This is a genomic window from Lactococcus cremoris subsp. cremoris KW2, assembly GCF_000468955.1.
GTDB classification, from domain to species: Bacteria; Bacillota; Bacilli; order Lactobacillales; family Streptococcaceae; genus Lactococcus; species Lactococcus cremoris.
Window position 1 is genome coordinate 2,076,167 of sequence record NC_022369.1, and the last position, 115,343, is coordinate 2,191,509.

Sequence of the window (115,343 nt, forward strand, 5' to 3'; positions counted from 1 at the left end):
GGTCATTTTCTTTTGACTGACTCGTCAAGCCAAAAAAGACACGATTTAACCAAAAAATAACAAAAAAGGTCGCAAGAACTAAGAGAATAAACACGATAATCATCATTGTTTTGGATAAGTCATTTTTAAAATAAATTGCTAAAATCCAAGCTAAAACAAGGGCAAAAAAACCAGCCTGTTTCAACCAAATATTATCTTTAGCCTTGTTTTTTTCGTTTTTTCTCATAAGTTTCCCTCGTATGGTTGATTTCATCTAAAAGCTGTAAGTAATTTTCATAACGGCTTTCTAAAATTTCATGATTTTCAAGTGCAACTTTAACCGCACAGCTTGGTTCATGCGTATGTGTACATTCTCTGAATTTACAATTATGACTAATCTTTAAAATTTCTGGAAAAGCAGCGTTTAAATCTGGCTGATTGGTTACCTCATAATCTAAACTAGAAAAACCTGGCGTATCAGCAATTAGTCCACCTGCTAACTCAAAAAATTCAACATGGCGAGTTGTATGTCGCCCACGCCCTAGTTTTTCTGAAGTTTCACCCGTTGCCAACTGCATTTCCGGTGCAATTTTATTTAACAAAGTGGTTTTTCCAGCACCAGTTTGTCCCATAAAAACAGTTACTTTTCCCGCTAAATTACTGACCAAATGTTCAGCATCAAAGAAGACATCATAACCAATCTGTTCATAATTCCTTTTTATCTGCTCATAATCTGCCCGCTGATTAAAAGTTTTATTACTTTTCTCAGAACTCCCTTGGTCTTCTGTCAGCAAATCCATTTTAGAAATATAAATCATTGGATGAATGTTTTTATGTTCTAAGAAAACCAAAAAACGGTCCAAGAGATTTAAACTAAAATTAGGACTTACCGTTGACATAATAATCACCGCTTGGTCAATATTAGCAATTGATGGTCGAATTAAAGAATTTTTTCGCTCACCAATTTTTAGAATATATCCTTCTGAATTTTCTTCAGCAGAAAACTCAACAAAATCCCCTACAACAGGTTTCATTCCTTTTTTTCTGAAATTACCACGCGCGCGCGTCTGATAAACTTCACCTTCTGCCTCGACATCATAAAAGCCTGCCAAGGATTTGACAATACGTCCATTTTTTATCATGTTCTCATTATACCAAAAAAAGGCTTAACTGTAAGCCTTTCATTATTTTTTAAAGTTTTTTTAACTCAAAACAGTGATTTGAATATTTTTACGTCCCCAAGCGATTGCTTGGTCATTTGATGGAAAATGGACGTCAATGATGTTTCCAACAATTGCACCCCCAGTATCACCAGCAATTGCAATCCCATACCCCGGAACTTCAACGAGCGAATTCAAAGGAATGACACTTGGATCAACCGCGATACAAATTGGATTTTTACTTAAATCAATTCCAGTTGCAGTAATTCCATTTAAAGCGTAAGCTGTTGCTTCTACGTTTAATGTGCGTCCGCCAGAAGTCGTTGACGATGAGTTGTTATTGTTAGTTGTTGTATTACTGTTAGTGTCAGCAGGCGTTTGAGTGCTTACTGAATTATTGCTTTCAGAACTTGAAGAATCTTTTGTTTTTTCTTGTTCAGCTTTTGTAGCAGCTTGCGCTGCCGCTTTTGCTTTCACGTCTGCTACTGATTTAGCCAAGGCTTCATCGCGAGCTTTTTGTTCTGCCGCAGCTTTTGCTTGCATTTCACTCAAAAGTTGTTTGTTTGAACTAATTTTATCTTTGAGTCCAGAAATATTACTTTGCAAAGCGTCAACTTGTCCTTGATAGTCATTTTGATTTTTCACAAGAGTTTCTTGAGATTCTTCCAATTTGACTTTCATTGTCTTTAGCGATTCTTCTTTTTCAATAAGAGATTTCGCTTGGTCGGATTCAGCAGTTAATACCACATGCAAGTTTGTTAAACGCATAATCATATCTGAAAGATTTTTTGATGATGCAACAATATCAATATATGATAAAGTTCCCCCACCATTTGCTTGCATTGCTCGCATTTGTTTCGCGACAGAGGCTTTAAGCTGAACAACGTCATTTTCAGTTTCAGAGATTCCTGTTTCCAATTCAGTAATCTTACTCTTTGACTGATTAACTTTTTGTTGGGCTTCTTGCGCTTGGCTATAAATCTTATTTGCCTGTGCAAGTTTACTGTCGAGCTGCGCTTGGAAGTTTTGTATTTCTTGGTTGACTTCCGTTTGAGAGCTGTCAGCATCTACTTTCATCACTCCTAAGAGATTAACGGGTAGAACTGATAAAAGCATCAGTAAAGCTCCTACAAGTATTCCAACTTGTTTTATTTTTTTAGGAATTAAATTCTTCATACTTTGTCTATTCTAACATATCCCCCACAGTTTTTAATTGCATTTTAATTACTAATATTAACTAAAATTTAAAATAAATACAAAAAGTATTTTTATAAAAAACTATCTATCCCTTGTAAGCTTATTTTCACTGTTTCTTTAATGATTTATATTTTGATAATCATCAAAGATGAAAAAACTCTATCAGTAACTACCGATAGAGTTTTTTACTGACAGCTTTGTCAGTAATCTTATTTTCTTTTAACGAATTTCTACATTCAATTTTTCAACAAGATTTTTTGTAATTTTATTAACAGCAGCCGTAATTTCATCATCAGTCATTGTATTTTCAGTCGGTTGGAAAGTTAAGCTATAGGCCATTGATTTTTTACCAGCAGGTAAATTTTTACCTTGATAAATATCAAATAACTCAACTTGCTTAAGTGTTTTAACGCGACTTGATTTAATGACAGAAACGATTTGGGCATGTGTAACCTCAGCATCAATCAAAAGTGCAATATCACGATGAACTGCTTGAACTTTTGGAATATCATTAAAGATGGTTTGTGCTGGCAATTCTTCAAGCATCACTTTCATGTCGAGACTAGCAACATAAGTTTCTGCTACATCATATTTTTTAGCTGTAGCCGGATGAATTTGTCCCACAAAACCAGCCAGGCGACCATTGATGTTAATGACAGCAGTCCGTCCTGGATGCATTGCCGCTTGATTATTAGTTGGAACAAATTCAACTTCTTCGTAAGTTTCAAGAAGGTTTTCCACAATTCCCTTAGCATAGTAGAAATCCACAGGAACAGCTTGTCCGTTGTATGATTTATCCACAACATTTCCAGAAATAGCAAAAGCAAGATTTGGTACTTCTGTAGGACGAATATCATCTGCATTTGGTAAGAAAATATTGCCAATTTCATAAATTGCTACGTCAGCATTTTTACGATTTTGATTGTAATTAACAATGTCCAAAAGTCCTGGAATCATATTTGCACGAAGTGTTTGACGATCTTCAGTCATTGGCATCATGAGCGATGTTGTTTCAAGCTCACCCACAAATTCAGTCGCTTTTTCTGGAGTCACAAGTGAATAACCAATGACTTCATTAAGACCTGAACTTTCAAGTCCAGTTCTTACCGTACGACGGAATTTTTGCATGTCAGTCAACTCACCAGCATTTTGTGAAAGAGGCAAAGTACTTGGCAAATTATCATATCCATAAATCCGAGCAACTTCTTCAACCAAATCAGCTTCAATACTGATATCCCAACGACGAGAAGGAATTTCACAAGTAAATTTTTCTCCCTCAACTTCGACTCCAAAACCAAGTTGAACAAAAATTTTCTTCACAGTTTCAAGTGATAAATCTGTTCCTAAAGCCCCATTAACACGACTTAAAGTAATTGAAACTTTTGGTAACAGAGGTTGATAATCATTTGATTCAACAAGGCCTGAAAGAACTTTTCCGCCAGCCAATTCAACAATCATTGCTGCTGCAAAATCAAGAGCCTCACGAACCGTTCCTTCATTAATTCCTTTTTCAAAACGACTTGATGCTTCTGAGCGTAAAGCAAATTTTTGCGAAGTTTTACGAATTGAAGTTCCGTCAAACAAAGCTGCTTCAAGGGCAACATTTGTTGTTTCATCAGTAATCTCACTGTCAGCACCACCCATGACACCACCAAGCGCTACAGGAAGTCCATTTGCTGTGACTACAATATCAGAGTCATCTAATTCACGTTCAACATGGTCTAAAGTGGTTATTTTTTCACCAGACTTAGCCTGACGAACCAAGATTTCATCAGAACCAAATTTGGCAAAGTCAAAACTATGCAAAGGTTGACCAAATGCCATCAATACATAATTGGTCACATCAACCACATTATTAATTGGTTTTACACCCGCATTCATCAATCGGTTTTGCAACCATTGAGGTGATTTCGCAATTTTAACCCCTTCAATCAAACGGATTTTATATGTTGGAACTTTATCTGTTTCAACCTTAACTGTAATTTTGCTTGCTGCTGATTCTGAAGCTTCTACTAAAGCTTTTTCCTCAAGCTTAACTGGTAAATCATAGATTGCTCCAACTTCCCATGCTGCCCCGTTCATTGACAAAGCATCCGCACGGTTTGGAGTGATTGATAATTCGATGATTTCATCATCCATATCAAGATAAGGGAAAATACTATCACCAACTTTAGCATCCGCTGGCATTTCAAAAATACCCTCTTCATGCTTCATTGGATTAATTTTTTCATCAATTCCGATTTCATCAAGTGCACAAAGCATCCCGAGAGATTCAACTCCACGAATTTTACCTTTTTTGATTTTATAATTATCCGCAATTCGAGCACCAACAAGTGCCACAATTACTTTCATCCCCACACGAACATTTGGCGCTCCACAAACAATTTGTAATGCTTCGTCAGCCCCAACATTAACTTGTGTAATATGCAAATGTGTTTCAGGAATATCCTCACTAGAAAGAATTTCTCCGACAACAAGTTTTGACAAACCTTCTTGTGGACTTGTCACTCCTTCAACCTCAATCCCAGACGTTGACATCTTTTGTTCTAATTCAGCTGGCGTAGCCGTAAGATTTGGCACCAACTCTTTTAACCATTTATATGATACTAACATGTTATTTCAACTTTCTATTCACAGTTCTTTTATACTATTTATTTTCCAAATTGCTCCATCGAAGGGAATCCTCCCTTTTCGAATGTCGAAATCGACAATGCGACTAAAGCGTCAGTCGAATTGTTCCAAGAATCTTACATCGCCTTGATAGAATCCACGAATATCGTTGATTCCATAGCGTAACATGGCAATACGTTCTTGACCGAGTCCAAAAGCAAAACCAGAATAAACAGAAGAATCTAAACCAGACATTTCAAGTACGTTTGGATGGACCATACCTGCACCAAGGATTTCAATCCAACCGGTATGTTTGCAGACATTACATCCTTTACCCCCGCATTTGAAACAAGAAATATCAACCTCAACAGAAGGTTCAGTAAATGGGAAATAACTTGGGCGCCAGCGTAGTTCACGCTCTTGACCAAACATTTTTTTCATGACAAGGTCAAGTGTCCCTTTAAGGTCAGCCATTGTGATATTTTTATCTACAACCAAGCCTTCAATTTGATGGAATTGATGACTGTGTGTAGCATCATCTGTATCACGACGATAAACACGACCAGGAGCAATCATACGCAAGCCTCCTTTTGAAAAATCATGAGCATCCATTGTCCGAGCCTGCATTGGTGAAGTATGCGTACGAAGTAAAACTTCATTGGTAATATAGAAAGTATCTTGCATATCACGAGCTGGGTGATCTTTAGGAAGATTCATTCGTTCAAAGTTATAATGATCGGTTTCGACTTCATAACCATCAACAATTTCATAACCCATTCCAAGGAAAATTTCTTCAATTTCTTCTTGAGTTTGAGTTAAAATATGACGACTTCCTTTTTTCTGAGCTTTTCCAGGTAAAGTAACATCCAAAGTTTCAGACTCCAAAGCCGCGTTCATCACTGCTTGTTCAATTTCAAGTTTTTTCGCTTCAAATTTCGCTCCAAATTCATCACGAAAAGCATTAGCAAGTGCACCAATAACTGGTCGTTCTTCATTTGTTAAATCTTTCATCCCTTTTAGGATTTCAGTCAACTCTCCTTTTTTACCAAGCATTACTGTTCTAAGATTGTTGAGCGTTTTTTCGTCTGCAACAGAGAGTAAGTCAGACAAAGTCCGCTTGCGAAGGTCTTCAATTTTTTCTTGTAAGTTCATTTTTATCCTTTCAACTTATAAAAAATATATATTTAAAATTAGACAAGGTCCATATAAAATATGGAGCTTTAGGGAGATTTGAGCAATTTCTATTTAATAAAGAAAAAAATACCACAACTTTCATCTCCAAAGGAGCGAAAACCGCGGTACCATCCTATTTTATCACTTAATTTTTTTATTTAATTACCATAAAACTTTTTTAAGATTATCCTTCTAAAGAATTCCTCTCAAAAATAGCTTTTATTCGTAAGGTGAACTTCAAATATCACTCCATATTATGGCTTTCAGTCGGTGACCATAACTCCCTCAAATTTCGTAAATAATTTACTCTTCTTACTTATAAGCTTAATTTTATCACTTTCATTCAATTTGTCAACTTTAAAAATGTATTTTTTATGCTTGACAAATTTCTGCTTCTTTTTTATAATAAATATATATTTAAAACATGTTTTTAAAACACGTTTATAGAAAAGAGAATAATAAATGAAAAAATTTACTAACTTAGATGATTTTATCGGAACACATTTTATCTACACTTATGACAATGGCTGGGAATATGAACTTTATGTCAAAAATGAGAACACTATTGATTATCGTATTCACGGTGGCATGGTTGCAGGTCGTTGGGTTAAAAATCAAGAAGTTTCATTAGTGATGTTAACAGAAGGAATCTATAAAATTGCTTGGACAGAGCCTACCGGAACCGACGTTGCTTTAGATTTCTTGCCAAATGAAGAAAAAATGCATGGAATGATTTTCTTTCCAAAATGGGTGGAAGAACATCCAGAAATTACTGTTTGTTTCCAAAATGATTTTATTGAATTGATGCACGAATCACGTGAAAAATTTGAAACTTATCCTAAGTATTTGGTTCCAGAGTTTGCTAAAATCACTTATGTCGGAAAAGCTGGAAAAAATAATGATGATGTGGTTGCTCAAGCGCCCTACCAAGGTATGACAAATGATATTCGCAACGGAAAATATTATAATACAAGCTATGAAATGATTAATAAATGATTTTATTCCTCAGAACTCAACTATAAAAGGTATCGAAATGTTCGATACCTTTTTTCCAAACTCTCCATTCTATAGAATACCTAGTCTTATATTAAAATATGTTTACTACTTTAGGTTCCTTTAAATTTCGTTATTTATAATGGATTGGAACGTTTTTTAAAAATGAAGTTTAAATTCTACGTCAAAAATTTACAATTTACCATTTTTTGTGTATCATGGAAATAAAGGAGAAAAAATATGAGCCATAGAGATAAATTATCTTATATTATATTGGGACTTTTAAAGACAGAACCCTTAAGCGGTTACGACCTTAAAAAAAAGTTTGAAAGTGAAGTGGGGGAATTTTGGCAAGCCAATACAGGGCAAATTTATCCTTCATTGAGAGTATTATTAAATGATCAGGCTGTAACTTTTGACGTCCATATCGTAGGTGAAAAGTTAGAGAAAAAAACTTATCAAATTACTCCAAAGGGAATCCAACTTTTCAATGAGTGGTTGAAACATCCCGTTGATCGTTACCCAATCCAAAAGGACGAGTTTATGCTCCGTCTTTATTTCCTTGATGATAAAAATGAAGAAAACCTCCTTAAATTAATCGAGGAAGAAAGCATCGTCCATCAGAAAAAATTGGACTATCTCATTAGACGCCAAAAAAATCTTTTTGGTGAGTCTGAGGAAAATAAAAAGAGCGGTCATTATCTTGTTTTAGATTTTGCTATTAAAAGAGAAACCTTCAAAAAAGAATGGTTAGACTCATTGCTTAAAGATTTGAAATAAAAAAAACACTAATATTTTCAAAATATTAGTGTTTTTTATTTCTCGTAAATAAATCTTTTTACGAACCTTTTTATTTTAAGTTAAGGAAAAAAATTGTTAGAATGAAGTTAGCGCTTACAGAACAAGATTCCGGAATCTTTAAAATCACTACAATTTAGGAGATATTTATGATTTCAGTGAAAAAACGAAAAAACATTAAAGTTTTTTTGATAACAGCGTCTATAGGAATTGTTGCGTTAGGAGGGCAGCGAGTCTTAGCAGATGCAGCGAGTGAAATGGTCAATCCAAAAGATAAAGTACTTGTAGGTTATTGGCACAATTGGAAATCCACAGGAAAAGATGGTTATAAAGGAGGTAGTTCTGCTGACTTCAATCTTTCAAATACACAAGAAGGATATAATGTAATTAATGTTTCCTTTATGAAGACACCTGAAGGACAAACACTTCCCACATTTAAGCCTTACAACAAAACTGATGCTGAATTCAGAGCCGAAGTTTCAAAATTAAATGCTGAAGGTAAGAGCGTCTTAATCGCTTTAGGAGGAGCTGATGCTCATATTGAATTAAAGAAAAGTCAAGAAACTGATTTTGTTAATGAAATCATTCGTCTTGTAGATACTTACGGCTTTGATGGATTAGATATTGATTTAGAACAGGCTGCAATCGAAGCAGCAGATAATCAAACTGTTATCCCTTCTGCTTTAAAAACAGTTAAAGACCATTATCGAAAAGATGGTAAAAACTTTATGATTACGATGGCTCCCGAATTTCCTTACTTAACAAGTTCAGGAAAATATGCTCCATATATCAACAATTTAGATTCATACTATGATTTCATCAATCCTCAATACTATAATCAAGGAGGGGATGGTTTTTGGGATAGTGATTTAAATATGTGGATTTCTCAATCAAATGACGAAAAAAAGGAAGACTTTCTGTATGGTTTAACTAAACGTCTCGTAACAGGAACGGATGGGTTTATTAAAATTCCAGCTAGTAAATTCGTCATTGGCCTCCCATCTAATAATGACGCTGCCGCAACAGGTTATGTGAAAGACCCTAATGCCGTTAAAAATGCTTTGAATCGTTTAAAAACTTCTGGTAATGAAATAAAAGGTTTGATGACTTGGTCGGTAAATTGGGACGCTGGAAGCAATTCAAATGGTGAAAAATATAATAATACTTTTGTAAATACTTACGCCCCCATGCTCTTTAACAATCAACCGATTGAAGATACTGAAAAGCCAACCTTACCAACAATTTCCATTAATAATGTGACTGCTTCAACTGCCACGATTCAAGGAAAATCTACAGATAATGTTCGCATTGATTACTATGAAATTAAGATTGGTACCCAATCTTTTAAAAGCACTTCTGGCTTACAAAACGTGACTGGACTATCCCCAAAAACTGAATACAATGTCGAAGTTGTAGCAGTTGACCCTTCAGGTAATCGTTCTGATACTGCAAAGGCCACATTTATAACTCATGATACATCAGAGGAAAATAATATTTGGCAAAAAGATAAAATTTATGTTCAAGGGGATCGTGTTACTTTTAATGGAGTAGATTATGAAGCAAAATGGTGGAATACTGGTCAACAGCCTGATCAATCAGGAGATTTTGGTCCATGGAAAAAACTCTAAAATAGAAAAGGATAAAATTTATGAAAAAACTACTTACTGGTTTATTAGTTACTGCTGGTCTACTCAGCGTCTCACTTTTCATTAAAACAGATTCTGTTTCTGCTCACGGATATGTTCAATCTCCACCAGCCAGAGGCTACCAAGGACAATTAGATTATCAAAATTTAGGGTGGACTGATGCTTTTAATATCTATGGAAATGTTATTAGTAATCCACAATCTTTAGAAGCACCAAAAGGCTTCCCAGAGTCTGGCCCCGCTGATGGTCGAATTGCTTCTGCAAATGGAGGTTTGGGGCAAATAGGCGACTTTGTTCTAGACAACCAAACTAGTTCACGCTGGAAAAAAACATCTATTAGTACCGGTTCTAACATTTTCACTTGGAAATATACTGCCCCTCATAAAACAACGAAGTGGCACTATTATATGACCAAGACAGGTTGGGATCAAAATGCACCCTTAAAACGTTCAGAATTGGAACTTATAGGAACAATCAACCACGATGGTTCTCCTGCAACGAACAATCTCTCACATACAATCAATATTCCAAATGATCGTTCAGGTTACCACATCGTTTTGGCCGTCTGGGATGTTGCTGACACTTCTAATGCCTTTTACAATGTAATTGATGTCAACGTCAATAATAAAAATTCTAGTCCACAAGTCTTTGGACCCTTCTTGTAAACAAAAAAAGTCAGAGCATGCTCTGACTTTTTTATTTTGACTTTATACGCCCCAAACTGATTCTAAAACGTTAGTTTGTTCACGACCAGGTCCTACAGAGAAAGTTGAGATACGTACACCAACTAATTCGCCAACACGACGAACATAGTTGCGAGCAGCTTCTGGTAATTCTTCCAAAGTACGGCATGAAGTAATGTCTTCTGACCAACCCGGTAATTCTTCATAAATTGGCTTACAATCTGCCAATTCCTTAAGTGAGGCTGGATAGTGGGTAATTTGTTCACCATTGCTACGTTCGTAAGCCACACAGATTTTTACTGTTTCAAGACCTGAAAGAACGTCAATTGAGTTCAAACTAAGATTTGTTAAACCTGAAACACGTTTTGCGTGACGCATTACGACTGAATCAAACCAACCAACACGACGTGGGCGTCCAGTTGTTGTTCCATATTCATGTCCAACTTCACGAATTTGATGTCCCACTTCATCAAAAAGCTCTGTTGGGAATGGACCGTCACCTACACGTGAAGTATAGGCTTTACATACACCAACAACTTTTGAAATTTTTGATGGACCAACACCAGAACCGATTGTTACCCCACCTGCTACTGGATTTGATGAAGTGACAAATGGATAAGTTCCTTGGTCAATATCAAGCATGACCCCTTGTGCCCCTTCAAAAAGGACACGTTTCCCTGCATCAAGGGCATCGTTCAAGATAACTGAAGTATCTGTAACGTATTTTTTAAGTTGTTGACCATACTCATAGTATTCTTCAAAAATTTCTTCAAATTCAAGAGGTTCTGAATCATACATTTTTACAAATTCACGGTTTTTAACTTCGAGGTTTGTACGTAAACGTTCCTCGAAGATTTCTTTGTCAAGTAAGTCTGCAATACGAATTCCGACACGAGCCGCTTTATCCATATAGGCTGGACCAATCCCTTTAATGGTTGTCCCAATCTTTTTATCACCTTTAGCTTCTTCTTGAAGGAAGTCTAATTTTTTATGATATGGCAAGATAACGTGTGCACGGTCAGAAATACGTAAACTGTTTGCAGAAACTCCATTTTCAGCTAGATAAGCGATTTCTTCAATCAGAGATTTTGGGTTAACAACGACACCATTTCCGATAACGGAAATTTTTTCAGGAAAGAAAATCCCTGATGGAATGAGGTGAAGTTTGAACTTTTTGCCGTCGATGACGATGGTATGACCTGCATTGTCTCCCCCTTGATAACGGGCAATAACTTCTGCGTTTGAGCTTAGGAAATCTGTAATTTTACCTTTTCCTTCATCTCCCCATTGCGTTCCGACAACTACTACTGATGGCATAATATTCTCCTTAAGATGTGAGCCCGACTGCTTAGCTTCCTAGAAAATTAGGAAAGATGGTGGTTCTGCCTGAGGCAGGTTCCCATTTTTATCTATTTTCGTAGAAGTTAGGAGAGCGAACTCAATTTCATTTTAAAATATTTTGCACGCTCCAAGTTCGCTTGGCTGGCATTTCTAAAAATTTTCTTCGACTTTTTGACTTATTTTATCAGAATAAAAGTTGAATATTTTTCTGAAAGCTCCTATCGCACTATTTTTTATTTTATCAAAAAACACCAAGATTTGCATTGAAAATCCTGATGTTTTTGATTAAAATGAAATTATCGTTCGGAAATAATGAACTTTTTGTTTAATCAATAGATTTCTTAAAAAAGGCTGATGATTTTAGAGAGCGTTCCACTTTCTATCAAAACCATGATTCCAAGTACGATATAAACAAAAGCCAAAATCCAACGACTATATTTTTCTAAAATTTCATGGAGATGTGGGATTTTAGAAATTGTCTTTCCAAGTAGTCCTAGAATTAAAATATTTAAAATAAAAATGAAGATTGACAATATCAAATTACTTGGCGAAAGTGTCATGAAAAATGGAGTAAATAAAGCAATATTATCAGCACCGCAACTTGCAAAAGAAATAATAATAACAGTTCCTAGTAAACTTTTATTTTTTCTCTTTTGTAGTAACTCATCTAATTCTTCATCGTCGTCATCATCTCCCCAAAACAAGTACTTAATCCCCAGTCCCAAGGGAATTAACCCAAGCAAGCCCAAAATCCACTCTTCTGGAACGAGCTTTAAAATGACAGCAAAGAACAAACTAACTACTACAAGGGCCGTTGAACCAATAATTTGACCCAGAGTAATCGATAAATGACTTTTCTTATCAAATCGCACATATAAAATAGCTAATAGTATCAGTAAGTCTAAAGCCGTTGCCCAATAGATAATCGTAGAATTGATGATAATTGAAAACATAGTAACCTCTTCTAACCTCTTAAAGCTAATGAGGAGCAAGCTTTTATTCATTTTACTAAATAAATGTCTAATATAAAAATATTTAAGTTTGCTATTAAAAACTTCTTATTAAAATTAATTAGATTCTATTGCGGTCGATAGATAGGGCATGTTATAATAATGATATGGATAAAATTATCAAATCAATCTCAAAAAATGGGCATTTCAGAGCTTTTGCTTTAGATTCAACCCTAACTGTGCGAGAAGCACAAGAACGGCATCAAACTTGGCCTACTTCTACTGTTGCTTTAGGACGTACCCTAATTGCTGCCCAAATCCTGGGGGCTAATGAAAAAGGAGAAACTAAAATCACCGTAAAGGTTTTAGGTGATGGCGCAATGGGCCCAATTATTGCTGTTGCTGACAGCAAAGGTCATGTCAAAGGCTATGTGAAAAATCGGGAACTCGACTATAAAAAAGCCTCTACTGGCGAAGTTTTAGTTGCTCCTTTCGTTGGCAATGGCTTTTTAGTTGTTGTCAAAGATATGGGGCTCAAACAGCCTTATAGTGGTCAAGTAGATTTAATTACTGGTGAAATTGGCGAAGACTTAGCTTGGTACTTCTTAAGTTCTGAACAAACTCCTTCTTCTGTTGGGGTCAATGTCTTGCTTAATGAAGACTCTGATACTGTTAAAATCGCTGGTGGATTTATGCTACAAGCCCTTCCTGATGCCACCGATGAAGAAATCACTGAAATCGAACACAATATCAAAAGTATGCCTTCCATTGCAACAATGTTGACCAGTGACGAACCATTAAAAACGATGTTGGATAATATTTATGGTGATATGGAATACAAAAATCTTGGCGAATTTCCTTTGGCATTCAAATGCGATTGCAGTAAGGAGCGTTTCCTTGAGGGCATCAAATCTTTGGGAAGACAACCAATTGAAGAAATGATTGCTGAAGATCATGGAGCTGAAATTATTTGTCAATTCTGTGAAAATAAATATGAGTATTCCGAAGAAGAATTAAAAGCACTAATTAACTAATATAATAATTTATTTTACTGATAAAACTTCTGTCAGTAAATAGGACTGAGAAAAATGACTGTAAAACTTTTTATTGCTTCTACATTAGACGGCTATATTGCCACCAAAGAAGAAAGTCTCCAATGGCTTTTTGATGTTGAGGGTGAGGGAGATAACGGCTATGATGCTTTTTATAGTGGTATTGATACAATCATTATGGGGAAAAAGACTTATGATTGGTTAGAAAAAGAGCAAGCCGGTCAGTGGCCTTATACTGACAAAACTTCTTATATTTTAACTCATCAAGAAATCTCCGCTACTGACAACATCATTTTTATTGACAAAGAAAAACTGACAGAGCTGTCAGTAAATTTTGCGGATAATGACAAAAACATCTGGGTTGTTGGCGGCGGGGAGGTCATCAAACTTTTTCTTGAAAATCATTGGGTCGATGAATTACAAGTTACCATTGCCCCAGTTTTACTAGGAGATGGAGTCCCACTTTTTCCGTCAGGAAATTATGAAGAGAAACTTCAACTGATTGATACTAGAACTTACGGGCAATTTGTTGAATTACATTATTTAGTAAAAAAATAAATACTGACGATTTGTCAGTATTTTTTTGTTGATAAAAGTTACTGACAAAAATAAAGAAGTTAATTTTTAACTAAAACAGTTAATTTTTCGGCATTTGTAGCCATAAAATAGGGCATGATTCTTTAAAATTAACTACTTTGTATTAAAACAAAAACACTATGGTAACGCTTACGATAGAAGAGTATAATAAAACTAAAATAACTAAATATGGAGGTTTCTTATGCTCGCTGCTTACCAAAACTTTTGGCGCCAGTCCTTTGATTTCAAAAAATCGCTCGAGTCGGTCAGCCTATTGGTGGGTCTTTTTGATTAATCTCATCATTTATCTTGTTCTTATGACGACATTTTTATTTTCGTCAGGATTTTCAGAAGCTTTGACGGCCGATGTTGACCATTTTTCAGCAGTCACTTGGCTTGCGCTTATTTTGCTCTTCGTCTGGGGACTTGCCTCGATTGTTCCAATGTCGGCGCTCGCTATGCGTCGAATTCGTGATACAGGTTTGAGTCCATTTTTATGGCTTGTTTTCCCTGTCAGTATTATTCTCGGCGAATTCACACAAATTTGTGCGATGATTATTTCAGGTGTACTAGCCATTGTCTATCTAATATTCACACTTTTACCAAGTAAAGCTGATAAAATCAAGCCCAATTCGCAGGTAAAAGGCTCACTTATTGTAACGATTGGCTTGCTTGTCTTGATTATTTTTAGTGTTGGACATTTGCCAGCAAAGGCGGAACAGATTGTTCAATCTCAAATGACAACTAAAATAACAGTCAAAACGACTATGAGAGAAGAACTTAAATTTCCTACTACTCTATCAGCTGCTGATAAGCAAAGTTTGATAGAAATCTACACGACTCCCAGTGGTAATGAAGAAGGTTGGAGGCTTTTTTCTGACCAGTCATATATTTATAGAGATGTTACTCCTGAAAATGAGCCTGTAGTAATAGATGGAAAAACCCATACTACCAACGATGACGGAATTGTTGATACAAAGGCAAACGCATCATTGAATAAAGGAAAAATAGTCGTTGATACTCCAAAATATGACATCTCACTAGAAACTTCAATTGACGGAAAATCAACTAATGATACTACCGTTCCAATAGCAAAGAACTCTTCTAAGACCATCGAAATCAATAAAGTTGTAAGTATTGATAAATATTTAGATGAATTAAATAAAGTTGGTGACCCTACAACATCTGGAAGTGTCGCTCAAAGCAATATGTCTATGGCTACACCAAATATAGAAACCTTGTCATTTTCCGTAAATTCCCCTATAACTGCCAACACATCTGCAAAGTTTACACTTTTAGCAGGTATAAGAATTGGTGTAGGCAAACCTGTCACTTGTAACAGAATTAATGGTTTTCTTGGAAATCAACTATACTATGACAAACTCCAACAACCAGTAGAAGCCTTGAGAAATTTTTTTGCAAGCGATTGTGATTTTGCTATCGCAAAAAGCAATGCCTGTTTTGCTGACTATGGAGCTGTAAAAAATAGATATTGTGCGTGGGGTCCAGGAATACCCTCATATAAAAATGGTCAGTGTAGTAAACTCATTCATCATTCCACTCGCTTTCATAAACACACGAGTTATTATAAGTGAGGTCACGACATGAAAAAGAAAAAAATTGTCATCAGGCTTCTCATTCTCCTTCCGATTTTGCTTGTCGTTCTTCTGTTTACTTGGCATAATGCCCCTTGGCAAAAATCGACTGATTTGAGTCATGTGACTTTAGCAAATCTTAAAATTAACGCACCAGAAGATACAATCAAGCAAGAACATAAAGAACTCCTCCCCAACACAGAATACGGTATTATCGGACTCAATCTCATTCCCACACATGGCGCCTTTAAGACCTGGTGGTACAAAGGAATGTCGGATAGCGATAGCCAATCTTTCAATGCTATCAGCTACCAAAAGAAAGTTGCTGCTATTTCCGTAACGAATGGATACCTCGTTCAATATCTAACCCTAAATGGCGAAAATTTTAATGGAAAAAGCATTTCTGAGTTGAGCGCGGTCTTTGGTAAGCATTATATTATTCGTGGGGCGGAGCAATCTACAACTTATCTCCAATATATTGACAGAGTTCATCATTTGAATCTTACTTTTCAGTTGGGCGATTCCAAAAAAGTCTATGGAATTGTACTTTATAACGATAAAGTTGTTTCATTTACTCCTTGAATAATTGATTTTTAAATTACAAAAAATTTAAGCAGGTGGTCAAATGATCGAAACTTCTGTATTTTTAATTGTCAGCATTATTTTGGCACTTTTGTGCTGGGTTGTCACATTTATTTCTCATGAAAACCTAAGCCACTTTTTCGTCATTTATCTACGGATTATTGGCGGTTTCAATTTCGTTGGCGCCATTTACTTGTTTGGACCATTTTCTAATGATGAAAATATTTGGAACAATTCTTTTTTAAGTTTCTGGGCAGAATTAACAGGAATTTTCGCTATGTATTCTCCAACTATCCTTTTCATAAGCGCCATCTACCTCTTAATCACTCAATGGAAAAACTATAAAAAAGTTTACTTTTTGGGCATAATTTTCATTGCTCTTGTCAGTTTGCTTTTCAATCTGCTCGCTTTCAATAACTTTGACAAATCAATGTAAGTTTTAATCCAGTAGTATAAGTTCAATAAATTTACTGACAGAGTTCTCGTCAGTAAATTTTCTAATCCTTAAGACCTTGTGAAATCTCAAAAAATTGCTATAATATTCTTTATGACTATGGACAAAATTTACAACGAATCGTGGAAAATTGGCGATATCGAAATAAAAAATAAAATTGTACTGGCACCAATGGCTGGAATTACAAATAAAGCTTTTCTGACTACTGCCAAAGAATTCGGAGCTGGACTTGTTGTAACCGAGATGATTTCTGATAAAGGAATCGAACATCGCAACAAGAAAACTTTGGAAATGATGGATTTTGAAGGCGTTCCACATCCGCTATCGATGCAAATTTTTGGTGGTGAAGTGGATACTTTAGTTGAAGCTGCTAAATTTGTTGAAGCAAATACAGTTGCTGATATTATTGATATCAACATGGGCTGCCCAGTACCTAAAGTAACAAAAAATGAAGCAGGTTCTCGACTTTTGCTTGACCCTGATAAAGTTTACGATGTGGTTAGCGCAGTCAGTAAAGCCATTTCAAGACCATTGACAGTAAAAATCCGAATCGGTTGGGACGATGACCACCTTTTTGCCGTTGAAAATGCTAAAGCAATTGAAGCGGGTGGTGGAGCAGCAGTTTCCATGCACGCACGCACTAAAGCTCAAGCCTACACAGGAAATGCCCAAGAAAACTGGCACTGGCTCAAAAAATTGACTGACAATGTCAATATTCCAGTCATCGGAAATGGTGATGTCAAGACTCCAGAAGATGCTAAACGTATGATTGATGAAACAGGAGTGACTGCAGTCATGATGGGACGTGCTGCTCTTGGAAATCCGTGGATTCTCCATCGTACAGAACACTACTTGCGTACAGGGGAACTTCTTGCTGAACCTACGGTTGCTGAAAAGATGGAAATTGCAAAATTACATTTGGCCCGTCTCGTCGAATTAAAAGGGGACAATCTTGCTAGCCGAGAATTCCGTCAGCATGCAGCTTACTATCTTAAAGGAGCTTCTCGTGCAGCAAAAGTAAAAGTTGCAGTCAATCAAGCTGAATCACAAGCAGAAATTATCACGATTCTTGATAATTTTGTAAGTGGAATTAAATAAATAAAAAGAAATCTGGATATTTCCAGATTTTTTCTTATCATTCTCACAGTCACTCATCTGAAAAATGATAATATACAGACTCTAATTTCGATGTGAAATAGCTGATCTTTTCTACTTTCTCAGTGAAAAAATTCGTCATCATCCCATTAAATCATAATTGTTAACATCTGGTCTTTAAAAATAAATTTAACTTTTTATCAGGTCGTAATCTTTGAAAGACCCAAAAGTCGAAACGTTGTTTTGACTCGCAGCCTGTGTTATAATAGGAATAGATAAATAGTCACACAATTCCAAAAATAGAAAGGGTTTTCTATATGCGTACAACAAAAGCCACTGAAGAAATCGAAAAAGCTATTATTCACCTGAAGAAAGCCAAAAGAGAAATTAGTAACTATACTTTTGAATACAATGTTCAAAACTTAATTCAATTAGACAAGACAATTAAACAGTTGGAAAATATCAAAACTGGAATCAATGCAGATAGTTTTTCTGTTGAAGGAGTAAAATCTACAGGTGAAATCGAAGGTGCACGTCTTTCAAGATAATTTCTTTCACTGATAAAAATAAAAAATAGCTCTTTTGAGCTATTTTTTTCCTTTTTTAGCCACTTTATAGCGACTGCGTGGATAAGTGAAGTCACCAATGACTTCATGAACATTTATAATGGATGTGAAAGCATTCGGGTCAAGAATAGACAAAATTTGTTTGACTTCTTGTATTTCCCCGGGATTTAAAACCACATAGAGAATTTCTTTTGAATTTCCAGAATAGGCTCCTTCACCATGTAAGTAAGTCGCGCTACGACCAATCTCTTCAATAATTGCTTTGGCAATTTCGGCATGATTGTTCGTGATAATTAACATTCCTCTAACAGTATAACCACCCGATTGAACCACATTAATTACTTGAGCTGCTACAAAACTTGCAATCAAAGTGTACATCATGTGACGTAAATCAATATAACTTAATGATAACAGCATCACACAAGCATCAAATATGAAGAAAGTTCGTCCAACAGCAACCCCAGCTTTTATTTGTAAAAGCTTGGCAATGATGTCGGCTCCACCAGTCGTTCCTCCAAATCGAAAAACTAAACCAATCCCTGTTCCGGCAAAAACACCGGCTAATAAAGCAGCAATTAAATAATCATGACCGACATTGATTGTTACTGGAATCCGTTGGAAAATCCACATCCAAATTGAGAGACTCACGATACCCCAAATCGTATAGACAAAAGTTCGTCGTCCAAGAAAGCGATAGCCAAGAATTAAAAGTGGAATATTTAAGATAAGCTGAGTATATGACGGGTCAATATGCAACAAAGCATAACCAATCAATGAAAGCCCAGCGACTCCACCTTCAGCCAAGTGGTTCCCCATGTTGAACTCAACAAAACCAAAGGCATAGATTGCTGTCCCAATTGTAACAGCAAGAAGTTGCAAAAAATGCACCTTAGATAATTTTTTCATAATATCCCTCAAAAATTTCGATGAAATATCCTTGCCAAAGGCAAGGACGTTTAAATCTATTGTAGTTTAAATTTAGAATTTAGTCAACTTTTGAAAACTTCTCCCTTTTTAACTTAAGAATACTCAAAAAAAATAGCTCATTGAGCTATTTATTTTTTCAAATCTTTAAATCTACCACGTTTTGGTGCGAAATCTCCCACAACTTCGTGGACATTTATAACTGAGGCAAAGGCATTCGGGTCAATAATAGATAGAATTTGCTTTACTTCTTGTATCTCACTCGGATTGAGTACAACGTAAAGGACTTCTTTTTCAGTTCCTGAATAGGCACCCTCACCATGCAAATAAGTTGCACTTCGACCAATTTCTTCGATAATTGTTTTAGCAACTTCTACATGATGGTTCGTGATAATAAGCATTCCACGAACAGTATAACCACCATTTTGAATCAAATTAATCATTTGCATTGATATAAAGCTGGCAATCAAAGTATACATCATATGTTTAAGGTCAACATAACTCAAAGAAAGAGCCAAGATACAAGAGTCAAAGATAAAAAGCATTCGACCAACTGGGATTCCTTTTTTTATTTGAAAGAGTTTAGCAAGGATATCTGTTCCTCCCGTTGTTCCTCCAAATCGAAAAACTAATCCAATTCCTGAACCTGAAAATACTCCGGCTAATAAAGCAGCAATAAGGGTATCATTTCCAATATTGATTGTGAAACTAATTCTTTGAATAATCCAAATCCAAACAGCCAGACTCACAATCCCCCAAATGGTGTAAATAAATGTTCTTCTTCCTAAAAAACGATATCCTAAAATTAAAAGGGGAATATTTATTAAAAGTTGAACATAAGAGGGGTCAATATGCCATAGCGCATAGGAGATTAAGGAAAGCCCTGCGACTCCTCCCTGAGCCAAGTGGTTTGCCATGTTAAAGGCAACAAAGCCAAAAGCATAGATTCCTGTACCAATTGCAATGGCAAGTAAGTACAGAAAATGTACTTTTGCTAATTTTTTCATTTTATTTCCTCCTTTATTTTTTCACATATAATAAGGGGAGAAAGTCCTCCTTTTGGCTTTCTCCCTTTTATTATTTTACTTTTTTCAATAGAATATCAAGTTCTTAATCTTCTACTTCTGCAAATTTTCCAAGTACTCGAACATTTTCCGATATTGATACAAAAGCATGTTCATCGTATTTTTGGATAATATCTTTGAATTCTTGATATTCATACATGGTAATCACAGTCATAAGAACGGTTTGACTGGTGTGCGTATAACCACCTTCCGCATCATGTAAAATTGTAACTCCGTGTTTAAAGCGATTAACTAATTTTTCTGTCAGTAATTCTGGATTTTTAGTAACAATCATTACTTGCAAACGTTTTTGTCTTGTAAAGATTGCGTCTTGTACTCGAGAATTGACGAAAATAGCGATTAAACTATAAAGCATATATTCCCAACCAAAGAGAACTCCAGCTGTGAAAATAATCACTCCATTAACAATAAATGATAATGTTCCAACACTTCTTCCGGTCTTTTTACGCATATAGAGACTAACAATATCAGTCCCACCAGAAGAAATTCCTGATTTCATTGCATTTCCAACACCAAATCCCATAATTGCTCCCCCGAAGACAGCATTAATGACTGGCTCATGAGTTAAAGGAGTCACAGGAATAAAGTGAATGAAAACAGAACTCATGACAACAGTAATTACTGTATAGACAGTAAACTGTTTCCCAATTCCTCGCCAAGCTAGAATGAAAAGTGGAGCATTTACCAAAATCAGCGAAGCCGAAATGGGTAAAATATCATGACCACTAATTCTTGTCACCAACTCTGAAACAACTTGGGCCGCACCAGTCGCACCAGAAGCATAGACATGCCCTGGCTGATAGAAAAAGTTCAACGCGAATGATGAGAAGACCGCATATACAACTGCTGCCGAAAATTTATTTGCCATTTTTTCAGCGCCAATAGATTTTAATACTTGGTAAAGTCCAATTTTATCTAAAAGGCCACCGAGAATTTTATTGATCTTTGTTTGCAAGTTTAATACTCAATTCTTCCAGCTGTTTGTCAGCTACTATAGATGGAGCCTGAGTCATTGGATCAGAGGCTTTATTGTTTTTAGGGAACGCAATTACTTCACGGATATTATCTTTACCAGCAAGTAACATTACAAAACGGTCAAGACCAAGAGCCAATCCACCATGTGGTGGGAAACCATAGTCAAGTGCTTCAAGTAAGAAGCCAAATTGTTCATTGGCATCTTCTAGTTTAAAGCCAAGAGCACTCAGCATTTCTTCTTGAAGGTCACGACTATTAATTCTCAAAGAACCTCCGCCAAGTTCATAACCATTAAGGACAATATCATAAGCATGCGCACGAACTTTTTTCAAATCAGAATCTTTCCGATGTCCGTCAGCAGATAAGAAAGCTTGTGTTTCTTTCGTTGGTAAAGTAAATGGATGGTGAGCAGACATGTAACGTTCTTCTTCATCTGACCATTCAAACATTGGCCAATCAATGACCCAAAGGAAATTGAACTTACGGAAATCAATCAAACCTTGTTGTTTACCAATTGTTAAACGAAGGGCACCAAGAGCAGAATTCGCTACATCAAGACTGTCAGCAACAAAAAGTACCAAGTCATTGTCAGTCAATTTTAATTCATTAACAAAGCTGTCAGTAGATTCGGCTAAGAATTTTGAAACACCACCGGCGAATTCACCTTTTTCAAATTTGACCCAGGCAAGACCTTTAGCTCCATTTTGTTTGGCTTGTTCTGTCAGTTTATCAATTGATTTACGAGAATATTTGTCAGCAGCGCCTTTGACAACAATTGCTTTAACAACTTCAGCTTCTTGGAAAACTTTGAAATCAACTGTTTTAGCAAGTGCTGACAAGTCTGTCAGTAACAATTCAAAACGTGTGTCAGGTTTATCAGAACCATAAAAATTCATGGCATCATCATAGTTCATTCTTGGGAATGGTAAAGTGACATCAATTCCTTTGACATCTTTCATGACTTTAACAATCAATTCTTCAGTCAACTCTTGAATTTCTTCTTCACCCAAAAATGAAGTTTCTAAATCGACTTGTGTGAATTCTGGCTGACGGTCACCACGTAAATCTTCATCACGGAAACATTTCACAATTTGATAGTAACGATCAAGACCAGCAGTCATCAAAAGTTGTTTCATCAATTGTGGTGATTGCGGTAAAGCGTAAAATTCGCCTTTATTAACTCGAGAAGGGACAAGATAATCACGCGCTCCTTCTGGTGTTGATTTGTTCAAAAATGGCGTTTCAACATCAATAAAGCCTGCTCCATCCAAATATTCACGAATTGAACGAGTCGTCGCATGACGCATTGTGATATTTTTAAGCATTTCTGGACGACGTAAATCAAGGTAACGATATTTCAAACGTGTATCATCAAGTACTTCAACATCATCTTTGATTTCAAAAGGTGTTGTTTTAGAAGTAGACAAAATTTCGATAGCAGTCGCTTCGATTTCAATACCACCGGTTTTGATTTTGTCATTCTTACTTGCACGCTCAACCACTTTACCCGTTACTTCAAGGACAAATTCATTACGTGCTTTATCCGCGGCTTCAGCCACTTCGGTTGCTGCTGTTTCAGGATTGACCACAATTTGGACAATTCCTTCTCGGTCACGTAAATCAATGAAAATCAATCCTCCAAGGTTACGGCGTTTAGCCACCCAACCTTTAACTGTGATTGTTTGATTTAAATATTCTTCTGTAATATTTCCCGCGTAATTTGTACGTTTCATATAAATGTAAATTTCACTGTTCTCTAGTGCAAACAGGTAAAATTTAAGACCTCTTTCTTCTTATTATCGATAATTTTGTTTTTCAGGAATCACGCCACGAACGCCACCTGTCGGATTTTTTACATCTCCCTGATATCGTGGAATCAGGTGAACATGACAATGAAAAACAGTTTGTCCGGCTGCATGACCAACATTGATGCCAATATTATAAGCATTTGCATGAAAATTTTCATCTAAGTGACTTTTAGAAAGTTCTAAAAGTGCTTCGATTGCTTCTCTTTCAGATTTAGTCATCTCAAAATACGAGGCAACATGTCGTTTGGGGGTAATCAAAATATGACCTTCACTGACAGGATAAGCATCATAAAATGCCTGTGCCAATTCATTTTCAAAGACCCTATCTTTCACCTCACAAAATGGACAATCTTTCATCTCTTCACCTGAGCCTTTTCTTGACTTAGTTTATCTCGTCAGCATAAATTTCTTCAAAAATTGGGGCAAATGATTCGTGAACCGCTTGGAGTGTTGTTTCTACTTGTTTACGTGTTTGATTATGTTTCACTTTGATTTGTCCTGTGCGAACTTCATCTTCTCCAAGTGTAATAATCAATTCTGCTCCCAATTTTTCGGCAGTTTTAAATTGTGCTCCAAGTTTACGATTTGAAAAATCACGTTCGACTTTAAAGGCCTGTTCGCGTAAACTCTCAGCCAATTTTGTTGCTTCAAGATTAGCTTTTTCACCCATTACAGCAATGTAAACATCCAAAGTTTCCTCAGGAATAAAGTTAATTTCTTGTTTTTCGGCAATCATTAGGAGTCTTTCGATACCTAAACCAAAACCGAAGGCTGGAGTGGCTGGACCATCAAAATACTCTACTAGACCGTCATAACGTCCACCACCACAAACAGTTAGTTCTTTACCATCAAAATTAACAATGAATTCAAAAATTGTATCATTATAGTAATCTAAACCACGAACCATATTTGAGTCAATGGTATATTCGATGTTCAAAGCTTCGAGTAAGGCTTTCACTTCTTCAAAATAAGCTTTTGAAGTTTCATTGAGATAGTCCAAGATAGCAGGGGCATTTTTCACAATTGCGATATCTTCTGCTTCTTTACTATCCAACACTCGTAAAGGATTTTCATTTAAACGACGACGGCTATCTTCTGAAAGTTGGTTTTCAAACGGAGTCAAATAATCAATCAAAGCTTGTCGATATGCCTTACGGCTTTCCATATCCCCTAATGTGTTGAGCGAAAGCTTCACCCCAGAAATGCCTAATTGACGGAAGAGCGTATCAGCCATCGCAATAATTTCTACATCAACCGCTGGATTTTTCAAGCCTAAGCATTCTACACCAAATTGGTGGAATTGACGTAAACGTCCTGATTGTGGACGTTCATAACGAAACATTGGAGCATCATACCAAAGTTTTACTGGTTTCACAACTTCTGGAGCATAGAGTTTATTTTCGATGTAAGCACGAACGGCTGATGCTGTTCCCTCTGGACGAAGGGCAATATGACGTCCACCTTTATCCTCGAAATCATACATTTCTTTAGTGACAATATCACTGGTTTCACCAGTGGCACGACTAAAGAGTTCATAGCTTTCAAACATCGGGGTACGAATCTCTTTGAAATTATAATCATTAAAAACGCCACGAGCAATTTCTTCGATATACTGCCATTTTGCAGTTTCAGCAGGTAATAAATCCGCTGTTCCTTTTGGTTTTTGAAGTTTCATTTTTTTCCTTTCGATTCACTGGGAGTGGGAGTCTTTGTAAAAAATCATTATATGTGATACTTATCTAATAAGATACCGTTTACATAAGAAAGCACCCCAAAGCCTCTCGCTCTAGGGTGCATTATTGCACGGTACCACCTAAATTTGCTCCTAGAAAATCAGAGCCTCAAATTGATTATAACGTTATCACCGATAATCACTGTCACAAACCCTATGAGCTTTCACCACTACTCACTCTCTTTTCTATTATTGTAACGCAAAAAGTGAGGCAAAGCAAGCAAGTTTTGTATGATTTAGAAAATATTTTAACTTCTATGATTCTTCTAAATTAAGAACGTGACGATTATAATATTTTTGAGCAAAATCACGACTAATAGGAACTTCTAAAAAGTCAAATAAGGCAATCACTCTAAGCATTTCTTTTTGACCTTCCATTTTTCCATTCTTATAATCTAAATAAGCCCAAGCAAAGCGATAAAGCCCTTGAACATGTGTATCAAGTGCTTCTGCATAGTTATGAACCATTGATAATAAGTCACTTGCTTTTTGGGTTTCCCCTCTACTTATGAGTGTCATAGCACATCGTCCGGCAGTCTGTACAATCCGACGTCGATAAATTAATTTACCTTTATATTCTTTCTCGTGTAAATTAATATCTGATATTATTGCATAAACTAAGGAATAAGGTAATTGCCAAGCATTTAAAGCCAAAATTCCTAAGCTATATTCAAGCCAAAGCTCAATTCCAAATAAAAAATCACCAATTTCTGTTACTTCTTCCTCATTTAATATTTGATGACAAGCTTTAGCAGTTAATTCTAAGACACGGTAATCAGTGTATTGTCTGGTCAATCTTTCTTGCGAATGCAGCTCAAGCCAATCATTGTTATAGTTCAAAGTTTCAAATTTTTCTTCAAGTATCTTAACTTTTATTTCTTGATTATTCGCATATTTGTGTGCTTCATTTTGAATTATTTCTGCTTCCGCAAATTCTTCTCTTAACTGTATCCTATCCAACCAGTTGATATAATGAACAAAATAATCATCCTTACTTCCATTGATAATATAAGAAAAATCCTGTTCCGGAATGTGCATGAGTCCAAGCATTGCATCAATCACATCATAAGGTAGCAAAATTTTTCCACTTTCAAATAGCTTCAAACGAACAGGATTTACACCAACTGGAATAAAAAAATCATCACGATAGCCTTGCTGGTAGCGAATGATATGAAACTTTTCCCCATAAACTTCATCAACTCGACTTTCTCCAGATAAATACATAAAGTCACTCAAAGTATAACCCATAAATTTTAAAAGTTCAGCTAATCTCTCAAATGAAATATTTGAAGTCCCGTTTTCAAGCCTAACAATTCCATTTTTAGAAATAATTGATTCTAAATCTTTATATTTAAAGCCTGCTAGCTGACGCAACTCTTTGAAACAAGTACCATATTTTTGTGACTTTTGTTTCATCTAATTATCCTTCTTTTAATAATATAGATTTATTATATAACTATATGTTTGCGCTTTCAAGTTCGAGATCAGGTTTTCAACTATCTTTATCAAAATATTTTTTTAGACATAAAAAAAGACCCTGAAGAGGGTCTTCTACTTTTGGTTCAATCTCAGTCCGACTTTTTTATCTTGGATACCAATTTAACAATTAGAAAAATATTCTTGCTACAAAGATGATTGAGGCTAGGAATATTAGACTTAAGATAACCATAATTAGCTCGTCCTTATCATAAAAGATAACCTAATCCTATTGATGTAATAACACCGAAAACCATAAGGCTTAAAAAGCAAAGCGTAGCAAATAGAAGGTAGACTAGATTTAAATCACTATTTTTTTCTTTGATATAAAAGTAGAGATAGAAGATAAAGGAAAAAGCGGGAATTCCTAACAATAGAAGGACAGGCACCAGCCAATCAACTGGACTTATCTTACTTAACATCTTACCGATAAGTTCAAAAGACTTATTCATAAAACTAATCTGACTAAAGAAAGGAGCAGAGAGCCAAAGCCAAATGGTCAGTAAAATAGGAATTGTTTTTTTGATTGTCATCAATTCTCCTTTCTATTTGTGAACCGCACGTGATTCAAATTTATTGGTAAATCACAGATAACTTCCAAAACCAATAATCAAAATTCCTCCAAACACCGGGATACTAAAGAGTGAGAGAAAAATCATAAGATTATAAAATAAACGAAAATATTTCTTTCTTTCTCTACTAGCAAATGTAAGATTAAGCACAAATGATAAAATCGGTATAAGCAAAAGTAAAATGATTAAGGCTAGCTGTTCACTATGAAATAATTTTGTGAGAAAATCTGCAATAAAATTGAAACTAAGTTTCATCGCTTCATTGTTTCTTGTAAATGTGGGAAAACTGAAACATAACCAAAGCCACAAGATAGAGGGTATAAAAGAGAGTAGTCTTTTCATAATTAGTATCTTCCAAATTGAATTTTCCAAAACGGATATAATCTGAGATTAGAAACTTAATCAAAGATAATTTCCTAATCCTATTTGCATGATAACAAAGAATATTGGAGTGACGGCCGCCGAAATCAGAGTCATCATGATATAAATTACGGATTTATTATTTATTTGCTTTTCTTTAATGGCAAGAAATAGGCAAGAACCTAAAGATACTATTGGTATAACAAATAATAATAAAATTGTAGCTAGAGGACCGCTATTAGAAATTTTTTCTATCGTTCCAAATACAAAATAAAAAGAAGAATTAAGTAGATTATTATGTACGAAGAAGGGAGAAGTGACAAAGAGCCAGATTAATAATATAAAGGGAATGTGTAAGGTTAAAAATAAATATTTTTTTATTTTCATTAGTTAATACTTTCCTACAAAATATGGTGCATATCTACTGTCAAAAGCATTTGGTAGAGCCGTAGGTACTATATAAGCTGTGGAAGAAACTTCTTTCATTACAGGTAAACTTCCACTTCCATAATAATATGCTTGCCAAACTAATTTTGAACAATAATTAGGATTTTTTAATTTTATACGCCAATCTAGAAGATAATCTAGGTGAATGTCTTTCGTTGCACTGCCAGTAGTGGAATAATAATGAGTATCAACAAATTTAGCAATTTGTCTTGCTAGATTAGTATCTTTTATTCTATAAACAGATGTCCATTCTTTGATATGTTCAGTAATCCACTGTCTTTTAGGGAGCTGACGATTATTATCGGGTATTCCGTGTGCCCAATTAGAGCCTCCTGGCATTTCTAAAACATAACCGTCCGCATTTAAAATAGCTGCATGCCCCAATACTCCGGTAGGAAAATCTCCGCCAACGACTAAAATATCACCAGCTTGAGTATCACGACAAAACTTATCAATATTATCTTGTGCTGTTCTCAGTCTAATATTTGACTCAGCGGGGGTTTTAAGTTGTAAGACTGGTTCTTTCGTATCAGCCATGACTCCATAGTTATTGAGTTTTAACCATAATTCATAAGTAATTGATGAATCATAATTTTTGTATTCTTCATAAGAGGGGCGCATGGTAGAAATTTCGTCTTTTTACCAATTTGCTTTTGGATAAAGATTGGGGTCGATAATATTTTCGTTGACGGCTTTATCATAAAGACTTCCAATATCTCTGAATTCATCAGCATTAACGATTAGTCCTGTAAACAGAACTAATCCCAGTAGTAGTGCGATGAGGCTTCCAATTTTAAATTTTTTCATTTGCTTGTCTCCTTTTTACGCTCAGGGCGCAAGACTTTTTTTGTAATAATATTTTCTGTTCATTTGTGCAAAAATCTCCTTTCTATTGTGAACTACAAGTGCTTCAAATTAGCACTCTCTTCTTTCTAAAATCATTATAACAGCTGATTTTTCGACTTCTTTTATTCGTGCCATATCTGGCACTCCAAATAAAAAATCCAAGTATTTCTACTCGGATTTTCATATTTTTTCTAAAAGAATTAGTCAGCATTTCTAAAGACTTGCATATTTTTAGCAAAATAGTCATAACCACTATAAATGGTAAAGAAAACACAGACATAAAAGAGGATTGTTCCAATATATAAAGGATTTCCAATGAAAAGGAAGATGACGCTTAACATTTGTGTAGCTGTCTTGATTTTGCCAGGCATTGCTGCCGCCATAACGACTCCACCTTGTTCGACAAGCAATAGACGTAAACCTGTGACAGCAAGTTCACGGCAAATGATAATGGCAACGGCCCACATTGGAACAACATGTAATCCAACAAGGACAACAAAGGCAACCATGTTAAGCATTTTATCAGCTAACGGGTCCGCAAATTTACCAAAGTTACTGACCACATGCCATTTGCGGGCAAGATAGCCATCAAGCCAGTCAGTAAAAGAAGCTATCGCAAAAACAATTGCTGCAACAACCCACATTACTGAGCTGTGATCTTGGGAAACAAAACCATTAAAATGAGCTCCCTGTGGTAAATAAAATAAAATCACAAAGATTGGAATCATAAAAATCCTTGCCATCGTTAATTGATTAGGTAATTTCTGTTTCATAGTTCTCCTTTTACAGCCAAAAACAAGCCATCAGTTTTTCTTTACTGAGCAGCTGAATTTGTTGTTGTTCGATTAATTTGTAGAGTAATTTTGGCCGGTCCAGTTGTTGTCAGCGAAGATAGGTCTAAGGCTTTACCATTGACTGTAAGAGTAAGTCCTTGAACACTTCCAAGTGTAATTACTGAATTTTCTGCACCTGTTGTCACTAAACCAGACAAAGTATTGGCCCCATCAGTTAAGGTTTGACCATTAGCCGCAACATTTGAATTTGTCATGCCAATCCAAATTGTCCGTCCTGCAGCAGCTGAGAAATCAACTTTTACAGGGTCAGAAATATTGCTGATGGTTGCAACCATTGCTGAACTTGAACCTGTGATAGCAATCGTTGGCTCAAGCACACTACTACTTGCTTGTGTACTACTTTCTGGTGGTTTTGTAGCGCTTGTTGCAGCCTTAGAGGTACTGGCTACACTCTTTGAATAAGAATAATCATTGGTTATTAAATCAGGTGTTTCAGGTTTATTCATAATCACTGCCGCAAAAACACCTACTACAATTAATAATGCCGCTGCTGATAAAGAAATAATTGGGACATAATGACGCCAAGTTTTTGGCTCTTCTTCCTCGGATTCAACCCGCTCACTAGGTTTCACAAAATGATAAGTCTCTAATATATCCTCCTTATCCTCTACTGTGATTCCCTTGCCTTCATCATAAGCTTGAATGATTCTATCTGCATTCAACCCTAATTTTTCTGCGTACTGTTTAAGATAAGCCTTGATGTAAAAGTCACCCGGCAAGGCTTTGTAGTCGTCTGTCTCCAGTGCGACGATATATAATTTTTGTACTTGAGTTAATTGTTCTGCTTCAGAAAGACCAAGCCCAAGCGAAGTTCGCTTTTCTTTTAAGACTTGTCCGATTGTTTTGATTGTCAACATATCCTCCCTTCATTTTTGTACTGCACATCGGTTGTTAATTATCACTGTTCTTTAATATGTTTGGAGATTTTCATCATCTCACCTTGGGTATTGCGCTGATTAAGTTTATAGAAAACTTGGAGCGGCTTTTAATTTACTGACTCGTTTTATCCGAATCAACTAAAATTTCTGTCAGTAAATTTTTCAGTTTCTGTCTTACTGACAGAATAACTTTATTTAGGTAGAATGGTAAATTCTACTTTCTTCATTTCAGAAATAAATTGGTCAGCAAATTTTTCAATTTCTGATAGGCTTAATTCTTTCAAGATTTCAGGAAAATCAAAGAAATTTATATCATCATAAATTTCAGATGAAAATTGATTGGCAATATATTCAAGCGAATTTAATGAGCTAAAATAATCACCCAGCATTTCTCTTTTAAGTAAATCAAGATGCTCTTCACTAAAATCTCTATCTATTTTATAACTTTTTATGGCTTCTTGCAAAGTTTGACCTAATTTTTTAGGATTTTCTGTGTCAGCTGTCAGCACCGCAAAGTGAAATCTCTTATCCAAATCAAAGGAAAAGCCAAAGGAATCATCGATTAAACCAGCATTATAAAGTTCCTCATAGCGCTGACTGGTCCTGCCAAAAAGCAAATCTAGAAAAAGTTGATTGGCGAGTTTGTACTTAAATAATGTCTTTGAATCTTGTGCAAGCGCGTCTTCACCTCTTAAACCCAAAGAGAATTTTGGCATTGCAACTTCAAGTTCTAAAGTTTCCCCAGTGATTGGCTCACTCGCAATAATTTCTTTTCTTTTAATTTCCCTTAAATCAGCAAAATCTTTTTTCGCTTGATTATTGCGTACAAAATCAGCCATCATTTCAATATCAAAGGGACCAGTCAAAAACAAATTCATGTTTTTAGGATGATAAAAAACTTCATAATTTTTATACAAGTCATCAGCCATAATCGCATTAATCGTTGCTGGCGTTCCAGCGATATCAGCCGCTAGTGGTGAATCAGGATACATTTTTTCCAAAAGTCCTGCAAAAAGACGCCAATCACTGTCATCTTGATACATTTGAATTTCTTGTTGGATAATTCCTTGTTCTTTTTCAACATTTTCCTTAGTAAAATAAGGTTTTTGAACAAAATCAAGTAAAAGTTCGGTACATTCGTAAGAATTTTCTCGAGTAGAAAAGAGATATGAAGTACGCGAAAAACTTGTGAAAGCATTAGTTTGAGCCCCTAATGCTCCAAATTTATACATAACGTCGCCCTCTTCTTTTTCAAAAAGTTTGTGCTCTAAAAAATGCGCAATACCTTCTGGGAAAGTTTGGAAATCTTGCTCACCTAAGGGGACAAAACTTGTATCGAGGGAACCAAAATTTGTGGTAAATAAGCCATAAGTTCGGTTATAGTCTGCCTTTGGCAGATAATAAACAGTCAAACCATTGGGTAAAGTATCTATATATAATCTTTCCCCTGTTTTTTCATAAAACTTACTTTTCAAGGCTGACCTCCATATTTTCCTGATTCACAGTAAATCCTTTCATAAAATATTCTGCCTGTAGACTTAGTAATTTGGCAACTCTTATCAAATCTGCTTTTGAAACTGATTCAAGTGCGTTTAAAAATTCAGACATCGGTAAAAATTTATCTGGAATGAGCGCTTTTACGTATTCTAATTCAATATTATTTGATGGAGAATCTTGACCTATAAAATAAGCATTTCTTAACATTGTTTTCGTTTGCTCAACTTCTAACTCTGTAAAATCCCCTCTTTTAATTGCTTCAAGTTGTTCAAATATTAAACCTCTTGCTTCTTCAAAATTTTCAGCATCAATTCCAGCTGCAATTTTTAAAAAGCCTGTGAAGGAATCAAAAGTTGATGAAATTGAATAAGCTAAACTTGCCTTTTCACGGACATTGGTAAATAATTTTGAATGAGCAAAACCACCCAAAAGTCCATTCATCACCTGAAGCGCAAGATAATTCTCATCTCCGTAAGCCACTGGCATTTGATAAGCTAACTGCAAAATGGATTGCGCTACATCTTTTTCCTCGGTCAGAACTGACAATTCTGTCAGTGATTGTTGATAAAAAATTTCTTTACTGACCGCTCTGTCAGTAAAATTAAAGTCTGAAAATAAGTCAATCACTCGTTTTTCATCCACATCACCCAAGACAAAAATATCAATCGCATTCTCAGCTAACATTTTTTGATAGTACTCAAAAAGGTCTTGAGGATTTTCTTTGGCGATTAGCTCACTTGTTCCAACACTTGGCAGAGTCTGATTGACATTTTCAAAAAACAAATTAGCCAATTGACGACTGGCATAATAAGCTCGATCATCATTCATGGAAGCTAGGTAATGCAATAAATTTCTTTGCTCTCTTTTGAAAATTTCAGGATTAAATTGCCCTTGACTTGCATCAGGTTGAAAAATAGCAATTTTCAAAAAATCAACTGCTGCTCCTAAGGTATCAAAATCTACTAATCTTGGATTTACAAAACTCATGTTAAGTGAAAGTAGATGCTGCTTTCCTTTTTTGGCAACCCCTGTCGTAAATGAAGCGCCAAACATCTCTGAGAGTTTACGACTAAAATCTTTTCCTGTTTGATAGACAGCATTTGTGCTTTCAAGCATATTAGATAGGAGGACCCGTTTCCCGAGTCTATCAGCTGATAATTCTTCTCGAAAACGAACCATCAGCCTTACTGTTTTAAATTTCGTTTCTTTAATCACATGGAGCATAACTCCATCTGCCATTTTTATTTCTGTCAATTGACTATCACTTTCCTATTTTATCAAGCTTTTACTAGTTCTTAATGCAACCCTTATTATACCAAAATCTGAGGCGATTTTGTGAGATTTCCTAACAAAAATTAGGAATAAAAGTTAACTTAAAGGCATCTTATTTTATTAAGCTTATTTCTAAATTTTCAATGAAATAAACTTCAGATTTATGTTAAAATAAGACTATGAAAAAATACATTTTATTTGAAGAATACATTACACTCGGACAAGTTTTGAAAGAACTTGGTTTAATCTCAACAGGAGGACAAGCAAAAATTTTCCTTGCCGAAAATGAAGGAAATATTTTCTACAATGGTGAAGTTGAAAATCGTCGCGGAAAAAAACTCCGCGATGGAGACTTACTTGAGTTCCCAACTTTTGACTTAAAGGTTACTTTTGAACAAGCCGACGCTAAAGCGATTGCCGAACACGAGGCTGAAAAAGCTGAGGAAGCTCGTGTCAAAGCCATTGTTAAAAAAATGAATGCAGAAAACAAAAGCACGAAGCCTACTAAAAAAATACCCCCTCGTTTTCCTGGTAGAAAATAATGAAACTCAAGCAAATTGAACTTAAAAATTTTCGGAATTATGAAGATTTAAAACTCGACTTCCATCCCAATCTCAATATCTTCTTGGGTCAAAATGCTCAAGGAAAGACAAATATTCTTGAAGCTATTCACTTTTTAGCCCTTACTCGTAGTCACAGAACGAGTCATGACAAAGAGTTAATTCGTTGGTCTGGGCAAGAAATGAAAGTTTCAGGATTGGTTGAAAAGGCTCATGCAACCGTTCCTCTTGAAGTTCAATTAAGTTCCAAAGGACGAATTGCTAAGGCTAATCATCTGAAGGAAAATCGCTTGGCTGACTATATCGGACAACTAAAAATCTTGATGTTTGCGCCTGAAAATTTAGAGTTGGTCAAAGGTTCGCCAGCCACTCGCAGACGATTTATGGATATTGAACTCGGACAAATTCACGCTGTTTATCTTTATGATTCCATGCGTTATAATCGTGCTTTAAAAGAGCGAAATGCTTATTTGAAATTTGACCAAGCAAAGATTGACAAAAACTTTTTGACGGTTCTTGATGAACAATTGGCTGAACACGGCAATAAAATCATGTTTGAACGTAAAACTTTCATTGAAAAGCTTGAAATTCATGCAAAAAAAATTCATGAACAGTTAACTCATGGTTTGGAAACATTAAAAATCACTTATAATCAAAATGTAAAAACTGATTTTTCAAAAGAATTATTGAGTCGACAAGATCATGATATTTTTAGACATCAGACTACCGTCGGCCCCCATCGAGATGATTTACAGTTCTTTATCAATGAGATCAATGTTGCTGATTTTGGTAGTCAGGGACAACAACGAACCGTTGCTCTTTCGATTAAATTGGCCGAAATTGATTTGATTTTTGAGGAAACGGGTGAGTATCCTATTTTACTTTTAGACGATGTCATGAGTGAACTTGACAATCATCGTCAGCTGGATTTGATTGAAACAAGTTTAGGTAAAACCCAGACTTTTATTACCACAACCACTCTTGACCATCTCAAAAATTTACCGGAAAACTTGAGTATTTTCCATGTTACTGATGGGACAATTGAGAAAGAAAAAGAATAAAAAATTACTGATGAAACCACTAGCATATTCGTAAAAGCTTAAGCGTCAACGACTATCCTATGATGGAAATTTTGTCAGTAATTTTTTGTATCTGTCAGTAAATTTTACTTTTCGTCAGTAAATATTTCTTTGGCAATAAATATGGCATTTAAAACTTTAGGAAAGCCGACATAGGGAATGCAATGAATAAATGTTTCAATGATTTCTTCTTGGGTCAATCCAACATTCAGTGAAGCCTGAATATGCACGCGTAATTGATTTTCTAAACCTCCTTGACTCAACAAACTTGTGATTGTAATCATTTCACGCTGCTTAAAATCAAGCACTCCTCGGTTATAAATATCTCCCCAAACAAATTCGAGCATTATATCATTCAAATCAGGGGCAATATCTTTGAGTGCTTCTTCAACAGGTTTTGCTGCTGCCCCGTCAATTTTTGCTAAGTTTTCTAAGCCAATTTCTTTTTTGTTCATTTTATTTCCACCTTTCTATGGTAAAATCAGTATAAACCCTCAAGTTAACTTGAGAGCAAGTAAAAAGAGGTAGAAAATGAAAAAAACTTATAAAATTTCAGAAATATCTTTACTGACAGGTCTATCAGTCCCTACTTTACGCTATTATGAAGAACTTGAACTTCTAAAACCCCAACGTAATTCCAGTAATTACCGAGAATTCACAGAAGCTGATCTTGCTTGGATTGAATTTATCAAAAGAGCCAAGGCAACTGGCATGCCGCTCACAAAAATCCAAGAATACTCAAATTTAAGAGAACAAGGCGATTCAACAATTATCCAAAGAATTTCACTTTTAGTTGAGCAAGAACGAATTTTACGTGAACAAATCACTGACCTAGAAGCTCATTTAGATTTTATTTTACAAAAAAAGCATCATTACTATGAAAGTCTACAAAAAAACTCGGAATCTTAAATCCGAGTTTTTTTATTTATGGTGTTCCATACAGAAAATTTTTGACATATTTTACTACAGTTGGATTTTTTGGCGCTTGTGAATGGCTCGCTTTGGTTGGATATAAAGTTGATGTTATTTCATTCCCGTTATTCTTGAAAAGATGGTAAATTGAAAAACTATCTGCCCACGGAATAGCACTGTCTGTTTGCTTGGCACTATTAAAATCTCCTTCCAATAATAACATTTGAACTTTCGGAGATATTCTTTCATAGTTTTCTTCGATGTATTGATACATTTGTGTTTTAATTAAAGGTCCATTTTGCAAGACATTAGTCAAGCTTTCTCCGTATTGGAGATTAGTCGCTTTATTGTATTCCCCATCCAAAGATACATATTTATTAACAGGGGGAAAATTTGGATTATTGGCTGTATCAATCATATAGTACACAGCACCCGTCCCTCCTGAAGAATAACCGACGAGATTAATCCAAGGAATCTGATAATTCTGCATCAAATAAGAAACTACTTTTTGTAATCCAGCAGAATATATTGAGCCAGAGTCAGTTCCTTTTACTGTCCCAAATTCAATCATCGGATACTGGTTATCTTGCGAAATTTGCCCTTCAATTTTTAATAAGTTATCTTTATTAACATCCGCAGTAATTGCCAAAGATTTATGAGCGGGTACATTTTCAATCGGAAGTAGCCGTTGAACTAACCAATCCACTGGTGTAACACTTCCACTTGAACCTGCAATATAAATTGTAGGATAGATTACTTGCTTATTTGAATTCGAAGTTGAGGAAGTACTCTCCTTAACACCCGCTGTCGTTGACAAACTCGTTCCATTATCACTTTTAGCATGTGAATGCTGAGCTTTCGACCAAGATAGGAAGAAAATTGTTCCAGAAAGAACAATAACTAAAGCAATAAAAGTCAGAGAAAGCCTTCTAAAATTATTTTTATTTCTTCTTAACTGTCTTTTTTTCATCCACTTCATTATATCAATTTTTTTATTAATAATTATCACAATTTTATTTACATTTTCATGACGATTTCATACAAAAAAAGCTCATTTTTTGAGCTTTTTTTCGAATTTTAGATAATTAATTAATAGCCTTTTGGATGACTTTGATGCCATTTCCAAGCATTTGTAATGATATGTTCCAAATCATTTTTTACTTTCCATCCTAAAATTTCGCCGGCTTTTGTTGAGTCCGCTACAAGTTCATCTGGATCGCCAGGACGACGTTCACCCATTTGACTTGGAATTTCTTTTCCTGTTACTTTTCGTGCTGTTTCAAGCACTTCAAGATTTGAATAACCTTTACTTGAGCCAAGATTAAATTGGTCAGATTTCCCACCAGATTTAAGATATTCAAGTGCTTTGATATGTGCTTCAATCAAATCTTCCATATCAATATAATCACGGATACATGTTCCATCAGGAGTCTGATAATCATCACCATAAATGGTAATAAATTCTCTTTGTCCAAGTGCAGTTTGTAGGATAATTGGAATTAAATGTGTTTCATTTTTATGGGCTTCACCAATTGACCCATCATCTTTGGCACCAGCAACATTGAAATAGCGCAGAGCAACATAAGTCATATCTGTGGCTTGCGATTGCCATTTCATCATTTTTTCCATGATTAATTTACTTTCGCCGTAAGGATTAATTGGTTTTTGTGGTGTTTTTTCAGAAATTGGACTTTCCTCAGGAATACCAAAAGTAGCTGCGGTACTTGAGAAAACAATATGCTTAACACCAAATTCTTCCATTGTTTCTAGAATCACCTGAGCTCCGCCGACATTGTTATTGAAATACATCAATGGTTTTTGCATTGACTCACCCACTAATGAATAAGCGCAAAAATGCATAATTCCTTCAATATTTTCTTTTTCAAAAACACTAGCTAAGAAAGCATGGTCCCGCACATCTCCTTCATAAAAACGTACTTTTTCTGACACAGCCTCGCGATGACCTGTTACTAAATTATCAACAACCGCCACATCGTAACCACGATTAACAAGCATATCTACCGCATGACTTCCTACATATCCTGCACCACCAAGTACTAAAACTGTCATAAGATCCTCCATTTTCTATTTATTATATCAGATTTTTTTAAGTTTGCATCAACTTCTAATCATTCTTATTTCATAATCAGAGAATTTCTCCACTAAATAATGCTTCATAATATCTCTTATTGATTCACAAAATCAATAAATTTACGAAAACCTTCATGTCCTTCTTGAGTATCCTTAAATACACCTGCGTCTTTTAGGACTTCTTCAAACACTTCTCCTACTGCCCCTTGAACAGTGGCATGAACCGTTTCTTTAGTAAAATGTTCCTCATTTTTAAGCTGTTCAGCCCAAGCTTTATGAATTTCGTCCATTTGGTTGTCCTGATTAAGAAGATACTTTTCAACCTCCAAAAGTTCCGTTTCCAAACGGGCAGGCAAAATTGCAAGTCCCATCACTTCAATTAAACCAATATTTTCTTTTTTAATATGGTGTAGGGCTGGATGTGGATGAAAAATACCATCTGGATATTTTTCATTAGTATTATTATCGCGTAAGACCAAATCTAATTCATATTTTCCATCTCGAATTCGAGCAATCGGCGTAATGGTATGATGAGGTGTTCCATCTGTACTTTTTGCTTTAATCTGAAGACTTTCATCACTGTAAACTTGCCATTTTTTTAAAAAGTCATCCGCAGCTTTTGAAAGTTCTACTTGATTTTCACTTGCTAATCTTAGGACTGACATTGGCCAATTAACTATCCCACAAGAAACTTCTGGAAAATGAGCGAGTTCAATAGTTTCACGAAGTTCAGCCTTTGCCATTGGAAAATCATGACGACCTGCTTGATAATGATCATGTGTCAAAATTGAACCACCCACAATTGGTAAATCTGCATTTGAACCAATCATATAGTTAGGAAATTTATCCAAGAATCCTAGAAGATTATCAAAAGCTCGTTTATTAATCTCCATTGGTTGATGTTTAGCATTTAATAAAATAGAGTGTTCATTAAAATAGGCGTATGGAGAATATTGAAAGCCCCAGTCCTCGCCGTTAATTGAAACTTGAATAATTCGATGATTGGAACGAGCAGGCTTATTTCCTAGGCCATAAAATCCTTCATTTTCCAGACAAAGTTGACAAACCGGATAAGAGGAAGCCTTTACTAATTTGGCTGCTGCAATCGCTTTGGGGTCTTTTTCTGGTTTTGAGAGATTAATTGTTATTTCAAGTTTTCCATATTTTGTCAAATGACTAAAAGCTATATTGCGTGCAATATCCCGAGTTTTTACTTGATTCACTTGCTGTGCCAATTCATAAAAATATTGAGTTGCAGCATCTGGAGAAGCCTGATATTTTTCCCAGAAATCATGATTAATTTTACTTGGACGTGGTGTCATAAAATTCATCAGAGCGGCTTCATAAAACTCATCTTGCCCTTTCGCAATCACATTATTTTCATTTGCAATCACCAGAAGTTGGTCCATCAAAATTAATGAATTAGTTTCATGAGCCTCTTTATCAACTTCTGCCCAATCATTTAGACCAAGAAAATGAAGAAGTTGATTTCTATGATAGAGCTCATCAAGTGGCTCAATCGTTCCATTTTGTAAAGCAAGACTAATGAAATCTTGAATTGATTGATAAATTGACATAAAATACTTTCTAATTTACTTCTGTAAGTAAAGTTCTTGCTTTTCTTTATTAATGAGTTTTGGGAATGAATACAAAATTCAAGCACTTAATTTTGAGTGCTTGAATTTGCTATCACTAATTTAATGTTAACTCACTTAAATCACTCATTAAAGTTTTAAATATTATTTGGTGTTATTCAACATCTAGCTTTGTTGAGCCAGAACCAATTTGAGCAACATAGAAGCTTGCTGGATAACCGACAACTTCTTCGTAAACTTCACCGACAGCTTTTTCAAAGGCTGAAACATTGTCATGAGCAACAAGAGCGATTGCACAACCACCAAATCCAGCTCCAGTCATTCGAGCCCCTAATACGCCGGCTTGTTTTTGAGCAGTTTCTGCTAAGGTATCAAGTTCAAGTCCTGTGACTTCGTAATCATTTTTCAAAGAAGCGTGTGAAGCATTAAGAAGTTCTCCAAATTTTGTTAGATTTCCAGCAACAAATGCCTTTTGGGCAATTTTCGTCCGATTATTTTCATAAACGGCATGACGTGCACGTTTAATTAATGTTTCATCACCTATCAAATCGGTATTGGCATCAAATTCTTCATTTGATAGTTCTCCAAGTGATTGAATGTCCAATTTAGTTTGCATTCTTTTGAGTGCTTCACGTGTTTCAGCAAAACGTTCGTTGTATTTTGATTCAGTCAATGCCCGCGGTTTGTTAGTGTTCATGATAACAATATCATAATCACGAAGTTCAACAGGAACCATTTCATATTTTAAAGTGTTGCAATCCAACAAGATTGCCTTTTTGACTTCACCAAAACCAATGGCGAATTGGTCCAAAATTCCGGAGTTGACACCAATATAATCATTTTCTGTTTTTTGTCCCAATTGAACCAGTTCAAGACGAGGGACACTTAGCTTAAATAAATCATCCAAAACAACACCCACTAAAAGCTCAAGTGAAGCTGATGACGAAAGGCCTGATGCTGTAGGAATTTCTCCTTTAATCAACAGTTCAAAACCTTTGTCAATTTCATATCCTGCTCCTTTGAGCATGACAATCATTCCTTTGACATAGTTAGACCAAAGTTCACCATCCTTATTTTCAACATCATCTAAGTCAAATTCGATGACGCCCAATTTAGGAAAATTTTCTGAGTAAAGTTTGACTTTATTATCTTCTCGCAAACGAGCAAGTCCTGTCGTTCCGATTGTAATTGATGCTGGGAAAACATATCCCCCATTGTAATCAGTATGTTCACCAATCAGATTAATCCGTCCTGGGCTAAAAAAGTATTCAACTTTTTTTGTATCTCCAAAAACTTCTGCAAATTTTTCTGTTAACGCTGATAATACAGTGCTATTTTCGACAACTATTGACATTTCTTCTCTCCTCTAAATTCATTTCCTTAATTTGTATGTAAACTATAAATGGTGGTGGCTTGATATTCATCTCCCGCCTTTAAACTAATGTCTCCAAGTTCTGGAATCTGTTGTGACCCGGGTGAAACTTGACATTCAAAGGTAATACCACCATGATGAACTTGATTTTTCCCGTGATAAACGGTCCCCAAATCTCCAAAGTTTGCTGTAAAAATTACAATACTTGGTTGGTCAGTATAAACAGAAACTGACAAGTCATCTAAAGATAAACGCGCTTGTTCCTTCTCAAGGTTCTGTTCATCTAATAAGAAGGGGTGGTCAATTCCACCAACCAGTTGAACTTGTTCCATGCTAGACTCTAAGGCTTTTGATAATTGTTTTTCCTGACGGAAGTCTAAGTCAGTATTTTTTATATCAACGATATCGCCACGGACAATTTCTGTTTGATCTTTTAAAGGTACAAATCTTGAAGCAGCAAGCTTGAGTTGATGATTTTCAACAGACTTGCTAGCATCTCCATTTAAGTTGAAATAGACATGTCCTGTGGGATTAAATACCGTATCTTTGTCAGAAATTGCTTCATACTTAATTTTCCAATTGTTCTCTTCATCAAAAGAATGAGTCACCGACATCTCTATTTTACCAGGATATCCATTTTCTCCATCATTGGAAACTAAGCTAAATTTGACTTGAACTTCATCTCCTAAATCATTAATTTCATAAGTCCAAAGTTTGGTATGAATGCTATCTTCTCCACCATGTAAGGTTTGGGGAGCTTCATTTTGATTTAAATGATATGTTTTTCCAGAAATATCAACCAAACCATCTTTGATTCTGCCAGCTGTACGTCCAACTGTGGCCCCTGGATAAGCATCTTTTTCTAAGTATTCTTGGGCGGAATCAAATCCTAAAATAAAATGTTTCCCGTCTTTTTGCCAATCAACAATGCGAGCTCCTAAGTTTGTAAAAGCAATTGTAACATCATTTTTGTTCGTTAGACTAATTAGGCTACTTCCTAAACCAAAATCTTTTGTTGTAATTTCCATGTGATTTCCTAACTAGGGCTAACCTGAGGTCAACTTTTTCTTAAAAGTTTTACTAATGAAAATTTAGTATATCTATAAAAAGTTATCCATTCCAATAATCAAGCTGTCAGTATTTTATAGCCCAACTGACAGCTTGATCAGTACAAAAATTATTGTATTTTAAAGTTTACTAATAAATCTATGTACTGTCAGTAAATTGTTTTAATTATTTCAAACGTTCTTCAAGTTCTGCAACGATTTCTTCATGACGTTTTTCAGTTAATTTAACTTTGAGTAAATAAACAGCCAGAGCGATAATCATTAAGACCGCTGGGACTACAAAGGAATAAAGTTTGAAAGTTGCAACACCATAAGTGTGCCCAGAGATATATTTTGAACCGGTCATTCCTGCCGCAATCGCTACAAATCCATAAATACCATTTGAAAAGGCACCCGCAATCTTATCAAGTAATGGACGCATCGCAAGCGTTACTGCTTCATTACGAACTCCATTTTTCCATTGACCGTATTCTACAGAGTCGGTGATGGTCATCAAAACTGACAAGAAAACGAGTTGATAAGGTGCTGTCAAAAAGATTAATCCGCCCACTGTCATTGGTACTGAATTTCCTAAAACAAAGAGGACATAACCGACAAGCATTGAAATAATGGCCCCTGTCAAAACTTTACGGCGTCCAAATTTTTTAGCCAAGGTTGGGAACATTGGCACTAAAATGATTGAACCAATAAATCCGACAATCCCTGTGATTGAATAAAGACTAGCATTACCAATAACGAAAGTAAAGTTCAGGATTAAGGTTGCTGTTGTTGCTACATAAGCAATGGCAAATAAAATATATGAGAGTGACAACCACATCAATTGGTCATTTTTGAGAAGGGCTTTGAAAACATCTAAGGTATTTGTTTTCGTTCCTTCTTGACGAATCACTGATTTTTGTTCTTTAGTTCCCCATGCAGTCACTAGGGCAGAAATCCCTTGAACCAACGCGGCAATGACACCGAAAGCGAAGAAACCTCTTGCACCTTGTGCATGTCCACCTTTAGTGAAGAAAATTGTAATTGGTATTGCTAAAATTGTTGCACCTTGTGCCCCAATTGCTGAACCAAAACGAGCGAATGTTCCAAGTGTTTCCCGTTCAGAATTTTTTTCTGATAAAGCTGGAATCATTGACCAGAAAGCAATATCCTTGAATGAGTAGAAAGCATCAAGAATAATAAATGCAATAATGAATACGATGGCAAACAATGTCCGATTTCCACTTTTGGCTAATCCGAAGAAGTCTGAAAACATGAGCATAATCATCAAAGATGACATAATCCCACCAACGACCAACCAAGGTTTAAATTTACCCCATCTTGTGTGTGTATTATCAATAATCGAACCAATAATTGGGTCAAAAATAATTTCAACCAAACGAATAATAACAACCAAGCCTGTCACTAAAGCAATCATTGCATCCTCATGAGGTGAACCGGCAAACATTTGTGCCGTTACAAAGGCAATGAAGAATGTACTAATTGAATAGTAGTAAACATCATGTCCTAGTGCACCAAAAGCGTACGATAAACGTTGTTTCATTTTTCCCTCTTTCATGGGAATCCTCCTTTATACTAGATCTACTCATTTTTGAGTAAAACTGCAGAGATACTGCCTTGTTTTTGAGTACGAAGTGATTTACATCACTCATTTCTATCACCCATTTAGTAGTCTGGTATGAAGAAATACTGTGATTGTAAAACTTTATTTTTGATAATTTTCAAAAGCGAAACAGTAGTAGATTTCATTTTGAAATCGCTCACATTTAGAGTATAACACTTTGGCTTAAGAAAGGGTTTCCAATTTCGGCTTATCTTTTGGAAACCCTTTCTATTTTTATTTAGTGAAAGAAAAACTCTGACATTATCTAATATCAGAGCGACCTTGTTTTAAAGTATAAATAGAATAGGCATCAATTAATACCCGCGATAAAATTGATAATGAGAGTCGACTGTGAACATCTAAATCAAAATAATTGACTTCAAGACTGCTTTTATAACCTATCAAACTAATATCAGAAAGATTGGTCAGATTAGTATTGGCATTGACAGTCAAGGATAAGATTTTGGGATTCTGAGCTTTGGCAATTCTTAAAGCATTTAAAATTTCCACCGTTTCTCCCGAAAGAGATAAAACAATAATCAAACTTTTTTCATTAACAAATTGAGCATAGTAAGCCATGTATTTTGAATCATCGTGTAAGCTGACTCTTTTACGAAAAAGTTGTAATTTTTTCATTAGTTCGTCAGCAACGTTCGTAGACAAACCTCGAGAAAATATTAATATTTCTTCTGATTCTTGAATTAATTCAACAGCTTTTTCAATTTCTTCAGCCGAGATATTTTCAATGGTTTTTAAAAGTTCTTCTTGATTTTTAGCAATCGCTCCTAAAACTTCTTTTGAAAATCCATTAATTTCAGGGAGTTTTTTCTCACGAATTGAATATCTAAACTCCCCATAACCTTCAAAGCCCTTTTTTCTGACGGTTCGATTTACAGTTGATAAAGAAACATGAGCCAGTTCCGCCAACTCTGATATCGATAATTGAGGGATTTTTTCATAATTTTCCTGAATAATTTGCCAAGTATAGGATTCTGCATTGGTTAAATTGGACATGTTTTTTTACTCCATTGATTTCTTTTTTGTTATCAAAAAATGTTATCTATTATAAAATTATAACATTTGGCGCTTACATTTGCTATAATAGCTATGAAATCGCTTCATAATTAAAAGTTCTTAAGGAGAAAATAATGACTTATATTCCTAACCCCTCTCGTTATGACCAAATGCTTTATCGGCCAGCTGGAAATTCTGGCTTACTACTACCAGCCCTCTCACTTGGTTTATGGCATAATTTTGGCTCAGTTGATGATTTTGAAAACGCGCGTGCTATGATTCATACTGCTTTTGATTTGGGGATTACGCATTTTGATTTAGCAAATAACTATGGTCCAGAACCCGGTTCGGCAGAGCGTAATTTCGGGCGAATTTTGAAAGAGGACTTTCAAGGATTACGTGATGAGTTAATTATCTCAACTAAGGCAGGTTATGTGATGTGGCCTGGTCCTTATGGAAATTGGGGGAGTCGAAAAAGTTTACTTGCAAGTCTTGACCAATCGCTTGAACGTTTAGGACTTGACTACGTTGATATTTTTTATTCACATCGTCCTGACCCAAATACACCCATTGAAGAAACCATGGGCGCTTTGAAAACTGCTCTGGATAGTGGAAAAGCACTTTATGTGGGTTTGTCTAATTATTCTGCCAAAGAAACCGAAGCTGCGGTCTTAGCGGCTGAAAAGTTAGGCTTTAAACTCTTGATTCATCAGCCTCGTTATTCAATGTTAGATCGATGGATTGAAGATGATTTACAAGAAACTTTGACAGAGGCGGGGATAGGAACAATTGCCTTTAAGCCTTTGTATCAAGGACTCTTAACAGGAAAATATTTGCATGGAATTCCTGAAAATTCGCGAATGCGTGATCCTCATTATGCGACTTTGCATGATGACAGTCTTACCACAGAAAGATTGGAACAACTTCAAGCCCTTAATGATTTAGCTCAAAGTCGTGGACAATCTCTAGCTCAAATGGCATTAGCGTGGGTTTTACGAGAAAGAGCTGGCAAAGTTCAAGCTGTTACATCAGCTTTGATTGGGGCAAGTCGTCCGCAACAAATCATTGAAAATGTTGCAGCTTTAGAACATCTGGAATTTACTGACGAAGAATTAATTAAGATTGAAAATCTCTTATAAAAACTAAAAAAGTTACTGATAGATTGGTCAGTAACTTTTTATTTTCTAAATAAAGCTGTCAGTAAAATTAATAACTCAATCGTTCAATTTTTACACCGGTATATTCGTGAACAGCATCAATCGCATGATGATAACGTGTTAAGTAACCCTCTTGGTCTCGATGGTCTCCTTCATCATCTAAAATTACCACTTTGTCCAACAGGCCAAACTCAGCTAATTGACGCATCAATTCTTCATGGAATTCATGACGTGATTCTTCCCATTCCATATGACGAAAACCGTCATCAATATATTCTGTAATTGGTGGAATAACTAAAATTAAATCCATTCGTTCATCTGCAATAGTTTTTCTAAACAAAGGTTCAAGTTGTTCAAAATCTTCTTTAGGTAAGTATAATTTAGCGTAAACTCTGGTCACAATGGCGTCAGTATCTAAAAAGACAATTCCTTGATTGGCAGGAGAATTGACTTCGCGAGAATTCGCATCATATTGACCTGTAATCATTCGAGCATAATCATCCATTTTCAATTCGTCATCGTCAATATTGAAGGCTTCTTCGTATTCTCTTGCATATTCTTCTGAAAATGGGGCATTAATGGAACGAGCTAACCGTCTAACAAGAGTTGTTTTTCCCGTTGAAGCAGAACCCATGACAGTCACAACTTTGGAAAAATGTCGTCTAAAGACACGATTAATGTGAGTCCAATGTTCTTGGGGATTTTCTCTGATTTGCGTTGCTGACAGTGAAATATCATGTCTGTCAGCAATTTCAACAGCATATTGGTTACCGTCAGCTGGAAATCGTTTCTTCAATTCTGCGGCGTATTCTAATTCACCCACATAAAAAGTGACTGATAAATCGTTTTCCAATGTATTATGATGAATCAATTCAAATAAGCGGTTCGCCCATTCATCCCAACCATTAGGCATTTCTGGTAAATCATTTTCATTAAGCATCGAGACTTTAATATTTTCTTCATCATTAAAAGCTTCACGCAAATAACGAAATCGTTTCTCAAGAGGTAAGCCAATTTGGGCCCCACGGTCATTATCATAACCAGAAACGACAAGCAATACTCCGTCGTTCAAACTTGCACATTTATAGATTTGTTGCTGATGACCCGTATGTAAGGGAGCAAAAGTTCCAAAATAAATACCAATATTTTTTCCACTTAATTTTGATTTTGAAATATTATTTGTGAGCATTTCGTTTATATCCTGTTTTCATATCAACAATATTTGTTAAATTCTTCCCATTTGCATAGGCATCGAGATTTTTTTCCAATATTTTCATAAAGCGACGCCATGTTTCAGGAAGAGTATAACCGCCAGAAGCATGAGGAGTGATTAATAGTCTTTCTGTATGCCAAGCCCGGTGACCTTTAGGCAATGGTTCTGGGTCGGTCACGTCAATTCCTGCCCCAGCAATTTTTTTTGACTCAAGTGCATCACATAAGGCTTCTAAATCAACATTTGTTCCCCGACCAACATTTAGGAAAATAGCATTTTCTTTCATTAAGTCAAATTTTTCTTGATTAAATAATTTATAAGTTTCATGAGTCCCAGGAACACTGGAAGCAATAATATCTGCTCTTGGTAAAACTTTGTCTAGGTCAGACTCAGCATAAACTTCGTCAGCAAATTCTTCATCACCATAAACGGTTCGTTTGACTGCAATGACATGACCTCCCAAAGCTTGAATTTTCTGTGCAAAATGACTTCCAATATCACCTAAACCATGAACCAACACTGTTGAGCCATAAATAGATTGAATCTGACCAATATTTTCCCAGATTTCTTTTTCTTGTTGTTTTTCATAAAGGTCAAATTTTCTTAGGAGAATAAAAGCCATTGTCAGTAAATGCTCAGAAATCGTAAGTCCATAAGTTCCTGTTGCATTTGTCAAAGTTACATCTTCAGGAAAATCAGCTCCCTGCGTGTATCCATTGGTTCCAGCTGATAAAAGTTGAAGCCATTTTAAATTTTTATATTTTGCTAATAAATCAGGCTTTGGCAGACCAACTAAGACTTCTGTTTCCAGAAAATCTGATTCTGTCAGCTCTTCTTCTTTTTTAAATTGAAACTGATAAGCTTTATTTTTCTTGAAAGCTGCTTTTGTTTCATCTGAAAAATTTAACCAAACATTTTCTAAGGCAATTGCTTTTATCATCGGGACTCCTTTGTATAAAATGAATTTTAAAGACTACTTAAAGAAAATAAAGACAAGCCTTGTTTTCTTTATCTTCTTTCCTTGATTATAGCACAGCTAGTAACATGAAACACGTTTATGTTACTGACTTCAATTTATTATGACCGAACGAGGCGGAAACGATAATTTTCCGCTGAGTGAGTAATAAGGTATTTAGGAAGTGCGCCATAGCGACTTCCGTCTGCGCGTCCACGCTTTAGCGTGTTATAAGCAGTAATACTTATAGCACTTTGCCTTAATTTTATAAAAAATAGAAGTTTGACAATTCTGAAATTATCGGTCCTAAAAAGATATAAAAGAGAATTTCAACAAAAATTCTCTTTTAATTTTTATTAAGCTCTCACTGTTTTAGCAAGACCTGTTTTTTTATCATAAAGGTTAATCAACCCTGACCCATTTTTACGAATCATATCTCCAGCTTTAACTGCAAAAGGAACATCAATATGCAAAAGGGTCATTGGATTTGGGGCACGGTCAATATGTTCGTCAGTTTCTGCCAAACGAAGATTTTTGACCATTGTTTCAACATGGCGGAATCCTGGACCATAAAATTCAATTTGGTCACCTTCTGTAATAACATTTCTTTGACGAATCGTAGCTACCATTGTTTCAGCATCAAAGTCAACAACTTCTCCGACGAATTTGTACTCAGGAATTTTACGACGGGCCCCAAAGAGTTGTTTATTTTCATCAGGTGTTCCATAATAAAAGCCAGTGTCTAATTCACGTTGAGCTACTTTCCATAATTCATCCACTAAGGCTGGTTTTATTTCTTCAAAACGTTCTGGTGATTCCAAATAGGCATCAATAGCTGCTTTATAAACATTAGAAACTGTTGAAACGTAGTGAATTGATTTCATTCTTCCTTCGATTTTGAGCGAATTAACTCCATTTTCAATCATATCAGGAATATGTTCAATCATAGACATATCAACGGCTGACATTGAAAATTCTTCAGTGACTTCACCAGTAATCGATTTGCGTTCGCCAGCAAATGGCATATCATATAAATCATATTTCCAACGGCAAGATTGTGAACATCCCCCGCGGTTGGCATCACGCATACTCATATAATTTGACAGGACACAGCGTCCTGAGTATGAAATACACATAGCTCCATGAACAAAAGCTTCAATTTCAACATCTGTATGTTGACGGATTTCTCTTAATTCTTCTACAGAGACTTCACGCGCCAAAACGACTCGTTCAAGCCCAAGATTTTTCCAGAATTCTAAGGTTTCATAGTTAGTAGCAGACGCTTGTGTTGACAAGTGAATAGCCAAACCTGGTGCTTCAGCAGCACAGATGGCAATCAAAGCAGGGTCAGAAACAATGACTGCTGAAATTCCTAAGTCACGTAATGTGCGGAACCATTCGCCCGCCCCTTTTTCATTTCCTTCATGTGTCACCATATTGGCTGCCACATAAACTTTAGCATTGTGGGCACTTGCATAAGCGACCCCTTCAGCCATTTCTTCAAAAGTAAAGTTACCTGCGCGTGAACGTAAGCCGTAGGCTTGTCCACCAATATATACTGCGTCTGCGCCATAATCAATAGCGACTTTTAGTTTTTCGAGCGTTCCTGCTGGTGCAAGAACCTCTGGACGTGTTTTTGTAATTGACATGTTTCAATTCTCCAATTTTCAAGATTGTAAGTATTTTGAAAAGGCTCCAAAAAGAAAAATTCTTAGTCAAATCTATTGTCAGTAAATTTGCGAGCCAAAACTTCTTTGTTTCTTTATTTTACAGGATTTCTTGCCAAATTTAAACCTTCAAATGTGACAAAGTTCTTTGACATTATGTTGTTTATCTTCAGCTTTTACTGACAGAATTGTCATTTTATAGTCTAAGATCTTTGTCATTAAAATTTTTGAATAAAAGTAAAAGGGCAGTCTTAATAATAAAATTTTTATAAGTAAAAAAAGCTGTCAGTAAATAACAGCCTTTTTTATTTAATAGCATCTTTGTCCAAATCGTAGAAACCATGTGATAAAGTACGACCCGCTGGGTGTATTTTTCGGATTTCTTCATCAAGTTGGAAAGCTTTGAGCTCTGTAAACTCGCCCTTTTCAATCAAGTTTTTAGCCTCGACAAACAGTTTGGTTACAGCAACAAAATCTTCACCACGTGTAAAAATTCCATCCAATTTCCAATGATCATAGCCCATTGCCACCAAATCTGAAAGTTCAGTCATCATATCTAAATCATCATTAGCAAAAATATGGGTCCCGTGATTGTCTTCAAAGATTGAATAATGAGTATCAACTTTCTTAGGTTCAGAAACAAAAAGATTTCGTTCTCTATCTTTCCCATTTTCTTCTGTCTTGATAAAATTATAATAATTCTGTACCAAAGGACGTTTGCTATGATGAATCACAGTAGCCCCATAAACCAGTATTTCGCCTGGTACAGCTAATTCATCGGTCATATCCGCTAGTTCTTCTTTTGGTAATTCACGAGCAAGAACTGCTTCAATCGCTCCTTGATTGGCCCAAAAATTAACCTGACGGGCAGAAGCAACCATGGTTGAGGCATCATAAGTAAAAGGAAGCTCATATTTGTCACGTTGTAAAACAAAAATCACACCTGCATCACCTACTGCGATTCGGTCAGCTTTAATTTCCACTAAGAAATCTAAAAATTCTTTTATTTTTGCCATCATCTCTGTGTGCATCAAAGCATTGACTGCGACAGTCACTGTTTTTCCTGCTTCATGTGCAAGTTCTGTAATTTTTTGAATTTCTTCATTGGTCAACGCAGTTGGAACGCGTAAACCATAATTTTTTTCACCAATGTATAAACGGTCAACTCCAGCTTCGAGCAACGCTTTGGCTTGCTCCAAACTTTCTGCCGTAGAAGTAATAGTAATCATAGTGATAATTATATCATAATGTTCCCGCTCAGGTTTTTTCAAATTCATTCTCTGATAAAAATGATAAGTAAAAAGGATATTTATTCATTAAAAATTATAGATTAATTTTATTTTAATCTTTTAGTAACAAAAGAGTAACCTCATTAAAACTACAGCAACGTAAACCTTTGCTTTTTATACTATAATTAATTACATAATATCGGAAAGTGCTAGAAAACTATGGAATTAAAAAACCTCAAAGATTTTTACGAAAAACAAGAGTATTATGATTATAGCGAGACTCAAGGACGTGAGCAAAGACAAGTTAATAAACGAATTGAAGAATTAAACTTCTTTGCAAATATTGCTGTTTTTTCAATTTTTCTCGTCTTTATCACTTATATTCTTGTAAGTTTGTTGACAAGTTGGATTGCTGTACCAGTTTCTTTTGTTCTTTCGCTTGTTCTTTATATTTCTGTAAAAAAAGGAATTGCTAAAGCAATTAAATTATTAATGAAATAAAAATAAAAGCTGTCTGATTGACAGCTTTTTTATTTTCTCCCCACTAGAATCTGGACATGAATTGTGGCCGTTTTTGGTGGGTTTTCTTTAGCAAATTTTTTTCTTTCATCAGAAACAGACCATTCCAAAGGGCTCATCAGTAAAAAATCATGACGCAAATTTTTCGGAATCTCGAATTGGTATTCAATTTCTTCTTGACTGGCATTAGGAAATTCTTCTCTAAAACGTTCAAGAACTGGCTGATTATTATAATCAACGGGGAGTTGATAAACTTCACGCAATTCTCGCAGATAATTTTTATCAGGAATAATTTTGATGACTAAGCCACTTTCTGCTAATACACGGTGAAATTCTGCATAATTTGACGGAGTGAAGATATTCAAAATTACTGACAGGCTTTCATCAGCAAAAGGGAGATTAGTCAAGTCAGCTAAACTTAAAAAACTTTCCATCTCTAGTTCAGTCGCCATTTCAATCCCATCTTTAGCAATATCAAAAGCAAATTTTGCTCCATCTACCTTAAGGAGCTCCAAAAATGAACCTTCCCCGGTCCCAACATCAAGCAAATTTCCACTGACAAAATGTTTTTGAATTTCTGTCAGTAAATGTTGATACATTCCAGCCTGAATCAGACGTCTGCGAGGTTCAAACATTTTTCGCGTGTAATGTTCTGTATCAGCTTTGGTTTGTAGAAAATTCACATAACCTTTCTTATTTAAATTATAGGTATGATTATTTTGACATTTCAAGGCATTGGTTTCCAATTGAAATTTTTCCTGACAAATTGGGCATCTTAGCACTTCTAAATTCTTCTCTAAAAATAAATAAGCTTTTTCGATTTTTTTTAACATAGTTCTACTATACCACAATCACTTTCATTCTTTTTATTCAAATTAATTATTGTAATTTTTTTAAGTTAAATAGAAGAATCATGTTATAATAATTCTAGTACATTTGAAAGGAAAAATTATGATTATCCGAGAACTTTGCCTTGAAAACTTCACAAAAGTCCCACAAGCGCTCCAAGCTGGTATTGAACGAATTGAGCTTTGTGACAATCTTGCTGTTGGAGGAACAACACCTTCTTACGGCGTCATTCAAGAAGCTGCCGAATATGTTGCCGAGAGCAAAACAACTCTGGCAGTCATGATTCGTCCAAGAGGCGGCAATTTTGTTTATAATTCTCATGAACTTAAAATTATTGAGACTGATACACTCAAAGCTGTCGAAGCTGGTGCTCAAAACATTGTATTTGGTGCCCTCACGACTGACAATAAAATAGATAGTGATGCACTCGAAACAGTGAGCATTGCTGCCCAAGGACTTCCTATTACATTTCACATGGCCTTTGACGAAATTACTGATCAAAAAGAAGCTATTGACCAACTTGTTGAATTTGGAATAGATAAAATTTTGATGCATGGTGGGCCACTTGACCAACCATTAGATACTGACAAAATCAAATCACTCATTGATTACGCCCAAGGAAAAATTAATATTATCATTGGTGGAGGTATCAATGCTGAAAACTTTGAAGAACTTGCTCAATTGACTGGAACAAACTACGTTCACGGTACAAAAATTATTAATTTATAAAAAAATACTGACAGAATTTCTGTCAGCATTTTTTATTTATTTTTTAATCGGAATCTGACATAGAACTTCGTCAGCAAAAAGTTCACCAATAAAATCACAAGTGTCAAGAAAAACGGTCGAACAAAAATTAATGATAGCACTAATTCAACAATCGTCACAAACATCATTACTCTAAAAATAATCATGCGTAAACCGGCCGTTTTTGCCGCTTTTTTCAATGGATAGATTCTCGTCAAAAGTTGATAATCAAAAGCCGTTTGTAAAGATAAAAGCTGAAAAATAAGCAAGTAATTAAAGACTACCACCATAACAATAGCAACAATTCCATTCTTGACAAAAATCATTGATAAAATTGACAAAATAAGGAGGCGAATCGTTAAGCCCAGATAATCTCCTGACCGTAAAAAACTTCGTGTAAATAGATATTCGTAAGTTCTTTTTGTTTTTGTCAGTAAAAAATCAAGGTATTTTCGACGATGACTGTGCGATTTGAGCCCTTTAACATTTGTAAATAATGAAAATAGTCGCAAAGTTCCCGTTTTTCGGGCTTCCTCTAAATCAATCAATCCGGACCAATCTAAAAGTCCACTATTTTGAAAGCGCCAAATTTGATAAGCCAATAAGCCAGCTTTAATCCCAACAAGAACCAAAAACCAGAGAATCAAGAAAATAGGATTAAATTTTAATAAAGGTGCCGCAATCAGAACCAAAAGCCCTGATACAATTGCTGGAAGAATTAATGAACGAAACAAACATTTAATTAAATAAGCTCGAACTTCCAATTCTTTTGTCAGTAAAAAAACCTTATCGGGGGCTTCGATAAACGTTGCTAAGCGTCCTAAAACTTGGCTAAGCAAACTGATAAAAACCACCAAAATAATCTTACCCCACAAATTCAAATGATGAACTTGTAAAAAATTAACATATTGCACCACTAAAGCGCCCAATAAAATCATTAAGAACAAAACAAAATGATCATTAAAAACATAGCGAAGATACTTTATATTTTGTTGGTACCAAAGGTTACGACGTTTTTTAAAAATTTCATTCATGCGTCTTTCCTGCCTCTACAACTTCTTTAGAGTTTGGAATATTCCCCTTTGTTAAAGCAAGATAAATCTCATCTAAGCTTGCTTTTGGTTGGTTAAATTGACTCCGTAACTCCTCTACTGTCCCAAAAGCAACAACCTGCCCTTCATGCAGAACAATGAATTTATCACAGAATTTTTCAGCAGTCGCTAGGATATGGGTACTCATCAAAATCGAACTCCCCGTTTTTTTCATCTCCATCATCAGATCAATTAAATCCTGAATGGCAAGAGGGTCAAGTCCCATAAAGGGCTCATCCACAATATAAAGGGAAGGTTCAACCAAAAATGCGCAGATAATCATGACTTTTTGCTTCATTCCTTTTGAAAAATTCACTGGGAACCAATCCAACTTATCGCTCAAACGAAAGGTTTCAAGCAACTTCTCTGCTCGTTTGAAGGCAAGGTCAACAGAAATCCCATAAGCCAAGGCTGTCACCTCAATATGTTCACGCAAAGTCAACTCTTCATACAAACTTGGTGTTTCTGGAATGAAACCAATTTTTCTGCGGTAACCTTCTAAATCTTGCTGTAAAGTCAAGCCATCCAATTCAATCTGTCCAGAATATGGAGTTAATAGTCCAATAATTTCTTGAATCGTTGTTGATTTTCCTGCGCCATTTAAACCAATAAGTCCAACGAGCTCTCCTTCTTTAATTTCAAAATTAAGTTCTTTTAAGACAGGGTGTCCCAAATATCCACCCGTTAAATTTGTTACTTTTAACATATATTCCTCTTTTAAATTCTATTCTATTTCCATTAGTGAAGTCATTCTTAAAATACGTTGTGCATAACTTGGACTTTCATCATCTTCGGCAATGACGCCTTTTAAGTCATCAAGATTATCAGTGATAATCCCGTTCACTCCATTAAACATTTGTTCTCTCATATCCGTTTCATCGTTAACTGTCCAAGCGAAAACCATTTGATGTTTAGCCTGTGCTTTATCCACAAAACTACTGGTAAGTGTCGTCGCTTCCATTGTATAAGCAGACATTTTAGTTTGTGGAAAAAGAAGATTGAAAGGAAGGATAAAACTGACTTTAATCTTCGGATTAATTTTTTGTTCAATCAAGAGCGCATTATAATCTAAAGAATGAATCATTGCTTTATCCTTTAAAAGTCTTGCACCATATCTTTTACTAAAGTTTTCAACCATCTTCGGAGAGTCTAATGGAGATACTTTAATCTCAACCAATAATTTTTGATTTATTTTTTCAGCGGCCGATAAATAATCATCAAAACTTGGAATTAAAGCTTTTTTACCATTTTCAGAAACGACCGTATTTGTCAATTCTGCCAAGGTAAGTTTTTGCGGCGGGCTATCAATTCCAGCTAAATCTTTTAATGTTGGGTCATGAAAAACGACAAATTGATGATCTTTCGTTTCTTGAATATCAATTTCAACATAATCTGGTTTTGCTTTTGCTGTTGCTTCTAATGCTGGGATAGTATTTTGCACACCATTTTCCTCATCAACTCCTCGATGAGAAATTGTCAGCGGAACAGTATCCATAAATCCTTCTACATAAGTCCAACTCACTAAAGCAAAAAGTAAAATCGTCAAACTAGAAAAAATCACCTTATACTTCATGCGGCCTTTAGGCGCTTTTTTAGGAACTTCAAAGCTTTCCATTTGAGCTTCATTAATCAAATAACTAAAAAGCATCATCAAACTCAAAGTAGAAATAATCAAGCTTCCCAACCAAATCAAATCCAATATAGAAACTGCCCCAATCAAAGCAAAGGAAGTTTTATCAAGATAATCTTGCGCAAAGTAGCCCCCCATAAAAAGAAGCCCCTGCATTATTATACTAAATAAACCGATAAGTCCAAAATAAACAGAAAGTCTAAAGAATTTTCTAACTCCCTTGGTCCGTTTTAAACTCTCTTTTATCGCCAATTTCAAGGGTTGACCTTTTAGAATCATAAGCGGAAGAGTTAAAATCAAACGCGTGCTAATCCAGAAAGTAATAGCATAAAATAACACTAAAATCAGCATATTTTGCCAACTTTTTAGGAAAAATTCAAGTGTAAAAACCGGAATCTTGATTTTTGACAAAAGCGGTGTACTAAAAACATATCTCCCAAAAGGAATAATTAGTAGAAAATAAAATAAGAAAAAGCCTAACTGTTGAATTTTAACCTTTTTCGCAGATGAGACAACTTCCTTAAACAAATTTTTCAAAGTCAAACTTCTTGACTGAATCAATCGAATTCCTTTAAATTGAACAATAAATTGAACATAGACTAGAAAAATTAATAAAAATAAAATGATTAGAAGTCCCAGAACGCCCAAGAAATGATTTTGAATCAAATTCCCCAGATTATTATAAGAAACATAGGGAATTCCTGACAGACGCATAATAAGGCCCGAGATTGATTCTAACAGAGGAATAATCACAAAAGTAATTGCTAAAGTTGTTCCTATAAAAACCGAGATATATTCAAACCAAAATTTTGAAAACTCTCGTAAATATTTAAAAATCAAACCGAATGGTCGATTAGCTTTTTTTCTCACCATTACTTTTAACTCCCATCCTTTATATCCTTCCCCACCTCTATCTAGGTGGAATAAATTTTATTACATTATATCAAATTTATAAAATAAAAAGTGCTTAAATTTCAATTTATAATAAATACAAGTTTTATTCATTATAGCATAATTTAAATTTCCTCTTTTCAATAATCGCTCTTACTTTTGAAACCCCGTTATTATTACTGGGTTTTTTCTACTTTTTATACTATAATCTATAGTAGATTATAAAGTTTTAGACTTCTTTATCAGAAGTTACCGAATAATGCTGGAGGAATTATCGAAATGGAAGATTGTATTTTTTGCAAAATTATTGCTGGTGAAATTCCAAGCACCAAAGTTTATGAAGATGATGATGTTGTTGCTTTCCTTGATATTACTCAAACTACAAAGGGCCACACATTAGTTGTCCCCAAAAAACACTACCGCAACATTCTTGCGATGACAGCTGAGGAATCTGCTGAACTTTTTAGTAAAGTCCCTCAAATCGCCAGTAAACTTGTAGATAAACTTCATGCTAAAGGTATGAATATCTTACAAAATAATGAAGAAATCGCTGGGCAAACTGTTTTTCATACTCATATTCATTTGATTCCTCGTTATGATGAAAATGATGCTTTCATTGCAAAATTCACAGCCCATGATTATGATTTAGCCGAAATAGCCAAACAAATTAATGGCTGATAAAGGACGTGTCTATGTTTGAATTATTTAAAGACTTAAAGAAGTTAATGACTGACTTATCTGAGGAAGTCAACACAATGAAAATAAATCTTGAGAGAGTGCAAGAAGAAAGCATCAAAGCAGAACGTGTCGGTCAAGATATACAAAAGAAAGTTAATGAATTTCAAGTATCCATTCAACCAAGAGTGGAAAAAATTAATGAACTTGTAGAGCAAATAAATAAAAGGGTTGAATAATATCAGCCCTTTTATTTATTTGATTTTTCTTGATGTTTATAAAATTGTCGCCCCCAAAAAATCCCCAATAATTGAGCCAACACGAAACCAACGATGATTACTGAAACCTTTTCGACATCGTGATGTTGAATATAAGTAAAGACATGTTGTGAAAAATATAAGACAAGAATAAAGAAAATATTAATGATATTCATGCCAATAATTCGTCGATACCTTCCCTTTGTACTTTCCCAAAAACTAATAAAAAGGAGAATAATGGTAATAACTTCTAACCCAATTAGAGTAAGATTTAGGACTTGAAAAAGGTAGGCAATTGCAAAGATAATTGTTGTGTAAGCCCATAGAAATAATAACATACCTAATTCTAGCATGTTTTTTTAGATTCTACAATAAATAAAAAAAAGAGAAAATTAATTTTCTCTTTTTATTTTTATTAGAATGAAGCTGAATCAACTTTAACACCAGGACCCATTGTTGTTGTAACAGAAAGGTTTGTGATGTAAGCACCTTTAGATGCAGCAGGTTTAGCAGCAGCGATTACAGTGTTCAAAGCTTTAAAGTTTTCAACAAGTTTTTCTGTGTCGAATGAAACTTTACCGATTGGAACATGAACGTTACCAGCTTTGTCAGCACGGTAGTTAACTTTACCAGCTTTTGATTCACCAACTGCTTTAGTTACATCCATAGTAACTGTACCAGTTTTAGGGTTAGGCATCAAGTTACGTGGTCCAAGGACACGTCCAAGACGTCCAACAACTGCCATCATGTCAGGTGTTGCAATAACAACGTCGAAGTCTAACCAACCACCGTTGATTTTAGCAACGAGTTCGTCAGAACCTACGAAATCTGCACCAGCTGCTGTAGCTTCTTCAGCTTTCGCACCTTTAGCGAAAACAAGAACACGAGCAGTTTTACCAGTACCGTTTGGCAATACCATTGCTCCACGGATTTGTTGGTCAGATTTTTTAACGTCGATGTTAAGGTTGTAAGCAACTTCTACAGTTGCGTCAAATTTTGCAAATGAAGTTTCTTTTGCAAGTGCTACAGCTTCTTCTACGCTGTATGCTTTAGTTGCGTCGATTTTTTCAATCGCTGCGCGCAATGCTTTACTTTTTTTAGCCATTTCTATTTTCTCCTTGTGGTAATATCGGTTGTCTGTCTTCCTTGTTGTCTTTGAATATTCGCTTTGCTTCACTTAAAGGAAAAACTTTTCCTCAAAACGCGGTCTTTACACTAAACGTCGGGCGAAGAAGAAAGCTCTGCTTTCCTCATTTGCAACCTTGAAACAGTGTTTCAAGCCACGTTCCGCACCGCTCAGTTGAGCCAATAGATTCTTTTTTATAACAACAAGCGTAACAGCCTTCCACTAAATGTGTGGATTGCATGTGTGACTTTTTCTGAATTTACAAAATGTAAATCTCGAAATTTTGTCTGGCTGACGAGGCAGGAGGTTGCGAAGCGGACTCAGGTCCGTGAGCGTTCTCCTAACGAAGTCAGGCGGACAAAATTTTAGTCAGTAACAGTGAATCCCATAGATTTTGCAGTACCTTCAATCATTGACATTGCAGTTTCAACTGATGCTGCATTAAGGTCAGGCATCTTAAGTTCTGCAATTTCTTTGATTTGTGCTTTTGTAACTGAAGCAACTTTTGTTTTATTAGGTTCACCAGAACCTTTTTGAACACCTGCTGCTTTTTTCAAAAGAACTGCTGCTGGAGGAGTTTTTGTGATGAATGTGAATGATTTGTCATCATAAACTGAGATAACAACTGGGATGATCATACCAGCTTGGTCAGCTGTACGAGCGTTGAATTCTTTTGTGAATCCCATGATGTTAACACCTGCTTGACCCAAAGCTGGACCAACTGGTGGAGCTGGTGTTGCTTTACCGGCAGGGATTTGTAATTTAACGAGTTTTTCTACTTGTTTAGCCACGATAAATTCTCCTTATATTTTGTTTTCGTGATGTGGTATGATGCTGTATTTTACAGCTTCCACGCCTTATATGTGAAAATTCACATACCCGAGTATTCTATCAAAAAAAGAGCACTCTGTCAAGTACTCTTTAGTTTATAAATCTTGTTTTCTGATAAGAGAGAGTCCAAGTAATCCAAAAGCAACGATTTCAACTACTGAGAAGATAATCCCAATCAAACTATTATTTGACATCATATTTTGACTATCAATCAATACTACGTTTATCGAACTAGTAAAGATGGTGAGGACAATGCCTACTCCCATTGCAATACCTAAATAAACGAAAACTCCCCAAAATTTGCCTCGGGTCATAATGACAACGAAAAACAAAACAACAATAGAGGCCAGAGCACCTGCAAACGAATTAAGCAAGACCATCCAAACACTGCTAAGAGAAAGAGAGCGGGAAACCATACTCAAAAATTCACTTAGTTGTCGGGCATAAACGCCTAAAATTAAGAAAAATGGAATAATCAAAATTGTAAATAGGGCCAGTAAAGTCGAAAGAATTGTCGAAATTAATTTAATAAAATAATAGGTCATTCGATTTACTCCAGAAGCAATCATTAAACCTAAAGCTTTATTACTATAATCAACTGACAATAGATGGAATGGATAAATGATTTGAAAGGCCCAAATTCCAAGTCCTAAAGCCAAAGTGAAGAAAATTGTTAAAGCTGCCAAGACAGCTGTTCCGGCACTATTATGGCTGTATCCAGAAACTGTTTGTCCGATAAGATTGATGATTAAAATTGAATCAATTAAAGCTAGAATCGCCATAACTCCGATGACAATCAACCAGCTTTTATCACGAAAATTTCGGTAAAACTCCATTTTAAATATATTTTTTGCGTTCATCAGTTGACCCCTTTCTTGATAAATTCAGCAAATTTCGATTCTTTTTTAATACTATCAAAGTTTACACCTTCTTCAACAGCATGACGGAAAGCAATTTGGAAGTCTTCAGGGCTACTGTCAAACTTAATTGTATTTTCTTTAATCTCTACTTGAACACCTGTCTTTGTCAAAAAGTCGGCTAAGACTTGGACATCGGTCACAGAAACCGTATAAGTCAATACTTCTTGTTGATTTTTCAAATCAAAAGTAGCTGTGAAATCGCCATTAGCCAGAAGATAAACTTTATCACAAATTGTTTCAATGTCTTCTTGGACATGGCTTGAAATGAGAATCAATCGTCCTCTTCCTTTGAGTTCAAGCAAATAATCTCTAAACCACTCAACAGATTTTGCATCAATTCCACGGAAAGGTTCATCGAAAATCAAAATTTCTGCATCATTCATAACCGAGATGAGTAGAATTAACTTTTTCTTCATTCCAAGTGAATAAGTAGCGACTTTTTTGGATAACATTTCAGGGGTTAAATCTAGTTTCTTAGCTAGGCTGAGTGCTTTGTCCTCATCAAATTCTCCGCGCAGACCACCAAAATAGCGCAGATTAAATAGCCCCGTGTAACTTTTGTAAAGTTCCATATCATCAAGCATGATGCCAACTTTTGCAAGCAATCTCGGGTTTTCTTTGATTTCTTGACCATCAAGTTGGATATGTCCTTCATAGTTTGTGATAATATTTGTCAAAGTTTTGAAAAAGGTGGTTTTCCCCACACCATTATTCCCAACAATTCCATAAATATGGCCCGATTCAAAAGCTCCTTCACTAATAGACAAAATTAGTCTAGCTTGATATGAGAATTTAAGTTTTTCTACTTTAATTTGCATAAATCTCTCCTTTGCGTCTATTATATCATTTTATTATCTTTTTTTAAGAAAAATTTATGATAATCATTAGGCTTCCAAATAACTTAGCCAAACATTGTCAAAAAGGGTGAGATTAAAATAAAAAGGTGCTTCTGTTTCTAAATAGGTCGAAATTTCATCGAAATCTTTCGATTGTTTCGGAAAAAGTGGATCTTGAAAAACAAGATTTGCAAGACGAGTCGCATCGTCTTTCTCTACTGGTGCGCGATGGCGCATTAGGTAATTATAAAATGTCATTTTCTCTTTCTATCTAGTGATTCACAGGATTTTTTATTTGTCTTCCCATTGTTTTTCCAAAAAATCATGGCGGATTTTGCTTGATTCAGCATAATCTTCTGGATTTTTTCTGTAAAATCCTTGATGATAGTCTTCTGCTGGCCAAAATTTTCGAGTCTTCTCAATACTTGTCACAATTGGAGAGTCGAAGTTTCCACTGGCTTGCAATTGTGCTTTACTTTCTTTGGCAATCTTTTCTTGTTCATTATTTTCAACGAAAATAACTGGACGATAGTTGTCCCCTCGATCTTCAAATTGACCAAAAGCATCTGTGGGGTCTGTCAGTGTCCAGTAAAGTTCAACAAGTGTCTGATAATTAATTTTACTATTATCAAAAATAATTTCTACTGCTTCTGTGTGGCCGGTCAGGTGCATTTTTACTTGTTCGTAAGTTGGATTTTCAACATTTCCACCTGTATAACCACTCGTGACCGATAAAATTCCTTCACGTTCTTCAAATGGTTGTACCATACACCAAAAACATCCACCTGCAAATATTGCTCTTTCTGTTGCCATTATTTCTCCTTTGCTTTAGTTGTCTTGTGAAATATTATAGCATAGCTCAAAAAAAAGTAGCTTTTAGAGCTACCTTTTTTTACTGACAGAAATTTTTTAAGTCGTCTTTACTGATAGAATTTGCTGACGAAGTCTTTAAACTTAGCTTCTCTCTTTGAGTAAAGCTGTCAGTAAATTATTCTCCAATTAATTCTGTGCCTTCTGGACTTTGTTTGATTTTTTTTGCTTTCATCAAGCCACCGAGCGCTTTTTTAAATTGTCCTTTTGAAATACCAAATGTGGCTTTGATTTCATCTGGATTTGATTTATCATTAAAAGCCATTTTTCCACCCATTGATTGAAGATAGGCCAAAATCATTTGACTATCAGCATCAAGCATTTCATAAGCACGTGGTTTTGCTGACAGATTTAGACTACGGTCTTCTTTTCTAAATCCGATAACACGAACTTGCAGTTCTTGACCAACGCGTGGGACTGAGAAACGCTCATTAGGATGAATAAATCCTAGCATATTGTTGTCAGGCAAGTACACAAAAGTTCCTGATTCTTTATTTCGGTAAACAATAGCACGTAAATCTTGGTTTTGCATATTGTCATAACCAGGTCCAGCAAGGTTCCAAAAATCTTCATGCCAAGCTAAATGACCCCAAATCCGTTCTTTTCTGTCAACAATTAATTTCACATAAAGTTGATCGCCAACTTTTGGCCATTGGTCTTTTTCAAGTGGCAAATCATCAAGAGATACAACCACGTCTTTCCCTGGTAAACCTGTGTCAACAAAGGCACCGAGGTCCTTACGAACAGCTGTTACCGTTCCCCAACCATATTGCTCATTTGTTGCCTTTTGTTCCAAAGTCGTCAGACGACGATGTTCATCTTTATCCACATAAACAAAACCAGTCACCACATCGCCAATAGCATGTTCACCTTCTGTTTTGTCTAACCGTAATAAATCTTCTCCTTTTTGGAGAAAATAGAAACGTTCACTTTCTTCCACAATAATCGCAGAGATTGTTTGTCCAATAATACTCATTTGTTCCTCTTTATTAAATGTAATTTAGAGACTTCTAGTCTCTCTTAATTAATATTTCCTTCGTAAATCCGTGACTTGTCACCCCAAGGATGATATCCGTCAGCTAGATAATGAAAATCAAACTGTTCATAAAAATCAATAAAATCTGTTGCTAAGTAAAGTTTTTTAAAACTAAAAGTTTTGCATTCTTCTTTGACAACTTCAATCAACAGACGAGCGAGCCCTTGCTGACGAAATTCTTCTTCGACATAAAGCGCACAGAGCCAAGGATATAAATCCATTCGACTAATAAAATCATTGCTAATTAGCCCGCAGCCCGCAATAATTTTTCCTTCATCAACAATCAGGTACCACTGAGGAATAGAATTTTGACTATCCAAACTGTGCTTCAAACAGTCTTCATAAACAGAATTACTCTCAGCACTCCCCCACTTTTCCTGAAAAAAACTGATGGCTTTTTTGAGATAGGACGGTTGCTCTCTGAGTTTTATCACTTTTCTCAATCTTATTATCCTTACAAAACTTTGATGTAAAAACGGCTCAATGGAGCCGTCAATGCTTTTTCAAATTACTTTTTTGTCGGTTTTTTAGATATCCAACAATTCTTTTTCTTTTACTGATGCAAGTCTGTCAGCTTCTTTTACAGCATCATCAGTCACTTTTTGAATCTCATTTTCAAGATCTTTAAGATCATCTTCTGTGATTTCTTTTGCTTTTTCTGATTTTTTAGCAGTATCCATTGCATCACGGCGGATATTACGGATCGCTACTTTTGCTGATTCAATGTATTTACCCATTTCTTTGACAAGTTCGCGACGGCGTTCTTCTGTCAACATTGGGATAACTAAACGAATGACAGAACCGTCATTTGCTGGCGTAATTCCAAGGTCTGATTCATACAATGATTTTTCAATGTCTTTCAAAATTGATTTGTCAAAAGGAGTCACCATCAAGACACGAGCTTCTGGAATTGTGATTGACGCTAACTGATTAAGTGGTGTTGGTGCACCATAGTAAACAACTTGAACACGATCAAGAAGACTTGCATTGGCACGACCAGCTCGGAGGTGTCCCAAATCACGTTGTAAACTTGCTAATGAGTGTTTCATCCGTTCTTGAGCTGTTGTAACAATTTCGTTTGCCATTTTATTTCCTTTTTCTACTTTATTAATTCTTTTATTTTTACTGACAGAAATTCTACCAAAGGCTAGCCATTGCCCCTTTGAGGTTTACGAATATGCTAGTATTCCCATCAGTATTTCTTGAATAGATAGACTTACTGACAGCTTTGTAAGTAAATCTTATTCAACAGTTGTTCCGATTTCTTCACCGCGAACGACGCGTGTAATATTTCCAGCTTCATTCATGTTGAAAACAACAAGTGGAATATGATTATCCATTGACATTGTTGAAGCTGTACTGTCCATAACTTGCAAGCCTTTAGTAATCACATCCATATGTGTCAAATGTTCAAATTTAATAGCGTCTGCAACTAATTTAGGGTCTGCGTTATAAACACCATCAACACCATTTTTAGCCATCAAAATGACGTCAGCATTAATTTCCGCAGCACGTAAAGCAGAGGTTGTATCAGTTGAGAAGTAAGGTGAGCCAGTTCCACCAGCAAAAATAACAACACGCCCTTTTTCTAAATGACGTTCAGCACGACGACGAATATAAGGTTCAGCAACAGCTTTCATCTCAATGGCCGTCATCACTCGTGTGTCAACTCCAATGTTTTCAAGTGCGCTTTGAATGAACAATCCATTTTGGATTGTTGCAAGCATTCCCATGTAATCTGCCTGAGCACGTTCCATCCCGGCTTTTTCACCAGTAACTCCACGCCAAACATTACCACCACCGCAAACAATCGCAAGTTCTGCACCCAAATCATGGACTTCTTTAAGTTCTTCAGCAACAGCTTTTGCTGTTTCAGGGTCGAATCCGAATCCCTTTTCGCCTGAGAGAGCTTCTCCCGAAAGTTTTAATAGTACGCGTTTATATTTAATTTCAGCCATATTGCACCTATTCTATTATATTTTCTCTATTTTACCATAAAATGCTCACGAAAAAAAGACTAATTAAAGCCTTTATAAAAACTGTTAAGATGTCAATAAACCAAGATGCCCCAATAATTGAATAAGCAAGTAAATCACAAAAAGAATTCCGGCAATCCAAAAAATCAAATTAAGACTTTTTACACCTTGCCAAAAAGGATGCTTAATTTCTTCCAATTCTTTCAATTTTTCAGGGTCCATACTATCTATATGTTTTAAACTATGTTCCCAAAGAAGCTCAGCAGGAATCACTGAATCATTGAGTAATAAATCCCCATTAGGTTCAATCTTAATTTCATTTCCTATCCATGAAACCATTCCGCCAAGAAACAAGTTTGCTCCGTAAGTCTTTTTTAACTTGCTCACGTCAAAAGGGTTCATAAGCAAATCAATTTGCTCATGAACTGGATAATATCGAACTTGTCCGTTATCAAATTCTAAACGTAAACGAACTCCCGGCAACATTTCAGCCTTTATAACTTTTGGTAAATCCTCCATAATTTTCACCTCTACTCACAATAATTATAGCGCTTTCTTTTATAGATGACAAGCTTTTGGACAAATTTTACTGACAGCTTTTTCTTAAATAAAAAATTACTGACAGCCTGGTCAGTAATTTTCATTTCATTATTTAGCCGCTTCAACATCACGAGCAATAACCAATTCTTCGTTTGTTGGCACAACAAGTACTTTCACTTTAGACTCTGGCTTAGAAATGATGCCAAAAGCTCCACGAACATTTTTACTTTCATCAATTTCCATCCCAAACCACGAAAGTCCATTAACTACATCCGTCCGAACAGCCGTATCATTTTCTCCGACACCTGCAGTGAAAATAAGTGCATCAGCTCCATTTAATACGCCAAAATATTGGGCAATAAATTTTTTGAGACGGTCAACGTACATTTCATAGGCAAGAATCGCTTTAGGATTTCCTTTGGCTACTGCTTCTGAAAGGTCACGCATATCACTAGAAAGTTCAGATACCCCAAGCACTCCAGACTCTTTGTTGAGAATGTCAATCACATCTTGAGCATTTCTAAGACTCGGATCGCTCTCCAACATATAAGGAATGACTGAAGCATCCATTTCCCCTGCACGCGTTCCCATCATTACACCAGCAAGTGGTGTGAATCCCATTGATGTATCAACAGATTTACCACCTTCAATCGCTGTAATTGAAGCTCCATTTCCAATGTGGGCCGTAATCATCTTCAATTCTTCCAGTGGTTTTCCTAAGACCTTTGCTGCTTCTTGCGCCACATACATATGTGAAGTCCCATGTGCCCCATATTTTCTGATTGAATAATCTTCATAATATTTTGTTGGAATAGGATAACGATAAGCTTTTTCAGGTAAAGTGCTATGAAAAGCCGTATCGAAAACAGCGACCGCAAGTGCATCGGGTAAGAGACGTTGGAAGGCTTCAATCCCTAAAACGTTGGCCGGATTATGTAAAGGAGCCAAAGTTGAAAGGTTTTTTATCTCAGCTAAAACCTCAGGTGTAATAATTGTAGAGTCTTTAAAAAATTCCCCACCTGCAACAACACGATGCCCAATTCCTGTGATTTCACGGAACTCATGAATTAATTGAAAATGGATTAACTCATCCATCAGCAATAAAACAGCTTGACGATGGTCCACAATTTCTTGTTTTCTAACGTGTTCTTCGTTGTTGAATTTAGTTGTTGAAATTGAGCCAGATAGACCAATACGTTCAAAAATCCCCTTAGCAATTACGGTTTCTTCTGGCATTTCATAGAGTTGCCATTTTAATGATGAGGAGCCTGCATTGACAGCGAGCGTTTTTTCCATACTTACTCTCCTTAATGTATGCGTTTTATTCTTAAAATTATATCATACTTTAGAGTTGATTTCATTTCTCCTCTATCAATGATTCCTACAACTTTGTATCTTGCTGTCATTTTTAAAATAAAAAAAGATCTTGTTTGATGACAAAATCTTTTGATTTATTATTTTTTAAGTGCCTCAACGTCGCGAGCAATCACAAGTTCTTCATCCGTTGGAATTACAAAAACTTTTAGGCGTGAGCTTGGTTTTGAAATTTCTCCCTCAACACCAAAAACATTTTTTTCAGGGTCTACTTCAATACCAAACCAAGTCAATCCAGAAAGAATTGCTTCTCGAACAGGAACAGAATTTTCACCAATTCCAGCAGTAAAGACAAGTGCATCAGCTCCATTTAAGACTGCCAAATATTGACCGATGAATTTTTGAATGCGATCAACATACATCTCAAATGCAAGTTTTGCATCAGCATCTGTATCTTTAGCAGCAATGATATCGCGCATATCTGATGAAATACCGGATACCCCATAGAGACCAGATTCTTTGTTCATCATATCAACAACATCTTGAGCATCTTTGAGTTCAGAATCATTTTCAATCAAATAAGGAAAAACAGAAGGATCCATTTCACCTGTGCGAGTTCCCATCATCACTCCAGCAAGAGGTGTGAAGCCCATTGATGTATCAACAGATTCTCCGCCTTTTACTGCGGTAATTGATGCGCCATTCCCAATATGCGCCGTGATAATTTTTGTTTCTTCAATTGGTTTACCAAGTAATTTTGCGGCTTCTTGCGAAACATACATATGTGAAGTTCCATGAGCCCCATACTTACGTACGGCATAATCTGTATAATATTTTTTAGGCAATGGATAACGGAAAGCTTTTTCAGGCATTGTTGTATGGAAAGCTGTATCAAAAACAACTACTGAAGTAGCATCAGGCAACAAATTCAAAAAAGCTTCAATGCCGGCAGCATTTGCTGGATTGTGCAAAGGCGCAAGAGCTGACAAATCTTTAACTTGTTGCAAAACTTCTGGTGTAACTACTGTTGATTTTTGGAAAATTTCACCCCCAGCAACCACGCGGTGTCCCACACCAGTAATTTCAGTAAATTCCTCTACTATTTTCAAACGTTTTAAATCTTCAAGTAAAACTTCTACTGCTTCTGTATGATTTGGAATATCAAAAACTCGTTCTTCTTTTTCTTCTCCAAATTTAACGGTGACGATTGAATCTTTCAAGCCAATCCGTTCAATTAATCCTTTGGCAAGAACTTTTTCTTCTGGCATTTCATACATTTGCCATTTCATAGATGATGAACCAGCGTTTACTGCTAATGTTTTGGTCATGTTTAATAAACCTTCCTTGAATTTGAAATACGGTTAAATTATAACACAATTACAATTTCTTTTGTGTTTTTCAGCCATGATTCACTTGGTTATTTTTTTATTTCAATTACAAATAAAAAGCGTTTGCATTTTTAATGATTTTATACAATAAAAAATTACTGACAGACTAGCCAATAATTTTTTATTTTTACTTATAATTTTACAGTTTTTGTAAATTCTTCCATAAAGATTTCTAAACTTTCTCTGTCTGTCAATGATGACAAAGGATGAGCAAAGGTCGCATGAGCAGCAGGTCCTTTTTTCAAGACATAAATTGCTTTAGCATCAGCATTAAAAAGTGAGCTTGGTAAAGTAATTACCGCCATAATACTTCCATGCTTACTAATCCATTCTTTTAAAAGTGGGCCTTGTACACTTGTCAGTAAATCCTCTGGTGCTAAGAAAACTGCAAATGCACCATCTTTCAAGTAATTAAATGATTGTTCAATCAACAAATGATGTGCAAAGGTGTGTCCATCAGTAGCAGCGACTTCAAAATTTTTCGCAACTTCATCATCTGGATAAAAACCGATTGGCAAATCACTAACAACAACATCAGCTGGCTCCATCAACCGTTTTTGAACCGCATCAATTTGCATAAATTCGGCATGGCTTCCCATGATTTCAGCCATTGAAGCTGACAAATCTAAAAGTAAATCATCGACTTCAAAACCAACATAATCTACTTTTTTATTAAGATTAACAAGCAATGTTTCCGCAAGATTACCCATACCAGAACCAAACTCAATTAAGCGAAGTTCAGAATTTTTATTGAGATGTTCAATGATAAAGTTGAAAATTAGACCAATTGCATCAGGAGTCATGGCATGATTGGCCTGAAGAGGCGCAACTTGCGAACCTTTTAATAAAACAAATTGAAAAAGTTTTTGCCATTCTTTATTTGATAAATTTAACTGACGGAGTTTGTCATTATTTACTGACAGCTCAACAATTCCTTGGTCAGTACCATCTAAAAAAGCAGCATTTTGTTCCACAAAAGCATCATAAAAATCTGTATCTAATTTCCCAGATAATTTTGTAATATTTTCAACTACCAGCTCAAAACCTTGAGCCACTTTCTCCATGTTCATGATTTTTCTCCATTTCCATAAAATCAAAATAAAACTGCCAAACTTTGACAGTTTTATTCGCTGATTGATTTTTATTTCATCAACAACTTATTTTTTCTTTCGACGAGTGTCCAGTTTTTCAAGTTCCATCCAAGCTCTAACCGTCACAACAATCATGACTACGATTCCCAAAACTTCTAAAAGAAATGCTTGATGGCTAGCTGCTTGAGCTACTGCAAAAGCAACTATCAAGACACCCACGCCAGCAAAGAAGAAAATGTCCATACTCCGCCGAACGTCTTTGGGCATCATAAAGATATACGCAAAGGCTCCTAAAATCAACAGGATAATATAAAACATCTTTCTCCTTTCCAAACTAGACAAGTCCTCAAGCAAAAATGCTCAAATTACTTGTCTTTTTATAATCGAAAAAATTAATTTCAGTACTTTTTATAAATCTTTATTTTTTCTTCTTAGTTGATTTTTCACGCATTGCTTTGTCCAAGATTTGTTTACGCAAGCGGATTGATTCAGGAGTTACTTCCAAGTAATCATCATCACCGAGGAATTCCAAAGATTCTTCAAGTGAAAGGATTTTTGGAGTGTTCAAAACAGATGTAGAGTCTTTATTTGAAGAACGGACGTTTGTTTGTTGTTTCATTTTAGTGATGTTTACAGTCAAATCGTTATCACGGCTGTGTTCACCAACAATCATCCCACCATAAACTTCAGTACCAGCGTCAACAAAAAGTTGTCCACGTTCTTGAACATAACCCATAGCATATGGAGTTACTTGACCAGAGTCCATAGAAATCAAAGAACCACGGTGACGTCCACCGATTTCTCCCTTAACAGCTGGAAGATATTGATCGAATGTATGGTTCATGATTCCGTATCCACGAGTCATTGACATGAATTCTGTTGTGAATCCAATCAAACCACGTGCAGGAACAAGGAAAATCAAACGTGCTTGACCGTTACCAGTAACTTGCATATCAAGCATGTCCCCTTTACGTTCAGAGAGCGCTTGGATAATTGAACCTTGGTATTCTTCAGGAGTATCGATTTGAACACGTTCAAATGGTTCGCAAGCTACACCATCAACTTCTTTGATGATAACTTCAGGACGTGAAACTTGAAGTTCATATCCTTCACGACGCATTGTTTCAATAAGGATTGACAAATGCAATTCACCACGACCAGAAACAACCCATTTATCAGGAGAGTCAGTGTTTTCAACACGAAGTGAAACGTCAGTTTGCAATTCAGAAACCAAACGTTCTTCAACTTTACGTGATGTTACCCATTTTCCTTCGCGACCAGCGAAAGGAGAGTTATTAGCAAGGAAAGTCATTTGCAAAGTAGGTTCGTCAATGTGCAAGATTGGCAATGGTTCTACGTGGTCTGAAGGTGTAACAGTTTCACCAACGAAGATATCTTCCATACCAGATAAAGCAATCAAATCACCAGCTTTTGCTTCTTGGATTTCCTGACGGTCAAGACCGAAGAAACCAAAAAGTTTAGTTACGCGGAAGTTTTTAGTTGTTCCATCAAGTTTAGACAAAGTAACACTGTCTCCAACTTTGATTGTTCCACGGAAAACACGACCGATACCGATACGTCCAACATAGTCATTGTAGTCCAAAAGTGAAACTTGGAATTGCAAAGGTTCATCAGAGTTATCAACTGGACCAGGGATATGGTCGATGATTGTATCAAAAATATTTGCCATTGTGTGTTCTTGATCAGCTGGATTATCAGACATTGATGAAGAACCGTTGATTGCTGAAGCGTAAACAACTGGGAAATCCAATTGTTCGTCATCAGCACCAAGTTCGATGAAAAGTTCAAGAACTTCATCAACAACTTCAGCTGGACGAGCAGATGGTTTATCAATCTTATTAACAACAACGATAGGCGTCAAGTTTTGTTCCAAAGCTTTTTTCAAAACAAAACGTGTTTGAGGCATTGTTCCTTCATAAGCATCGACAACGAGGACAACTCCATCAACCATTTTCATAATACGTTCAACTTCTCCACCGAAGTCCGCGTGACCTGGTGTGTCCAAGATGTTGATACGAGTTCCGTTATATTCAACTGCTGTATTTTTGGCAAGGATAGTAATCCCACGTTCTTGCTCAAGTGCATTTGAGTCCATCGCACGTTCAGCCAATTCTTTACGAGCATCCAACGTTTGAGATTGTTTTAAGAGTTCGTCAACCAATGTAGTTTTACCATGGTCAACGTGGGCAATAATAGCGACGTTTCTAATATCTTCGCGTAATTTAGTCAATTTTATCATACCTTACTTTCGTATATATCTAACCCATTATAGCACACTTTTTTAAAAGCTGTAAATGCACACGTTTACAAGCCTAGCAAAGACTTTTTTGGCTAAAAAATGAAAACTCCAAAGAAAATTTTCTAAGGAGTTCTTTATTTTTTTATAATTAATAAAATCGCTAAGAATTACCCTTCTTTTTGGAAATTCCTCATTTTTAAAGCATAGAGGAATAATAAAAGAAAAGCAAATAAACCCAGTAAGACAGCAATAATATATCCAGCTCCATAAAAAGTTAGAAAGATAGAAAGTTGAGCCCCAAAAGTATCCCCAGATAAACTATGATTAAAAATAATCATAGATGGAAAAGCTATAATTAAAAAACTGATGTAAAAAATTAGACTATCAAAAGAAAAATAGACACTAAACTTTGTTTTTTTATAATAAATGAGAAAAAATGAGAGAAGTAACAACAAACCCAAAATAAAACTATAAAGAGGGAACTGATGAAAAAGAAAATAAAAGAAATTTTCTCTACTTTTTTTATAATCAAAGTTCGTATTCAATTTATTCTGATTTACTGTTGCTGGAAGAAACATCACTCCTATCCAGATGATGAACATGAGTAGCATTTGCCAGATTTTTATCTTATTTATCCTCATTTTTACTCTCCTTTGATTTTATAATTATCTATTCTCTCTTTTTATAAGCATCCACATAAACCAAAATATTAAAAACTAAAAACAAGGAGAAACTGATAAAATAACCGAAATGATAAGTTTCTAACACTATCGCTCCTCTTTGAAATCCCCCAATCAAAATTTGATTTAACAAAAGAGCACCATAGGCACAAAGGACAGTAATTGTGATTAAAACCGGAATTACCCTTTTATATTTCACATATTGACTGGCCATCGTGAAATAATTGAACAGTAGCACAATTATGATGATAAAATATAATTCAACGTTATATTTTATAGCATATTGAAAACCCAAAAGATTAATACTTTCAAAGCTATTATTTGTAGCTGGAAAAAACGGAAGAAACAGACTAAGTAAACTGATAATAAATGTAAAAACAATGTATTTTTTCATAATCCCTCCTAGCTAAAGAAAAATACCACATTATTGAGAGTTACAGACCATTTAGAACGTGTTCCTCTTTTTAGATTGACTGTATACCCCACCTCTCCCTTTGAACCAGGAGTATTGGGAACCGCCTTGAAACCTGTCGTCACAGTCCAAGAACTCAAAGTTTGTTTTTGCCATGTAGTATCTCGTGATGGATGTGTTTTTTGTTGTACTCTCACACTAGAAGAAATGACTTTAATTGATGAATCGGCAATCGTGTAACCTCCAGTGACCTTATAAATATTTAATTTATTATCATTATGTGAACCCGTTACCGTCCAATAAACTTCTTCTTTAATTTTTACGCCGTATGTTGCGTCCCACTTAGACGTCTTTGAAGTATCATAAGTCGTAGCATTTGCTTTAACACCAAAAATCTTACCGAATATGTTTACTTCTAAATTATCAGAAGAATTTGATGTATCATTGTTGGTAACTTTTGCCTTAGACAAATCAGAAGTGTAAGTTGTTACTCCTTTTGTGCTATCTTTCTTATCAGCAGTTACCTGACTATTCACTGTCACAGGCGCAGTCAAATCCTCTCCACCACTTTTACTATCTAACTCTACGCCATCATTTACAACATACTTCACTTCTTTTTTCGTATTAGTAATCACTTTATCTGCATCTTTGGGGACATTCAAACTAACTTTACCACTTTTAGACACATCAACACTTGGAGCTTCCGCACCATCTGCTTTTACAGTAAATCCAGTTGCAAATAAGGCGCTGATAGCAAGCGTACCAATAATAATTTTTTTCGTATTCATGACTAAATCCTCTTTTCTTAGTCTGTAAGTTACTCATCTAAGAGTTAATTCTCACAAACTATAACTTACTTGACAGTATATTTTTCATAAAAAAATTACCCACTTTCTTTTGTTGCACGATATATCTTTGAGCTGATATTGAACTTTCTTAACTTTCCATTGGTTCTTTTTCTCTTTCAAAAGTTATTGATATTGTTTTTCATAATTAAATTGTAAGCGCTTTTTCTTTTGGTTGCAATGTTTTTTTGCTAAATTTAATCATTTTTATGATGAAATCACTTTTTTTGTGATGAAATTGAGTTTTTATCAGCCAAAAATAAAAATCACCCTAAAAAGGATGATTATTTTATCCACTCTGATTGTCTTTTGAGTGATTTCAGTACTTTTTTATAAACTGCCGGTGCTTTGACTTTTTTCAAACATTGTACAAAACACAGGGTCAAGCCGTCATCTTCAATTCGACGAATTTTCTTTGAATCAACGAGTAACCCGCGCCCAAGTGAGAGGAGATTGGGCATTTTCTTTTTTGCGTCTGAAATCGTTCCACGAACTAGACACTCATTATCTTTTGTGATGGCTCTAAGATAATTTCTATGTGTTTTGTCCGCTTCAATATATAAAAGAGAATCCATAGAAATCGGATAGCCAGCAATTTCAACAATATTTAATTCATTTGTAAAACAGTACAGTAAAACTTTTTCAATTATTTCCCTAACTTCACTATCAAAATCGCTACACACAGCCATCTGAGACCATAATGGTAGGGTAGTAAAGCTCAATAATTCATCTTTTAAGTCAGGATTATCAGTATAAATCAGAAAAAATGCCTTACTTTCTAACTTCTGTATTTTGTTCAGTATTTCTAGTTCTTCTTTTTGTCCAATTTTTATAAAACAAGCCTTAACTTCTTCAAGGTAAACTTGAAGATATTGATAGGCATCTTGATGATTATAGAATACTCTTGTTACGTCAACCTTGTCTTTTATCCCGAGTTCTTTTTCATTTTCAAGAACAAATCGCTCTAAGCGATTTCCTGCATAAAAGTCCGCATCAATCAAAATTCTATTCATTTTTTTACCTTCAACAAGTAAATTTTAACTATAATCTTATTCCAAAAACATCATTACCATTAAATATCTTTTTAGTTACGTTTTCAAATTATAGTGTATTATACCATTTTATAAGCAAAATCTGCGCTATTCTCTATATTTTACATATAGCTTGCACTTGAAAGCCTTTATCAAATACGGTAAAATGTAGTAATGAAAACTCTCTACGATGTACAAGAAATGCTGAAAAAATATGGATATATCAATCTTTTTCCAGATCGTTTGGATGCGATTGCTTTTATGCAAATTGAATTAGGAAAGATGCTTGAATCAGGAATATTTCAGAAAAGCGACCACGATTACTTGACTGCTCGCTTGATTTTGTCGCGTGAAGAGAGAATTGAAAAGAAAAAATCTACGACTAATAAAAACTAATGCTTTTTTTATTGTCAGATTGGAGAAAAAACAATGACTGCAAGTAAAATTATCGGTATCGACCTTGGCGGAACTTCAATTAAATTTGGGATTTTAACTCTCACTGGTGAAGTTCAAGATAAATGGTCTATCCCAACAAATATTTTAGAAGATGGAAAACATATCGTTCCTGATATTATCCAATCAATCAACCACCGTTTGAACCTTTACAATTTGGATAAATCAGAGTTTCTCGGAATTGGAATGGGAACTCCTGGGTCAGTAAATATTTCTGAAAGTACTGTTAAAGCCGCTTTCAACTTAAACTGGGCAGATACTCAAGAGGTTGGTAAACCAATTTCTGAGGGTGTTGGTCTACCTTTCATCTTGGACAATGACGCTAACGTTGCTGCTCTTGGTGAACGTTGGGTTGGGGCTGGTGAAAACAATCCTGATGTAGTCTTCATCACTCTTGGAACTGGTGTTGGTGGTGGAATTATCGCCTCAGGAGAGCTAGTTCATGGTATTGCTGGAGCTGGTGGTGAAATCGGCCACATTTGCGTTGACCCTGATGGTTTTGAATGTACTTGTGGAAACCGCGGTTGTTTGGAAACAGTAACTTCTGCTACAGGAATCGTTCGCTTAGCTCGTAAATTTGCTGAAGAGTACGAAGGAGATTCTACTATTAAGGCTGCTATTGACAATGGTGATGAAGTAACTTCTAAAGACATTTTCTTTGCTGCTCAAGAAGGAGACCACTTCAGCTTATCTGTTGTTGATAAATTTGCTTATTATCTTGGATTTGCCTGTGCAAATTTGGGTTCTACTTTAAACCCTGCTTCAATCGTTATTGGTGGTGGTGTATCAGCAGCTGGTGAATTCTTGCGTGAAAAAGTTGAAGCTTATTTCAATAAATATGCCTTTTCAACTGTTCGTAACTCAAGTAAAATTAAACTTGCTGTTCTTGGAAATGATGCCGGAATTATCGGCGCTGCAAGTCTTGCTCTTAAATTTAAAGGAGAATAATTTTGATTATTATTATCATTGATATCATTCTTGTCTTAGTAATTATCGGAATGTTTGTCTATCCCCGCTGGAATCTTCGTCGCAATGCAAAACTTGTTGAGGAAGCTGAATTTGCTCGGTTGATACCAACTTCTCAATTAATTGATATTCGCGAAGCAAATCAATTCCGGGTTAACCATATTCTTGGTGCGCGTAATCTTCCTTCTGGTCAGATTGATCAAAGTTTAAATGCTTTGAGCAAACATAAACCCGTGCTAATTTATGAAACTGGTCGTCCTGTTGGCGGAGCAAAAGTTGCTAAAAAACTTAAAAAAGCAGGCATTCCTGAAATTTATATCCTTAAAGGTGGGTTAAATTCTTGGAATGGGAAAACAAAATCTGGTATTTAATAATAAAAAGGATAGAATCTTTCTACCCTTTTAGATTGTTAAAAAATCTGTCAGTAAATTTAAAAATAAAATAAAGCTCTGTCAGTACTGACAGAGCTTTTCATTTACAATTTTATTAGCCCACTTCAGCTTCAATCATCCAAAGTGTTTTTTCGATATCCCCAAGAGCAGTTGTGAATAAATCAACTGTCACATCATCTCCATCATCCCCAGCAATTTTAATTCCGTCTTTGAAGAGTTGAGTCAAATATTTATAAGCAACGATCAATTCTTTGACACGTTCTGAATTAGATTTACCCCAAGCTGCAGGCGTCATCTCAATTTTAGAATTTTTATCAAATTCTGCCAAAGTTGAAACTGGAGAACCACCAATAGTGATTAAACGTTCTGCAAATTCATCCAAATGTTCGTCCAATTGATCTTTTAATTCATCCATTTTTGGGTGTAGGTAAAGAAAACCAGGGCCACGCAAATACCAGTGGATTTGATGAACAAGAGCAGATGCTTTCGATAAATCGGCAACCGTTTGATTTAAAACTTCTTGTGTGTGTTCATTTGACATAACTAACCTCCATTTTTTAAATATTAAATGTCATAAAGAGATTTAATATTAACTTTTCTATAAATATATTATAAACCAATGAGAATTTTTTCTCAAATGATTTACTTATTTTCTTTTTAATTCCATTTTTAGTTACATTCAAAATCCATTTTCGTATAGATTAGTATGGAGATATTATTTTTATTTATTATTGGAACAATTTTCGGGTCGTTTTTTGGCCTATTGGTTGACCGTATTCCGGCAGGAGAATCAATTATTTTTGGACGCTCACATTGCGACTCTTGCAATCACATTTTGAGCTTCCGTGACTTAATTCCCTTATTTTCTCAATTATCTTCTGCATCACTTTGTCGCTATTGTAAGAGTAAAATTCCATTGATGAATTTTATTCTTGAGTTTTCTGTTGGTCTCCTCTTTTGTTTGGCATGGCTTAATTATCTTAGTCTTCCACAATTTTTGATGAGCATTCTGTCAGTAATTTTATCTGCTTTTGATTATCGGCATCATAGCTTTCCTTTTATTATTTGGCTTATTTTCGCTCTTTCCTTTATTATTTTATTTCCCTCTTCTTTGATTTTTTATAGCTGGTTAGTACTTGCACTCTTAACTGAGATTTTCGATTTTAAAATTGGAAGTGGTGATTTTTTATGGTTTTTTACGGCCTCATTTTCTATAAGTTTTTTTGATGAAATGAAACTTCTTCAAATCGCTTGTTTACTTGGAATTATCTATTATTTAATGATAAAAAAACGAGACGAAATTGCCTTCATCCCTTTTCTAACTATTGCATATCTAATGTTGCTTTTTGGACACCAAATCCTGATATGGTAACTCCTAGCAGCCTAACTCCCAAGCTCTCATCATAATCAATTTCTTCAAATATCTGTTGTGCAGCTTCTGCAATGTCCTCCGGACTATCCAGATTCTCTACCATTGATTTTCGTTTCGTTAGTGTTGTAAAATCCGAATATCTCAATTTCAAAATAATAATGTTTCCCTTGAGTTGGTGCCTTTTTAAGGATTCAGAAACCTGTTTAGATATTTTGATTAATTCAGCTTTGATATCATCTGGAAGATATAGTAATTTCCCATAGGTTCGCTCTTTGCCTACTGATTTTCGTTCACGATGATTTTTGACTTTAGAGTTATGAATTCCATTTGCCTTTTGGAAAAGTTCCCAACCATAAATACCAAATCTTTCAGCCAAATCAACCGGATCAGCTTTTTGTAAATCTCCTCCAGTAAAGAATCCTAAGGCATGTAATTTAGGAACAGTTGCTTTCCCCACCCCATGAAATTTTTCCACAGGCAACTTTGCCAAAAACTCTAATGCTTCATCTGGCATAATTAATGTCAAACCATGTGGCTTTTCATAATCTGAAGCAATCTTTGCCAAAAATTTATTATAAGAGACTCCTGCTGAACAAGTCAAACCTAGTTCAACAAAGATATCATGTTGAATTAATTTTGCTATTTTTATTGCTGATTGAGCTCCTATTTTATTCTCGGTTACATCTAAATAGGCTTCATCAATTGACGCTGCCTCAATATTATCCGTGTAGCGTTTGAAAATTTCACGAACCTGTTTACTAACTTTTGTATATTTCTCATAGTTCCCAGAAATAAAAATAGCTTGTGGACAAAGGTCATACGCTTCCTTTGCACTCATTGCCGAGTGTATTCCGAAAGCACGCGCTTCATAAGAACAAGTTGATACAACTCCCCGCCCACCAGTCTGCAATGGATTCCTAGCAATCACAACTGGTTTACCCTTTAGACTCGGATTATCACGCACTTCAACGGAAGCAAAAAAGGCATCCATATCGATATGAATGATTTTTCGTGAAGTGTCATTGATCAGTGGAAAAGTTAGCATATTGTTATTATACAAAAATTAGTTTTTAGACTCAATAGGCGAATAAAAAAACTCTTGACGAGCAAGAGTTTTAATTTATAAATTAATAATTTGATAATCATAACCTTGTGACTTCAGAATAGTAAAACAAGCCTCCATCTTAAAGAAAATTGTCTTAGTATTATCATTAGGATGAAAAGTTTGAATCTGATAATCATCAAGCATTTGTTGATCAAAATAAATATTCATATTTTCATAATTTGTTCCGACTAAACCAAAAAGGGAAACAATTCCTGAATTTAAACCTAACATTTCTTCCAATCGGTCTTCTGATATAAAGTGGAGTCTTTTCACCTCAAGAATTTCACTCAAACGATTCATATCAACTTGTTTAGCGTCATCCATGATAATCATATAAAACTGAGTTGATTTTTTATTGGCCAAAATCAAAGTTTTTGAACGACACCCTTCATAATCTTTAATGTAGTTATCCGACTCTTCTGTTGAATGACTAGCTGGGTGTTCTACAATTTTGTAAGGAATCGAAAGTTCAGTTAACAATTTTTCCACTTCTGCAAAAGTTCTCATCAATTATTTCCTCCATCCACATAGAAAAACATCAGTAAAATTATCTTTATAAGATGATTCATTATTAAATTATGCCTAAAATCCTAGTAATCCTCGAAGGTCAAAGGCTGTTCCCGCTTTGGCCCCACAAATCAAGACCACAATCGCTAATACCCCAAGTACTGTCACAACAAGCATCCCCAACCATTCTTTGACTGATATTGATTGATGACTCTCTTTTTTTGCCCCAATGAACAAAAGAAATCCAATTGTATATAGAATCATAGCCAGCCAAACATATTGCCAGCCTGAGAGGTAGAGTGCCAGAGCCTGAAAAGCAAAAGTGAAGAAACCAATCAGTATATTTTTTACTGACGCTTCTTTAAGACCAATTTTGAAAAGATAGGCACCAACTAAAGCATAGCAAATCATTATTACGGCTGTTGCCATATAAATAAAAACATTATAAGCATTTGCAACAAAATATGTAATGATAATAAAGATTTGAATCATCAACTGAGTAATCAACAATGAATTACTTGGGGCATGATATTTATTGAGTTTACCAAACCAACTTGGCAATAGTTTTTGCTCTGCCAACTGTTGTGTAGCTTCAACCGGTAGCATTGTCCATGAAAGCCATGCTCCTAATAATGAAATCATTAGACCGACTGCCATAAGGCTACCACCCCAGCCACCGACCATTTCATTAAGAATGTAAACAAGACCAGGGGCTTTGACATTTGCTAAACTTGCTTGATCCATATAACCATAAGGTAGGAGTGACAAAAGTACATAAATAACAAGCAAAACTGCTAAACCAATAACTGTTGCTTTTGCTGTATCTGATTTCTTTTTCGCGCGATTTCCCATCATCGCAGCACCCTCAATCCCCACAAAGACCCAAACCATTACCATCAATGAGCCCTTAATTTGACTTAAAAGTCCACTTGCAGTCATTGCGTGCCAAACAAAATCTTTGACTGAACCATCAGCAGCAAAATTCGTTGTAAAGGTTTGCCAAAAATGTTGAGTAAAGACATTAGCCTTAAATAAGATAATTCCTGTAATTGAGAAAACAACCAATGGAATCAGTTTGGCAATCATCACAATTGCATTTACAGCCGCAGCCGTTTCTACTCCTCGATCAACTAGAAGCATCAATATCCATGAAATAATTGACACAATAATTACTGACAGAATAGTTAGTGAACCGTTTGAATTTGCAAATTTACTAGGAAAGAAATAATCAGCAGAAGTCATCATTAAAACAGCAAAACCAATTGTTCCTGTCCATGCTGAAATCCAGTAACCCCAGCCCGATAAAAAACCTACAAAGTCCCCAAAACCTGCTCGAGCATAATCTGATACACCAGAAAGATCAGGTTTTATTGTAATGAGCCGATTAAAACTCAAAACTAACATTAATATTCCAAAACCAATAAAAAGCCATGAAATCACGACTCCCCCAGGAGTTGAGCCTCTTGCCAAGTCATTGGCAAGGTTGAACACTCCACCACCAATGGCTCCTGAGATGATAATCGCTAGTAGTGCAAAAAGGCTAATCCCTTTTGTTTTCTTGTTTTCCATTTACTCACTTTCTATTATTTAATTATAAATTCGCTATAATTAAATTCGTATAATCTGACTGTAAATATAAAACAGTCTCTTGAATATAGAGACTATTTTATATTCTTTAGTTATAATTATGCTCACATTTTCCCATTATACACTTTTTATACAAGTTAGTAAAACGGTAATGTATTTATATAAAAGATATTAACCTTTATATTCTCTCAAAAATTCAGATAGGAGTTGCAAACCTTGACGTAGAGTCTTTTTATCCGTACAATATCCAATTCTGGCATATCCCGGTAAGTCAAAACGATTTCCAGGAATTATTAGCACTCCTTTTTCACGAAGGAGTTGAATGGCAAAATCTTCCGTTTTCATTGGGTCTAATTGTTCGAATTTCACGAAGCTTACAGACACAGCATTAGGATAAACCATTGAGACCAATGGCTCATTTTCGACCCATTCTTTTAAAATTGAGAGATTTCCTTTAACAATATCCCGAGCGCGAGCCAACACCTTATCCTTATGTTTTAAAACTAAAGAAGCCAAAGCATCATCAAAGACTCCTGTACAAATTAGAGTATAATCTCGAATCTTTCGGAATTCATTACAAAGGTCACGATCTTGAGTGGCGACCCAACCTACACGAATTCCTGGAACCGAATAAGTTTTAGAAATTGAATTTGTTGAAATTCCTTTTTCGTATAAATCAGCAATTGGTGCATAAGAGGTTTCTTCATCAAGAGGCAGATAAACCTCATCACAAAGAATATATGCATCGACACTCCGGGCAATCTCAACTACTTCTGCTAAGAAATCTGGACTCATAATCGCACCCGTTGGTTGAGCTGCATTATTTAAACAAATCAATTTTGTGTTAGGTTTAACAAGTCGACGCAAGTCTTCAATTTGCGGCAACCAGTGATTTTCTTCTTTTATCTTCCAGTAATCAACTTGTGCACCTAATGTTTTTGGCCAATCATATAATTGTTGATAAGAAGGATACTGAGCGATTACATGATCTCCTTGACCAATCAAGCCTAAAATTGTAAGAAAATTTGCTCCTGTCGCTCCATTAGTAGATAAAATATTGTCTTCTGATACTCTTTTATAAAGTTTAGCAACTTCTGATTTGAAGGCTGGTGATCCTTCAATCCATCCATAACTAAATTTTTCTTTCATCATCTGAGACATAAAAGCTTCACCTTTATCTTCTTCAAAAGCCAAGACCTCTTCTAAAGATAGTGAATCAATGGTTGACTGAGCAATATCAATTGTTGCTGATTTTTCCCAAACGTTGAGCCAATCTTCGCAACCAAATTGTACAAGTTCCATAAGTTTTATTTGCAAGTTTAAATGATTTTTTCGAGAAATCATCCGAACTTGTCTTCCTCTCTTTATTTTTTTACTGACAGATTTATTAGCTAGATTAGCATAATATTCCTGAATCATATTAGGATTCTGTCAGTAATTTTATCAATATAAATCGTTTACATGTTAATTGTACAATAATTATTGATAAAATATCGGAAAGTTTATCAATTTTTAAACTACATTTATAAAAAAATGCTACATCAGAAATGTAGCATTTTTAACGTTAAGGAATAATCTTTGTTCCAGAATCATTGTTGAGGAAGTCTTCAAGATTTTCCAAAGAGGTAATTGTTGCAGGACGACCAGTACGAGTAACAAATTCCATTGCTGCTTCTACTTTTGGTAACATTGAACCTGCGGCAAATTGCCCTTCTTTAATATAAGCTTTCATTTCTGCCATTGTTACTGTTTCAAGTTTTTTCTGGTTAGGTTTATTGAAGTTAACAAAAACATTATCTACCGCAGTTAAAATCAAAAGATTATCTGCTTCAACAAGTTCAGCAACTTTTGCTGCTGAAAAGTCTTTATCAATAACAGCTTCAACTCCTTCATAACCCTCTTGAGTTTCAATGACAGGAATACCACCACCACCAGATACAGTCACCAAAACGCTTGATGAAATCAATGGTTTAATTGCTTCGGCTTCAACGATACGTGTTGGTTTAGGACTTGGTACTACTCGACGATAGCCACGACCTGAGTCTTCAACAAAAGTCCAGTCAGGATACTGAGCTTTCATCTCTGCTAAGCCCTTTTCGTCGTAGAATGGACCGATTGGTTTAGTTGGTTTTTCAAAAGCCGAGTCATCTTTGTCAACAACTGTACGAGTCACTACAGAGATAACTGGAACGCGCTCCATCTTATTTTTTATCAAAGCTCTTGTAAAAGCTTGCCCCATCCAGAAGCCAATTTGACCTTGAGTCATTGCAACAGCTGTATCAATTGGCATGGCTGGATTTTTAGGACTATCTGCCGCTAATTGTTGCAACAAAAGATTCCCCACTTGCGGCCCATTACCATGAGTGACAACCATTTCCACATCGTTATTTCTAATAAGAGGAATTAATTGTTCTGCCGTTGTTTCAAGCGCTCTTTCTTGTGCTTTTGCTGTTGGGTCATCTGTTAAAATAGCGTTACCACCTAGGGCTACGACCATACGTCTTACCATTAAATTATTTCTCCTCTATCTTTTTTACTTATTTATGGAACAATTCTTGTTCCGCTGCCAGATTTGACAAAATTTTCAACATTATCAAGGCTTGTAATCGTAGCAACTTTACCTGTTCGCTCAACAAAGCTGACCGCAGCTTCTACCTTAGGTCCCATCGAACCTTTGGCAAAGCGTTCTTCATCGACATACTTACGCATTTCAGAAACTTTGACCGTTTCTAGATGAACTTGATCTTCTTTTCCATAGTTCAAATAAACATCGCCGCCACTTGTCAAAATCAAAAGTTCATCTGCACCAACCATTTCAGCTAATTTAGCTGCTGAAAAATCTTTGTCAATAACGGCTTCAACACCTTTATAACCATTACCATCTTTAATGACGGGAATTCCACCTCCGCCAGAAGCAATCAGTAAACTTCCAGATTCCAAGATTGGACCAAATGCTTTTGCTTCAATGATTTCAAGTGGTTTAGGACTTGGAACTACTCGACGATAACCACGGCCAGCATCTTCCATCAATTCCCAATCAGGAAATTGCTTCTTAATTTCTGGCAATTGTTCTTCTGTATAAAAGGGACCGATGGGTTTACTAGCATTTTTAAAAGCTGGATCATTTTCATCAACCAATGTTTGGGTCACTGCCGAAATAACTGGATAACGTTCCAAGCCATTATTAGCCATTGCTCTTGTAAAAGCTTGAACCGTCCAAAAACCGATTTCACCTTGAGTCATTGCCCCAACTGTATCCAATGGCATAGCTGGGTTTTTTTCACTATCTGAACCCAATTGTTGTAAAAGTAAATTTCCAACCTGTGGTCCATTTCCATGAGTCACAACCATTTGTCTGTCATTATCTTTAATTAATGGCATCAACTGTTCAGCTGTTACTTCAAGCGCTTTTTTTTGAGCCGCTGCTGATGGGTCCTTTGTCAAAATAGCATTCCCACCAAGGGCTACAACAATACGACTTACCATTTTTTATACCCCTTTGATTAATTTTTAATTCCTTTTTTATTGATATCACTACGAACCACGAAGTAAACAATAAATGTTACTACAATCAATGGAACTACAGCGACAAGTAAAGTATTTCCATCAATTCCCAGTGCATCTTGCAAGCCAAGCCAGTTTCCATATACTCCAAAAACAGCAAGTATTCCTAAAACTGTCAAGATAAAGGTTGCGATTAATTCAGCCGTGGACATTTTAGTTCCATATTCTTTTTTGCCTAAAGCATAGAGAATGAAACCAACTGCGTAAAGAATTAAAGAGAGCCAAACAAATTGCCATCCTGAATAGTACAAGGCTAAGATTTGGAAGGCAGCCGCGATGAAACCAATAATGATATTACTTGTTTTCTTCTCTTGAATCCCTAATTTAAAGAGATATAAACCAACTAAGGCATAACAAATCATGATAACAGCGGTACAAAGGTAAACAAAGACATTGTAAGCATCAGCTACAAAATAAGTGACAATCAAGAAAATTTGAACAATCAATTGTGTCAGCAAAAGTGAATTTTTAGGTGCACCTTTGTCATTAAGTTTACCAAACCAACTAGGAAGTAATTTTTGTTCTGATAATTGTTGTGTTGCCTCAACAGGAAGCATTGTCCATGACAACCAAGCTCCAAGAAGTGAAATCACAAGACCAATGGCCATCAGTGAACCACCCCAACCGCCAACCATAGCGTTCAAAATATGAACCAAACCTGGTTGACCAGTATTAGCCAGTTCTTGTTGGCTCATAAAACCAAATGGTAACAATGAGAGCAAGATATAAATTACTAATAAGGCAATCAAACCGAGAATTGAAGCTTTACCAGCATCCGATTTACGTTTGGCACGGTCACCCATCATAGCAGCCCCTTCGATTCCGACGAAGACCCAAATCATAACCATGAGTGAACCTTTGACTTGACTGAATAAATCTCCGCCAGTCATATTAGACCAAGTTAAACTCTTAATTACGCCATCAGCATTTGTATTCGCAACGAAATTTTGCCAAAAGTGAGCACTAAAGACTCCAGCTTTGAAAGTAACTATTCCAGCAATAACAAAGACAAACAAGGGAATCAATTTTGCAACAAGGACAATTGCATTAATGGCAGCAGCCCCTTCAACACCTCGCATAACAAGTAAAGTCAATCCCCACGAAACAATTGAAACAACAATTACTGACAGAATGGTCAATGAGCCATTCTTAGCTTGAAAAACGCCAGGGAAGAAATAGTCAACGGAAGTCATCATCAAAACAGCAAAAGCAATATTACCTGCCCAAGCAGATAACCAATAACCCCATCCTGAGATAAAACCAACCATATTACCAAAACCAGCACGTGCATAATCTGACACACCTGAAAGTTCAGGTTTGTTTACCACCAAATGATTCAGTGATAAAACCAACATTAATATACCAAAACCAATAACGATCCATGAAATGACAACACCACCAGGTGATGCATTTGTTGCTAAATCGTTAGAGAGGTTAAATACCCCACCACCAATCGCTCCAGAAACAATAATCGCAACTAAAGCAGCAAGGCCAATTCCTTTTTTATTTTCTGCGTCCATATCAATCCTTTCAATGATTTTAACCGTCAAAACAGTCTAAAAACTATCTTAGACTGCTTTCAACGACTTAAATCAAAATCTATCAGTTTACTGACAGCTCTGTCAGTAAACTGACAAATTATCTATTTTAATTATTTAAAATCTTCAGGAACTGCTGGGATAAATAAATTACCCAAAGTTGCAGCCATAATTGCTTTGATTGAGTGCATACGATTTTCTGCTTCTTCAAATTGACGAGCATATTTAGAACGGAAAACTTCGTCAGTAACTTCCATTTCTGTCAAACCATATTTTTCTTTGATTTCTTTACCATATTCAGTTTCAGTGTCATGGAAAGCTGGTAAGCAGTGCATAAAGATAAGTTTACCGTTGTCAGCATTTCCTGTCATTTTCAACATATCCATTGTGATGCGGTATGGTGTCAAAAGTTTAACACGTTCTTCCCAGTTAGATTCTCCCATAGATACCCAAACGTCTGAATAAATAATGTTAGCACCTTTAACACCTTCTTCAATATTAGAAGTTGCAAGAGGTTTAGCACCTGATTTTTCAGCAAATTTATTGGCAATATCCATAACTTCTTTAGAAGGATGAAGTGAATCTGGAGCAACGATATGAACATTTACACCGAGCATAGAACCAGTTACAATGAGTGAATTTGCCATGTTGTTACGACCATCACCAACGTAAACTAATGTCAACCCTTTAAGGTAACCAAAGTTTTCTTTTACTGTCATAAAGTCAGCAATCATTTGTGTTGGATGCCAATCATCTGTCAAACCATTCCAAACTGGAACACCAGAGTATTTTGCTAAATCTTCAACTTCTTTTTGAGAGAATCCACGACGTTCGATAGCATCAAACATTGAACCAAGCACGCGAGCTGTATCTTCTGTTGATTCTTTGATTCCGAGTTGGATATCATTTGCACCAAGATATTCAGGATGAGCACCAAGGTCAATGGCAGCAGTTGTAAATGCGGCACGTGTACGAGTTGAAGTTTTTGCAAATAACAAGGCAATATTTTTACCTTCAAGATAGTGGTGAGGAATATTTTGTTGTTTCAATGCTTTCAAATGAAGACCAAAATCAACAAGGTAGTTAATTTCAGCTGGTGTAAAATCTTTTTCAGCAAGCAAGCTACGACCTTGGAATACTGAGTTTACTTCTGCTTTTGTAATAAGTGGTGATGTCATTATTTTTTTCCTTTTTCTATTTTTAAATATTTAATGAATTTTTTAAATTACATTAATGAGCTACTTTCATCTTTAATTTTACGAACTTATAAAACTAAATTTATAAATTCAAGAACATTATGTAAAAGTCTTCAGATTACAAATCTTCACGCCAAAGTGGTTGTGACATACAACGCGCTCCACCACGACCACGACCAAGTTCACTTGAAAGAATTTCATGAACTTTAATACCATGTTCTTTCAAAAGTTCAACAGTTACATAGTTACGGTCATAAGTAACGATTTCTCCTGGAGCAATAGCAAGGGTATTTGAACCATCATTCCATTGTTCACGAGGTGCGGCAATTGGGTCACCTGCACCACATTCAATCAAGTCAAGTTCTGAAAGGTTCAAGACTTTCTTAAGGGCTGCTTTAAGATCTGTCAAATGTTCAATTTCAACTTCACCATCTTGACCAGGACGAAGAATGAAGACGTTGATGTTACCTGCACCATCCATAATTCCTGGGAAAACTGTAAATTGATCATGGTTAATCATTGTAAATACAGTGTCCAAGTGCATCATTGCATGGTTATGAGGGATTTCAACCGCAAGCACTGTATCAAATGTAGAAAGTGGATTTGCAAATAATTCTTTAGCAAGATTTTGAATTGTTTTAGATGAAGTACGTTCTGAAACCCCGATTGCTACAGTTGTCTTATTAAGAATTAATTCATCACCACCTTCAATACGAGTAGTATGATTACGATCACGCCAGATTGGAGTGTCTTTGAAACGTGGATGGTTAGCCATCACATATTCAGTAATCAAGCTTTCAGGTTGACGTGCTGGGAAAGTCATTTTATTAATAGTCATTCCGACACCCATTGAAGCTTGTGGGTCACGTGTGAAGTAAGCATTTGGTAATGGGTTGAGGTAGAAATAATTTTCTGCATCAGAACCTGCCATGTCACTAAGTGCTGTGCGTTTGATATCCAATTCATTTTTACGAACACCGGCATAGACTTTTTCAACCATATCTTTTGTTGGCATTGAAGTTAAATATTCAGTCAATCCATCATAAGTACGTCCTGGACGGTAACCTGCTTCATGCAACAAATGGCTTAAAAACTCTTCTTTTGTTTCAGATGATTTTTCAAAAACTTCTGTTGCAAGATTTTCGATATAAACAGTTTCAGCACCATTGTCACGCAATGTTTGAGCAAAGAAATCATGCTCTTTTTGAGCAATTTTGAGATATGGAATATCATCAAATAAAAGCTGTTTCATTGTGTCTGGGGTAATATTCTCTACCTCTGCACCTGGGCGGTGGAGAAGGACTGATTTTAATTTCCCAATTTCTGAGTTAACATTAATTCCATTGTTCATTTTGGAGTATCCTTTCTGATTTCGATTCAGTATTATTGGAATCGTTTACAAGGAAATTATACATCTATGCATATTTTTTGTCAAGCACTAATGCTACACTTTACAAAGGTTTATTCATTTATACATGTTTTTTTATATTCTGACAATTTCACGTTTATGCACTCCTTTGCTTATCATGGGATTCTTAGCTTTTTATTAAAATACTTATTTTACAAAATGTTTTAAAAAAGAAACAAAAAAATCTCTCACCAGCAAGAATTAAATTCTTTTTGATAAGAGATTAAATAACTAAGTATAGTTTTACATATTTTCAGGAGCAGCAACCCCAAGAAGGCGCAACGCTTCTTTCAAGACAATTGAAGTCGCACTAATCAAAGCCAAACGTCCATCCAATTGAGCATCATCTTCTAAAATACGAACATGAGCATAGTATTTGTTAAAGGCTTGTGCAAGTGAAATTGCATATTTGGCGATAATAGAAGGTTCATAATTATCAGCAGCACGTTTCACAATATTTGGGAATTCTTTCAAAGCTTTGACAATTTCCCAAGCTTCAGCATCAGAAACAACAAGAGAAATATTGTCAATATTCACTTTACGATTTGCTTTACGCAAAATTGATTGAATACGAGCGTGAGCATATTGCACATAAGGGCCTGTTTCACCTTCAAATGAAACCATTTCATCCAAATCAAAGTCATAACCGTTGTTTCGGTCAGTCTTCAAGTCGTAGAATTTAACAGCACCAACTCCAACTTGCTTAGCAACTTCTTCTTTATTTTCTAAATTAGGGTTTTTTGCTTCAATTTGCTTTTCAGCACGATCCACCGCTTCATCAAGAGCCATTTCTAATTTAACAACGTGCCCTTTACGAGTTGAGAATTTTTTCCCACCTTGAGTAACCATTCCGAAAGGTACATGCACCATATCATCAGACCAATCATAGCCAGCTTCTTTCAAAACAGCTTTCAGTTGTTTGAAGTGGTTAGTTTGTTCGCCACCTACCACGTAGAGTGATTTTACAAAATTAAAAGTCTTTTTACGATAAGCAGCAGTCGCAAGGTCACGCGTGATATAAAGTGTTGCACCATCTGTTTTCTTAATCAAAGCTGGATTAAGATTATATTTTTCAAGATCAACAATCAAAGCACCTTTTGACTCATGTAAAAGATTTTTATTTTCCAAATCTTCCACAATAGCATCCATCTTGTCACTGTAGAAGCTTTCGCCCATAAAGTGATCGAAAGTTACTCCGAGTTTTCCATAGATACGGTTAAACTCAATCAATGAAACATCAGAGAACCATTTCCAAATACGAAGGGCTTCTTCATCACCTTGTTCCATTTTGAGGAACCATTGACGTCCTTCTTCATCGACTTCTGGATCTTCTTTAGCTTCCGCATTAATTTTTACATAAAGTTTCAAAAGTTCATCAATCGGATTTGCTGTAATGGTCGCTTCATCTCCATATTTTTTATATGCAGTAATCAATAGACCAAATTGTTTCCCCCAGTCGCCCAAGTGGTTAATTTTAATCGGTTGATAACCCAATTTTTCATAAATTTTGGCAATCGAATCACCAATAACAGTTGAGCGCAAATGTCCAATTGAGAAAGGTTTAGCGATATTTGGCGCAGACATGTCAATCGGCACATTTCCACCTTCTCCAATATTTGCATCACCATAGTGCTCACCTTCAGCCAAAACTTCACGAATGACTTCTGAGGCTGTCGCATTTTTATCAAGGAAAAAGTTAACGTAAGGCCCTACTGCAATAACTTTCTCAAAACCTTTTGTATCTATCTTCTCAGCGATTTCTCCAGCAATAATTTGTGGAGATTTTCGGAGAGTTTTCGCCAATTGAAAAGCTGGGAATGCTAAATCTCCTAAATCTGAGGATTTAGGTTTTTCGATTATAGCTGCGATTTGTTCTACTCCAAGAACACCATCGATTGCAGCAGACAGTGCTTGGCTTACTAGTTGTTTTTCGTCCATTCACTAATTATACAGAAAAAACACTAATTTTGTCAATATATAGTCCATTATATGGTATAATTATGCTATGAAAAGAGATAAAAGATTAGAAATTATTAAAGAAATTGTGACAAATAATAAAATATCGACTCAAGAAGAGCTTCAATCTCTATTATTAGAACGCGGTGTAGAGGTAACACAAGCCACTTTATCCAGAGATATTAGAAAATTAAATATTATAAAAAAACGGGACAAAGGAGAGAGTTTTTACTCATTTTTGACTTCTGGCAACTCTAAAATTAATTCTGATTTACAGTTGTATTTTTATAATTTTGTCATTTCAGCAAAGTCTGTTGGTGCTTTAGTTGTCATTCGTACAAAACTAGGCGAAGCGGACGTTTTAGCAAATGCTTTAGATGACGAACGCGATAGCCGGACTGATATTTTAGGTACAATTGCCGGTGCTGATACCTTGCTTGTTATTTGTGCGTCCGAAAAAGCAGCAAATATTTTGACAGCAGAGATTAAATATATTTTATTAGGTTAATTTAAACGAAATTAAGGTTCGTTTAAGCGTTTACATTTATACTCATATTACTCCCTAAATAATTTCTTCATAAACCCCTTTGATTCAAGTCACACTCCCGTGACTTGAATTTTTTATTAATAAAAAAGCACTAACAATACTGTCAGTGCTTTTTTTAATTTTATTGTAAGTTTGTTGAAGTTTGGCTAAGTAATTTTTCAAAAGCAATTTCATATTTTTGAATATTCCCTGCTCCCATAAAGACATAAACTCCGCGGTCGTGGTCTAACAATGGTGAGACATTATCAAGCTCAATTACTTTGGCTGGTTTACGAACTTTATCAGCTAAATCTTGTGCCGTAATTTCATGGTGGTCTACTTCACGAGCTGAGCCATAAATTTGTGCCAGATAAACAGTATCCGCATGGTCAAGAACTTCTGCAAACTCATCAGCAAAGGCAATGGTTCTGGTAAATGTATGAGGTTGGAATACCGCAACGATTTCACGGTCAGGATATTTTTGACGAGCCGCATCCAATGTTGCTTCAATCTCAGTTGGATGATGAGCGAAGTCATCAATAATTACTGTTTCTCCTACTTTTTTCTCAGTAAAACGGCGTTTTACTCCTCGGAAAGTCAAGAGGTGGTCAGCAACATCTGTCATATCCAAACCAAGATTATGGCAAACGGCCACAACAGATAAAGCATTCAAGACATTATGTTTTCCATAGGCAGGAACAACAAAATGACCAATTTTTTCACCACGGAAATAGGCATCAAAAGATGAACCGCGTGTACTTCTAATCAAGTTTTCTGCACGGTAATCATCATTAGCTTCAAAACCATAATAATAAATAGGCGCTTTAGCAGACAATTTACGCAAATTCACATCTTCACCATAAGCAAAGATTCCTTTTTTAATATTATTTGCATAGTCTTGAAAAGCTGAAGTGACATCTTCAATTCCTTCAAAATAGTCAGGGTGGTCAAAGTCAATATTTGTCATAATGGTATATTCAGGATGATATGGCATGAAATGACGTTCATACTCATCAGATTCAAAGACAAAATATTCACTTCCAGCATTTCCACGCCCAGTTCCATCACCAATTAGGTAAGAAGTGTCCACGATATTCGACATCACATGAGCTAACATTCCAGTTGTTGAAGTCTTACCGTGTGCGCCTGCAACCCCAATACTTGTGAAATCTTCCATGAAATGGCCCAAAAATTCATGATAACGTTTGAATGGGAAGCCATTTTTATGCGCGAAAGCAATTTCGACATTATTATCATCGCGAAAAGCATTCCCAACAATCAATTCAAACTCAGGTTTAATATTTTTTTCGTCAAACGGCAAAAGTGGAACACCCGCTTGTTCAAGACCACGTTGTGTGAAAAAGTAGTCTGTTGAATCTGAACCTTGAACGTTTTTGCCCATTTGATGTAACATCAATGCAAGTGCACTCATGCCTGAACCTTTAATACCGGTAAAATGATATGTTTTTTCCATGATAAAATTTTCTGTCAGTTACTTTTATTCATCAGCAACTGACAGAAATTTCCCTTCTTTTCTTACAGTTAAAATTTTTTATTTATTTAAAAGTCACGCCCTAAAAGACGCACAAAATAACTGACAAGTTGTTTTTTTAAAATAAATTTTATCAAAATAAAATTTATTTTCTCTGTCAGTTTTTTGTTCAAATTTGAAAATTATACGATTCCGCGGTCAAAAATGTTTTTCCGCTTATTTTCAAAGTAACTTCCCTTTTGCGTATCATTTGCTGCTCCACCGTGCGGTGTTGCTTTTTTCATTCCAGAGCCATTCTTTGCAACTGCATCCGAAACGTTCATTCCTTGTTTTTTCATATCCCGAATTGGGTTATCATTAGTTGAAGGACGTTTATTCAAAATTGCAGATGTTGAACGACGAACCGTTAAATCCTCTTTATCACGCTCCAAAGGAGAAACATATTGTTTTGGAGGTTTTGGCAGTGTTGCTGCTGCTCGCTTTGCTCGTTCTTTTGACTCATCTACACTTGTTTTTTTCGGCATTTTGTCATATGAACTTACGCCAGCATGATTAGAATTTAGCGGACGATGTTGTGTGCTAAAGCTTGTTTTAGCCTTATAAGGTTTGAAGCTCTCAGGTCTTTTAGCATCAGTTTTTGACTTGCTTGTCTCAATTGAAGCTTCATCCTGAAGGCTGGGATTTCTTGTCAGCAACTGCTGATTAGTAAAAATCACCCGAGTATCTTTTTGAAGCACTTCGTCATCACCAATAACCGGAAATACCACTCTTCTTTCTACCATGTTTTGCCCTACTTTTTTATAGTTTGTTTTATTTCTTAATTGTACTTTTCAAATTTATGTGAATTAATATGAAGGTTTATCTAAAAAGCCTTTAAAGCTTATCTTATAAGTCTTTAGAGCTTTTATTGTCATCTCGTCAGCTCCTAAAAGCCAATCCGATTCTTTAAGATAACCGTTTCAATATCCATTATAGCTTAATTTCTAAGTTTTTTAAAGCTATACTCCGAGAATTTCCCGAATTTCTGCTTCACTAAGAACTTTATCAACCGTATCGCCTTCCAAAACATTTGCAATCAGGTCTTTTTTACGTTCTTGGATTTCCATAATTTTCTCTTCAATTGTCCCTTGTGTAATCAAGCGAATCACTTCAACTGTATTTTTTTGTCCCATACGATGGGCACGCGCAATTGCCTGTTCTTCTACTGCCGGATTCCACCACAAATCGACTAAAATCACAACATCAGCACTTGTCAAATTAAGACCAACACCACCAGCTTTCAAAGAAACTAAGAAAGCATCACGGCTTCCAGCATTAAATGCCTGAACCATGGAAAGTCGGTCTTTAATCGGAGTAGAGCCTGTTAATTTATAAGCGGTCATTTCTTGTTCTTCCATTAATTTTTCAATATGTGGAAAAACTTTTGTAAATTGAGAAAAAATCAAAGGACGATGTCCAGAATCTTTAATTTGAGCCAGTAGTTCTCTTAAGCGTTCAAGCTTACCTGAACTTCCCTTGTAATCATCCATAAATAAAGCTGGTGTATTACAAATTTGCCTTAATCTGGTAATTCCTGCCAGAATTTCGATTCTTGAACGTGATAAAGCTGCATTGTCCATTTCTAAAACTTGTTTTTGCATTAATTCAAGTTGTGCAAGATAAATCACTTTTTGGTCATCAGCCAATTGATTGTAAACCGTAATTTCCATTTTCTCTGGAAGTTCCTCAAGTACATCCTCTTTTTTACGACGCATGATAAATGGTTGAATCAATCTTGAGATAACCGAAGGTTCCATCTTATTAAATTTTTCACGCTTGGGTAAAAAGCCTGGCATTACAACTTGGAAAATTGCCCAAATTTCTTCAATTCGATTTTCAAGTGGCGTCCCTGAAAGAGCAAAAGTATGCTCAACATTAAGAGCCGAAAGAGATTTATTCGTTTTACTACTATAATTTTTTACAACTTGCGCTTCGTCTAAAAGTAAGTAATTTAACTTTTTATCTTGATAATCTTCAAAATCTTTCAAAAAGCTACCATAGCTCGTAATATAAATCTGGTGATTCTCTTGAATCTCCTTAGTCCGGTCAGCTTTATTACCATCAATCACGACAAAATCAATTTCGTCAGTAAATTTTTCAAACTCACTTGCCCAGTTGTAAGTAAGACTGGCTGGGGCAGTAATTAATACACTTTCGTCTTTTTTTAAATTAGAGAGGATAAAAGTAATAGCTTGAACGGTTTTCCCCAATCCCATATCATCAGCAAGAATTCCTCCTAGATTGTAATGGGATAACATACTCATCCAACGAACACCTGTTTCTTGATAAGAACGCAAGGAAGCCTTAATATGCTCAGGTTTTTCATAGGGAAATTCTTCAGGGTGAGTTAAATGTTGATAAAGTGATTTAAATTTCTCAGAAAAAGAGGCACCACTAATCTTTTCAAAAATTTTAGAAATTTGGAAACTACGATTAATATTAACATGCAAACTACTTCCTTGAATAACAAATTGGTCATCAAGTTCATGTAGTGCCGCTTTTAGGCGATCAAATTTTTCATTGAAATGATAAAATTTCCCACTTTCACTAATGTAAAACTCAGCATTTTCTTGCAATTTAGCAATCACATTTGCAAATTCACCATCCTCAACATGTGGAATATCAAAGGAGATATCTAACAAGCCTCCTTGGCTATCAATATGAATTTCTGGGACTTCATCCATTCTCATATTTCTTAAAGTTGGTGATAATTCAATTTGACCAAGCTTTTGAAAAGAAGGTAAAATCTTTAAAAAGAAATTCTCTGACAAATGTTCCGTAATTTCTAAAGTTGAATTAAAAGCTTTGGCAAATTGTAGTCGCTCCATTAAAGCAAAAATCTTTTGTTCCTTACGCAAATCCCTTGAAAATTCTAAGGTTTCCAAGTCATGAAAGCTATCAATAGAAAAAGTTCCATAATCAAATTTCATTGCCAAACTAAGCGTTTTTTCATCTAATAAATCAAAAGTGAACTTTGCATCAAATGGTTTGACAACAAAATGTTCTGGTGCTTCAATTTTTCCTAAAGTTGATAATTGTTGAAGTGCTTGAGCAAGTTTATCTTTTTCCGAATATGAGAATTTTATTTTTGATTTCTGAGCAAATTGTTTGTCTAAGACAAGGAGTAAGCGACGTTGTTCTTGGCTCAGTTTATAGAATACATTATTATCATAAAGAAGCGAATAATCATAAAAATTATGATAATCTTCGCTGAATAAGCTCAATTCAATATAATCTTGTTGGCTCTCAACTTTAAATTTAAAAATTTCTGAATCATTATCCAATGGAATAAATGTAAAATAATTAACTGTTCTTCCGATAATTTTAAGCTGATAAACTTCTAATGCAGAGACCAAATCCATGGCTTCTTCCAAAAATAAGAAGGGGATATTGAGATAGCGTCCATTTTTGATATATAAGGATTTGGTCAGAGCCTCGTCTGATTTCCCATCAATCTTTAGTAGAAAACTCAAAAATTCCTGACTGGCCTCATCAAAATTATCAAAGAAGAGATCAATGTAGTGTAACGAGCCTAATGAATACTGGCTGTAATTTTTAAGCGCTCGTAAAAAATAGGGAATATCTTTAATGACATATGAACGTCCTAAATTTTTACTTTTCAACTTTAAATCAAAGTATAAAAAGTAGTCCATTGAAAAATAATCATAAAGCTGACTGTTATCTTCAATCTGAACTTCGATAGAATACTGATCTGTACTGAAATTTAGTTGAGTTTCTCCATTTACTGCATCTAGAAAAGCAATATTTTCATTATAAAGCCCTCGTTCGGCTCCTTTAGTTTCTTTATCCTTTGTCTCTAGACTGCCCTTGTCCTGATTTTTCAAATACTCTTCAATCGCTGCAATATGTTTGCAATAGCGATGATTTTGTTGAAAAATCGAACAAGTACAACTATCTTGAGCTCCATCTAAATCATAACTTACTTCTTCACCATCAATTTCTGCAGTTAACTTAAAATCAGTTTCAATCGGATCATTTAAGAAGCCTTTCGCATAGAGGGCGATTCCCTCACTCCGCACTCGTGCCGGCATCATTCTACTCATATTTTTTTATTTTTTCCTCGAATTAATTATTTCAAAATTTTGCGTATATTATACCATAATTACCGTTATTTTGCTAGCATTTCCCTCTTTCTTATCAATTCTTTTGCCAAAGTATTTTTCAAAAAAGCTAACCAGTAATTTTTAATTATTCATTCAAAATCTTGTTTTTTATATAAAAACAAAAAATACCAATATTCAAATCAGCATTTCTTGTAAATTTTGTACTTTTTATTTCTTGCCTAAGAATCGCTTCATCAAATAGCCTAAAAGTACGATAGTCAAACCAATTCCACCTATGGCTGTCGCCCCTAGAGCAGGTAGCTTAGAGTTAGAATTTGATTTGTCTTTTTCCTCTTTATCTTCCAAACTATTGTCAGTTACCTCTTTTTCAGCTTCTGCGTCTTCTACATCTTCTATATCATTCGTTTTATAATTTGCAAAGACTATCCCTAATTTATTGTCCAGTCCGCCTTTATATTCCTTGAAATCTTCCAAATTTCCAAATTCCAAGAGCTCAGGATTTGTTACCGAACGTCTGGCCAGTCGTATATGAATTGCAGCCTTATCCGCATAAGCTTGTTCTTTGTCCATATAAGCTACAATAACTGTGTTCGTTTTTTGATAACCTTCTGGTGTATTTTCTTCACTAATTATATAAAGATTCCCCCTACCCATATGTTCCAATGTTTTCGAGCCTTTTTCCGTAGAGAGAGTTGCACCTACCCTGACATCAATTGGTACATTGCTAAGACTAGAAGAAATGTCATTTCCAGATAGTTCCAAGGAATTAAGGTCCAAACTCTCAAGGGTCGCAAAATCCTGAGGTGCTTCAAATTTTTCGACCCACCTTAGAGAGAATTGCGTATCAAGTGGTTGATTATCAGCTCCATCAACTTTTTCAATTGTAAAACTATGTGTCACATTTGAACGGATTTCAAATGAAATCACGTAGGCCGAGTTTTCTTCTGATAGAGTTGGAATTCTGGTCCTTTTAGCTTGAGACTCAAGGCTTTCTAATGATTTAAATTCTGGATTATGAGTTTTTATGAGAGAAACTATTCCTAAAGCTGTCGGTGTTTGAATAATTGTTTCTCTTATTGACTCATCTGGTGTTATAAGTAAATCTTCCCCTTTTATTTGGATATTATTATCTTCTTCATGTTCCTGTATATCATCCATATTTGGTGTTGTGATTGTCCATTGCGATGTTTCACCAAAATCTGGAAATAAGCCAATTGAATTCTTTTTGACTAACTGGTACTTACTATCATAATCTAAGCTAATTGGTGCAGCATTTTCTTGAATATTACCCCCAGCATCTAAAAGAGTTAATTTCCCATCAGAGTTAGATTGTAAGGAGATGGTCTCATTAGTAATATTTTTATCAAAGAATTTTACTATGCTGTTCAAATTTTCTTTTTCATCTACAGATTCCTCATTTTCAGTTGCTCTTCCTAATCTCGTCAGCTCAAATGTTACCCCTGATAAGGGAGAAGTGAAATCATCATCCACCTTCTCTACTTCCAGATACAAAGGAGGAGCAGGAGAATTATAGAAAACTAGTGTAAGATGCAATTCTTTATCTTGTCCATTTTCTAAAATGAATCCATTTTTTCCTTCTTCATTCTCATCTAAAAATGGGATTTCTTTAGCCTCAGAATCTAAAGCTACGATTGTTCCATCAAACTTGACTTGGAAAAAATGAAGCTGATCATCTTTGTAGTAGCCATTCGGACTGATATGTTCCTGAATAGCATAGAGCCCTGGCAATAGATTAGTCATGCTTTCTAATGGACTGAGCTGAGTTAAATCATCATCTATAGAAGACAATTGATACAAATTAAAGACTGCATCTGATAATTTTTCTTCAGAATCTGAAGCTCTTTTATCAATTATAATGGAGTTTTTAAATTTTTCTACATCAATATCATTTCTTATGCTAAGACTAATCATAAATCTATTAAATTGATCGTCTAAATCATAAGCTTTCCCATCAACAGTTAAAGCGGGCTGTCCATCAATGATTTTAGTTTTTATTTCCCAAGGTCCAGCTGGTAAATGACCCGAAACAGGTACTTCATGTAAGCTATAGGATTCATCATATTTTAAACGTAAGTCATCAAATAATAATTCTCCTTGTTCATTAGTCCTGCCTGCTCCGACCTCTTGGACTTGACTATTTTTCAATACAAACTGAACTCCTGAGAGAGGCTTATTCTCATGACTTGATGTTTTTACTAATTGTAATTGAAATCTTTCCACATTAACGATAGTGTTTTTATCTTCTGAGCTACTTATCCAGTGGTAAATGTCATTATTCTGGATAATTTCATCTTTTATCTCATAAGTGAATTCTTCACCTAATTTACTAAATTTAGGTAAGTTTTCAAGATAAGTCAACCACTTTCCATTCTCTTGCTTGATGGTAACTGTTTTTGACCAATCAGATAGATTTTGACCCGTTTTACGACCAATAACCAAGTCAACTTCTGTGGGCATATTTTCTATATTAGCAAGCCATTGTTTTTCGAAAGTCAGGTTGAGTCCAGGTAATTTTGCTGACGGAACTCCAAAATTTACTTTATTAGTTGGATTAGACCCATTAGGTGTTAAGGTAGTCTCCCCATTAATTTGATACCAGTAATCTGTCTTAAAATCATCAGACTCCGTATCCAGATGAACTTGATAATGGATTTGTATTTCTTGATCTCTTCCAATGTTAAGATTTGAAACTTCTAAGGTCCTATTATTAATTTGGAAATTCGGTAGGTTTTCAATCAACCCTTCTCCAACACTAGTAAGGCTCACTTCGCTATTACTGTAATTGAATTGTGTCCCCAGAGGATCTATAATTGAACCGTTTGTAATCGTATTAAATCTACTAAGAACTACATCAGCCTGATTCTTTAAATAGTCAGTTATATTTTCAGCACTATCTGCATCTTGATATAAACCGCTTGATGCTATTAAACTTGTTCTTTTTCGAACTTCCTCTTGGCTAAGATATGTGTTCGAGGAGTCATTTGTATAGCCTGAATCCTTGCCAAGTTGGATTCCTAATGTATGGATTTCTGCTCCATCGTCTTTAGCGATTTTTGCTTCTCCTAATGTAGCTGCCCAAGTATCATTGATAGTCTCTCCAGATACTGTATAAGGTGCTGGCGTTCGATTATTTCCATTCATCTTCCAAAGTTGTGAAGTGAAACTTGGCTCGTCTAAGGAGTTACTATCAAAATCAGTTCCATATAGTACCCCTCCCTCTAGCTGGGCGGAACTAACCTTGTTACTAAAGGTAGGAACACCATCTGTCATGAGAATTATCATTTTTTCATTCCCACTGGCGTCCTCTTTTAGCATCTGAGCTCCTTGACGGATTCCCAACTGAGTAAATGTTCCTCCTACAAATTGGCGCTCTAAAGCCTTATTCATTGCGCTCACGTGCCCATCAGTTGCTAAGCTCTCCATCGGAACTGTAATATAACCCGAATTACTAATATACCCTGGACTTGAGTAACCAACTAAACCTACATTGACATATTGAGCATAGGCGGTATTTTCAATTGAACTCAAGAAAGATTTAACTCCTTGCTTTATAGCTCCTTCTCTCGCTCCTTCCATCGAACCAGACATATCAACTACTAGCACAATGTCAACTGGTTTTATTGGGTTTTGAACATTTCCCCGAACGTTCAAAAAGACATCGTACAAACCTGGCGTCTCTGTTTCTCTTGCATATTTTCTTAAAGCAAAATCAACAGGATTGTTGGTACCAGCATGTTCAATATAAGAATTAGTCAAATTTGCTGGATTTCCATCCCAACTATCAATTCCATCCCAATTTGAAGAAAAAGCATTCCAGCCTTGATGATTGATTACCTTTGTGTTGTTTTCGGGCATCCAAGACTGACTGGGATAAATCCCTGTTTCATCCTCAGTATATTTTGGCGAGATATTTTCGTAATTCTGAGCCTTCTCATCAAATAGACTTTTTATACCAAAATTTGACGGATATGAAAATGATAAATTTGATTCATTGTTCTGTTTGGAAATTTCTTTATCTTCTTTGTTACTTGACGATTCTTCTGTCGTTTCTGCTAAAGAAGCTACCTTTTTTACTTCTGTCTCTTGATTTTTGGGGATATAAAGGCTATAAATCTGATCGACATTACCTTCTAGTATATTTTCATTGATAATCTCTTGCCCATTCTCAATTATCTTAGAATCTACTTGTATTGCCAGATTCAATTTCTCAATTGAATGGTCAGCTCTAAGTATTACCAAACCTTCATCATCTTGCATAAAATTTGAAATAATTGAATTCGATTCTTGAATTTCCCAATTATTTTCACTTGAAACGCTAACCTTCTGTTCACTGTCAATAGAGAATTTTAATTTTAATGCCTTATCATTCTGTTTTTCATTAACTTTGTAATAAATTTCCCATTCATATTGTTGCCCCGAATCTCGCATACTATAAGAAATATTTAGATTATCAAGTTCCAGTAATTCAACATTTTCTTTATAAGTCTGCGGGTTATCAGCCAAAACCTTAGGTCCTTGCATTAGGTTTGGAATAAAGTTTATAACCAATATAATTATACTTAAACATACCGCCCATTTTTTTGTCATTAATCTTCCTTTCTTATCAGAATTATTCTTTTGTTCTTAAAAACTTTTTGTCTTGCTAAGACTCCTTTCTTCACAAAATGTAATTTATTTATTACAAATAATATAAAAAGCTCTCCAAGCCACCAACGATTTCTCATCTTTTTGTTATAAATATCCTCTAAAAATGTGTTTACGGGATGTTTTTTAATCTTAAACTCATTTAACAAAATAATTATCTCATATTGCCCTTGATTCCCCAACCGAAATACATTTTAAAATTTCGTTTTGTATTCCCTTTCATTTTGTTTAAGGTTTTCTAAATAAAAAAAAGACACTGGAATATCCAGCATCTTTTTTTCTAATTATTTTTTTATTCTTTAATAAGTTTACTGAAAGAAATTAATCCTTGAGTTTGATATTCTTTTTCAAATTCAGCAGAATCAAGTTTTAATTGTTCTACTGGTAATGGGCGATGGTCAAAAATATTGACATTAATGACAACTGGTCGATCAGTTTCTTTCGCTTTTGCAAAGGCCTCTTTCAGTTCTGACAAGTTATTGACATCAAATCCTACTGCACCCAAAGCTGCTGCCGAAGCTCCAAAATTTGCTCCAATCAAATCAATACCAGAGTGTGGTTGTTTGGCATCATCTTGTTCTGCTTCAATAAAGCCTAGGCTCTTATTAGTTAAAACAACATTAATGATTGGTAAATGGTACTTGACCTGAGTTAAAATATCAGGCATCACCATCGCCCAAGCTCCATCCCCAGAAATTGACCAAACTTGTCGGTTTGGATATTGAGACTTGGCCCCAATTGCTGCCGGCAAAGCATAGCCCATCGTAGCATACCAACCACTTGTCGTAAATCTTTGGTCTTTACTTGTATCAAGAAGTCGCATGCCATCGATTGTTACATTTCCCACATCAACTTGGAAAATAGCATCATCAGTTGCCATTTCATTGATTGCTTTAAAAACTGGCTCTACTTCTAATGGCGAACTATCAATAAGCGAACGTTTTTCAAGCCATTCTACCCAATTTTCTTTGTCTGCTAGTGCTGCGCGATACCAATTTGTTTCTGGAAGTTGTTCTCCAATTTCCATTAATTTTTTTATGGTCAATTTAGCGTCAGCCAAAATGGCCAAATCAACTTGATGACGACGTCCAAATTTAGTTCCGTCAATGTCAACTTGAATATATTTGGCATCTTCAGGGATAAAGAAACTTTGGAAAGGCATATCTGAACCTAAAAATAGCACAGCATCAGTATTAGAGGCAATCTCTACCCCCGGTTTAGAAGCAACCCGTCCGGCAGAGCCCATATATGCAGGCGCATTATCGGGAACTATCCCTTTAGCTAGAGCTGAGCTCAAAATTGGAGCTTGTAGCATTTTAGAAAGAGCTAAAACTTCTTCACGTGCTCCTCTTGTTCCTTGTCCGATATATATCAAGGGGTGTTTTGCTTCTTTTAGTATTTTCCAAGCTTGTTGAATTCTTTCACTATCAGGTTCTAAAGGTAGTGGCTTTTGATATAAGTTCGCACTAGAAATATAGTTGTCTTCAATTTCTTGCCAACCTAAATCTTTGGGAATGGTAATGACAGCAACACCACGTTTAGCATAGGCTTGACGAATGGCTTCGTCAACTACCGCTGGCATTTGTTCTGCTGTCATTACTGTTCGATTATAAACACTAACATCAGCAAACATTGGATTTTCGTTTAACTCTTGGAAATAATTAGTGTTCATCGCACTTGTTGGAACTTGTCCAACTAAGGCAAGGACTGGAACATGATCGTATTGAGCGTCATATAAGCCATTTAATAAATGAACGGCTCCTGGTCCTGCCGAACCAAAGGTTACACCAATCTCTCCGGTTACTTTTGCTTCTCCGACAGCCGCTAAAGCCCCCACTTCTTCATGGCGAACTTGAATATAATTCAATGTGTCTTTTCAATTATATAATGCGTTCATTGTCGAATCAATTGATCCGCCGGGTAAACCGTAAATATTTTTGACACCCCAATCTTCAATAACTTTTAACATTGCATCTGCTGCATTTATTTTTGTCATGATTTTCTCCTTGATGTTCAATCTATCAATTACTAACTATGTTAACACTGCTTTAAAAAATACTAATTATTAAACATTCCCCTTTCATTTTTAGGTAAATAAAATACTTTCTAAGTAAATTATAGGTCAAAATAATCTAATTGTAAATTATTTGAGTCCTCCACTTTATTTTCTTAGTCTATCAGCAACAACTAAAAAAGAACCGTAAACTAAAAGTTACAGTTCTACTTGTTGATTCATTCAAAAAATATCAGTCTAAACTTAAATGATTGATTAAGAACTTTATTAATCGGTCACGTTCTTCAATCCATTTTTCTCGATTATCCTTGAGATGTACACGGTTTGATAAAAAAACAACTGCTTTTTTGATGCGAGGATTAATTAATATAAAAGTTCCAGTGTATCCTGTATGAAGGAGCCAATCATTATTTTCAGCTGGTAAGTCCCAAGCTAAGCTCCTTTTTTTCGCTCCATCAGCATAATTTTTCAAAAGTTCTAAATATTTTTCTTCTCTAAAATAAGCTTGACTAAATAAAATCATATCAGATAAGGTTGAAAACAAGCCAGCAGATCCGCAATGATTTTTTAATACTTGAGCTTTAGGATCATGAACGGTACCTAGCGGAATATTTTGACTTGTAGGTACAGCATTTTCTACTGGTCCAAAACTTGTTTGCTTCATTCCCCAGTTCTTGAAAATATTTTTAGTAAAAATATGATCTAGACTTTCGCCATAATATTCTTCCAATAAAAATCCTAATAAAATAAAATTAATATCAGTATATTTAAAGCTCTTATCATCAGTTACTCTAATCTGATTAATTGCTTCTGTCAGTTCAAAAAAACCTAATTTGTCCCGATTCGGGATGTAGGGATCAATTCCAGAAGTATGTGTCAGTAACTGTCGCAGACTAACCGTGCTGTCAGTAAATTTGGCATAATATTTTTGAAGCGGCGCATCAAGTTCTAACTTTCCAGCAAGAACAAGGTCAATGACCGCAGTTCCAGTCCCAATCACTTTCGTAAGTGAGGCCAAATCCCATTTTTTTCCAGGAGTCAAAGCGATAGGTTCAGGAATAAGAGCTGCTTTACCAAATAAATACTCAGAAACTTCTTCTCCCTCAAGAATTGCAAAATTAACACCAGGGAAAACATCACGCTCAAGATAATCTTCTATCATGGCTAAAAATTCTTGTTGATTTTTCATTTTATCCTCTGCTTCTTTTTCTTTTGAGCAAAAAAATCTGTCAAAATTTAACAGATTTTTTAAACTAACTTCTTATTTTACAAACCAAAGTTCAGCATGGTCAGGAACTTCTAAAGAAAAAGTTTTTGCTGACGCATCGATGTAAGTTCCATTTGCTTCTGAAAATTGATTAGCAAAAGCTTTCAAATCAAAGTCTTTATCAATCATGAATATCAAAAATTCAAGGTCAAGAACCTCATCTGTCCCTGCAGTTAAATCTTCACTTTCTTCAACATTTAGGGTCAAAGTTACAAACGGAAATTCAATTTTACCATCAATCGCTTTAAGATCAAATACAGATTCGTAAAATTCAATAATTGACTTGTCAGCAACATTTAAGTTCATTGCTGTAATTTCAAAGTCTGATAAACCTTTGAAATTTTTATCAAGATTGAGCTTAATTTCTGATTTATTAATTTCTGTCAGTGCTGGTAGGTCTGTCAGTGAATCCGAAGTTACCAAAAAAAGACCTGCTTCAGGAGAAAGAGCCGTAAAAGCAAGACCATTTTTTCCTTGATAAATTTTAGCAATTTTATCTAAGTTACGAACAATTAATTGTTCAATCTCAGATGCATTTGCTTTAATGACAGTCTGTCCGTGTTTTTTTAATCCTTCAACCGGACGAAAACCTGGTGATTCTTCTAATTGGAAACGATCTTTTTTCGCTTCATGTCCACCAAGCCATACCATTGCCCCTTCTTCTACCAATACCTTAAAGCCTAGAACTCCACGATAAAAATCTAAATTTTCTTCACGATGAAGAACACGATAGACTGGTTGAAAAGCGGTAATATGATTTATAATCTCGCTCATTTTAGCCTCCATTGATTACATTTACAAATAGCTATCTCTTATTTTCGCAAATTTCAAAGAAATTATCAACGATTTATATCTTTAGTTTTTGTATGTCTTATATAACATAAGTCTGAGCAACTTAATTTTGTTATTTCTTATATCCGATGCTAAGTCAGTTTTTCAGCAGATTTATCTACATTTCAGCCTGATATCTAAAGATAAAAATATTATTTTTTGAAATTTTTCCTACCAGTTTTTTGCAGATGGAAATTTATTAAGGGATAAATCATACTCACAGGCTGTAACAAGTAAAAGAACAAGTCCAATCATTACCAGTGCGCCTATTATTAATATAATAAAAAAATATAATATATTGAGTAAATCTTTTTGCAGTTGTTTATTTTTCATAATTACTTCCTTGTTACCCAATTAAAAATGACAAAAATCGAATAACTTTTTATGTTATCAAGTTGATAAACTTAAGTAAAATGTGTTAAATTCCAATTTATAACATCACTTACTAATTTTCTAAGCTCACCATGCTCAATTCCATAAGGAACTTTTATCGTTCCTTTGCTGCATTCATATTGTTGTTTGAGTACTTCTAAATGATTTTCAATAAAATTTGGTCTAGGATAAATTCCTAAATGATGCTTTTGAGGCTGAGCATAGATAAGTACCGTTTTTCCATTAAACCAAGCAGGCATTCCATAAGAAATACGTTCTTGGGCCTCAGGAAAAATTGATAAAACAGTTTCTCGAATCAATTTCATCAGCTGATTATTTATAAAAAACTCTTCAAACTCCATCATTAAACTCCTCTATTTCTTAGTCTAGCCCTTCTTATTTATGTTCTTCTCTCTTTTTATCGGGATGAATATTTTGTTTTACTGTGTAAGAATCTATGATAATTTTTATGACCCCCACTCGTTCCAAAGCTTTTTCAGGAATAGGGTCAAATGTTTTTCCTTTAGCCGCATGTGCCATCAAAAGATGCAAAGCATTTCTTTTTTCTTCTAAATCTTCAATAATTTTTGCCTCACCAAAACCGATTAAGCTTTGATAAGCATAAGAATATGTTGAAGCATTTTTATTGCCTTCAATGAGTTTATCGGGTTGATCCATTTCTACAGCAACTAAGGGATTTTCTCTAATCATCGAAACTTTTTCCCTTCACTTGCTCCGTGGATATACAAGCTAAGAGCTTCGTCGTTCCATGAATAACCAAAATTTACTGGTACAACATAAGGATATTTTTCGCCATTTATAGCTATCCGAACAACTTCTACTTCATCAACAAATTTTTTGATTAAATCAATATCTGTCACTTGTCTTTTAGCTCTTCTCATTTGTTTATTTTCCTCTATTTTCGTTAGTAAAATCTTAAAAATCTTCTCTATAGGCTGATTTATTGGGACAAAATTGCACTTAAAGTATATCAAAAAAATAAGAAATATAGAATTTATAACCTATTTTATTCAGTATTTACACTTTATTTTATCCAAAATAACCTCCTAAATTTAATTATTTATAAAATAAAAATCACAGAAATTTACCGTGAGATCATTATAATTAAAAATCCTTCTTAACCAAATATCTAAAAAAAGCTTCATCAGTTTCATATTGAAATCTATAAGTTCCACTTACTACTTTTTTATGAAAAAGGTATCTTCTTGCGCTATTGCGGTCTATTGAAAGTCTGTGCTATAATATTGACATGAATATAGAAAAGCTTCAGTTTTTAGCTAAATATCGTTGGATTATCGTCCTAATTTTAGCCTTAATTTTTTCAGGTCTATCTGTCAGTATTTTTCATTTACCATTTTTAATGACAGCCCTTGTTTTGTCAGTTATTGGACTCATTTTTGCCTATCACAAGTCTGTTTGGCTGGTCCTTTTTATCCTATCTAATCTCCCGATGTTAGTTAGCACAATTTTTGCTTCTCAGCATCATTTTTCAACTTTAGATACGATTATCTTTTTCATCATTTTCATTTTTACAATAATCAGCTCTTATTTGATTGCTCGCAAAGCTGAGCTCATTCCTAAGTTAAGTTGGAAATATTTCCCACCGGTAAGAATCATACTAGGGTTTGTTTTGCTCTTTTTAGTTTCTATTTTGACAGGAATTTTCGCCCAAATCTTTAATCAAAGCCCAACAACAACTAACCAAGAATCACTAAATGAATTACAGAAAGTAATTCCTATAGCTGTCTTTGCTACTCAAACCCTTGCTGCAAGTTTTTTGGAAGAACTTGTTTATCGAGTAGGAATTTTTGAACTTATCTTTAAAAATCAAAAGTATTTTGCTTTTTTAACTGCCATGCTCCTGTTTGCATTCATGCATGGACCAACGGACATTTACAGCTGGTTAACTTATGGACTGATGAGTCTTGTCCTTACTGGGCTCTATGCTAAGTATCGTAATTTTTATCTCAATATGAGTGTCCATTTTCTTTGGAATCTTTTTGGACTAGTCATTGCACTTATGGTCAAATAAAAAAATTACTGACAACTCTGTCAGTAATTTTTTTATTAAAGATAAATCATTTTAAATAATGCAACGGCTGCAAGTGATGCAAGAATTGGTGCCAAAACTGGAACCCATGCATACCACCATTTAGATGAACCTTTAGCTTCACCCAAAACTGATTTCGGTAAGAGACTGTGAACCAAACGTGGACCAAAGTCACGCGCCGGATTCAAACCAGGACCTGTAGGTCCACCAAGTGCAACTACGAGTCCCATAACAAGGAATCCTAGGAACAAGTGAGCAATCATTTTAGAAGCTGAAGCTCCTGAGGCTTGAACCCAAATTTGATTCATAACGTCTGATGAAGAAACATCTGCTCCTTGACCTTTCAAGTAGTTTGTCATCCAAGTAATTGATTGACTACCAAAGAAGATATTTGTCGCAGCAACCGCACCGAAGAACAATACAAATGAACCTAAGAACTCATTCAAGAAACCATTAATGGTTGCTCCCAAACGAGTTTTTTCACTGTTATCATCAACGTTGTCGATAGTTGAGAAAGTTCCAAGAATAGCATTTGGATTTTGTGTTTTAAGATAGTATGGACGATAAACCATAACGATTAATAATTGTCCAAACATCGCACCTAATACTTGCGCAATAATGTATTGAGCAACGTGTGCCCAAGGAAAAAGTCCTGAGGCTGCAAGTCCAAGTGTGAAAGCTGGGTTGATTTGTGAAGTAATATTACCAAAAGCAACTGCTGGCAACATTACGCCAAGTCCGTAACCCCAACCAATAATCATCCAAGATTGTGCGTGAGCTTTTGTACCTTTAAGTTCAACGTTAGCAACCGCACCATTACCCATAATAATGAGTAGGGCAGTTCCAACAAATTCAGTGATATATTTCACTGTCCATGTAACATCCATTTTTTATGGAACCCTCCAAAATTTGATTTTAATATAATAACCTCAGCTATTATACCAGAAAAGCACGTTTGCTTCAAATATTCATTGAAAATAGCGCGCCTTTAGTCTGATTAATCACTGAAAATTTGCTATAATTAAAAGAATTATCATGTTTATTACGGAGGATTTAAAATGTGCTTTAACCATTTTTCAATTGTTGACAAAAATTTTGATGAACAATTAGCAGAACTTGATCAGCTTGGTTTTCGTTGGTCTGTTTTTTGGGATGAAAAGAAAATCTTAAAAGATTTTCTCATTCAAAGTCCTAGTGATATGACTGCTCTACAAGCAACTGCTGAATTAGATGTCATTGAATTTTTAAAATCCTCTATAGAATTAGATTGGGAAATTTTCTGGAATATTGCTTTGCAACTTCTTGATTTTGTACCAAACTTTGATTTTGAGATTGGCAAAGCTTTTGAGTATGCAAAAAATAGCAACCTCCCTCAAATCGAAGCAGAAATGACCACAGAAAATATCATTTCTGCTTTCTACTACCTCCTTTGTACGCGTCGAAAAAATGGAATGATTTTAGTTGAATATTGGGTATCAGAGGGACTTCTTCCTTTAGATAATCATTATCATTTTTTCAATGACAAATCGTTGGCAACCTTTGATTCTTCACTTCTTGAACGTGAAGTCCTTTGGGTTGAAAGTCCAGTCGATAGTGAACAACGGGGTGAAAATGATTTGATAAAAATTCAAATCATTCGTCCAAAAAGTACCGAAAAACTTCCAGTGGTAATGACGGCGAGTCCTTATCATTTAGGGATTAATGATAAAGCAAATGATTTAGCCTTACACGATATGAATGTAGAACTTGAAGAAAAAACCAGTCACGAAATTCATGTTGAACAAAAGCTCCCGCAAAAATTATCAGCGAAAGCAAAGGAACTTCCGATTGTTGACAAAGCTCCTTATCGTTTTACTCATGGTTGGACTTATTCTTTAAATGACTATTTCTTGACTAGAGGATTTGCCTCTATCTATGTGGCCGGTGTTGGAACCCGTTCTTCTGACGGCTTTCAAACCTCAGGCGATTACCAACAAATTTATAGTATGACAGCTGTCATTGACTGGTTGAATGGTCGAGCTCGTGCTTATACTTCTCGTAAAAAGACACATGAAATCAAAGCCTCTTGGGCAAATGGTAAAGTGGCTATGACTGGAAAATCTTATCTGGGAACCATGGCTTATGGAGCCGCTACTACTGGAGTTGAAGGTCTAGAGGTTATCTTAGCCGAAGCTGGAATTTCTTCTTGGTATAATTATTACCGTGAAAATGGCCTTGTCCGCTCTCCTGGCGGTTTTCCTGGTGAAGATCTAGATGTTCTTGCTGCGCTCACTTATTCACGTAATCTTGATGGTGCTGATTTCTTAAAAGGTAATGCTGAATACGAAAAACGATTGGCAGAAATGACTGCTGCTTTAGACCGCAAATCTGGTGATTACAATCAATTTTGGCATGACCGAAATTATCTGATAAATACTGACAAAGTTAAGGCTGATGTCTTAATTGTTCATGGACTACAAGATTGGAATGTGACACCAGAGCAAGCCTATAATTTCTGGAAAGCTCTGCCAGAAGGTCATGCTAAACATGCCTTTTTACACCGTGGGGCTCATATTTATATGAATTCTTGGCAGTCCATTGATTTTTCTGAAACGATTAATGCTTACTTTGTCGCAAAATTATTGGATAGAGATTTAAATTTAAATCTCCCACCTGTTATTTTACAGGAAAATTCTAAAGACCAAGTATGGACGATGATGAATGATTTTGGTGCCAATACCCAAATCAAACTCCCTCTTGGTAAAACGGCCGTTTCTTTTGCTCAATTCGACAATCATTATGACGATGAGACTTTCAAAAAGTATTCTAAAGATTTCAATGTCTTTAAAAAAGACTTATTTGAAAACAAAGCCAATGAAGCTGTCATTGATTTAGAACTTCCGTCAATGCTGACAATTAATGGCCCAGTTGAGCTTGAACTCAGACTAAAATTAAATGACACGAAAGGCTTCTTGTCTGCTCAAATTCTTGATTTTGGTCAGAAAAAACGTTTGGAAGATAAAGCCAGAGTGAAAGATTTTAAAGTGCTTGACCGTGGGCGAAATTTCATGTTAGACGACTTAGTTGAACTCCCACTTGTTGAGAACCCTTATCAGTTAATCACTAAAGGCTTTACTAATCTCCAAAATCAAAATTTACTGACCGTCAGTGATTTAAAGGCTGACGAATGGTTTACAATAAAATTTGAACTACAGCCAACCATTTATCATTTAGAAAAAGCTGACAAGCTTCGGGTCATTCTCTATAGTACTGACTTTGAACATACGGTTCGTGATAATCGTAAAGTGACTTACGAGATTGATTTATCTCAATCTAAACTCATTATACCTATTGAAAGTGTGAAAAATTAATATGGCAATTATTGGAATTCTTGGAACTCCTTACAACACAGTTGAACGTTCTCCTTTTTGGTGGAACAAAGTAAGCTATACACGTCAATCTTTTATTGATGTTTTCCAGGAATTAGGTCACACTGTGATTGTTCTTCCTGTTGACAAAACCGAAAATATAAAAAATTATCTGCCATTGGTCGATAAAATTGTACTGACTGGTGGCGCTGATGTCAGTCCTTATCTCTATGGTGAGGAACCTCATGCTCAATTAGGAACGACTGACCCAATTCGTGACCGTTTTGAGCTTGCCGCAATTAAAGCTGCTCTAGAAGCGAATAAACCTATTCTTGGTGTATGTCGTGGCCTACAATTGCTCAATGTTTATTTTGGAGGAACTCTTTATCAAGACTTGAGCCTAACTTCAAGTCAGATAAAGCACCTCCAAAGTCCAACTCCCCAAGAAGTTCCGACACATCACATTAGCGTCGAAAAAGAAAGTTCTTTAGATTTTTTACCTGAAAATTACATGGTCAATTCTTTCCACCATCAAGTCATTAAGGATTTGGGTCAGGGCTTGCAGGCCATTGCTCATGGAAATGATGGCTTAGTTGAAGCGATTGAAAATAAAGAAAAACATGTGCTGGCTGTTCAATGGCATCCAGAATGTACTTGGGAAACTGAGAATTTTGATAAGAAAATCTTTGAAATCTTCGCTAACGGAGACATCTAAAAGATATAAAACCATCATAAATCTTTTTTATGGTGGTTTTTTTAAGTTTATGTTAATATTATCTCTATATTAAAAGTCTGCTGACCAACAACCAAATTTCTAATTTAATAATAAAGGTCAGCTGACAAAATTTCTGAGGAGAAATTGATATGAAAAAAATAAAATTATTGACTCTTGCAACACTTGGAATTGCCTCAATTGGCTTACTTGCTGCTTGCTCGTCAAAAGATAATTCATCTTCTAAATCAACAGATAAAGTGACAACAGTAACCGTTGCAACTTCTGCCGCTTCTGTGCCTTATGAATACAGCGAAAATGGTAAAATGACTGGTTTTGAATATGATATTTTAAAAGCGGCTGATAAGGACATGAAAGATTATAAATTCGAGTTCAAAGTCTACGAAGATAGTGCGATTTTGGCTGCTTTAGATGGTGGTCGCGCACAAATTGCGGCAAATAATTTTGGTAAAACTAAAGCTCGTTCTGAAAAATATCTTTTTAGTTATCCTGTTCGTCAAGGAATTGATGCTATTTTCTCAACTTCTAAAGAAAACATCACTAAAATTTCCCAACTTGCTGGCAAAACAACAGAAATTCCTGCTGGAACAAACTATGGTGATATGTTTGAAAGTTGGAATAAAAACCATCCCGACAAAAAAATTGATGTTAAATATAGCCAACGTCCTTTAGCTGACCGTCTATCTGCGATTGCTAGTGGACAAATTGATTTCTTATTTGCCTCTAAAGCACCAGCAGAAAATTTAATCAGACAACATGCAATTACAGGTTTGGTTGATACTGTTCCCACAGACTTGAACAAACAATCTGAGTTTAAAACTTATGATTACTTTATCCTTGATAACAGTCAAACCAAATTACAAAAAGATTTGAATGCAGAGCTCAAGAAACTCTATGAAAACGGAACGCTAAAAGAACTCTCAGAAAAATATTTCCATGACAGCCATATTCCAGCTGCTGATCAATTCAAATAAACAAAAACTCGTCATTGACGAGTTTTTTTATTTTACTGACAGAAAATTTTTGTGTGACATTCACTCATAAAACAAAACTGTCAGTAACTTTTATTTCACTTCATTTTGAAATAAATCATTCAAACCTTCGCCCATAGTGGGGTGAGTAAAAATTTGGTCACGTAAAACTTGATAAGGAGTGTGCATTTTCATCGCCAAACTTACAAGATTGATGACTTCATGAGAATCTTCATGATATAAAGTTGCGCCAAGAATTTCATCCGTGTTAGGGTCAACTAATGCTTTAAGTAATCCTCGAGTATCTTGAACAACTTTGGCTTTAACAATTGGTGCCGCAGCCATCTTAAATAAACGATAATTAACTCCAGCTTCTTTTGCTTGTTTTTCATCTAAGCCAATCCGAGATAAGGTTGGGCTGATAAAAACTGAATAAGGCACAAGTTTCCTATCACTTAACTTACGTGAATGGTCGCCAAATAATTGATTATTGACAATCCGAAAATCATCTGTCGAAAGATAGTAGAATTGTCCTCCACCCCGAACATCACCCAGTGCCCAGATATTTTGAGCAGTAGTTTTTAAATCATCATCGACTATAATATAACCATTTTCTGAAAGTTCAACATCGGCTTTCTCCAAATCAAGGTCTTTAATATTCGGCCGACGTCCAGTAGCTATTAATATTTTATCAGCTGGATAAACCTTCCCTCCTGCGAAAACCTCACTGTCAGTAATTCTTTCAATTTCTACTCCAAGTTGAATTTCAACTCCAGCAGCAACTAAATCTTTGTAAATCTCATTTGAGATATCTTCATCTTCTTTAGGTAAAAAAGTAGCATGTGGCTCTAAAATAGTCACTTCAGATCCAAATTTGTTAAACATTCCAGCAAATTCTAATCCGATATAACCGGCCCCGATGATGACTAATTTCTTAGGAAGTTCAGAAAGTTCCATCGCTCCCTCAGAAGTGACAATATTTTTAGCTTCATGAATTCCTTCAATTTCTGGGATAATCGGTGTCGCTCCAGTATTTATGAAGATTCTCTCTCCAATGACCTGAGTGACATTCTCACCATTGACCACCTCAACAGTTTTAGAATTAATAAAACGAGCTAGGCCATCCATAACATAAACTAGGGCTTCATCTGCTGCTCCATGATAAGCAGCATTATGTAAAATCTCACGAACCTTATATTTTGTTGTCATTGCTTCTGAAAAATTCATGTTTTTTTGACCAGCAACAATCAAAGTTTTAGACGGAGCACAACCAACATTCGGACAAGTCCCACCATACATTGCTTGGTCACGCTCAATAATTAAAGCTTCTTCTCCATTTTTCGATAATGATTTCGCCAAAGCACGTCCGGCTTTCCCAAATCCAATGATTATATTTTTAAAATGTCTTGTTTCCATCTTCTTCTCTCTGCCTCCCTTTTCTTTATGCTTCTATTCTATAACTTTTGAAGGTCTGTGTGGTTCATCATGACTTAATAAAAAAACGCCACAAGGCGTCTTTTTATTATTTTATTTATTTAAAGCGGCATCCAAGTGAGCCAATACCTTTTCTTTTCCAAGAAGAGCAATCGTTTCTGGTAATTCTGGACCGTGCATTGAGCCTGAAGCAGCAATACGGATTGGCATCCAGAGCATTTTACCTTTCACGCCTGTTTCTTTTTGAGTGGCTTTAAAGAGTGGGAAAATATTCTCAACCGTAAAGTCACTTTCAGGAAGTTCAGCCAATTTTGCACGGAAAGTACTTAAAGCTAATGGTGTTGTTTCAGCGGCTAACATTTCGCGTGCTTCATCAGTCAATTCTGGGAAATCTCCGTAGAAAAGGTCTGTTAATTCAACAATCTCATCTGCTGATTTCATTTGTGGTTGATAAAGTTTAACCAATTCTCTAGCACGTTCATCAAAACGATTAGCGGCAACGAGGAATGGTTTTGTCAATTCAAAAACTTTCGCAAAATCGGCATTTTTGATGTATTCATTGTCCATCCAGTCCAATTTCTTTTGGTCAAAGGCTGCTGGTGATTTAGACAAACGATTTTCGTCAAAAAGTTCAATCAATTCTTCACGAGAGAAAATTTCTTTTTCTCCACCAGGATTCCAACCCAAAAGTGCAATAAAGTTGAAAATGGCATCAGACATGTAGCCTTTTTTACGGTAGTCTTCGATAAATTGGAGTGTGTTTGTGTCACGTTTTGACAATTTTTTCCCTGTTTCAGAATTAATAATCAAAGTCATGTGACCAAATTGTGGAGCTTCCCAACCTAAAGCATTATAAACAACCAATTGTTTTGGCGTATTAGCAATATGGTCGTCTCCACGAATGACATGTGAAATTTGCATATCGTGGTCATCAACAACAACAGCAAAGT

109 protein-coding genes and 2 pseudogenes (2 of these 111 running past the window's edge) are annotated in these 115,343 nt (G+C 35.4%); 28 read left to right on the forward strand and 83 right to left on the reverse strand.

Translation table 11 applies throughout. The features are described from left to right. The 5 genes from KW2_RS09930 to pheS form a co-directional block, all read right to left on the reverse strand. Nucleotides 1–226 carry the 5' portion of a hypothetical protein gene (locus KW2_RS09930; RefSeq protein WP_011676991.1) on the reverse strand. 29 nt of this gene lie to the left of the window's left edge, so only the first 226 of its 255 coding nucleotides appear in the window; its start codon is at nt 224–226; the stop codon falls past the left edge of the window. Then, nucleotides 198–1,121, reverse strand: a complete 924-nt coding sequence (gene rsgA / locus KW2_RS09935; protein ID WP_021037857.1) for a ribosome small subunit-dependent GTPase A — start codon at nt 1,119–1,121, stop codon at nt 198–200. The genes KW2_RS09930 and rsgA overlap by 29 nt, the downstream gene beginning before the upstream one ends. 60 nt (nt 1,122–1,181) lie before the next feature. Continuing rightward, on the reverse strand, nt 1,182–2,315 hold the full coding sequence (locus KW2_RS09940; RefSeq protein ID WP_014735146.1) for a 3D domain-containing protein: 1,134 nt from the start codon (nt 2,313–2,315) through the stop codon (nt 1,182–1,184). A 240-nt stretch (nt 2,316–2,555) separates the two neighbouring features. Further along, complete coding sequence (gene pheT / locus KW2_RS09945; protein ID WP_021037858.1) at nt 2,556–4,949, reverse strand: phenylalanine--tRNA ligase subunit beta; 2,394 nt, start codon at nt 4,947–4,949, stop codon at nt 2,556–2,558. A 111-nt stretch (nt 4,950–5,060) separates the two neighbouring features. Further along, nucleotides 5,061–6,098, reverse strand: coding sequence for a phenylalanine--tRNA ligase subunit alpha (pheS, locus tag KW2_RS09950; RefSeq protein WP_011835889.1), 1,038 nt, complete (start codon nt 6,096–6,098; stop codon nt 5,061–5,063). Between the two features lie 483 nt (nt 6,099–6,581). On the opposite strand from pheS, the gene KW2_RS09955 reads away from it, so the two are divergent. The 4 genes from KW2_RS09955 to KW2_RS09970 all read left to right on the forward strand — a co-directional run bounded on the left by KW2_RS09955 (nt 6,582) and on the right by KW2_RS09970 (nt 10,221). Continuing rightward, entirely contained in the window at nt 6,582–7,115 is a 534-nt protein-coding gene (locus tag KW2_RS09955; RefSeq protein WP_014573205.1) for a phenolic acid decarboxylase, read from the forward strand. Between the two features lie 237 nt (nt 7,116–7,352). Further along, nucleotides 7,353–7,892 (forward strand): PadR family transcriptional regulator, encoded by a 540-nt coding sequence (locus KW2_RS09960; protein ID WP_011676997.1) that lies wholly within the window; start codon nt 7,353–7,355, stop codon nt 7,890–7,892. Nucleotides 7,893–8,059: 167 nt separating this feature from the next. Continuing rightward, entirely contained in the window at nt 8,060–9,538 is a 1,479-nt protein-coding gene (locus tag KW2_RS09965; protein WP_021037859.1) for a glycosyl hydrolase family 18 protein, read from the forward strand. Between the two features lie 20 nt (nt 9,539–9,558). Continuing rightward, nucleotides 9,559–10,221 (forward strand): lytic polysaccharide monooxygenase auxiliary activity family 9 protein, encoded by a 663-nt coding sequence (locus KW2_RS09970; protein ID WP_011676999.1) that lies wholly within the window; start codon nt 9,559–9,561, stop codon nt 10,219–10,221. Between the two features lie 42 nt (nt 10,222–10,263). Here the strand turns inward: KW2_RS09970 and KW2_RS09975 are convergent, their stop codons facing one another. Then, nucleotides 10,264–11,556, reverse strand: a complete 1,293-nt coding sequence (locus KW2_RS09975; RefSeq protein ID WP_011677000.1) for an adenylosuccinate synthase — start codon at nt 11,554–11,556, stop codon at nt 10,264–10,266. 365 nt (nt 11,557–11,921) lie between these two features. Further along, complete coding sequence (locus tag KW2_RS09980; RefSeq protein WP_011835896.1) at nt 11,922–12,533, reverse strand: CadD family cadmium resistance transporter; 612 nt, start codon at nt 12,531–12,533, stop codon at nt 11,922–11,924. A 164-nt stretch (nt 12,534–12,697) separates the two neighbouring features. Here KW2_RS09980 and hslO point away from each other — a divergent pair, with 164 nt between their 5' ends. The 7 genes from hslO (at nt 12,698) to KW2_RS10015 (ending at nt 18,432) form a co-directional block, all read left to right on the forward strand. After that, nucleotides 12,698–13,564 (forward strand): Hsp33 family molecular chaperone HslO, encoded by an 867-nt coding sequence (hslO, locus tag KW2_RS09985; protein ID WP_021037860.1) that lies wholly within the window; start codon nt 12,698–12,700, stop codon nt 13,562–13,564. Nucleotides 13,565–13,618: 54 nt separating this feature from the next. Continuing rightward, entirely contained in the window at nt 13,619–14,140 is a 522-nt protein-coding gene (locus tag KW2_RS09990; RefSeq protein ID WP_011835898.1) for a dihydrofolate reductase family protein, read from the forward strand. Nucleotides 14,141–14,298: 158 nt separating this feature from the next. Further along, complete coding sequence (locus tag KW2_RS12175) at nt 14,299–15,753, forward strand: DUF805 domain-containing protein (RefSeq protein WP_021037861.1); 1,455 nt, start codon at nt 14,299–14,301, stop codon at nt 15,751–15,753. Nucleotides 15,754–15,762: 9 nt separating this feature from the next. After that, nucleotides 15,763–16,335, forward strand: coding sequence for a hypothetical protein (locus tag KW2_RS10000; protein ID WP_021037862.1), 573 nt, complete (start codon nt 15,763–15,765; stop codon nt 16,333–16,335). A 43-nt stretch (nt 16,336–16,378) separates the two neighbouring features. Further along, nucleotides 16,379–16,771, forward strand: coding sequence for a hypothetical protein (locus KW2_RS10005; protein ID WP_011835901.1), 393 nt, complete (start codon nt 16,379–16,381; stop codon nt 16,769–16,771). Nucleotides 16,772–16,882: 111 nt separating this feature from the next. After that, nucleotides 16,883–17,887, forward strand: coding sequence for a tRNA dihydrouridine synthase DusB (gene dusB, locus KW2_RS10010; protein ID WP_011677013.1), 1,005 nt, complete (start codon nt 16,883–16,885; stop codon nt 17,885–17,887). A gap of 314 nt (nt 17,888–18,201) precedes the next feature. Then, the gene (locus tag KW2_RS10015; RefSeq protein ID WP_004254795.1) at nt 18,202–18,432 is read left to right on the forward strand and encodes a hypothetical protein; all 231 of its coding nucleotides are present in this window, start codon (nt 18,202–18,204) and stop codon (nt 18,430–18,432) included. A gap of 39 nt (nt 18,433–18,471) precedes the next feature. Here KW2_RS10015 and KW2_RS10020 read toward each other — a convergent pair whose 3' ends face one another. The 15 genes from KW2_RS10020 to yfmF form a co-directional block, all read right to left on the reverse strand. Next, nucleotides 18,472–19,356, reverse strand: coding sequence for a YitT family protein (locus tag KW2_RS10020; protein ID WP_011835903.1), 885 nt, complete (start codon nt 19,354–19,356; stop codon nt 18,472–18,474). 149 nt (nt 19,357–19,505) lie between these two features. Then, complete coding sequence (locus KW2_RS10025; protein ID WP_011677015.1) at nt 19,506–20,381, reverse strand: YitT family protein; 876 nt, start codon at nt 20,379–20,381, stop codon at nt 19,506–19,508. Nucleotides 20,382–20,484: 103 nt separating this feature from the next. Beyond that, nucleotides 20,485–21,414, reverse strand: coding sequence for a YitT family protein (locus tag KW2_RS10030; protein WP_011677016.1), 930 nt, complete (start codon nt 21,412–21,414; stop codon nt 20,485–20,487). Then, entirely contained in the window at nt 21,395–23,167 is a 1,773-nt protein-coding gene (aspS, locus tag KW2_RS10035; protein ID WP_021037863.1) for an aspartate--tRNA ligase, read from the reverse strand. Before aspS ends, KW2_RS10030 begins: the two co-directional genes overlap by 20 nt. Before the next feature lie 63 nt (nt 23,168–23,230). Continuing rightward, nucleotides 23,231–23,599: an HIT family protein gene (locus KW2_RS10040; protein WP_021037864.1), complete on the reverse strand. Its 369-nt coding sequence runs from the start codon at nt 23,597–23,599 to the stop codon at nt 23,231–23,233. A gap of 25 nt (nt 23,600–23,624) precedes the next feature. Continuing rightward, nucleotides 23,625–24,917: a histidine--tRNA ligase gene (gene hisS / locus KW2_RS10045; RefSeq protein ID WP_011835908.1), complete on the reverse strand. Its 1,293-nt coding sequence runs from the start codon at nt 24,915–24,917 to the stop codon at nt 23,625–23,627. Nucleotides 24,918–25,229: 312 nt separating this feature from the next. After that, the gene (locus KW2_RS10050; protein ID WP_021037865.1) at nt 25,230–26,390 is read right to left on the reverse strand and encodes an Rgg/GadR/MutR family transcriptional regulator; all 1,161 of its coding nucleotides are present in this window, start codon (nt 26,388–26,390) and stop codon (nt 25,230–25,232) included. A gap of 269 nt (nt 26,391–26,659) precedes the next feature. Continuing rightward, complete coding sequence (locus KW2_RS10055; RefSeq protein WP_021037866.1) at nt 26,660–26,983, reverse strand: hypothetical protein; 324 nt, start codon at nt 26,981–26,983, stop codon at nt 26,660–26,662. Nucleotides 26,984–27,424: 441 nt separating this feature from the next. Further along, nucleotides 27,425–27,769, reverse strand: a complete 345-nt coding sequence (locus KW2_RS10065) for a hypothetical protein (RefSeq protein ID WP_021037868.1) — start codon at nt 27,767–27,769, stop codon at nt 27,425–27,427. A 3-nt stretch (nt 27,770–27,772) separates the two neighbouring features. Further along, complete coding sequence (locus KW2_RS10070; RefSeq protein WP_244878733.1) at nt 27,773–28,450, reverse strand: C40 family peptidase; 678 nt, start codon at nt 28,448–28,450, stop codon at nt 27,773–27,775. 18 nt (nt 28,451–28,468) lie between these two features. Beyond that, nucleotides 28,469–28,636, reverse strand: a complete 168-nt coding sequence (locus KW2_RS12285; RefSeq protein WP_244878734.1) for a hypothetical protein — start codon at nt 28,634–28,636, stop codon at nt 28,469–28,471. Between the two features lie 239 nt (nt 28,637–28,875). After that, a complete protein-coding gene (gene pgsA, locus KW2_RS10075) occupies nt 28,876–29,448 on the reverse strand; it encodes a CDP-diacylglycerol--glycerol-3-phosphate 3-phosphatidyltransferase (protein WP_011835915.1) in 573 nt (190 codons plus the stop codon). A gap of 41 nt (nt 29,449–29,489) precedes the next feature. After that, a complete protein-coding gene (locus KW2_RS10080; RefSeq protein ID WP_021037869.1) occupies nt 29,490–30,386 on the reverse strand; it encodes a helix-turn-helix domain-containing protein in 897 nt (298 codons plus the stop codon). Nucleotides 30,387–30,598: 212 nt separating this feature from the next. After that, the gene (yfmH, locus tag KW2_RS10085; protein WP_021037870.1) at nt 30,599–31,882 is read right to left on the reverse strand and encodes an EF-P 5-aminopentanol modification-associated protein YfmH; all 1,284 of its coding nucleotides are present in this window, start codon (nt 31,880–31,882) and stop codon (nt 30,599–30,601) included. Beyond that, entirely contained in the window at nt 31,872–33,158 is a 1,287-nt protein-coding gene (gene yfmF / locus KW2_RS10090; RefSeq protein ID WP_187288328.1) for an EF-P 5-aminopentanol modification-associated protein YfmF, read from the reverse strand. Before yfmF ends, yfmH begins: the two co-directional genes overlap by 11 nt. Nucleotides 33,159–33,355: 197 nt before the next feature. Here yfmF and yaaA point away from each other — a divergent pair, with 197 nt between their 5' ends. Both yaaA and recF read left to right on the forward strand, forming a co-directional pair. After that, complete coding sequence (yaaA, locus tag KW2_RS10095; protein WP_021037872.1) at nt 33,356–33,718, forward strand: S4 domain-containing protein YaaA; 363 nt, start codon at nt 33,356–33,358, stop codon at nt 33,716–33,718. Further along, on the forward strand, nt 33,718–34,797 hold the full coding sequence (recF, locus tag KW2_RS10100) for a DNA replication/repair protein RecF (RefSeq protein ID WP_021037873.1): 1,080 nt from the start codon (nt 33,718–33,720) through the stop codon (nt 34,795–34,797). Before yaaA ends, recF begins: the two co-directional genes overlap by 1 nt. Nucleotides 34,798–34,901: 104 nt before the next feature. On the opposite strand, the gene KW2_RS10105 is transcribed toward recF, so the two are convergent. Next, nucleotides 34,902–35,270: a carboxymuconolactone decarboxylase family protein gene (locus tag KW2_RS10105; RefSeq protein WP_021037874.1), complete on the reverse strand. Its 369-nt coding sequence runs from the start codon at nt 35,268–35,270 to the stop codon at nt 34,902–34,904. A gap of 76 nt (nt 35,271–35,346) precedes the next feature. Between KW2_RS10105 and KW2_RS10110 the strand changes: the two genes are divergently transcribed. Further along, on the forward strand, nt 35,347–35,724 hold the full coding sequence (locus KW2_RS10110) for a MerR family transcriptional regulator (protein WP_011677031.1): 378 nt from the start codon (nt 35,347–35,349) through the stop codon (nt 35,722–35,724). Nucleotides 35,725–35,740: 16 nt separating this feature from the next. Here KW2_RS10110 and KW2_RS10115 read toward each other — a convergent pair whose 3' ends face one another. The 7 genes from KW2_RS10115 to KW2_RS10145 form a co-directional block, all read right to left on the reverse strand. Next, entirely contained in the window at nt 35,741–36,697 is a 957-nt protein-coding gene (locus KW2_RS10115) for an alpha/beta hydrolase (RefSeq protein ID WP_041168660.1), read from the reverse strand. Nucleotides 36,698–36,816: 119 nt separating this feature from the next. Beyond that, nucleotides 36,817–37,797, reverse strand: a complete 981-nt coding sequence (galE, locus tag KW2_RS10120) for a UDP-glucose 4-epimerase GalE (RefSeq protein WP_014573226.1) — start codon at nt 37,795–37,797, stop codon at nt 36,817–36,819. A gap of 116 nt (nt 37,798–37,913) precedes the next feature. Beyond that, the gene (locus KW2_RS10125; RefSeq protein ID WP_021037876.1) at nt 37,914–39,395 is read right to left on the reverse strand and encodes a UDP-glucose--hexose-1-phosphate uridylyltransferase; all 1,482 of its coding nucleotides are present in this window, start codon (nt 39,393–39,395) and stop codon (nt 37,914–37,916) included. 172 nt (nt 39,396–39,567) lie between these two features. Further along, on the reverse strand, nt 39,568–40,767 hold the full coding sequence (locus tag KW2_RS10130) for a galactokinase (RefSeq protein ID WP_021037877.1): 1,200 nt from the start codon (nt 40,765–40,767) through the stop codon (nt 39,568–39,570). A gap of 26 nt (nt 40,768–40,793) precedes the next feature. Further along, nucleotides 40,794–41,813 (reverse strand): aldose epimerase family protein, encoded by a 1,020-nt coding sequence (locus KW2_RS10135; protein ID WP_021037878.1) that lies wholly within the window; start codon nt 41,811–41,813, stop codon nt 40,794–40,796. Nucleotides 41,814–42,018: 205 nt separating this feature from the next. Beyond that, a complete protein-coding gene (locus KW2_RS10140; RefSeq protein WP_021037879.1) occupies nt 42,019–43,407 on the reverse strand; it encodes a glycoside-pentoside-hexuronide (GPH):cation symporter in 1,389 nt (462 codons plus the stop codon). A 306-nt stretch (nt 43,408–43,713) separates the two neighbouring features. Continuing rightward, a complete protein-coding gene (locus KW2_RS10145) occupies nt 43,714–44,466 on the reverse strand; it encodes a MurR/RpiR family transcriptional regulator (RefSeq protein ID WP_011677038.1) in 753 nt (250 codons plus the stop codon). Between the two features lie 134 nt (nt 44,467–44,600). Between KW2_RS10145 and mgrA the strand changes: the two genes are divergently transcribed. Continuing rightward, a complete protein-coding gene (gene mgrA / locus KW2_RS10150) occupies nt 44,601–45,605 on the forward strand; it encodes an L-glyceraldehyde 3-phosphate reductase (RefSeq protein WP_021037880.1) in 1,005 nt (334 codons plus the stop codon). A 67-nt stretch (nt 45,606–45,672) separates the two neighbouring features. On the opposite strand, the gene KW2_RS10155 is transcribed toward mgrA, so the two are convergent. From KW2_RS10155 to KW2_RS10170, 4 genes are all read right to left on the reverse strand, one after another. Next, nucleotides 45,673–46,812, reverse strand: a complete 1,140-nt coding sequence (locus tag KW2_RS10155) for a nicotinamide-nucleotide adenylyltransferase (protein WP_011835929.1) — start codon at nt 46,810–46,812, stop codon at nt 45,673–45,675. Then, nucleotides 46,799–47,776 carry a D-2-hydroxyacid dehydrogenase gene (locus KW2_RS10160; protein ID WP_021037881.1) on the reverse strand — a complete coding sequence of 326 codons (978 nt, stop codon included), beginning with the start codon at nt 47,774–47,776 and terminating at the stop codon, nt 46,799–46,801. The genes KW2_RS10155 and KW2_RS10160 overlap by 14 nt, the downstream gene beginning before the upstream one ends. A gap of 371 nt (nt 47,777–48,147) precedes the next feature. Next, nucleotides 48,148–49,440: a peptidase U32 family protein gene (locus KW2_RS10165; protein ID WP_004254683.1), complete on the reverse strand. Its 1,293-nt coding sequence runs from the start codon at nt 49,438–49,440 to the stop codon at nt 48,148–48,150. 323 nt (nt 49,441–49,763) lie between these two features. Continuing rightward, nucleotides 49,764–50,687, reverse strand: a complete 924-nt coding sequence (locus tag KW2_RS10170; RefSeq protein WP_021214164.1) for a peptidase U32 family protein — start codon at nt 50,685–50,687, stop codon at nt 49,764–49,766. Between the two features lie 219 nt (nt 50,688–50,906). On the opposite strand from KW2_RS10170, the gene KW2_RS10175 reads away from it, so the two are divergent. Next, nucleotides 50,907–51,188, forward strand: coding sequence for a DUF3270 family protein (locus KW2_RS10175; protein WP_021037883.1), 282 nt, complete (start codon nt 50,907–50,909; stop codon nt 51,186–51,188). A 29-nt stretch (nt 51,189–51,217) separates the two neighbouring features. On the opposite strand, the gene KW2_RS10180 is transcribed toward KW2_RS10175, so the two are convergent. Continuing rightward, nucleotides 51,218–52,039, reverse strand: coding sequence for a putative RNA methyltransferase (locus tag KW2_RS10180; RefSeq protein WP_021037884.1), 822 nt, complete (start codon nt 52,037–52,039; stop codon nt 51,218–51,220). A 118-nt stretch (nt 52,040–52,157) separates the two neighbouring features. Between KW2_RS10180 and KW2_RS10185 the strand changes: the two genes are divergently transcribed. Further along, on the forward strand, nt 52,158–52,784 hold the full coding sequence (locus KW2_RS10185; protein ID WP_021037885.1) for a copper homeostasis protein CutC: 627 nt from the start codon (nt 52,158–52,160) through the stop codon (nt 52,782–52,784). 32 nt (nt 52,785–52,816) lie between these two features. Here KW2_RS10185 and KW2_RS10190 read toward each other — a convergent pair whose 3' ends face one another. Genes KW2_RS10190 through KW2_RS10200 form a run of 3 tightly spaced genes read right to left on the reverse strand, consistent with a single transcriptional unit; the run spans nt 52,817 to nt 56,396 of the window. Beyond that, nucleotides 52,817–53,836 (reverse strand): ABC transporter permease, encoded by a 1,020-nt coding sequence (locus KW2_RS10190; RefSeq protein ID WP_021037886.1) that lies wholly within the window; start codon nt 53,834–53,836, stop codon nt 52,817–52,819. Beyond that, the gene (locus KW2_RS10195; RefSeq protein WP_011835957.1) at nt 53,829–54,599 is read right to left on the reverse strand and encodes an ABC transporter ATP-binding protein; all 771 of its coding nucleotides are present in this window, start codon (nt 54,597–54,599) and stop codon (nt 53,829–53,831) included. Before KW2_RS10195 ends, KW2_RS10190 begins: the two co-directional genes overlap by 8 nt. A gap of 18 nt (nt 54,600–54,617) precedes the next feature. After that, nucleotides 54,618–56,396, reverse strand: a complete 1,779-nt coding sequence (locus KW2_RS10200; RefSeq protein ID WP_021037887.1) for a glycerophosphoryl diester phosphodiesterase membrane domain-containing protein — start codon at nt 56,394–56,396, stop codon at nt 54,618–54,620. Between the two features lie 297 nt (nt 56,397–56,693). Between KW2_RS10200 and KW2_RS10205 the strand changes: the two genes are divergently transcribed. Both KW2_RS10205 and KW2_RS10210 read left to right on the forward strand, forming a co-directional pair. Further along, complete coding sequence (locus KW2_RS10205; protein WP_021037888.1) at nt 56,694–57,092, forward strand: HIT family protein; 399 nt, start codon at nt 56,694–56,696, stop codon at nt 57,090–57,092. A gap of 14 nt (nt 57,093–57,106) precedes the next feature. Continuing rightward, a complete protein-coding gene (locus tag KW2_RS10210) occupies nt 57,107–57,328 on the forward strand; it encodes a hypothetical protein (protein ID WP_011677071.1) in 222 nt (73 codons plus the stop codon). An 11-nt stretch (nt 57,329–57,339) separates the two neighbouring features. Here the strand turns inward: KW2_RS10210 and KW2_RS10215 are convergent, their stop codons facing one another. The 21 genes from KW2_RS10215 to KW2_RS10315 form a co-directional block, all read right to left on the reverse strand. Then, nucleotides 57,340–57,684, reverse strand: a complete 345-nt coding sequence (locus tag KW2_RS10215) for a hypothetical protein (RefSeq protein WP_014573252.1) — start codon at nt 57,682–57,684, stop codon at nt 57,340–57,342. 77 nt (nt 57,685–57,761) lie between these two features. Continuing rightward, nucleotides 57,762–58,451 (reverse strand): 50S ribosomal protein L1, encoded by a 690-nt coding sequence (rplA, locus tag KW2_RS10220; protein ID WP_011677073.1) that lies wholly within the window; start codon nt 58,449–58,451, stop codon nt 57,762–57,764. A 386-nt stretch (nt 58,452–58,837) separates the two neighbouring features. Next, complete coding sequence (gene rplK, locus KW2_RS10225) at nt 58,838–59,263, reverse strand: 50S ribosomal protein L11 (RefSeq protein ID WP_011677074.1); 426 nt, start codon at nt 59,261–59,263, stop codon at nt 58,838–58,840. Nucleotides 59,264–59,398: 135 nt separating this feature from the next. Further along, nucleotides 59,399–60,163, reverse strand: coding sequence for an ABC transporter permease (locus KW2_RS10230; protein WP_021037889.1), 765 nt, complete (start codon nt 60,161–60,163; stop codon nt 59,399–59,401). Then, complete coding sequence (locus tag KW2_RS10235) at nt 60,163–61,041, reverse strand: ABC transporter ATP-binding protein (protein WP_011677076.1); 879 nt, start codon at nt 61,039–61,041, stop codon at nt 60,163–60,165. Before KW2_RS10235 ends, KW2_RS10230 begins: the two co-directional genes overlap by 1 nt. Nucleotides 61,042–61,107: 66 nt before the next feature. After that, entirely contained in the window at nt 61,108–61,317 is a 210-nt protein-coding gene (locus KW2_RS10240) for a YozE family protein (protein WP_011677077.1), read from the reverse strand. A 33-nt stretch (nt 61,318–61,350) separates the two neighbouring features. Further along, nucleotides 61,351–61,872 carry a peptide-methionine (S)-S-oxide reductase MsrA gene (gene msrA / locus KW2_RS10245; RefSeq protein ID WP_021037890.1) on the reverse strand — a complete coding sequence of 174 codons (522 nt, stop codon included), beginning with the start codon at nt 61,870–61,872 and terminating at the stop codon, nt 61,351–61,353. Between the two features lie 175 nt (nt 61,873–62,047). After that, nucleotides 62,048–62,905 (reverse strand): CvfB family protein, encoded by an 858-nt coding sequence (locus KW2_RS10250; protein ID WP_011677079.1) that lies wholly within the window; start codon nt 62,903–62,905, stop codon nt 62,048–62,050. Nucleotides 62,906–62,949: 44 nt separating this feature from the next. Further along, the gene (locus KW2_RS10255) at nt 62,950–63,408 is read right to left on the reverse strand and encodes a GNAT family N-acetyltransferase (RefSeq protein WP_011677080.1); all 459 of its coding nucleotides are present in this window, start codon (nt 63,406–63,408) and stop codon (nt 62,950–62,952) included. Nucleotides 63,409–63,492: 84 nt separating this feature from the next. Further along, entirely contained in the window at nt 63,493–64,050 is a 558-nt protein-coding gene (gene frr / locus KW2_RS10260) for a ribosome recycling factor (protein ID WP_011677081.1), read from the reverse strand. Nucleotides 64,051–64,206: 156 nt separating this feature from the next. Further along, a complete protein-coding gene (gene pyrH, locus KW2_RS10265) occupies nt 64,207–64,923 on the reverse strand; it encodes a UMP kinase (RefSeq protein WP_004254608.1) in 717 nt (238 codons plus the stop codon). Between the two features lie 84 nt (nt 64,924–65,007). Further along, nucleotides 65,008–65,460, reverse strand: a complete 453-nt coding sequence (locus KW2_RS10270; protein WP_021037891.1) for a hypothetical protein — start codon at nt 65,458–65,460, stop codon at nt 65,008–65,010. A 129-nt stretch (nt 65,461–65,589) separates the two neighbouring features. Continuing rightward, a complete protein-coding gene (locus tag KW2_RS10275) occupies nt 65,590–66,777 on the reverse strand; it encodes an acetate kinase (RefSeq protein ID WP_021037892.1) in 1,188 nt (395 codons plus the stop codon). A 158-nt stretch (nt 66,778–66,935) separates the two neighbouring features. Beyond that, the gene (locus KW2_RS10280; protein WP_011835968.1) at nt 66,936–68,123 is read right to left on the reverse strand and encodes an acetate kinase; all 1,188 of its coding nucleotides are present in this window, start codon (nt 68,121–68,123) and stop codon (nt 66,936–66,938) included. Between the two features lie 191 nt (nt 68,124–68,314). Continuing rightward, a complete protein-coding gene (locus tag KW2_RS10285; RefSeq protein ID WP_021037893.1) occupies nt 68,315–69,253 on the reverse strand; it encodes a class I SAM-dependent methyltransferase in 939 nt (312 codons plus the stop codon). An 87-nt stretch (nt 69,254–69,340) separates the two neighbouring features. Next, on the reverse strand, nt 69,341–69,517 hold the full coding sequence (locus KW2_RS10290; protein ID WP_014573259.1) for a hypothetical protein: 177 nt from the start codon (nt 69,515–69,517) through the stop codon (nt 69,341–69,343). Between the two features lie 175 nt (nt 69,518–69,692). Further along, nucleotides 69,693–71,525, reverse strand: a complete 1,833-nt coding sequence (gene typA, locus KW2_RS10295) for a translational GTPase TypA (protein WP_041168744.1) — start codon at nt 71,523–71,525, stop codon at nt 69,693–69,695. Nucleotides 71,526–71,701: 176 nt separating this feature from the next. Beyond that, nucleotides 71,702–72,175 (reverse strand): hypothetical protein, encoded by a 474-nt coding sequence (locus KW2_RS12370; RefSeq protein ID WP_021037895.1) that lies wholly within the window; start codon nt 72,173–72,175, stop codon nt 71,702–71,704. Between the two features lie 28 nt (nt 72,176–72,203). Continuing rightward, nucleotides 72,204–72,608 (reverse strand): hypothetical protein, encoded by a 405-nt coding sequence (locus KW2_RS10305; RefSeq protein WP_021037896.1) that lies wholly within the window; start codon nt 72,606–72,608, stop codon nt 72,204–72,206. 8 nt (nt 72,609–72,616) lie between these two features. Then, complete coding sequence (locus KW2_RS12295) at nt 72,617–73,414, reverse strand: hypothetical protein (RefSeq protein WP_021037897.1); 798 nt, start codon at nt 73,412–73,414, stop codon at nt 72,617–72,619. 341 nt (nt 73,415–73,755) lie between these two features. Continuing rightward, nucleotides 73,756–74,484, reverse strand: coding sequence for a LytTR family transcriptional regulator DNA-binding domain-containing protein (locus tag KW2_RS10315; RefSeq protein ID WP_021037898.1), 729 nt, complete (start codon nt 74,482–74,484; stop codon nt 73,756–73,758). Nucleotides 74,485–74,676: 192 nt separating this feature from the next. Here KW2_RS10315 and KW2_RS10320 point away from each other — a divergent pair, with 192 nt between their 5' ends. Genes KW2_RS10320 through KW2_RS10330 form a run of 3 tightly spaced genes read left to right on the forward strand, consistent with a single transcriptional unit; the run spans nt 74,677 to nt 76,292 of the window. Next, nucleotides 74,677–74,898 (forward strand): YqgQ family protein, encoded by a 222-nt coding sequence (locus tag KW2_RS10320; RefSeq protein ID WP_021037899.1) that lies wholly within the window; start codon nt 74,677–74,679, stop codon nt 74,896–74,898. Nucleotides 74,899–74,931: 33 nt separating this feature from the next. Beyond that, on the forward strand, nt 74,932–75,903 hold the full coding sequence (locus KW2_RS10325) for an ROK family glucokinase (protein WP_021037900.1): 972 nt from the start codon (nt 74,932–74,934) through the stop codon (nt 75,901–75,903). A 2-nt stretch (nt 75,904–75,905) separates the two neighbouring features. After that, a complete protein-coding gene (locus tag KW2_RS10330; protein ID WP_011677097.1) occupies nt 75,906–76,292 on the forward strand; it encodes a rhodanese-like domain-containing protein in 387 nt (128 codons plus the stop codon). Nucleotides 76,293–76,407: 115 nt separating this feature from the next. Here the strand turns inward: KW2_RS10330 and KW2_RS10335 are convergent, their stop codons facing one another. Next, nucleotides 76,408–76,854 (reverse strand): Dps family protein, encoded by a 447-nt coding sequence (locus tag KW2_RS10335; protein WP_011677098.1) that lies wholly within the window; start codon nt 76,852–76,854, stop codon nt 76,408–76,410. A gap of 165 nt (nt 76,855–77,019) precedes the next feature. Between KW2_RS10335 and KW2_RS10340 the strand changes: the two genes are divergently transcribed. Continuing rightward, the gene (locus KW2_RS10340) at nt 77,020–77,685 is read left to right on the forward strand and encodes a prepilin peptidase (RefSeq protein ID WP_021037901.1); all 666 of its coding nucleotides are present in this window, start codon (nt 77,020–77,022) and stop codon (nt 77,683–77,685) included. On the opposite strand, the gene dinB is transcribed toward KW2_RS10340, so the two are convergent. The 10 genes from dinB to argS form a co-directional block, all read right to left on the reverse strand. Beyond that, the gene (gene dinB / locus KW2_RS10345; RefSeq protein WP_021037902.1) at nt 77,636–78,730 is read right to left on the reverse strand and encodes a DNA polymerase IV; all 1,095 of its coding nucleotides are present in this window, start codon (nt 78,728–78,730) and stop codon (nt 77,636–77,638) included. The two genes, KW2_RS10340 and dinB, sit on opposite strands and share 50 nt — an antisense overlap. Before the next feature lie 75 nt (nt 78,731–78,805). Beyond that, nucleotides 78,806–79,297, reverse strand: coding sequence for a prolyl-tRNA synthetase associated domain-containing protein (locus tag KW2_RS10350; RefSeq protein WP_011835979.1), 492 nt, complete (start codon nt 79,295–79,297; stop codon nt 78,806–78,808). A gap of 75 nt (nt 79,298–79,372) precedes the next feature. Next, nucleotides 79,373–80,866 carry a basic amino acid/polyamine antiporter gene (locus tag KW2_RS10355; RefSeq protein ID WP_021037903.1) on the reverse strand — a complete coding sequence of 498 codons (1,494 nt, stop codon included), beginning with the start codon at nt 80,864–80,866 and terminating at the stop codon, nt 79,373–79,375. A 189-nt stretch (nt 80,867–81,055) separates the two neighbouring features. Next, nucleotides 81,056–82,186 (reverse strand): aminotransferase, encoded by a 1,131-nt coding sequence (locus tag KW2_RS10360; protein WP_021037904.1) that lies wholly within the window; start codon nt 82,184–82,186, stop codon nt 81,056–81,058. Nucleotides 82,187–82,448: 262 nt separating this feature from the next. Continuing rightward, nucleotides 82,449–83,393 carry a carbamate kinase gene (gene arcC / locus KW2_RS10365; RefSeq protein WP_021037905.1) on the reverse strand — a complete coding sequence of 315 codons (945 nt, stop codon included), beginning with the start codon at nt 83,391–83,393 and terminating at the stop codon, nt 82,449–82,451. Nucleotides 83,394–83,425: 32 nt separating this feature from the next. Further along, a complete protein-coding gene (gene arcC, locus KW2_RS10370; protein ID WP_011677106.1) occupies nt 83,426–84,370 on the reverse strand; it encodes a carbamate kinase in 945 nt (314 codons plus the stop codon). A 17-nt stretch (nt 84,371–84,387) separates the two neighbouring features. Next, nucleotides 84,388–85,968 (reverse strand): basic amino acid/polyamine antiporter, encoded by a 1,581-nt coding sequence (locus KW2_RS10375; RefSeq protein WP_021037906.1) that lies wholly within the window; start codon nt 85,966–85,968, stop codon nt 84,388–84,390. Nucleotides 85,969–86,099: 131 nt separating this feature from the next. After that, nucleotides 86,100–87,164 (reverse strand): ornithine carbamoyltransferase, encoded by a 1,065-nt coding sequence (argF, locus tag KW2_RS10380; protein ID WP_011677108.1) that lies wholly within the window; start codon nt 87,162–87,164, stop codon nt 86,100–86,102. Between the two features lie 136 nt (nt 87,165–87,300). Beyond that, a complete protein-coding gene (arcA, locus tag KW2_RS10385) occupies nt 87,301–88,533 on the reverse strand; it encodes an arginine deiminase (protein WP_011835985.1) in 1,233 nt (410 codons plus the stop codon). Nucleotides 88,534–88,833: 300 nt separating this feature from the next. Continuing rightward, a complete protein-coding gene (argS, locus tag KW2_RS10390; RefSeq protein ID WP_021037907.1) occupies nt 88,834–90,528 on the reverse strand; it encodes an arginine--tRNA ligase in 1,695 nt (564 codons plus the stop codon). 67 nt (nt 90,529–90,595) lie between these two features. On the opposite strand from argS, the gene argR reads away from it, so the two are divergent. Beyond that, complete coding sequence (gene argR / locus KW2_RS10395) at nt 90,596–91,054, forward strand: arginine repressor (protein ID WP_004254487.1); 459 nt, start codon at nt 90,596–90,598, stop codon at nt 91,052–91,054. Nucleotides 91,055–91,214: 160 nt separating this feature from the next. Here argR and murC read toward each other — a convergent pair whose 3' ends face one another. The 10 genes and pseudogenes from murC to KW2_RS10445 form a co-directional block, all read right to left on the reverse strand. Next, nucleotides 91,215–92,546, reverse strand: a complete 1,332-nt coding sequence (gene murC / locus KW2_RS10400) for a UDP-N-acetylmuramate--L-alanine ligase (RefSeq protein ID WP_011835988.1) — start codon at nt 92,544–92,546, stop codon at nt 91,215–91,217. A 200-nt stretch (nt 92,547–92,746) separates the two neighbouring features. Further along, the gene (locus KW2_RS10405) at nt 92,747–93,346 is read right to left on the reverse strand and encodes a hypothetical protein (RefSeq protein WP_011677112.1); all 600 of its coding nucleotides are present in this window, start codon (nt 93,344–93,346) and stop codon (nt 92,747–92,749) included. A gap of 216 nt (nt 93,347–93,562) precedes the next feature. Then, nucleotides 93,563–96,667 carry a DEAD/DEAH box helicase gene (locus KW2_RS10410; protein ID WP_021037908.1) on the reverse strand — a complete coding sequence of 1,035 codons (3,105 nt, stop codon included), beginning with the start codon at nt 96,665–96,667 and terminating at the stop codon, nt 93,563–93,565. A 228-nt stretch (nt 96,668–96,895) separates the two neighbouring features. Then, entirely contained in the window at nt 96,896–101,296 is a 4,401-nt protein-coding gene (locus KW2_RS10415; protein WP_021037909.1) for a VWA domain-containing protein, read from the reverse strand. Nucleotides 101,297–101,645: 349 nt separating this feature from the next. After that, a pseudogene (gene spxB, locus KW2_RS10425) lies at nt 101,646–103,352 on the reverse strand (pyruvate oxidase). A gap of 247 nt (nt 103,353–103,599) precedes the next feature. After that, nucleotides 103,600–104,556 carry a serine hydrolase domain-containing protein gene (locus tag KW2_RS10430; RefSeq protein ID WP_021037912.1) on the reverse strand — a complete coding sequence of 319 codons (957 nt, stop codon included), beginning with the start codon at nt 104,554–104,556 and terminating at the stop codon, nt 103,600–103,602. Between the two features lie 72 nt (nt 104,557–104,628). Continuing rightward, nucleotides 104,629–105,408, reverse strand: a complete 780-nt coding sequence (locus KW2_RS10435) for a CppA family protein (RefSeq protein WP_021037913.1) — start codon at nt 105,406–105,408, stop codon at nt 104,629–104,631. Nucleotides 105,409–105,636: 228 nt separating this feature from the next. After that, complete coding sequence (locus KW2_RS12180) at nt 105,637–105,798, reverse strand: hypothetical protein (protein ID WP_014735165.1); 162 nt, start codon at nt 105,796–105,798, stop codon at nt 105,637–105,639. Between the two features lie 71 nt (nt 105,799–105,869). Further along, complete coding sequence (locus KW2_RS10440; RefSeq protein ID WP_014735166.1) at nt 105,870–106,199, reverse strand: iron chaperone; 330 nt, start codon at nt 106,197–106,199, stop codon at nt 105,870–105,872. Nucleotides 106,200–106,233: 34 nt separating this feature from the next. Then, a pseudogene (locus tag KW2_RS10445) lies at nt 106,234–106,739 on the reverse strand (pyridoxamine 5'-phosphate oxidase family protein). A 368-nt stretch (nt 106,740–107,107) separates the two neighbouring features. Here KW2_RS10445 and KW2_RS10450 point away from each other — a divergent pair. Further along, complete coding sequence (locus KW2_RS10450; RefSeq protein ID WP_011835996.1) at nt 107,108–107,890, forward strand: CPBP family intramembrane glutamic endopeptidase; 783 nt, start codon at nt 107,108–107,110, stop codon at nt 107,888–107,890. 35 nt (nt 107,891–107,925) lie between these two features. On the opposite strand, the gene gla is transcribed toward KW2_RS10450, so the two are convergent. After that, nucleotides 107,926–108,795 (reverse strand): aquaglyceroporin Gla, encoded by an 870-nt coding sequence (gene gla, locus KW2_RS10455; protein WP_011677122.1) that lies wholly within the window; start codon nt 108,793–108,795, stop codon nt 107,926–107,928. A gap of 171 nt (nt 108,796–108,966) precedes the next feature. On the opposite strand from gla, the gene KW2_RS10460 reads away from it, so the two are divergent. The 3 genes from KW2_RS10460 to KW2_RS10470 all read left to right on the forward strand — a co-directional run bounded on the left by KW2_RS10460 (nt 108,967) and on the right by KW2_RS10470 (nt 112,962). After that, nucleotides 108,967–111,258, forward strand: coding sequence for a Xaa-Pro dipeptidyl-peptidase (locus KW2_RS10460; protein WP_021037914.1), 2,292 nt, complete (start codon nt 108,967–108,969; stop codon nt 111,256–111,258). A 1-nt stretch (nt 111,259) separates the two neighbouring features. Beyond that, nucleotides 111,260–111,970 (forward strand): gamma-glutamyl-gamma-aminobutyrate hydrolase family protein, encoded by a 711-nt coding sequence (locus tag KW2_RS10465; RefSeq protein ID WP_021037915.1) that lies wholly within the window; start codon nt 111,260–111,262, stop codon nt 111,968–111,970. Nucleotides 111,971–112,119: 149 nt separating this feature from the next. Next, nucleotides 112,120–112,962 carry an amino acid ABC transporter substrate-binding protein gene (locus KW2_RS10470; RefSeq protein WP_011677124.1) on the forward strand — a complete coding sequence of 281 codons (843 nt, stop codon included), beginning with the start codon at nt 112,120–112,122 and terminating at the stop codon, nt 112,960–112,962. A 90-nt stretch (nt 112,963–113,052) separates the two neighbouring features. Here KW2_RS10470 and KW2_RS10475 read toward each other — a convergent pair whose 3' ends face one another. Both KW2_RS10475 and gltX read right to left on the reverse strand, forming a co-directional pair. After that, nucleotides 113,053–114,375 carry an FAD-dependent oxidoreductase gene (locus tag KW2_RS10475; protein ID WP_021037916.1) on the reverse strand — a complete coding sequence of 441 codons (1,323 nt, stop codon included), beginning with the start codon at nt 114,373–114,375 and terminating at the stop codon, nt 113,053–113,055. A gap of 111 nt (nt 114,376–114,486) precedes the next feature. Next, nucleotides 114,487–115,343 carry the 3' portion of a glutamate--tRNA ligase gene (gene gltX, locus KW2_RS10480; protein ID WP_021037917.1) on the reverse strand. It continues 595 nt past the right edge of the window, so 857 of the gene's 1,452 nt are visible here — the last part of the coding sequence; its start codon lies off the right edge, out of view; the stop codon is at nt 114,487–114,489.

Bases quoted from the DNA above. Each gene is read 5' to 3' on its own strand.
- rsgA (WP_021037857.1), bottom strand. From the start codon at position 1,121: ATGATAAAAAATGGACGTATTGTCAAATCCTTGGCAGGCTTTTATGAT.
- KW2_RS09940 (WP_014735146.1), bottom strand. From the start codon at position 2,315: ATGAAGAATTTAATTCCTAAAAAAATAAAACAAGTTGGAATACTTGTA.
- pheT (WP_021037858.1), bottom strand. From the start codon at position 4,949: ATGTTAGTATCATATAAATGGTTAAAAGAGTTGGTGCCAAATCTTACG.
- pheS (WP_011835889.1), bottom strand. From the start codon at position 6,098: ATGAACTTACAAGAAAAAATTGAAGACCTTCGCAAGCGGACTTTGTCT.
- KW2_RS09955 (WP_014573205.1), top strand. From the start codon at position 6,582: ATGAAAAAATTTACTAACTTAGATGATTTTATCGGAACACATTTTATC.
- KW2_RS09960 (WP_011676997.1), top strand. From the start codon at position 7,353: ATGAGCCATAGAGATAAATTATCTTATATTATATTGGGACTTTTAAAG.
- KW2_RS09965 (WP_021037859.1), top strand. From the start codon at position 8,060: ATGATTTCAGTGAAAAAACGAAAAAACATTAAAGTTTTTTTGATAACA.
- KW2_RS09970 (WP_011676999.1), top strand. From the start codon at position 9,559: ATGAAAAAACTACTTACTGGTTTATTAGTTACTGCTGGTCTACTCAGC.
- KW2_RS09975 (WP_011677000.1), bottom strand. From the start codon at position 11,556: ATGCCATCAGTAGTAGTTGTCGGAACGCAATGGGGAGATGAAGGAAAA.
- KW2_RS09980 (WP_011835896.1), bottom strand. From the start codon at position 12,533: ATGTTTTCAATTATCATCAATTCTACGATTATCTATTGGGCAACGGCT.
- hslO (WP_021037860.1), top strand. From the start codon at position 12,698: ATGGATAAAATTATCAAATCAATCTCAAAAAATGGGCATTTCAGAGCT.
- KW2_RS09990 (WP_011835898.1), top strand. From the start codon at position 13,619: ATGACTGTAAAACTTTTTATTGCTTCTACATTAGACGGCTATATTGCC.
- KW2_RS12175 (WP_021037861.1), top strand. From the start codon at position 14,299: ATGGTAACGCTTACGATAGAAGAGTATAATAAAACTAAAATAACTAAA.
- KW2_RS10000 (WP_021037862.1), top strand. From the start codon at position 15,763: ATGAAAAAGAAAAAAATTGTCATCAGGCTTCTCATTCTCCTTCCGATT.
- KW2_RS10005 (WP_011835901.1), top strand. From the start codon at position 16,379: ATGATCGAAACTTCTGTATTTTTAATTGTCAGCATTATTTTGGCACTT.
- dusB (WP_011677013.1), top strand. From the start codon at position 16,883: ATGACTATGGACAAAATTTACAACGAATCGTGGAAAATTGGCGATATC.
- KW2_RS10015 (WP_004254795.1), top strand. From the start codon at position 18,202: ATGCGTACAACAAAAGCCACTGAAGAAATCGAAAAAGCTATTATTCAC.
- KW2_RS10020 (WP_011835903.1), bottom strand. From the start codon at position 19,356: ATGAAAAAATTATCTAAGGTGCATTTTTTGCAACTTCTTGCTGTTACA.
- KW2_RS10025 (WP_011677015.1), bottom strand. From the start codon at position 20,381: ATGAAAAAATTAGCAAAAGTACATTTTCTGTACTTACTTGCCATTGCA.
- aspS (WP_021037863.1), bottom strand. From the start codon at position 23,167: ATGAAACGTACAAATTACGCGGGAAATATTACAGAAGAATATTTAAAT.
- KW2_RS10040 (WP_021037864.1), bottom strand. From the start codon at position 23,599: ATGAAAGATTGTCCATTTTGTGAGGTGAAAGATAGGGTCTTTGAAAAT.
- hisS (WP_011835908.1), bottom strand. From the start codon at position 24,917: ATGAAACTTCAAAAACCAAAAGGAACAGCGGATTTATTACCTGCTGAA.
- KW2_RS10050 (WP_021037865.1), bottom strand. From the start codon at position 26,390: ATGAAACAAAAGTCACAAAAATATGGTACTTGTTTCAAAGAGTTGCGT.
- KW2_RS10055 (WP_021037866.1), bottom strand. From the start codon at position 26,983: ATGACAATCAAAAAAACAATTCCTATTTTACTGACCATTTGGCTTTGG.
- KW2_RS10065 (WP_021037868.1), bottom strand. From the start codon at position 27,769: ATGAAAATAAAAAAATATTTATTTTTAACCTTACACATTCCCTTTATA.
- KW2_RS10070 (WP_244878733.1), bottom strand. From the start codon at position 28,450: ATGCGCCCCTCTTATGAAGAATACAAAAATTATGATTCATCAATTACT.
- KW2_RS12285 (WP_244878734.1), bottom strand. From the start codon at position 28,636: ATGAAAAAATTTAAAATTGGAAGCCTCATCGCACTACTACTGGGATTA.
- pgsA (WP_011835915.1), bottom strand. From the start codon at position 29,448: ATGAAACAGAAATTACCTAATCAATTAACGATGGCAAGGATTTTTATG.
- KW2_RS10080 (WP_021037869.1), bottom strand. From the start codon at position 30,386: ATGTTGACAATCAAAACAATCGGACAAGTCTTAAAAGAAAAGCGAACT.
- yaaA (WP_021037872.1), top strand. From the start codon at position 33,356: ATGAAAAAATACATTTTATTTGAAGAATACATTACACTCGGACAAGTT.
- recF (WP_021037873.1), top strand. From the start codon at position 33,718: ATGAAACTCAAGCAAATTGAACTTAAAAATTTTCGGAATTATGAAGAT.
- KW2_RS10105 (WP_021037874.1), bottom strand. From the start codon at position 35,270: ATGAACAAAAAAGAAATTGGCTTAGAAAACTTAGCAAAAATTGACGGG.
- KW2_RS10110 (WP_011677031.1), top strand. From the start codon at position 35,347: ATGAAAAAAACTTATAAAATTTCAGAAATATCTTTACTGACAGGTCTA.
- KW2_RS10115 (WP_041168660.1), bottom strand. From the start codon at position 36,697: ATGAAAAAAAGACAGTTAAGAAGAAATAAAAATAATTTTAGAAGGCTT.
- galE (WP_014573226.1), bottom strand. From the start codon at position 37,797: ATGACAGTTTTAGTACTTGGTGGTGCAGGATATGTAGGAAGTCATGCG.
- KW2_RS10125 (WP_021037876.1), bottom strand. From the start codon at position 39,395: ATGTCAATTTATCAATCAATTCAAGATTTCATTAGTCTTGCTTTACAA.
- KW2_RS10130 (WP_021037877.1), bottom strand. From the start codon at position 40,767: ATGTCAATAGTTGTCGAAAATAGCACTGTATTATCAGCGTTAACAGAA.
- KW2_RS10135 (WP_021037878.1), bottom strand. From the start codon at position 41,813: ATGGAAATTACAACAAAAGATTTTGGTTTAGGAAGTAGCCTAATTAGT.
- KW2_RS10140 (WP_021037879.1), bottom strand. From the start codon at position 43,407: ATGAAAGAGGGAAAAATGAAACAACGTTTATCGTACGCTTTTGGTGCA.
- KW2_RS10145 (WP_011677038.1), bottom strand. From the start codon at position 44,466: ATGTCCAATTTAACCAATGCAGAATCCTATACTTGGCAAATTATTCAG.
- mgrA (WP_021037880.1), top strand. From the start codon at position 44,601: ATGACTTATATTCCTAACCCCTCTCGTTATGACCAAATGCTTTATCGG.
- KW2_RS10155 (WP_011835929.1), bottom strand. From the start codon at position 46,812: ATGCTCACAAATAATATTTCAAAATCAAAATTAAGTGGAAAAAATATT.
- KW2_RS10160 (WP_021037881.1), bottom strand. From the start codon at position 47,776: ATGATAAAAGCAATTGCCTTAGAAAATGTTTGGTTAAATTTTTCAGAT.
- KW2_RS10165 (WP_004254683.1), bottom strand. From the start codon at position 49,440: ATGTCAATTACAAAAACACGTCCAGAGGTTCTTGCACCAGCAGGAACG.
- KW2_RS10170 (WP_021214164.1), bottom strand. From the start codon at position 50,687: ATGATTACTATTACTTCTACGGCAGAAAGTTTGGAGCAAGCCAAAGCG.
- KW2_RS10175 (WP_021037883.1), top strand. From the start codon at position 50,907: ATGGAATTAAAAAACCTCAAAGATTTTTACGAAAAACAAGAGTATTAT.
- KW2_RS10180 (WP_021037884.1), bottom strand. From the start codon at position 52,039: ATGTTAAAAAAAATCGAAAAAGCTTATTTATTTTTAGAGAAGAATTTA.
- KW2_RS10185 (WP_021037885.1), top strand. From the start codon at position 52,158: ATGATTATCCGAGAACTTTGCCTTGAAAACTTCACAAAAGTCCCACAA.
- KW2_RS10190 (WP_021037886.1), bottom strand. From the start codon at position 53,836: ATGAATGAAATTTTTAAAAAACGTCGTAACCTTTGGTACCAACAAAAT.
- KW2_RS10195 (WP_011835957.1), bottom strand. From the start codon at position 54,599: ATGTTAAAAGTAACAAATTTAACGGGTGGATATTTGGGACACCCTGTC.
- KW2_RS10200 (WP_021037887.1), bottom strand. From the start codon at position 56,396: ATGGTGAGAAAAAAAGCTAATCGACCATTCGGTTTGATTTTTAAATAT.
- KW2_RS10205 (WP_021037888.1), top strand. From the start codon at position 56,694: ATGGAAGATTGTATTTTTTGCAAAATTATTGCTGGTGAAATTCCAAGC.
- KW2_RS10210 (WP_011677071.1), top strand. From the start codon at position 57,107: ATGTTTGAATTATTTAAAGACTTAAAGAAGTTAATGACTGACTTATCT.
- KW2_RS10215 (WP_014573252.1), bottom strand. From the start codon at position 57,684: ATGTTATTATTTCTATGGGCTTACACAACAATTATCTTTGCAATTGCC.
- rplA (WP_011677073.1), bottom strand. From the start codon at position 58,451: ATGGCTAAAAAAAGTAAAGCATTGCGCGCAGCGATTGAAAAAATCGAC.
- KW2_RS10230 (WP_021037889.1), bottom strand. From the start codon at position 60,163: ATGAACGCAAAAAATATATTTAAAATGGAGTTTTACCGAAATTTTCGT.
- KW2_RS10235 (WP_011677076.1), bottom strand. From the start codon at position 61,041: ATGCAAATTAAAGTAGAAAAACTTAAATTCTCATATCAAGCTAGACTA.
- KW2_RS10240 (WP_011677077.1), bottom strand. From the start codon at position 61,317: ATGACATTTTATAATTACCTAATGCGCCATCGCGCACCAGTAGAGAAA.
- msrA (WP_021037890.1), bottom strand. From the start codon at position 61,872: ATGGCAACAGAAAGAGCAATATTTGCAGGTGGATGTTTTTGGTGTATG.
- KW2_RS10250 (WP_011677079.1), bottom strand. From the start codon at position 62,905: ATGAGTATTATTGGACAAACAATCTCTGCGATTATTGTGGAAGAAAGT.
- frr (WP_011677081.1), bottom strand. From the start codon at position 64,050: ATGGCAAACGAAATTGTTACAACAGCTCAAGAACGGATGAAACACTCA.
- pyrH (WP_004254608.1), bottom strand. From the start codon at position 64,923: ATGGCTGAAATTAAATATAAACGCGTACTATTAAAACTTTCGGGAGAA.
- KW2_RS10270 (WP_021037891.1), bottom strand. From the start codon at position 65,460: ATGGAGGATTTACCAAAAGTTATAAAGGCTGAAATGTTGCCGGGAGTT.
- KW2_RS10275 (WP_021037892.1), bottom strand. From the start codon at position 66,777: ATGGAAAAAACGCTCGCTGTCAATGCAGGCTCCTCATCATTAAAATGG.
- KW2_RS10280 (WP_011835968.1), bottom strand. From the start codon at position 68,123: ATGACCAAAACATTAGCAGTAAACGCTGGTTCATCATCTATGAAATGG.
- KW2_RS10285 (WP_021037893.1), bottom strand. From the start codon at position 69,253: ATGAACATGGAGAAAGTGGCTCAAGGTTTTGAGCTGGTAGTTGAAAAT.
- KW2_RS10290 (WP_014573259.1), bottom strand. From the start codon at position 69,517: ATGGACATTTTCTTCTTTGCTGGCGTGGGTGTCTTGATAGTTGCTTTT.
- KW2_RS12370 (WP_021037895.1), bottom strand. From the start codon at position 72,175: ATGAGGATAAATAAGATAAAAATCTGGCAAATGCTACTCATGTTCATC.
- KW2_RS10305 (WP_021037896.1), bottom strand. From the start codon at position 72,608: ATGAAAAAATACATTGTTTTTACATTTATTATCAGTTTACTTAGTCTG.
- KW2_RS12295 (WP_021037897.1), bottom strand. From the start codon at position 73,414: ATGAATACGAAAAAAATTATTATTGGTACGCTTGCTATCAGCGCCTTA.
- KW2_RS10315 (WP_021037898.1), bottom strand. From the start codon at position 74,484: ATGAATAGAATTTTGATTGATGCGGACTTTTATGCAGGAAATCGCTTA.
- KW2_RS10320 (WP_021037899.1), top strand. From the start codon at position 74,677: ATGAAAACTCTCTACGATGTACAAGAAATGCTGAAAAAATATGGATAT.
- KW2_RS10325 (WP_021037900.1), top strand. From the start codon at position 74,932: ATGACTGCAAGTAAAATTATCGGTATCGACCTTGGCGGAACTTCAATT.
- KW2_RS10335 (WP_011677098.1), bottom strand. From the start codon at position 76,854: ATGTCAAATGAACACACACAAGAAGTTTTAAATCAAACGGTTGCCGAT.
- KW2_RS10340 (WP_021037901.1), top strand. From the start codon at position 77,020: ATGGAGATATTATTTTTATTTATTATTGGAACAATTTTCGGGTCGTTT.
- dinB (WP_021037902.1), bottom strand. From the start codon at position 78,730: ATGCTAACTTTTCCACTGATCAATGACACTTCACGAAAAATCATTCAT.
- KW2_RS10350 (WP_011835979.1), bottom strand. From the start codon at position 79,297: ATGAGAACTTTTGCAGAAGTGGAAAAATTGTTAACTGAACTTTCGATT.
- KW2_RS10355 (WP_021037903.1), bottom strand. From the start codon at position 80,866: ATGGAAAACAAGAAAACAAAAGGGATTAGCCTTTTTGCACTACTAGCG.
- KW2_RS10360 (WP_021037904.1), bottom strand. From the start codon at position 82,186: ATGGAACTTGTACAATTTGGTTGCGAAGATTGGCTCAACGTTTGGGAA.
- arcC (WP_021037905.1), bottom strand. From the start codon at position 83,393: ATGGTAAGACGTATGGTCGTAGCCCTAGGTGGTAACGCTATTTTAACA.
- arcC (WP_011677106.1), bottom strand. From the start codon at position 84,370: ATGGTAAGTCGTATTGTTGTAGCCCTTGGTGGGAATGCTATTTTGACA.
- KW2_RS10375 (WP_021037906.1), bottom strand. From the start codon at position 85,968: ATGGACGCAGAAAATAAAAAAGGAATTGGCCTTGCTGCTTTAGTTGCG.
- argF (WP_011677108.1), bottom strand. From the start codon at position 87,164: ATGACATCACCACTTATTACAAAAGCAGAAGTAAACTCAGTATTCCAA.
- arcA (WP_011835985.1), bottom strand. From the start codon at position 88,533: ATGAACAATGGAATTAATGTTAACTCAGAAATTGGGAAATTAAAATCA.
- argS (WP_021037907.1), bottom strand. From the start codon at position 90,528: ATGGACGAAAAACAACTAGTAAGCCAAGCACTGTCTGCTGCAATCGAT.
- argR (WP_004254487.1), top strand. From the start codon at position 90,596: ATGAAAAGAGATAAAAGATTAGAAATTATTAAAGAAATTGTGACAAAT.
- murC (WP_011835988.1), bottom strand. From the start codon at position 92,546: ATGGAAAAAACATATCATTTTACCGGTATTAAAGGTTCAGGCATGAGT.
- KW2_RS10405 (WP_011677112.1), bottom strand. From the start codon at position 93,346: ATGGTAGAAAGAAGAGTGGTATTTCCGGTTATTGGTGATGACGAAGTG.
- KW2_RS10410 (WP_021037908.1), bottom strand. From the start codon at position 96,667: ATGAGTAGAATGATGCCGGCACGAGTGCGGAGTGAGGGAATCGCCCTC.
- KW2_RS10415 (WP_021037909.1), bottom strand. From the start codon at position 101,296: ATGACAAAAAAATGGGCGGTATGTTTAAGTATAATTATATTGGTTATA.
- KW2_RS10430 (WP_021037912.1), bottom strand. From the start codon at position 104,556: ATGAAAAATCAACAAGAATTTTTAGCCATGATAGAAGATTATCTTGAG.
- KW2_RS10435 (WP_021037913.1), bottom strand. From the start codon at position 105,408: ATGAGCGAGATTATAAATCATATTACCGCTTTTCAACCAGTCTATCGT.
- KW2_RS12180 (WP_014735165.1), bottom strand. From the start codon at position 105,798: ATGAAAAATAAACAACTGCAAAAAGATTTACTCAATATATTATATTTT.
- KW2_RS10440 (WP_014735166.1), bottom strand. From the start codon at position 106,199: ATGGAGTTTGAAGAGTTTTTTATAAATAATCAGCTGATGAAATTGATT.
- KW2_RS10450 (WP_011835996.1), top strand. From the start codon at position 107,108: ATGAATATAGAAAAGCTTCAGTTTTTAGCTAAATATCGTTGGATTATC.
- gla (WP_011677122.1), bottom strand. From the start codon at position 108,795: ATGGATGTTACATGGACAGTGAAATATATCACTGAATTTGTTGGAACT.
- KW2_RS10460 (WP_021037914.1), top strand. From the start codon at position 108,967: ATGTGCTTTAACCATTTTTCAATTGTTGACAAAAATTTTGATGAACAA.
- KW2_RS10465 (WP_021037915.1), top strand. From the start codon at position 111,260: ATGGCAATTATTGGAATTCTTGGAACTCCTTACAACACAGTTGAACGT.
- KW2_RS10470 (WP_011677124.1), top strand. From the start codon at position 112,120: ATGAAAAAAATAAAATTATTGACTCTTGCAACACTTGGAATTGCCTCA.
- KW2_RS10475 (WP_021037916.1), bottom strand. From the start codon at position 114,375: ATGGAAACAAGACATTTTAAAAATATAATCATTGGATTTGGGAAAGCC.